Origin of the sequence: Pauljensenia sp. UMB6358 (assembly GCF_030216865.1) — a bacterium.
Taxonomy (GTDB): Bacteria; Actinomycetota; Actinomycetes; order Actinomycetales; family Actinomycetaceae; genus Pauljensenia; species Pauljensenia turicensis_A.
The window spans coordinates 114755-230097 of record NZ_JASOMS010000001.1 but is presented as its reverse complement, the minus strand read 5'-3'; the positions used below and the strand labels follow the sequence as shown (position 1 = coordinate 230097).

Annotated in this window: 101 protein-coding genes, 7 tRNA genes and 1 pseudogene (1 of these 109 cut by a window edge); 23 read left to right on the top strand and 86 right to left on the bottom strand. The window is 55.5% G+C overall.

Going from position 1 to position 115343, the window contains the following annotated elements; translation table 11 throughout:
- Positions 1-276: 276 nt before the first annotated feature.
- The 8 genes from QP381_RS01095 to QP381_RS01060 form a co-directional block, all read right to left on the bottom strand.
- A tRNA-Pro gene (locus QP381_RS01095) sits at positions 277-350 on the bottom strand.
- Between the two features lie 101 nt (positions 351-451).
- On the bottom strand, positions 452-1183 hold the full coding sequence (gene cmk, locus QP381_RS01090; protein ID WP_285067431.1) for a (d)CMP kinase: 732 nt from the start codon (positions 1181-1183) through the stop codon (positions 452-454).
- A gap of 21 nt (positions 1184-1204) precedes the next feature.
- On the bottom strand, positions 1205-2344 hold the full coding sequence (locus QP381_RS01085) for a prephenate dehydrogenase (RefSeq protein ID WP_006681034.1): 1140 nt from the start codon (positions 2342-2344) through the stop codon (positions 1205-1207).
- A complete protein-coding gene (locus tag QP381_RS01080; RefSeq protein ID WP_006681035.1) occupies positions 2344-3093 on the bottom strand; it encodes a pseudouridine synthase in 750 nt (249 codons plus the stop codon). Before QP381_RS01080 ends, QP381_RS01085 begins: the two co-directional genes overlap by 1 nt.
- Positions 3090-3671 carry an SMC-Scp complex subunit ScpB gene (gene scpB / locus QP381_RS01075; protein ID WP_285067430.1) on the bottom strand — a complete coding sequence of 194 codons (582 nt, stop codon included), beginning with the start codon at positions 3669-3671 and terminating at the stop codon, positions 3090-3092. Before scpB ends, QP381_RS01080 begins: the two co-directional genes overlap by 4 nt.
- Positions 3664-4503, bottom strand: a complete 840-nt coding sequence (locus QP381_RS01070) for a segregation and condensation protein A (RefSeq protein WP_179369642.1) — start codon at positions 4501-4503, stop codon at positions 3664-3666. The genes scpB and QP381_RS01070 overlap by 8 nt, the downstream gene beginning before the upstream one ends.
- The gene (locus QP381_RS01065) at positions 4487-5350 is read right to left on the bottom strand and encodes a ParA family protein (protein WP_040318539.1); all 864 of its coding nucleotides are present in this window, start codon (positions 5348-5350) and stop codon (positions 4487-4489) included. Before QP381_RS01065 ends, QP381_RS01070 begins: the two co-directional genes overlap by 17 nt.
- A gap of 23 nt (positions 5351-5373) precedes the next feature.
- Positions 5374-6315 carry a site-specific tyrosine recombinase XerD gene (locus tag QP381_RS01060; protein WP_285067427.1) on the bottom strand — a complete coding sequence of 314 codons (942 nt, stop codon included), beginning with the start codon at positions 6313-6315 and terminating at the stop codon, positions 5374-5376.
- A gap of 300 nt (positions 6316-6615) precedes the next feature.
- Between QP381_RS01060 and tkt the strand changes: the two genes are divergently transcribed.
- The 4 genes and pseudogenes from tkt to QP381_RS01040 all read left to right on the top strand — a co-directional run.
- Positions 6616-8697: a transketolase gene (tkt, locus tag QP381_RS01055; protein WP_285067425.1), complete on the top strand. Its 2082-nt coding sequence runs from the start codon at positions 6616-6618 to the stop codon at positions 8695-8697.
- Positions 8698-9289: 592 nt separating this feature from the next.
- Positions 9290-10246, top strand: coding sequence for a DUF418 domain-containing protein (locus tag QP381_RS01050; protein WP_285067423.1), 957 nt, complete (start codon positions 9290-9292; stop codon positions 10244-10246).
- A 2-nt stretch (positions 10247-10248) separates the two neighbouring features.
- A complete protein-coding gene (locus QP381_RS01045; RefSeq protein ID WP_285067422.1) occupies positions 10249-11292 on the top strand; it encodes a trypsin-like serine protease in 1044 nt (347 codons plus the stop codon).
- A 58-nt stretch (positions 11293-11350) separates the two neighbouring features.
- Positions 11351-11603 (top strand): annotated as a pseudogene (locus QP381_RS01040) (IS3-like element ISAar45 family transposase); the annotation flags it as partial.
- A gap of 148 nt (positions 11604-11751) precedes the next feature.
- On the opposite strand, the gene QP381_RS01035 reads toward QP381_RS01040, so the two are convergent.
- Positions 11752-13599 (bottom strand): phosphoenolpyruvate carboxykinase (GTP), encoded by a 1848-nt coding sequence (locus tag QP381_RS01035; protein WP_285024384.1) that lies wholly within the window; start codon positions 13597-13599, stop codon positions 11752-11754.
- Positions 13600-13840: 241 nt separating this feature from the next.
- Positions 13841-15076: a DUF6688 domain-containing protein gene (locus QP381_RS01030; RefSeq protein ID WP_006681046.1), complete on the bottom strand. Its 1236-nt coding sequence runs from the start codon at positions 15074-15076 to the stop codon at positions 13841-13843.
- A gap of 36 nt (positions 15077-15112) precedes the next feature.
- Between QP381_RS01030 and QP381_RS01025 the strand changes: the two genes are divergently transcribed.
- From QP381_RS01025 to QP381_RS01015, 3 genes are read left to right on the top strand one after another with little or no spacing between them, the layout of a single operon-like run.
- Positions 15113-15523 (top strand): Eco57I restriction-modification methylase domain-containing protein, encoded by a 411-nt coding sequence (locus QP381_RS01025; RefSeq protein WP_285067420.1) that lies wholly within the window; start codon positions 15113-15115, stop codon positions 15521-15523.
- Positions 15524-15574: 51 nt separating this feature from the next.
- Positions 15575-15940: a hypothetical protein gene (locus QP381_RS01020; RefSeq protein ID WP_131367638.1), complete on the top strand. Its 366-nt coding sequence runs from the start codon at positions 15575-15577 to the stop codon at positions 15938-15940.
- A gap of 15 nt (positions 15941-15955) precedes the next feature.
- Complete coding sequence (locus tag QP381_RS01015; RefSeq protein WP_285067418.1) at positions 15956-16462, top strand: hypothetical protein; 507 nt, start codon at positions 15956-15958, stop codon at positions 16460-16462.
- A 452-nt stretch (positions 16463-16914) separates the two neighbouring features.
- On the opposite strand, the gene QP381_RS09640 is transcribed toward QP381_RS01015, so the two are convergent.
- The 10 genes from QP381_RS09640 to uvrC form a co-directional block, all read right to left on the bottom strand.
- Complete coding sequence (locus QP381_RS09640) at positions 16915-16992, bottom strand: IS1/IS1595 family N-terminal zinc-binding domain-containing protein (protein WP_424133818.1); 78 nt, start codon at positions 16990-16992, stop codon at positions 16915-16917.
- Positions 16993-17204: 212 nt separating this feature from the next.
- On the bottom strand, positions 17205-17450 hold the full coding sequence (gene secG, locus QP381_RS01005) for a preprotein translocase subunit SecG (RefSeq protein ID WP_006681051.1): 246 nt from the start codon (positions 17448-17450) through the stop codon (positions 17205-17207).
- Positions 17451-17594: 144 nt separating this feature from the next.
- Positions 17595-18371, bottom strand: a complete 777-nt coding sequence (gene tpiA / locus QP381_RS01000; protein ID WP_006681052.1) for a triose-phosphate isomerase — start codon at positions 18369-18371, stop codon at positions 17595-17597.
- 3 nt (positions 18372-18374) lie between these two features.
- Positions 18375-19565 (bottom strand): phosphoglycerate kinase, encoded by a 1191-nt coding sequence (locus QP381_RS00995; protein ID WP_006681053.1) that lies wholly within the window; start codon positions 19563-19565, stop codon positions 18375-18377.
- A gap of 124 nt (positions 19566-19689) precedes the next feature.
- A complete protein-coding gene (gap, locus tag QP381_RS00990; RefSeq protein ID WP_195224391.1) occupies positions 19690-20697 on the bottom strand; it encodes a type I glyceraldehyde-3-phosphate dehydrogenase in 1008 nt (335 codons plus the stop codon).
- Positions 20698-20895: 198 nt separating this feature from the next.
- Positions 20896-21879, bottom strand: a complete 984-nt coding sequence (whiA, locus tag QP381_RS00985) for a DNA-binding protein WhiA (protein ID WP_006681055.1) — start codon at positions 21877-21879, stop codon at positions 20896-20898.
- A 22-nt stretch (positions 21880-21901) separates the two neighbouring features.
- On the bottom strand, positions 21902-22906 hold the full coding sequence (locus tag QP381_RS00980) for a gluconeogenesis factor YvcK family protein (protein ID WP_285067414.1): 1005 nt from the start codon (positions 22904-22906) through the stop codon (positions 21902-21904).
- The gene (rapZ, locus tag QP381_RS00975; RefSeq protein WP_006681057.1) at positions 22907-23854 is read right to left on the bottom strand and encodes an RNase adapter RapZ; all 948 of its coding nucleotides are present in this window, start codon (positions 23852-23854) and stop codon (positions 22907-22909) included.
- 19 nt (positions 23855-23873) lie between these two features.
- Complete coding sequence (gene purT / locus QP381_RS00970) at positions 23874-25100, bottom strand: formate-dependent phosphoribosylglycinamide formyltransferase (protein WP_103632614.1); 1227 nt, start codon at positions 25098-25100, stop codon at positions 23874-23876.
- A 114-nt stretch (positions 25101-25214) separates the two neighbouring features.
- Positions 25215-27227: an excinuclease ABC subunit UvrC gene (gene uvrC / locus QP381_RS00965; protein WP_103632613.1), complete on the bottom strand. Its 2013-nt coding sequence runs from the start codon at positions 27225-27227 to the stop codon at positions 25215-25217.
- Positions 27228-27753: 526 nt separating this feature from the next.
- Between uvrC and glnA the strand changes: the two genes are divergently transcribed.
- From glnA to QP381_RS00940, 4 genes are all read left to right on the top strand, one after another.
- Positions 27754-29178, top strand: a complete 1425-nt coding sequence (gene glnA, locus QP381_RS00955) for a type I glutamate--ammonia ligase (protein WP_006681061.1) — start codon at positions 27754-27756, stop codon at positions 29176-29178.
- A gap of 205 nt (positions 29179-29383) precedes the next feature.
- A complete protein-coding gene (locus QP381_RS00950; RefSeq protein ID WP_103632612.1) occupies positions 29384-31201 on the top strand; it encodes an AMP-dependent synthetase/ligase in 1818 nt (605 codons plus the stop codon).
- A complete protein-coding gene (locus tag QP381_RS00945) occupies positions 31198-33117 on the top strand; it encodes an AMP-dependent synthetase/ligase (protein WP_103632611.1) in 1920 nt (639 codons plus the stop codon). Before QP381_RS00950 ends, QP381_RS00945 begins: the two co-directional genes overlap by 4 nt.
- The gene (locus QP381_RS00940) at positions 33114-33848 is read left to right on the top strand and encodes an SDR family oxidoreductase (protein ID WP_285067410.1); all 735 of its coding nucleotides are present in this window, start codon (positions 33114-33116) and stop codon (positions 33846-33848) included. Before QP381_RS00945 ends, QP381_RS00940 begins: the two co-directional genes overlap by 4 nt.
- Here the strand turns inward: QP381_RS00940 and QP381_RS00935 are convergent.
- The 6 genes from QP381_RS00935 to QP381_RS00910 form a co-directional block, all read right to left on the bottom strand.
- The gene (locus tag QP381_RS00935; RefSeq protein WP_219810934.1) at positions 33841-33975 is read right to left on the bottom strand and encodes a helix-turn-helix domain-containing protein; all 135 of its coding nucleotides are present in this window, start codon (positions 33973-33975) and stop codon (positions 33841-33843) included. The genes QP381_RS00940 and QP381_RS00935 overlap by 8 nt on opposite strands.
- 4 nt (positions 33976-33979) lie before the next feature.
- Entirely contained in the window at positions 33980-34414 is a 435-nt protein-coding gene (locus tag QP381_RS00930) for a sigma-70 family RNA polymerase sigma factor (RefSeq protein ID WP_103632609.1), read from the bottom strand.
- A 541-nt stretch (positions 34415-34955) separates the two neighbouring features.
- Positions 34956-35252 (bottom strand): hypothetical protein, encoded by a 297-nt coding sequence (locus QP381_RS00925; protein ID WP_103632608.1) that lies wholly within the window; start codon positions 35250-35252, stop codon positions 34956-34958.
- Positions 35253-35256: 4 nt separating this feature from the next.
- Positions 35257-36021: an ABC transporter permease gene (locus QP381_RS00920; RefSeq protein WP_103632607.1), complete on the bottom strand. Its 765-nt coding sequence runs from the start codon at positions 36019-36021 to the stop codon at positions 35257-35259.
- 16 nt (positions 36022-36037) lie between these two features.
- The gene (locus QP381_RS00915) at positions 36038-36763 is read right to left on the bottom strand and encodes an ABC transporter permease (protein WP_103632606.1); all 726 of its coding nucleotides are present in this window, start codon (positions 36761-36763) and stop codon (positions 36038-36040) included.
- A complete protein-coding gene (locus QP381_RS00910; RefSeq protein ID WP_103632605.1) occupies positions 36760-37524 on the bottom strand; it encodes an ABC transporter ATP-binding protein in 765 nt (254 codons plus the stop codon). The genes QP381_RS00915 and QP381_RS00910 overlap by 4 nt, the downstream gene beginning before the upstream one ends.
- Positions 37525-37666: 142 nt before the next feature.
- Here QP381_RS00910 and QP381_RS00905 point away from each other — a divergent pair, with 142 nt between their 5' ends.
- From QP381_RS00905 to mobC, 4 genes are all read left to right on the top strand, one after another.
- Entirely contained in the window at positions 37667-38368 is a 702-nt protein-coding gene (locus QP381_RS00905) for a response regulator transcription factor (protein ID WP_103632604.1), read from the top strand.
- Positions 38369-38372: 4 nt separating this feature from the next.
- A complete protein-coding gene (locus QP381_RS00900) occupies positions 38373-39737 on the top strand; it encodes a sensor histidine kinase (RefSeq protein ID WP_285067405.1) in 1365 nt (454 codons plus the stop codon).
- Positions 39738-39833: 96 nt separating this feature from the next.
- Positions 39834-40202 carry a helix-turn-helix transcriptional regulator gene (locus tag QP381_RS00895; protein WP_285067528.1) on the top strand — a complete coding sequence of 123 codons (369 nt, stop codon included), beginning with the start codon at positions 39834-39836 and terminating at the stop codon, positions 40200-40202.
- Positions 40203-40434: 232 nt separating this feature from the next.
- A complete protein-coding gene (mobC, locus tag QP381_RS00890) occupies positions 40435-40689 on the top strand; it encodes a plasmid mobilization relaxosome protein MobC (RefSeq protein WP_285067404.1) in 255 nt (84 codons plus the stop codon).
- Positions 40690-40932: 243 nt separating this feature from the next.
- Here the strand turns inward: mobC and uvrA are convergent, their stop codons facing one another.
- The gene (gene uvrA / locus QP381_RS00880) at positions 40933-43803 is read right to left on the bottom strand and encodes an excinuclease ABC subunit UvrA (RefSeq protein ID WP_285067403.1); all 2871 of its coding nucleotides are present in this window, start codon (positions 43801-43803) and stop codon (positions 40933-40935) included.
- A 38-nt stretch (positions 43804-43841) separates the two neighbouring features.
- Here uvrA and QP381_RS00875 point away from each other — a divergent pair, with 38 nt between their 5' ends.
- Together QP381_RS00875 and QP381_RS00870 are read left to right on the top strand one after the other, a co-directional pair.
- On the top strand, positions 43842-44204 hold the full coding sequence (locus QP381_RS00875) for a YciI family protein (protein ID WP_218840312.1): 363 nt from the start codon (positions 43842-43844) through the stop codon (positions 44202-44204).
- 67 nt (positions 44205-44271) lie between these two features.
- Complete coding sequence (locus tag QP381_RS00870) at positions 44272-44553, top strand: YciI family protein (RefSeq protein ID WP_006681067.1); 282 nt, start codon at positions 44272-44274, stop codon at positions 44551-44553.
- 81 nt (positions 44554-44634) lie between these two features.
- On the opposite strand, the gene QP381_RS00865 is transcribed toward QP381_RS00870, so the two are convergent.
- The 6 genes from QP381_RS00865 to polA form a co-directional block, all read right to left on the bottom strand.
- Positions 44635-47046, bottom strand: coding sequence for an HAD-IC family P-type ATPase (locus QP381_RS00865; RefSeq protein ID WP_103632599.1), 2412 nt, complete (start codon positions 47044-47046; stop codon positions 44635-44637).
- Positions 47047-47112: 66 nt separating this feature from the next.
- Complete coding sequence (locus QP381_RS00860; RefSeq protein ID WP_006681069.1) at positions 47113-48159, bottom strand: TerC/Alx family metal homeostasis membrane protein; 1047 nt, start codon at positions 48157-48159, stop codon at positions 47113-47115.
- 233 nt (positions 48160-48392) lie between these two features.
- Positions 48393-50462, bottom strand: a complete 2070-nt coding sequence (uvrB, locus tag QP381_RS00855; RefSeq protein ID WP_285067401.1) for an excinuclease ABC subunit UvrB — start codon at positions 50460-50462, stop codon at positions 48393-48395.
- 76 nt (positions 50463-50538) lie between these two features.
- Positions 50539-51225, bottom strand: a complete 687-nt coding sequence (gene coaE, locus QP381_RS00850) for a dephospho-CoA kinase (protein ID WP_179369664.1) — start codon at positions 51223-51225, stop codon at positions 50539-50541.
- Between the two features lie 284 nt (positions 51226-51509).
- Positions 51510-52955 carry a 30S ribosomal protein S1 gene (gene rpsA / locus QP381_RS00845; protein ID WP_101627759.1) on the bottom strand — a complete coding sequence of 482 codons (1446 nt, stop codon included), beginning with the start codon at positions 52953-52955 and terminating at the stop codon, positions 51510-51512.
- Between the two features lie 194 nt (positions 52956-53149).
- Complete coding sequence (gene polA, locus QP381_RS00840) at positions 53150-55858, bottom strand: DNA polymerase I (protein ID WP_285067397.1); 2709 nt, start codon at positions 55856-55858, stop codon at positions 53150-53152.
- An 18-nt stretch (positions 55859-55876) separates the two neighbouring features.
- Between polA and QP381_RS00835 the strand changes: the two genes are divergently transcribed.
- Positions 55877-56335 carry a PaaI family thioesterase gene (locus tag QP381_RS00835; protein WP_103632595.1) on the top strand — a complete coding sequence of 153 codons (459 nt, stop codon included), beginning with the start codon at positions 55877-55879 and terminating at the stop codon, positions 56333-56335.
- Positions 56336-56412: 77 nt separating this feature from the next.
- Here QP381_RS00835 and QP381_RS00830 read toward each other — a convergent pair.
- A tRNA-Leu gene (locus QP381_RS00830) sits at positions 56413-56486 on the bottom strand.
- A 66-nt stretch (positions 56487-56552) separates the two neighbouring features.
- Between QP381_RS00830 and QP381_RS00825 the strand changes: the two genes are divergently transcribed.
- The gene (locus QP381_RS00825) at positions 56553-57146 is read left to right on the top strand and encodes an ANTAR domain-containing response regulator (protein ID WP_006681076.1); all 594 of its coding nucleotides are present in this window, start codon (positions 56553-56555) and stop codon (positions 57144-57146) included.
- A gap of 114 nt (positions 57147-57260) precedes the next feature.
- Here QP381_RS00825 and QP381_RS00820 read toward each other — a convergent pair whose 3' ends face one another.
- The 17 genes from QP381_RS00820 to aspS form a co-directional block, all read right to left on the bottom strand.
- On the bottom strand, positions 57261-57476 hold the full coding sequence (locus tag QP381_RS00820; RefSeq protein ID WP_006681077.1) for a hypothetical protein: 216 nt from the start codon (positions 57474-57476) through the stop codon (positions 57261-57263).
- Between the two features lie 298 nt (positions 57477-57774).
- The gene (pyk, locus tag QP381_RS00815) at positions 57775-59220 is read right to left on the bottom strand and encodes a pyruvate kinase (protein WP_006681078.1); all 1446 of its coding nucleotides are present in this window, start codon (positions 59218-59220) and stop codon (positions 57775-57777) included.
- Positions 59221-59229: 9 nt separating this feature from the next.
- Positions 59230-60159 carry a prolipoprotein diacylglyceryl transferase gene (lgt, locus tag QP381_RS00810; RefSeq protein WP_285067394.1) on the bottom strand — a complete coding sequence of 310 codons (930 nt, stop codon included), beginning with the start codon at positions 60157-60159 and terminating at the stop codon, positions 59230-59232.
- Positions 60156-60965 (bottom strand): tryptophan synthase subunit alpha, encoded by an 810-nt coding sequence (gene trpA, locus QP381_RS00805; RefSeq protein WP_006681080.1) that lies wholly within the window; start codon positions 60963-60965, stop codon positions 60156-60158. The genes lgt and trpA overlap by 4 nt, the downstream gene beginning before the upstream one ends.
- A complete protein-coding gene (trpB, locus tag QP381_RS00800) occupies positions 60962-62263 on the bottom strand; it encodes a tryptophan synthase subunit beta (protein WP_006681081.1) in 1302 nt (433 codons plus the stop codon). The genes trpA and trpB overlap by 4 nt, the downstream gene beginning before the upstream one ends.
- Position 62264: 1 nt before the next feature.
- Positions 62265-63110 carry an indole-3-glycerol phosphate synthase TrpC gene (gene trpC, locus QP381_RS00795; protein ID WP_103632592.1) on the bottom strand — a complete coding sequence of 282 codons (846 nt, stop codon included), beginning with the start codon at positions 63108-63110 and terminating at the stop codon, positions 62265-62267.
- A gap of 84 nt (positions 63111-63194) precedes the next feature.
- Positions 63195-63560, bottom strand: coding sequence for a phosphoribosyl-AMP cyclohydrolase (gene hisI, locus QP381_RS00790; protein WP_103632591.1), 366 nt, complete (start codon positions 63558-63560; stop codon positions 63195-63197).
- A 136-nt stretch (positions 63561-63696) separates the two neighbouring features.
- Positions 63697-64404 carry a prepilin peptidase gene (locus QP381_RS00785; RefSeq protein WP_006681084.1) on the bottom strand — a complete coding sequence of 236 codons (708 nt, stop codon included), beginning with the start codon at positions 64402-64404 and terminating at the stop codon, positions 63697-63699.
- Positions 64401-65228: a shikimate dehydrogenase gene (locus QP381_RS00780; RefSeq protein ID WP_219585839.1), complete on the bottom strand. Its 828-nt coding sequence runs from the start codon at positions 65226-65228 to the stop codon at positions 64401-64403. The genes QP381_RS00785 and QP381_RS00780 overlap by 4 nt, the downstream gene beginning before the upstream one ends.
- 4 nt (positions 65229-65232) lie before the next feature.
- Positions 65233-66369: an endolytic transglycosylase MltG gene (mltG, locus tag QP381_RS00775; protein ID WP_257878499.1), complete on the bottom strand. Its 1137-nt coding sequence runs from the start codon at positions 66367-66369 to the stop codon at positions 65233-65235.
- Between the two features lie 137 nt (positions 66370-66506).
- A complete protein-coding gene (gene ruvX / locus QP381_RS00770) occupies positions 66507-66989 on the bottom strand; it encodes a Holliday junction resolvase RuvX (RefSeq protein WP_006681087.1) in 483 nt (160 codons plus the stop codon).
- Positions 66986-69688 carry an alanine--tRNA ligase gene (gene alaS, locus QP381_RS00765; RefSeq protein ID WP_219585841.1) on the bottom strand — a complete coding sequence of 901 codons (2703 nt, stop codon included), beginning with the start codon at positions 69686-69688 and terminating at the stop codon, positions 66986-66988. Before alaS ends, ruvX begins: the two co-directional genes overlap by 4 nt.
- Positions 69689-69795: 107 nt before the next feature.
- Positions 69796-70419 (bottom strand): 30S ribosomal protein S4, encoded by a 624-nt coding sequence (gene rpsD / locus QP381_RS00760; protein WP_040318548.1) that lies wholly within the window; start codon positions 70417-70419, stop codon positions 69796-69798.
- A 123-nt stretch (positions 70420-70542) separates the two neighbouring features.
- Positions 70543-71886: a replication-associated recombination protein A gene (locus QP381_RS00755; RefSeq protein ID WP_103632621.1), complete on the bottom strand. Its 1344-nt coding sequence runs from the start codon at positions 71884-71886 to the stop codon at positions 70543-70545.
- 5 nt (positions 71887-71891) lie between these two features.
- Positions 71892-72911 carry a hypothetical protein gene (locus QP381_RS00750; protein ID WP_285067384.1) on the bottom strand — a complete coding sequence of 340 codons (1020 nt, stop codon included), beginning with the start codon at positions 72909-72911 and terminating at the stop codon, positions 71892-71894.
- A 72-nt stretch (positions 72912-72983) separates the two neighbouring features.
- A complete protein-coding gene (locus tag QP381_RS00745; RefSeq protein ID WP_285067383.1) occupies positions 72984-73601 on the bottom strand; it encodes an L-threonylcarbamoyladenylate synthase in 618 nt (205 codons plus the stop codon).
- 220 nt (positions 73602-73821) lie between these two features.
- Positions 73822-75639: an aspartate--tRNA ligase gene (gene aspS, locus QP381_RS00740; protein WP_006681093.1), complete on the bottom strand. Its 1818-nt coding sequence runs from the start codon at positions 75637-75639 to the stop codon at positions 73822-73824.
- 121 nt (positions 75640-75760) lie between these two features.
- On the opposite strand from aspS, the gene QP381_RS00735 reads away from it, so the two are divergent.
- On the top strand, positions 75761-77137 hold the full coding sequence (locus tag QP381_RS00735) for an MFS transporter (protein ID WP_219585148.1): 1377 nt from the start codon (positions 75761-75763) through the stop codon (positions 77135-77137).
- A gap of 149 nt (positions 77138-77286) precedes the next feature.
- On the opposite strand, the gene QP381_RS00730 is transcribed toward QP381_RS00735, so the two are convergent.
- The 23 genes from QP381_RS00730 to glgA form a co-directional block, all read right to left on the bottom strand.
- Positions 77287-79548, bottom strand: a complete 2262-nt coding sequence (locus QP381_RS00730; protein ID WP_373273783.1) for a DEAD/DEAH box helicase — start codon at positions 79546-79548, stop codon at positions 77287-77289.
- Between the two features lie 239 nt (positions 79549-79787).
- Complete coding sequence (gene hisS / locus QP381_RS00725) at positions 79788-81140, bottom strand: histidine--tRNA ligase (protein ID WP_006681097.1); 1353 nt, start codon at positions 81138-81140, stop codon at positions 79788-79790.
- Positions 81141-81301: 161 nt separating this feature from the next.
- The gene (locus tag QP381_RS00720) at positions 81302-82018 is read right to left on the bottom strand and encodes an MBL fold metallo-hydrolase (protein ID WP_285067381.1); all 717 of its coding nucleotides are present in this window, start codon (positions 82016-82018) and stop codon (positions 81302-81304) included.
- 3 nt (positions 82019-82021) lie between these two features.
- Positions 82022-83365, bottom strand: a complete 1344-nt coding sequence (locus tag QP381_RS00715; protein WP_442953387.1) for a DUF349 domain-containing protein — start codon at positions 83363-83365, stop codon at positions 82022-82024.
- A gap of 190 nt (positions 83366-83555) precedes the next feature.
- Positions 83556-85847 (bottom strand): RelA/SpoT family protein, encoded by a 2292-nt coding sequence (locus tag QP381_RS00710; RefSeq protein WP_006681100.1) that lies wholly within the window; start codon positions 85845-85847, stop codon positions 83556-83558.
- 66 nt (positions 85848-85913) lie between these two features.
- On the bottom strand, positions 85914-86459 hold the full coding sequence (locus QP381_RS00705) for an adenine phosphoribosyltransferase (RefSeq protein WP_103632581.1): 546 nt from the start codon (positions 86457-86459) through the stop codon (positions 85914-85916).
- Positions 86456-87544, bottom strand: a complete 1089-nt coding sequence (gene secF / locus QP381_RS00700) for a protein translocase subunit SecF (protein WP_040318551.1) — start codon at positions 87542-87544, stop codon at positions 86456-86458. Before secF ends, QP381_RS00705 begins: the two co-directional genes overlap by 4 nt.
- Positions 87541-89550 (bottom strand): protein translocase subunit SecD, encoded by a 2010-nt coding sequence (gene secD, locus QP381_RS00695; protein WP_285067379.1) that lies wholly within the window; start codon positions 89548-89550, stop codon positions 87541-87543. Before secD ends, secF begins: the two co-directional genes overlap by 4 nt.
- A gap of 33 nt (positions 89551-89583) precedes the next feature.
- Entirely contained in the window at positions 89584-89958 is a 375-nt protein-coding gene (gene yajC, locus QP381_RS00690) for a preprotein translocase subunit YajC (protein WP_257878402.1), read from the bottom strand.
- A gap of 139 nt (positions 89959-90097) precedes the next feature.
- Positions 90098-91108: a Holliday junction branch migration DNA helicase RuvB gene (gene ruvB, locus QP381_RS00685; protein WP_131367652.1), complete on the bottom strand. Its 1011-nt coding sequence runs from the start codon at positions 91106-91108 to the stop codon at positions 90098-90100.
- Between the two features lie 25 nt (positions 91109-91133).
- The gene (gene ruvA, locus QP381_RS00680) at positions 91134-91733 is read right to left on the bottom strand and encodes a Holliday junction branch migration protein RuvA (RefSeq protein ID WP_219585151.1); all 600 of its coding nucleotides are present in this window, start codon (positions 91731-91733) and stop codon (positions 91134-91136) included.
- Between the two features lie 57 nt (positions 91734-91790).
- Complete coding sequence (gene ruvC, locus QP381_RS00675) at positions 91791-92420, bottom strand: crossover junction endodeoxyribonuclease RuvC (protein ID WP_219585152.1); 630 nt, start codon at positions 92418-92420, stop codon at positions 91791-91793.
- A 3-nt stretch (positions 92421-92423) separates the two neighbouring features.
- A complete protein-coding gene (gene pdxT, locus QP381_RS00670) occupies positions 92424-93017 on the bottom strand; it encodes a pyridoxal 5'-phosphate synthase glutaminase subunit PdxT (protein WP_006681108.1) in 594 nt (197 codons plus the stop codon).
- On the bottom strand, positions 93011-93913 hold the full coding sequence (gene pdxS, locus QP381_RS00665) for a pyridoxal 5'-phosphate synthase lyase subunit PdxS (RefSeq protein WP_219585153.1): 903 nt from the start codon (positions 93911-93913) through the stop codon (positions 93011-93013). The genes pdxT and pdxS overlap by 7 nt, the downstream gene beginning before the upstream one ends.
- A gap of 2 nt (positions 93914-93915) precedes the next feature.
- Positions 93916-94677, bottom strand: a complete 762-nt coding sequence (locus tag QP381_RS00660; RefSeq protein ID WP_219585154.1) for a YebC/PmpR family DNA-binding transcriptional regulator — start codon at positions 94675-94677, stop codon at positions 93916-93918.
- Positions 94678-94811: 134 nt separating this feature from the next.
- Positions 94812-95306, bottom strand: a complete 495-nt coding sequence (locus tag QP381_RS00655; RefSeq protein ID WP_103632575.1) for a SixA phosphatase family protein — start codon at positions 95304-95306, stop codon at positions 94812-94814.
- A 224-nt stretch (positions 95307-95530) separates the two neighbouring features.
- Entirely contained in the window at positions 95531-96220 is a 690-nt protein-coding gene (locus tag QP381_RS00645; protein ID WP_103632573.1) for a histidine phosphatase family protein, read from the bottom strand.
- A 47-nt stretch (positions 96221-96267) separates the two neighbouring features.
- Positions 96268-99207, bottom strand: coding sequence for a bifunctional [glutamine synthetase] adenylyltransferase/[glutamine synthetase]-adenylyl-L-tyrosine phosphorylase (locus QP381_RS00640; protein WP_219585155.1), 2940 nt, complete (start codon positions 99205-99207; stop codon positions 96268-96270).
- Positions 99207-100541 carry a glutamine synthetase family protein gene (locus QP381_RS00635; RefSeq protein ID WP_103632571.1) on the bottom strand — a complete coding sequence of 445 codons (1335 nt, stop codon included), beginning with the start codon at positions 100539-100541 and terminating at the stop codon, positions 99207-99209. Before QP381_RS00635 ends, QP381_RS00640 begins: the two co-directional genes overlap by 1 nt.
- 71 nt (positions 100542-100612) lie before the next feature.
- Positions 100613-101485 carry an SPFH domain-containing protein gene (locus tag QP381_RS00630; RefSeq protein WP_040318606.1) on the bottom strand — a complete coding sequence of 291 codons (873 nt, stop codon included), beginning with the start codon at positions 101483-101485 and terminating at the stop codon, positions 100613-100615.
- Positions 101486-101499: 14 nt separating this feature from the next.
- A complete protein-coding gene (locus QP381_RS00625) occupies positions 101500-101964 on the bottom strand; it encodes an NfeD family protein (RefSeq protein ID WP_006681117.1) in 465 nt (154 codons plus the stop codon).
- A gap of 49 nt (positions 101965-102013) precedes the next feature.
- Positions 102014-102799, bottom strand: a complete 786-nt coding sequence (locus QP381_RS00620) for an ABC transporter ATP-binding protein (protein ID WP_006681118.1) — start codon at positions 102797-102799, stop codon at positions 102014-102016.
- A gap of 42 nt (positions 102800-102841) precedes the next feature.
- Positions 102842-104065, bottom strand: a complete 1224-nt coding sequence (glgA, locus tag QP381_RS00615) for a glycogen synthase (protein WP_006681119.1) — start codon at positions 104063-104065, stop codon at positions 102842-102844.
- A gap of 176 nt (positions 104066-104241) precedes the next feature.
- On the opposite strand from glgA, the gene glgC reads away from it, so the two are divergent.
- Complete coding sequence (gene glgC, locus QP381_RS00610; RefSeq protein WP_006681120.1) at positions 104242-105480, top strand: glucose-1-phosphate adenylyltransferase; 1239 nt, start codon at positions 104242-104244, stop codon at positions 105478-105480.
- The gene (serB, locus tag QP381_RS00605) at positions 105477-106187 is read left to right on the top strand and encodes a phosphoserine phosphatase SerB (protein ID WP_257878403.1); all 711 of its coding nucleotides are present in this window, start codon (positions 105477-105479) and stop codon (positions 106185-106187) included. The genes glgC and serB overlap by 4 nt, the downstream gene beginning before the upstream one ends.
- A 90-nt stretch (positions 106188-106277) precedes the next feature.
- Here serB and QP381_RS00600 read toward each other — a convergent pair whose 3' ends face one another.
- The 12 genes from QP381_RS00600 to QP381_RS00545 form a co-directional block, all read right to left on the bottom strand.
- Positions 106278-106835: an NUDIX hydrolase gene (locus tag QP381_RS00600; RefSeq protein WP_006681122.1), complete on the bottom strand. Its 558-nt coding sequence runs from the start codon at positions 106833-106835 to the stop codon at positions 106278-106280.
- Positions 106836-106838: 3 nt separating this feature from the next.
- Positions 106839-108095: a PrsW family intramembrane metalloprotease gene (locus tag QP381_RS00595; RefSeq protein ID WP_219585156.1), complete on the bottom strand. Its 1257-nt coding sequence runs from the start codon at positions 108093-108095 to the stop codon at positions 106839-106841.
- Between the two features lie 38 nt (positions 108096-108133).
- On the bottom strand, positions 108134-108766 hold the full coding sequence (gene pgsA, locus QP381_RS00590) for a phosphatidylinositol phosphate synthase (protein ID WP_006681124.1): 633 nt from the start codon (positions 108764-108766) through the stop codon (positions 108134-108136).
- A complete protein-coding gene (locus QP381_RS00585; protein WP_006681125.1) occupies positions 108766-109326 on the bottom strand; it encodes an HIT family protein in 561 nt (186 codons plus the stop codon). The genes pgsA and QP381_RS00585 overlap by 1 nt, the downstream gene beginning before the upstream one ends.
- Positions 109327-109331: 5 nt before the next feature.
- A complete protein-coding gene (gene thrS / locus QP381_RS00580) occupies positions 109332-111359 on the bottom strand; it encodes a threonine--tRNA ligase (protein ID WP_006681126.1) in 2028 nt (675 codons plus the stop codon).
- Between the two features lie 146 nt (positions 111360-111505).
- Positions 111506-112543, bottom strand: a complete 1038-nt coding sequence (locus QP381_RS00575) for a lipid II:glycine glycyltransferase FemX (protein WP_219585157.1) — start codon at positions 112541-112543, stop codon at positions 111506-111508.
- A gap of 43 nt (positions 112544-112586) precedes the next feature.
- Complete coding sequence (locus QP381_RS00570) at positions 112587-113834, bottom strand: carboxylate--amine ligase (protein ID WP_179369683.1); 1248 nt, start codon at positions 113832-113834, stop codon at positions 112587-112589.
- Between the two features lie 142 nt (positions 113835-113976).
- Positions 113977-114048 (bottom strand) — tRNA-Val (locus tag QP381_RS00565).
- A 1-nt stretch (position 114049) separates the two neighbouring features.
- Positions 114050-114120, bottom strand: a tRNA-Cys gene (locus tag QP381_RS00560).
- A 40-nt stretch (positions 114121-114160) separates the two neighbouring features.
- A tRNA-Gly gene (locus QP381_RS00555) sits at positions 114161-114233 on the bottom strand.
- 70 nt (positions 114234-114303) lie between these two features.
- Positions 114304-114375: transfer RNA gene (locus QP381_RS00550), tRNA-Val, on the bottom strand.
- A gap of 1 nt (position 114376) precedes the next feature.
- Positions 114377-114449 (bottom strand) — tRNA-Gly (locus tag QP381_RS00545).
- A gap of 419 nt (positions 114450-114868) precedes the next feature.
- Between QP381_RS00545 and QP381_RS00540 the strand changes: the two genes are divergently transcribed.
- Positions 114869-115343, top strand: the 5' portion of a protein-coding gene (locus QP381_RS00540; RefSeq protein ID WP_219585867.1) for a DUF3000 domain-containing protein. 59 nt of this gene lie beyond the right edge of the window; the window shows 475 of its 534 coding nt (coding positions 1-475); its start codon is at positions 114869-114871; the stop codon falls past the right edge of the window.

Below are 115343 nucleotides of genomic sequence, written 5' to 3'. Positions count from 1 at the left end.
ACGTGATGTGGCCGGTTGGGTGGCACGAGGCCGCCGAGCCGGCCACATCTGTGTGCTTTGAAATCGAACGAGATCAGAAAGAACGTCACAGTCATGTGCTCGGCTTCGTGAACGTAAGCAACGAGGCCGACCGCGATGGCTGAGATCAAGCGAGAAGAAAAAGCCCGGAATTGCTATTAAACAATTTCTGAGGAATCTCACCATGAGATTCAACATGAGATCGGGGAGGAAACGACGAAGCCCGGAACCTCAATCTTTGAGATTCCGGGCTTTTTGTCGGGCTAGCGGGATTTGAACCCACGACCCCTTGACCCCCAGTCAAGTGCGCTACCAAACTGCGCCATAGCCCGTATTCGGTTTTACTGTCGATTTTATCGACCTGACGATCATAGCCCACTTGTGGAATTAAATTCCACTTGGGAGCAGTCCCACGACAATAAAACGGCTTTTGTCACATCCTCGACACAAGATCAGCGTCGATCAGCTTGAGGATTTCCTCCACGACACCATCAATTCCCAGACCAGTAGAGTCGACGACATCTACGCCTTCGGCCGGTGTCATGAACTCAGAAACCTTGGAATCGGCAGCGTCTCGTTTGCCCACTTGGTCGCGGACAGACTCCAAAAGTTCGTCAGTGACCTTCCCGTGAAGTTCCAATGTGCGTCGACGGAGGCGTTCTTCCTCATCAGCAAGAAGAAGAACTCGCACGTCAGCATCGGGGCAGACAACGGTCGTAATATCTCGCCCTTCAGCAATCATGCCGGAACCGTTAGCGCGGGCCTCCATCATGCGTCGGCGCTGTTCGCTCGCCATCCACTTTCGAACCGACAGGTTCGTCGACACCTTCGGAATGGCCAACGCAATACGAGGTTCACGGATCGCCGCTGTCACGTCCGTGGCGCCGACATGGAAAACTGGGCTGACCGGATCAGAGTCCATGGTCAGTGGCATTTCGTCAGCCAGAGCGCGGACTCTCTCCTGATCATCAAGATCGATCTCACGATCAAGCGCATACCACGTGAGTGCGCGGTACATCGCGCCAGTATCGAGATAGCCAATGCCCAGACGTGAGGCAAGAGCTTTGGAGATCGTTGATTTACCAGACCCTGCGGGACCATCGATGGCGATAGTGATGCCAACGTGGCTAATAGCGTCGCGTCGAGAGTCATCAGTGAAAGTCATTGTGTCCTCCATACCCATGTTTCAGTTTGAGTAGTTGATGAGTCGCCATCCGCGACGTTCCAAGTCAGCCTCAGCTTCACCAACGCGCGCCGGATCAATCATGATTCGAGCTAAGCCCACCTGCTGACCAGCAGAGTGTTCGAGCACAAGGTCTTCAATGTTGATGTCAATCTCGCCAAGCTCGCTGAAAAGTCGGCCGAGAGCACCGGGCGTGTCGGGAATCAGCACCTCGAGTTCGCCGTAGCGACTGGGGGCTCCACCGTGTTTGCCAGGAATACGCGACACTCCCCTGTTGCCTGCTTCCATAACGCGGTTAACGGCTCCGACGATGCCACCGCGAAGGGGGCCGCGCTGGTTCGCAGCATCCAGGTGAACGATCAGATCATCGAGGTCACAGCGCAAAGCTGTAAGAATCGAGGCAACAGGTCCGGCATTACCGGCTAGAATCGCGGTCCACAGGCGAGGGTCCGAGGCAGCGATACGGGTTGTGTCACGTAGTCCCTGCCCCGCCAGGTTCATTGATTCAGAACGTGCCTCTTCAAGACGTGCGGCGATCAGGGACGACACCAACTGTGGTACATGCGAGACAAGCGCCACCGACTCATCGTGAGTCGACGCATCCATTTCGTAGGGAACAGATCCGACGTCAGTTGCCAGAGTGCGCACGGCGAGGACTGCTGTTGGATCCGAGGTTTCGTGTGCGACGACAACCCAGGGGCGACCGTAGAACAGGTCAGCATCGGCGGCGCCGGCGCCTGATCGCTCACGACCTGCCATAGGGTGCGAACCAACGTAGCGTGAAGCGAGTGTTGGATCGCCCTTTGCGGTGCCAGCTTCAAGCACCCCCTGTGCAACGGCCTTCTTTACTGAAGCAACATCCGTAACGAACGCGGACGGGAATCGTTGCAAGGCCCCGACTACGCAGACGTCTGCAACATCCGGTGGCGTAGCCACAACAACCAAGGCGGGTGTGACATCGCTGGCCTCGGAAAATGGGAAGCCAGCACCGATATCTTGCGCGAGGCGCAATGAAGTTGGTGAAGAATCCTCGAGATATACGTCGACACCTGCCGCGCGGAGATTCAATCCGAGCGAAGCGCCCAGCAAGCCCGATCCAATAATCAGGATCGGGCCGGTTGTGGCGATAGGCCGAGTGGGCATCAGAGACCCACGGAAGAGTACAGAGCGACCAGAGCGTTGCCCTTCACGCGACGTGTGGTGCCCGGTTGCAGGCGATCCAGGTGGATCGGGCCGAATGCGGTGCGCACGAGTTCACGAACCGGGAAGCCAACCTCGTCCATCATGCGACGAACCAGGCGGTTTCGACCTTCGTGAACAACGATCTCAACGGTCGTGATGTCACCGTAGGTGTCGACAACGCGGAAAGAGTCAACGGCAATCGGACCGTCTTCCAGCTCGATTCCGTCAAGCAACGTGCGACGAATGTAAGGCTTCACTTCACCGTGCAGACGGGCAACGTAGGTCTTCGGGACTTCGTACGAGGGGTGGGTCAGACGGTTCGCGAGTTCCCCATCGTTCGTCAGTAGCAGAAGGCCGGATGTGTCGATATCGAGTCGACCGACGTGGTACAGGCGCTCCGGGTAGTCTGCGATCAGGTCTAAGAGAGTCGGTCGACCTTCGGGGTCAGACATCGTGGAGACAACGCCGACGGGCTTGTTGATTGCCAGGACGATCGGCTTCGTGTCTGAGAAGAACACGCGCTCACCGTCAACGTGAATGACCTGCTTCGTTGGATCAACGCGCATGCCCTGGGAACGCACAACCTGACCATCGACCTGAACACGTCCGTCCGCGATCATCTCTTCGCCAGCGCGCCGCGAAGCGATTCCCGCCTGAGACAGTGCCTTCTGCAGGCGAATACCGCCCTCAATGTAGGGATCGTTCCTCACAGCTGTTCCTCCAGTTCGTCCAGCTCATCGCTGTCCGGCAAATACGGTGCCAAGGGCACCAGGTCATCCAGGGATTTAAAACCCATCTTTTCTAAGAATTCGCGCGTCGTTCCGTACAGGTGCGCGCCCGAATCTGTCTCACCGACTTCTTCGATCAGACCTCTAGCTACAAGCGTACGCACTACGGCGTCAACGTTCACGCCTCTAATGTGCGAGATACGCGACCTTGAGATTGGCTGGCGATAGGCAACGACGGCTAAAGTTTCCAGTGCTGCCTGTGACAGACGCGACTGCGCACTGCCCACAATGAAGCGCCCAACGAGGCTGGCCCAGCGCCTCGCGGAGTAGATTCGCCATGCTCCCCCAGTTTGACGTAGTTCGAAACCTGCCGTTCTCTGCCCGTTTTCTCCGCGGTACGAGGCCGATAAGGCGCAAAGGGCGTCATACACTGTTTGGGGATTGACGTGGAGAGCTTCAGCTAGGTCGCCAACATCCACGGGTTCTGGAGCGACCATCAGGATAGCTTCGAGCGGCGCGAAGAGTTCTTCGTAGCCTGACATTTCACCGGTATCAGTCATTGCTCGTCTCCTGTTCCCTGTCGAGGTGAGCCCCATATTCTGCTTCGTCAATGTCAATGTCTGTATCGTCAGTGCCCGTCCAGGTCAGGATGAGTTCTGCAAGCGGTTCGTCTTGAGCGACTTCGAGCGCACGCCTCCTAAACAGCTCGAGAACGGCAAGGAACCTGGAAATGACGACGGCGCGCGACTCGGCGTCCGCCACCAGATCGGCAAACGTAAGGCGAGAGTAGTGTTTCAATTTGCTTGCAACAACACGTGCTTGCTCGCGCACCGGAACGACCGGGTCATGAAGGTGCGTGGTGACCACTTCAGGCTCGACGGTTGTAAATGCGCGGACCGCGGCGTTGAGCAGGTCGTTCGGACGAACCTCCCACTTTAATTCTGGGAGGAGGGCTGCGAACTGGGGTTCAAGCGGAACCTGGCGAGGAATGTAGCCGGCGTTGTCATCCAATACTGATTCAATGTCAGCTGCCACCATTTTGAAAGCACGGTATTGCAACAGGCGTGAGAACAAGAGGTCGCGTGCCTCTAGGTCTTCAGATGCGATATCTGGGTCAGCTTCAGTTCGTGGTAAAAGTGACGCTGCTTTGATATCGAGAAGTGTCGCCGCGACGACCAAGAATTCGGTAGTACGAGACAGATCTGGAAAGATCCGCATATGAGCGATGAACTCGTCGGTGACCTCGGCCAGCGATATTTGAGTAATGTCAAGACGTTTGCGCGTGATCAGCTGAAGGAGAAGGTCAAATGGCCCCTCGAAAACGTCCAGGGTGACACGGAAATCATCTATCGCCCCCTGTTCGACTGCGCTGGGCTCAGGCGGCGTCACCACGGGCTACGACCTCACGTGCAAGACGACGGTATGCACGAGCACCGGGATGATTGGGCGCGTAGGTAATAATCGGCTCGGTTGCGACCGATGCGTCAGGGAACTTCACGGTACGAGCAATATGCGTGGTGTAGATAAGATCACCGAATCTCTCGTCGAGGCGAGCAAGAACCTCACGCGAGTGCAAGGTGCGCAGATTGACCATCGTCGGGATGATTCCATCGATCTTCAAACGCGGATTAATGCGGTCGCGGACAGTTTCAATGGTGTCCACAAGAAGGGCAACGCCTCTAAGAGCGAAGAACTCGGTTTCGACGGGAATAATCACGCCGTGCGCGGCAGTCAGGGCATTTACTGCAAGCAGACCCAGCGACGGCTGGCAGTCAATGAAAATCACGTCATAGTCGTCTTCAATATGACGGATGACGCGCGCCAGCGCGGATTCGCGGGCCACTTCGTTGACCAGTTGGACTTCTGCCGCTGACAGGTCGATGTTGGCGGGGATAATGTCGAGGCCGTCAAGCAAGGTGTGGCAGATAGTGGAGCGGACATCTGCTTTGGGGTCAAGCAACAGGTTGTAGATCGTGCAATCCATGTCCAAGGTATTGATTCCAAGACCAACGGATGCGGCACCTTGGGGATCAAGGTCGACGATCAGTACTTTTCGACCGTATTCGGCAAGAGCTGCAGCCAAGTTAATTGTGGTGGTGGTTTTGCCGACACCACCTTTTTGATTGCATACGGCAATCACCCTGGCCGGACCATGTCCGTTCAGGGGTGCTGGAATCGGAAAACCTTCGGTGTCATCTGCGATGTCACCGTTCAATGTTGGCTGCACGTCTTTCGTCACACCTCAATGTTAGTTCATGTTCGCTAGTTCGCGTGGGTGGCCTTCGCTCGCGGATGTGCCAGCTGGTAGACCTCTTTCAATGTTGTTGGTGTGACTCGTGTATAGATCTGGGTTGTTTGCACTGATGCGTGACCAAGCAGTTCTTGGACGTCACGAATCGATGCTCCACCTTCCAACAAATGCGTTGCGAATGAATGGCGCAAAGTATGGGGTGAAACGTCTTCATCAATCCCAGCCCTGCCTGCGGCGCGCTGGATTATTTCCCATGCGCTTTGACGTGAAAGCGCCCGGCCTCGTGAATTCAAAAACAGAGCGGGACTCCCCTGCCCGCGCTGGGCAAGCACAGGACGGGAGCGCACAATGTACGCCTCGATTGCCGCTTTCGCGTACGAGCCGAGGGGCACAATGCGTTCCTTACGCCCTTTACCAAAGAGGCGGATAACGGGAAGCTCTTCGTCAAGGTCAAGATCATCAAGTGCAAGACCGACACCCTCTGAAACGCGCGCTCCTGTCGCATAGAGCAATTCCAACAGCGCACTGTCGCGCAGGCTGATCACGTCATCTCCGACTCGGGCAGCGTCAAGCAACGCGCTCACCTGCTCAACTGACAGTGCGTGAGGAAGGTGACTCCCCTGTTTCGGCGAAGTAATGCGAGCGGCCGGATTATGAATGTCGGGGCTGGTCGCCGAAACAAATGTGTGGAAGCTACGAATCGCAGCACTTGCCCGCGCAATTGACGAGGCCGCCGCTGGCTTGCCACTCAGCGTGCCTGCGCTCAGGTCGGCGAGGTGACGTTCGATATCAGCAGACGTGATCGTTTTCAGGTCGCTCAACCCGTGACTTTCAAGGTCTAAGCGATAGCGCTCAATATCGCGTTTGTAGTTGGAAACCGTGTTGATCGACGAACCTCGTTCAACCCGCAAATAGCCAAGCCACTCGTCAATGTACTCACCGATTTCGCTCACGCACTCAGCCTAGTGGCACTCCGACCCTAGACCCGCAAATACCCGCCCTACGAACGCCCGCGTGTTCCCACACCGGTGGGCAGCCTCGTGAATCGAAGACGAGGGCGAGGCTCGAATGAGACACTATCGAGGCGTTGAGTCCATCTGCTCAGGTAGGCGCGTATCTGAGGGAGAACAATTGCCAGCGACACGTGCACATGTGAGCAGACTTTCCCCTCAACTGTTCGATTTTCTTTCGCTAAACTAGCAATCGTAAAAAGAATGCCCCAATGATGGGGCCTAACCCGGCTGGAGGCCGAAGTGACACTCAAGTGGGACGCAATTGATGACCGTGCAGTGACCACGGCAAAAATTCTTGCTGCAGACGCCGTTGAACAGGCAGGATCCGGACACCCAGGCACTGCGATTTCCATCGCACCGGCCGCATACCTGCTCTACCAGCGCCACATGCACATTGACCCGAAGGATGATCGCTGGCTCGGCCGAGACCGCTTCGTCCTGTCGGCAGGTCACTCCTCACTCACCCAGTACGTCCAGCTCTACCTAGCAGGCATCGGCCTCGAGCTCGATGACCTCAAGACCCTGCGCACCGCAGGCTCCCTGACCCCGGGGCACCCGGAGTACGGCCACACCAAGGGCGTCGAAATCACCACCGGCCCGCTCGGCACCGGCATTGCTTCCGCCGTCGGCTTCGCAATGGCATCGCGACGTATGCACGGCCTGCTGGATCCGGAAGCTGCCCTCGGCGAATCCGTCTTCGACACCAACGTCTACGTGCTCGCTGGCGACGGTTGCTTCGAAGAAGGCGTCTCCGCTGAAGCCTCCTCGCTTGCAGGCACCCAGAAGCTCGGCAACCTGACCCTCATCTGGGACGACAACCACATCTCCATTGAAGACGACACCAAGATCGCCTTCTCCGAAGACGTCCTAGCACGCTACGAGGCCTACGGCTGGCACGTCCAGCGCGTCAACTGGCTGCAGGAAGATGGCTCCTACACCGAAGACGTCGCAGCCCTCTCCGAGGCACTCGACGTTGCCAAGGCTGTCACCGACAAGCCGTCCATCATCGCAGTTCGCACCCTGATCGGCTGGCCGACCCCCGGCAAGACCAACACTGGTGGCATCCACGGCTCCAAGCTCGGTGGTGAAGCACTCTCCGGTCTCAAGGAAGCCCTCGGAGCTGACCCGGAGAAGATGTTCGACGTCGACGTTGAGGCAGTCGAAGCTGCACGTGCGAATGTTGCCAAGCGTTGCGCCGAATACCGCAAGGATTGGGACGCACGTTTCGAGGCATGGAAGGCAGCGAACCCCCAGCGCGCAGAGCTTCTTGAGCGTCTGCAGTCCGGCAAGCTCCCCGAAGGCTGGGAAGAAGCACTGCCGACCTTCGAAGCTGGCAAGGCAATCGCAACCCGTGCAGCATCGGGCACAGTCCTCAACGCGATCGCCGAAGCTGTTCCGGAACTCTGGGGTGGTTCTGCTGACCTTGCAGGTTCGAACAACACCTACATGAAGAGCCAGCCCTCCTTCCTGCCTGAAGGCGCATCCTCCAACGCATTCCAGGGCAACGAATTCGGTCGCAACATACACTTCGGTGTCCGCGAATTCGCCATGGGCGCCATCATGAACGGCATCGCAGCCGACGGCCTCACCCGCCCCTACGGTGGCACGTTCTTCGTGTTCTCCGACTTCATGCGTGGCGCTGTCCGCCTCGCAGCCCTCATGGATCTGCCCGTCACCTACGTGTGGACGCATGACTCCATCGGCGTTGGCGAAGACGGTCCAACCCACCAGCCAATCGAGCACCTCGCTTCCTACCGTGCAATCCCGAACCTCGCAGTGATTCGCCCCGGCGACGCAACCGAAACCGCAGCTGCATGGCGGGCAATCCTCGAGCAACGTCACCCGGCTGCCCTGGTTCTCTCCCGTCAGAACCTGCCGAACCCGGCACGCGGCGAAGGCACCGAACTTGCCACCGCTGACGGCCTCGCCCATGGCGCATACGTGCTCGCCGACACCGAGGGCACCCCGGACGTCATCATCATGGCTTCCGGTTCCGAGGTCTCCGTGGCACTCGAAGCACGCGAAGCACTCGCGGGTGAAGGCGTGAAGGCTCGCGTCGTGTCCGTGCCCTGCCTCGACTGGTTCGAGCAGCAGGATGCGGAATACCGCGAAGAGGTTCTACCGTCGGCCGTCAAGGCTCGCGTTAGCGTCGAAGCAGGTATCGCTCTGCCCTGGTACCGCCACCTTGGCGATGCGGGTCGCGCAGTCTCCATCGAACACTTCGGCGCCTCGGCACCCGGTGACTTCCTGTTCAAGGAATACGGAATCGATGCGGACCACGTTGTTGCGGCTGCTAAGGAATCGATCACAGCTGCACGGTGAAGCCACCTTTTAGTTAAGGTGTAACCCGCTGAAATACAACGGACGTAGCCACAGGGGAACATCCTCTGTGGCTACGTCCGTTTATATAGATAGCTGTGCTGTTCCGGCTTAGTCGCGTCCGGCAAGCTTCAACAATCACATAGCGCTGGGGCGTGCCTTTTGGTACGCCCCAGCTACTTGAAATATTCGCATTAGACGGGAGCTTTTAACTCCCTCATCCCCTGGGTGTCTAACCCGCATGAATGAAACCAACGGTTCGTATGCAGAACCTGAGGCGAAATCGTAAGCAAATCCATCACGGCATCACGCTTTCTTCCATGCCAAGGTCAGCCTTGAATAGAAGCATCTTCTACACATTTTCATAAGATCAAAACTGAGTTGTGGATGGCAACCGCCTACTGGTGTCATGGAATCCCGCGTTCGATTTGCTATCGCAAACTGTCAAAATAAAATCCAGAAGACACTCAGAATTCTCTAAATATTTTGCCAGATTTGGCAGTTATTTATAGATAGTCATTTTGACACGTCGGTTTTAGGGAGCATGTTTAACCAAAGAACAGTTCTCTAAAGTATGAGTAAAGGAGAGAACTGAGTGTCTAAACCTTCACGAATCGTGGGGCTTGATGTAGCGCGCTCACTCGCGATCATCGGAATGATAGTTATCCACATGGCCTCGCTACTTTGGAGTACCAAAGTAATGCTCTCTGGCCTACCTGCATCATTATTTGCCGTCATCGCCGGCGCGACGATGATGATTATTGGACGAAACTACACCAGCACCACTTTCTTGCGGCTGATAGCCCGAGGCTCTTTAATCATCCTCATCGGCCTGGCACTACTGCCCGTGGGCGGACAAATCCAAGTGGTCCTCATCGTAATGGGCCTGGTAATGATCCTAGTTTCCTGGATACCCGCATTGGGAACGTGGTGGAGGCTCGGTCTATTTATTGCCGCCACAATCGCCGCAACAATCGTGTACGCCCCCATCGGACTGCCACAGATTTATCCGCTATTGGCATGGATTGCATACTTCATCGGTGGCATGCTTCTTTTCGATGTGTACCTGCGCGGCCGACTACAGCGCACCCCCGATGCGAACAGCACCCCTCACACTCGACTGAGCTGGATCGTAACCGCTATCAGCGTTGTCATCGCTGGTATCGGCATCTACTTCCGATTTGACCCAAACATTCCCAGCTGGCTCAGCTTTACCGGTCACACCGGCGTCGTAGGCGAAATTATTCTCGCCGTTGCCGTTGCAGCCGTAGTGATTCACCTGTGCCTGATTGTAGGAGACCACTCTCGAATCGTGGCCTATCCTTTCGCAGCCATGGGAACAATGTCGCTAACCATTTACATTCTGCACATTCTTACCGCTTTCTACTGGCAGCAAAACGTCGCGTTACATTCCACTGTGTCAGCAATCGGTTTCATCGTATTTTTCCTCATCGCAGCCAGCCTGTGGAAGAAGTTTGTAGGACAGGGTCCTGCTGAGAAACTCGTTGCCACCACGATCAAGGCCATTGTTCCTTCTCAGAAAGGGAATTAACCGTGAAAAAATCACTTTTTTCGGTCGCTGCCATTGTCAGCGCCACCCTGCTCATGACTGCCACTCCGGCTCTCGCACTCGAATACGGCGAGCCGGCGCCAGAAAATGCGGAAAGCAGTTCCGTTGCCGCGCTCAAAATGGGCAAAATCGGTAGCTTTGGTGACTGCACGGGCACACTCGTTGCCGACCAGTGGGTACTCACAGCCCGCCACTGTCTAGAGTCAGTCAACAATGAAGGCACCCAGGCACGCATCGCTGGAAAGGTCTACAACGCTGATTCCTGGGCTCTTTCGCCCACATCTGACGCGGGGTTACTTCACCTGACTGAGAAAGTGACTAACGCAACCCCCGCAAAAATCTCCCACGATATTCCAACCCCAGGGCAGACGGGAACTCTTTACGGTTGGAGTAGCAGCTCGTCAATGGCACGATCTGGACAGCTACCAATGGCCACAATGGTTGTCAAAGAGCTACTAGGTGGCGCGCCTTCCGGTTCTGACACGCCGAGTGCTCCCGAAACTCCTTCCGATTCCACGGCACCTACCGGTGCTGATGCGTCTACAGAGACTGCCCCGCCACAGGCTCCACAGTCAAAACCTGGAATGACAGAAACTGGCCAAACCGAGTCTAAGCCTGAGGGGATGTCGGAAGGCCCAGCCGACAACTCCATACAGCCTAGGATCGAAACCTCTATCTTGGATGTGCAGTCAGTTTCTGGAGCTGGCATGCAGGGCGGTGACTCTGGTGGCCCGTTCTTTGTCGACGGAAAGCTTGCGGGACTTGCTACCGCCGCTGGAACTGCCAATGGGGATCCGGACCTTCCCTCCCCTAGTGCTGCAATCACCACAGTTGCAGGCGCCGCCGAATGGATCGACAACATTATCTCTGGCCGCGACACCCAAAGCGTTCTCACTGCAGAAAACACTCCTGCACCGCCAGAGAACATTCAAACCAGTAGCGATAACATTTGGGGCTACCTTGCGATCGCACTCGTAGGCCTTGCTGTGGGAGCAATCGGCTCACGTATCCGCAATGCGCGCCAGTAAGGATTCCTACTGGACTGTCGAGCGAATAGCATTTCACGCCCCCCAAATGATCTACCCGCTCGTCCGAGAGCTGGCCGCGACCGGAGCCCGGGTTCGGGTGCCGGTCGCGGTGACGTGCCGGCTACTTGGCTTCAGTGAGCAGGCCTACTATCAGTGGCTGAAAGCCTGAGATCCGCGCGCGAGGTCGAGGAGGAAGACCTCATCGGGGCGCTGCGCCAGCTCCACGAAGACGACCCCGAAGGCGGCTACCGAGTTCTGCCGATGATCTGCACGACCTCGGCTACAAGATCAGTGAACGGCGCGTGTGGCGACGACATAAACCCCCGGACTCAACCAAACCTTCAGCAGACCCCTACGACGAAAGTGGCGGGTTAATCCCAACAGGAATTGTAGCTGCCCGTTGGAATTAACCCGCCTGGAGGAAATCCACCCGTCGCTAGTGCAAAACCAGGTGGCCGTTTAGGCGTTAAACGCCTGCTCTATGCGCTCGTGCGCGGCCCAGATCTGCTCGGGAAGATTCTTGAACTGTGCAAGGTGTTCGCGGCGGTAGCTCATCTCCTTCTTCCACAGTTCGGCGTCGATGGAAAGAATCTTATCCAGATCGGCGTCGTCACCTTCGAAACCATCAAGATTCAACTCTTCCTTTTTCGGCAAAATACCTACTGGCGTTTGCACGCCCTCAGCGCGTCCTTCCTTAACATCTAGCAGCCAAAGCAGTGCCCGCAGGTTGTCGCGGTAGCCAGGCCAGAGGAAGTGACCGTCTTCCGGATCACGTTGGAACCAGTTCACGTGCGCAAAAATGGGCTGCTCCTTCGCGGAACCAATTATCTTCAACCAGTGGGCCGCATAGTCCCCTTCGGGGTAGGACATAAAGGGGCGCATCGACATCGGATCGTAACGCAGCACGCCCTCCTTGCCCTCGGCCGCGAAAGTAGCCTGGGCGCCCAGGGTCAAGCCGTCGTAAACGCCCTCGGTTAGGTCGGTGATTGCCCGGATAAGCGGCTCCCGGTCCTTTACTCGCCCGCCAAAGATGATGGCGTCAATTGGCACACCTTGCGGTTCTTCGTAGTCGGGGGCCACGTTGGGCACGTTAGCCAAAGACGTGGTGAAGCGGGAATTGGGGTGTGCCCACTCGTCGCCCTTGGCCTCGGAGCGCTGCCGATCGGCCGGGCGGTCGGAAATCTTTTCACCCTTCCAATCCAGCCATCCGGTAACATCTTCGGGGTAATCCGGGGTCTTACCTTCCCACCACAGCTCTTGGGTTTCGGGGTTGTAAGCGACGTTGGTGAAGAGCGTCTTAGAGCCTTCTTTGATGGCGTCCATGGCGGTGGGATTAGACTTCCAGTTGGTGTCCTTTGCCACGCCGAACGCGCCGTATTCGGGGTTCATGCCGTAAATCTTGCCGTCTTCACCAACGCGTAGCCACACGATGTCATCGCCGTAGAAGTAAACTTCGTAGCGCTCACCCAAGGCGTCCGGGGCTAGCATCATAGCGAGGTTGGTTTTACCGGAAGCTGAGGGGAAGCCGCCGCACACATAGTAGGTGTGATCCTTGAGCTTATCCTTAATCCCGATCAGCATGAACTGTTCGGAAAGGAATTCCCCGGAAGTCCAGCCGTCGTAAGAAGCTTGGCGCAGACCGTGGGCGATCTTCCCAAGTAGCGCGTTGCCACCGTAGGAGGAACCGAAGTGCAAAATTGTGCGTTCGTCGGCTACCGTGGCAAACAGACGCTTATCCTTATCGGTGCCCTGCCCCAAGTTCTCCAGGTCGCCGGTCACGTGCACTGCACGCACAAATTGTCCCGAATCTTCCAAATTGTTCAGGTGTTCTACACCAACCCGGGCCATGCGGATCATGTGAAGAACCACGGTGAGGTTGTCGGTAAGTTCCACCCCGCGAGCCCACTTTTCTAGCGGCGCTTTCGGCGGTGCCATCAGGTAGGGCACCACGTACATGGTTTTACCCCGGGAGGCGCCCTTCATGCTTTCCAGCTGCCGGGCAGTTACTTCCGTGGCGTCGTGCCAGTTGTTGTAGATTCCGGCTTCTTGCGGCTTGTGAGTGGCTACGACGGTGCGTTCCTCGCTGCGCGCCGTGTCCTTGTAGTAGGAGCGGGAGTAGTAGAGTCCCTCGCCCGCAGGCGCGATCTCACCGGTGTCTAGGCCTTCGGCGATGAGCCGATCGTCATCCTTTGCGGAAATGACTTCAATGGCAGCGGGTTCGGTAATTCCAGCCCAGTACGCTACGTACTCAGTTACTGCAGGATTTTCCAGTCCGGCATCGCTGAGGATCTTGGCAATGTTATCCATATTCATCTCTCCTAAAATTTCGGGTATCCGAAAATTAAGTTCAGCATACCTGAATTTTTGAAGCGAATTTGGACTTATGTCCCGCCTGGCAGAAATCCCGCCTGGAAGAAATATGGTTTTACATCGGGATAATCCTGGGTCTGCTGAACCAACAGGAAGATCATAGAAAGCCAGTAACCGAAACCTGGCTCAATCCGTGCTCGGGTCTACGAAACACGGGCGTTAAAAGTGTACAGCTCCGTTAGGCCGTGTACTGGAGGGCTATGCGATCTTCCGGATGACGATCATTCAGATAGAGGACGGCCAGGAAGAACCACTCCGCTGGTTTCATCAAAAACCACACAGCATCAGCCGCCCACTGCGATCTGATCAGCTTGGCAATCGGGAAGCCATACGTGTCATATAAGCGCCGAATAACCCGATGGGTTCTGGGCACACGCTCTTCCAGCATCTGCTCAAACGCATTTGCCACAAGCAACTGGCGATTGACAACTACCGGCCGTCCATGACGCAATCCCATGCGAATCGGCTTTACCACCGTTCGGTGTCCGCCAGCCGCCACGGTGCACAGGTAGTGTTCGTCAAAATACACGTTTTGCGGGGCAACCTGCTGTGACAGGTTCCAATCACTGGTCTCTGTAAACGCCCTCACCACTAAGCTCGGCGATTGGCCAAACAAAGCTAGAATCCCGACCAGCACGGCAAGCAGCGGGAGCGCCGCTACAAACCCCAGAAGGGGCCAGCGTTTCGCATCAGCCACCATTGCATCCAGTGTGCTCAATATCGAGGAGCCATCAATGCGGCCTCGTCTGTCTTCATCAGCTTCGTAGGCTCGAACTTGGATCGCAACTATTTTCACCACAATCGCAAGAACAGCCAGCAAAGGTAGAACTAACAGCGCGTCTAGGCGCTTTTCAAAGGTTGTGATCTGAATAGTCCACGCCAGGCCGAACGCGACGCCCAAGTAGAGCCCCGCAATCGCAATCACAACTACGAGGGGCGGCAACTGCTTGGCCTCGTTGAAGCGCAAAATGAGGAACCCGAATACGAACAGTAACGAGATGAACAGCACGTGTGGCCATGCCCGCGTGTAAATCGGCGCATGAGTTTGATAGTTTGCCAGCTGAACGTGCCAGTCCGCAGTAGGCACAACCTCTTTGAAGAACCCTAGGTATCCGAACTCATAAACCGCTAAGACACACAGGGTCCAAACGTCCAGGCCTGCATCGAGAACCGGCAGGTCCTTACCACTCCCCGCTTTGGCCGCACGGATTATTTGGCTGACAGTCAGCGCTACTGGGTAACCGACCACGAGTGCGACGAGGGCTCCTCCAACCAGAATCTGCCCGAGAATCTGACTTGCGCCTGAAGGAGGTTGGGATACGAGGGAGGCAATCGCTCCGGTGATTCCGATCAACAGAGCCAAAACGATTCGCGAAAAAGAGGGGTGCTTGCTGGCGTAGCGGTACAGCTTCACTTGTCCTCCTCTCCTGCACAAAACACGATAGCTCGTGTGCGGCACAGGTGGGTTTTTGGTTACGGCGATGACACACGTTTCGGATACTTTGACGTGATTGTGACGAATCCACCTTTTGGCAGCAAGATCCCCATTAAGGATAAAGCCATTCTGGAGCAGTTTGAGCTGGCTCATATCTGGCAGCAGGATAAGAAAAATAACATTTGGACGATGACCGAACGCCTGCAATCATCTGTTCCTCCGGAGATATTATTCATCGAGCGCTGCACACAGTTCTTAAAGTCGGGCGGTCGCATGGGTATCGTGTTGCCGGATTCTATCCTCGGCTCTCCCGGACTTGGATATATCCGAGAATGGCTAATCCAAAATCATCGCATCATTGCCAGCATTGATTTGCATGCGGATACCTTCCAACCACGAAACGGAACGCAGACCTCTGTTCTTTGAAGGGACCAGCTTTTTGAACAAGCCGGACTTCTATCAAAAATGCTGGAGCATGTGTTTCTGAGCAAACAAAAGAAGGCGCGGCAAGATCCAAAACCGCTGATCGATAAGGTCGCCAAACGCTATGGGATCTATGCGAACATGCTGGTTGATACGCTTGTTACGATGGACAAGCAGAGTATCAAAAATATTGTTTATGATTGCGGACATATCCGCTTGCCACATTTATCGGAGGATACGCAACAAGATACCATCTTTTCTTATGGGGATAAGGATCCGAATGTCGGACACGCAAGAAGAAGCATCAAGAAACATTATCCCAAGGCAAAATTAAAAATCTGGCAAGGCTATGGACACTGCGAAGAAATGACACAAAACACAGAGGCCTATATGGCTTTTGTAAAAGGATGTATGGATTAAGGAGAATATGGGTTTATGGATACCCTTCGAGCAATACTGGATGGGGTAGCTATCGCTGCTATTTTTAACGGTGCAGTCGCAAGTTTGGTGCTTATAAATCCAAGATGGTTTTTTGACTCTTATCCTAAAGCCATTCAAAAGGCAGCTCCTTTACCCATGACAAAGCAAGAGAAAAAAATAAATCTCATATTAAGCATCGCTCTCACCGGGATGTGTTTTGTTTATTCAGTTGTAAGCCTTTTGCATTCAAAAACTTTTGGTTTTTGGAATTTATTTTGGATGAGCTATATTCACTGGAGCATCTTAAATGCAGGAGATTTTTTGCTGCTAGATTGCCTGTTATTTCAAGGTAAATATAAGGAAAAAATTGTTATTCCCGGCACAGAGGGCCACAAGGACTATAAATTTAAGAATTGGATGAAGCGCTTGGCTCTTGCGGAGCATTTTTTGTTCGTGCCATTTTTATTGATACCAATCGTAGCTGTCGTTCAGGCGTTCGTTGTTGAATTTTTGGCAAGTTGATGAGCAATCTGAACCTTTTAACGATTACTGACACTTTTTAACGATTGCTCTCCGAGGGTACGAAAATCGGAAACAGGCATGATGGAAAGAGAGATATATAAAAGCAAAAAATCATACAAAAACTGCCACGAATGCGGGGTGTGACCGATGTAGTCTTCGACTTGGCCGAAGCGCTCTCCCCCAGCTTCCCACTCGCAACGGAATTGCTCAATTTCTCAGTAGTCGCAACCAATGAAGTTCCACCACATAACGACGCTCTCTTTGAAGAGTTCGCCACCGACAAAGAACACTCGCGCGGTGGGCATCCCGGTATGCGCGATACGGAGTTGGGTCTTGCCGACGCCCGTGTACACAAGGTGTGTGGGCTCGACGTTGATGCCGTCTGCCGAACAACGCACCGTTTTCGTATGAACAGATGCTCGAAATCGACCTTGATCCAGCTTCACCGGGTATCAGCGCTGAAGACCAGCAGGCGTTTTCCCGTTACGTACCGTTGAACCCCCACAAACAGGGCATGCCACATTAGCCATGGATCAACCATGACCCACACCGACCTGCCTAGCCGAACCTCTATAACCAAACCCCTGCTCAAACAAACCCACCCACGCCACCAACCGGTCATCAGTCAACTGAGAACCCGAATGCATACAAATCCCCCGGAAGAAAAACTGAATAAATCAGTCCAACTTCCGGGGGACAGATCACGCGCGGTTGGAGCCCAAACTTTCGAAAGACTAACGGGTCAGAAAACCCACTTTTGCATCAGACCGTAGGCAACGATGCACACGACCCACACGATCAAAATGCCGAGGGTGATTCGGTTCAGGTTACGCTCTGCAACACCGGATGAACCGGCGGTAGACGAAATGCCACCACCGAACATATCGGAGATACCGCCACCCTTGCCCTTGTGCATAAGGACCGTGAGGGTCAGCAAAAGGCTGGTCAGCACGATGAGGACGAGCAGGGTAATTTTGAGTGCGGTCACTGTTGAATCCGATTCTTGAATAGGCGATACACGCGTAAGCGCATCGCTGAAACGTAACTGTCGCTAGTCTAGCGGGTTAAAGCCCGAGGGAGCCAACCGGCAAGCCGGTTGACTCCCCCTTCAGAGCCAATTGTTAAGAATTGCTCAGGCGTAGAAGCGTGCCATCTCGGCGAAGGAATCAGCCTTCAGCGATGCGCCACCGATGAGTGCACCATCGATGTCGGGCTGAGCCATGAGTTCCTTGATGTTGCCCGGCTTTGCCGAACCACCGTAGAGAACGCGAGTTGCTTCAGCGGTGTCTGCACCGAAGTCTTCAGCCAGTGCTGCACGGATTGCACCGCAGACTTCCTGTGCATCTTCGCTGGTCGCGGTTTCGCCAGTGCCGATTGCCCAGATGGGTTCGTAGGCGATGACGATCTTGGCGACGTCTTCAGCGGACCAGCCAGCGAGTGCTGCGCGGATCTGGCCGAGGACGAACTCAACGTGGGTGCCGGCCTTGCGGATTTCAAGGGCTTCACCGCAGCAGAGGATCGGAGTCATGCCTGCGTCGAGGGTCTTCCGTGCCTTCGCACCAACGAGTTCGTCGGATTCGTTGTGGTACTCACGACGCTCCGAGTGGCCCATGACGACGTACGTACAGCCGAGCTTGTCGAGCATAGCGGTGGAGATTTCACCGGTGTATGCACCGTTGTCGTGGATGGAAACGTCCTGTGCACCGTACTTGATGCCGAGTTCATCGGCGTCAACGATAGTCTGAACGGTACGGATGTCAGTGAACGGAGGAATAACCAGGACCTCACACTTGGAGTAGTCGTGGTTGTGATCCTTCAGTTCCATTGCCAGGCCCTGGACAAGGTGATTGGCCTCGAGGTGATCGAGGTTCATCTTCCAGTTGCCGGCCATCAGCGGGGTACGTGTCATTTTTCAGTCCTCCAGAACTGCAATACCCGGCAGAACCTTGCCCTCGAGGAGTTCGAGGGAAGCGCCACCACCGGTGGAAATGTGGGAGAAGGTGGATTCGTCGAAGCCGAGGGTACGAACTGCAGCTGCAGAGTCGCCACCACCGATGACGGAGAACATATTGCCGTCAGACAGTGCCTGAGCAACTGCCTTGGTGCCTGCTGCAAATGCCGGGAATTCGAAGACGCCCATCGGGCCATTCCATGCGATGGTCTTCGCCGATGCAATTTTTTCGGCGAAGAGCTTCTGCGATTCAACGCCGATATCGAGGCCCATCTGGTCATCCGGAATAGCGTCGACAGCAACGTTGGTTGCCGGTGCGTCAGCTGCGAATTCGGGAGCAACGACGACGTCGACCGGGAGGATCAGTTCAACGCCACGCTCTGCTGCTTCGGCGATGTAGCCCTTCACGGTTTCGATCTGGTCTGCTTCGAGCAGGGACTTGCCGACCGAGTAGCCCTGAGCTGCAAGGAAGGTGAAGGCCATGCCGCCACCGATGAAGAGGCGGTCAGCCTTCTTCAGCAAGTTGGCGATAACACCGAGCTTGTCAGAAACCTTGGAACCGCCGAGGACGACACCGTAGGGACGCTCCGGGTTCTCAGTTGCCTTGCGCAGGGATTCGATTTCCTTCAGAACCAACAGGCCGGAAGCGGAAGGAACGAGCTTGGCGATGTCGTAGACGGAAGCCTGCTTGCGGTGCACAACACCGAAGCCATCGGAGACGAATGCGTCGCCGAGTTCTGCGTATGCCTTGGCCAGTTCTTCGCGTTCTTCGTCAACCTTGGAGGTCTCGCGTGCGTCGAAGCGGACGTTTTCGAGAAGAGCGATTTCGCCTTCTCCGAGAGCTGCAACGGTAGCCTTGGCGGATTCGCCAACAACGTCGCCTGCAAGGCTGACGGGGGCGTCGATGAGTTCGCCGAGACGAGCTGCGGCAGGTGCCAGCGAGAATGCCGGATCGACCTTGCCCTTCGGGCGACCGAGGTGAGCCATGATGATAACCTTGGCGCCAGCCTTGGTCAGCAGGTTCAGAGTCGGCAGTGCTGCGCGAATACGACCGTCATCGGTGATGACACCGTCCTTCAACGGAACGTTGAAGTCAGAACGAACCAGAACGCGCTTGCCACGCAGTTCGCCGAGAGTTTCGATGGTCCTCATAGAACCAACCTTTCATTAAAGGGGCGGAGTATCCGCCCGAAAATCGTGAGTACACAAGCGCCCGCACACCTCATAGGGGTGCGCGGGCGCAAGTGTTTGCTGCTCACAGCGTACGAGGTGCGATTCAGGCGAGCTTCGAGCCAACCAGAGCGGTCAGCTGGACGAGGCGGTTGGAGTAGCCCCACTCGTTGTCGTACCAGGACAGGACCTTGACGAGATCGCCGATGACCTTGGTCTCGGATGCATCGAAGATCGAGGAGTGCGGATCGCCGACGATATCGGTGGAAACGATCGGATCTTCGGTGTACTCGAGGATGCCCTTGAGTTCGCCTTCAGCAGCAGCCTTGACTGCAGCGTTGAGGGATTCAACGGTGACGGGCTTCTCTGCCTGGAAGGTGAGGTCGGTGAGGGAGCCGGTCGGGGTGGGAACGCGGACTGCGAGGCCGTCGAACTTGCCAGCGAGCTCCGGGAGAACCAGAGCAACAGCCTGTGCCGCACCGGTCTTGGTCGGGATCATGTTCAGTGCTGCTGCACGTGCACGACGGAGGTCCGAGTGCGGTGCGTCAAGGACGCGCTGATCGCCGGTGTAGGAGTGGATGGTGGTCATGATGCCACGAACGATGCCGAACTCCTGGTGGAGAACCTTGGCCAGCGGTGCGAGGCAGTTGGTGGTGCACGAAGCGTTCGAAACGATGTTCATCGTTTCGTTGTCGTAATCCTCGTGGTTCACGCCCATAACGAAGGTGCCGTCAACATTCTTCGCCGGAGCGGAGATAACGACCTTCTTGGCGCCAGCTTCGATGTGAGCTACAGCCTTGGTGCCATCGGTGAAGAAGCCGGTGGACTCGACAACGACCTCAACGCCGAGCTCGCCCCAGGGGAGGTCGGCCGGGTTGCGCTGTGCGAGGACCTTGATGGCCTTGCCGTTCACGATAATGGAGGACTCGTCGTAGGAAACTTCACCATTGAAACGACCGAGAATCGAGTCGTACTTGAGAAGGTGAGCGAGAGTCTTGGTGTCGGTGAGGTCGTTCACTGCAACGATCTCGATGTCCGCGCCCTGCTCGAGTGCTGCGCGGAAGAAGTTGCGTCCAATACGGCCAAAGCCATTGATGCCAACGCGGGTGGTCACTATTGTCCTCCTGCTTATGCCCTGCACGGGCACGTTTTCGAATGTGCAACCGGTATCCGCACTGTGCGAATCCGGCCCGCAGTTATCTGCGGTTCTAGCAAGATCCAATTTACACCCCACGGTGGTCTACGGCACCTTCAGTGGACGAACCCCTACGTGGCAATAATAACGTTCGTGGCTTGAGGTGGACTAAAGTCCTCAGTCGTCCTCGAGCATTTCGATCGTGAGTGCAGCTTCCGTATCCGGAATCCCGCGATCGTGAGCAACCTTGTCAGCCATGGCCAGCAGGCGACGAATACGACCGGCAACAGCATCTTTCGTCAACGGCGGATCCGTGTGCTTTCCCAGTTCCTCCAAGGACGCCTGCTTGTACTTCAGACGCAGAGTTCCCGCTTCAAGAAGATGAGGCGGAATGTCGTCGCCGAGGATTTCGAAGGCACGTTCTAGTCGGGCTCCCGCGGCTACAGCAGCACGCGCAGAACGACGCAGGTTTGCGTCATCAAAGTTCGCCAGACGATTCGCCGATCCGCGGGCTTCGCGCTTCTCTCGACGGTCCTGCCACGTCTTCTGAGTAGAGGAGGCACCCATCTTGCCAATCAGTTGTCCGATGGCCTCTGAATCGCGGACAGAGACGCGGTCCGTGCCTCGTACTTCTTTCGAACGTGCAGCGGCGCCCAACTTTCGCGCACATCCGACCATAGCAAGCGCAACCTCGGGTCCCGGGCATGTCACTTCCAGCGAAGTCGAGCGCCCGGGCTCCATCAGCGACCCACGCGCAAGGAACGCTCCACGCCAGACCGCGGCCGCTTCACCGTTCCCCGACGCTACTAAGGTGGCGGGGAGACCGCGTACTGGCCGGCGAAGAGAATCGACAAGACCGGTCATACGAGCAAGCTCGTCAGCCTTATGCACAACGCGAACAACAAAACGCTTACCGCGACGCAGCGAACCACCTGAAACAACGACAACCGTTGATTCAGCGTTGTAGAGCGTCTGCAAAAACAGGCGAAGACGGAGCGCCGCTGCGGGGGTATCCAGTTCTGCTTCGATCAGAATGTGGCCGGAAACAAGGTGCAGTCCACCAGCGAACCGCAGAATCGCAGCGGTTTCAGCAGCCATCTCAGACTGAGTTTGTGGCGCAACGCGCGCAAGTTCGTCTTTTAAATCAGTAGTTAGTGACACGTTCATTTCCTCAGATGTCGCTTCAGGGCAGCCAAGTCTCAGTTTTGCCGACTTCTCCAAGGAAGCCGTCAAACGCATCCCTCAGCGCTGCGGCAAGGCGGAGCGGGTCGTGGTGCGGTTGTCCATCACCGGTACGAACCTGTCGAAGTAGCACGCGAGCACCCACCCCCTCTGAAGCAACAATAAGGTCGTCGACATCATCGATGGCAGTTGGATCGGCAATAATCACATCCAGTTTGAAATCTGGAGCATAGTCGCGGATCACGCGAACATGATCGGCAGTGGTCATACGATCTGTCTCGCCACGCTGGCGCGATAGGTTCAAGATCAACGCACGGTGGGCATTGGTCGTCACAAGTGCACGGTGAACGTCTGGCACCAACACATGCGGAATCACGGACGTGTACCACGAGCCAGGACCAAGCAAAACCCAATCCGCCTGTTCGATCGCCGTCCCAACTTCTGCTGGAACACGCGGGCTTTTGGGAAGAAGACGAATATGTTCGACAGTTCCTGGTGCAACCGCCACCTTCGACTGTCCCGAAACCGTGTACTTACGTCCGTCATCATCCATGTCCGCTTCGATCTGGAGAGGATCGATGGACATTGGAAGCACACGGCCGCTCGCACCAAGAAGGCGCCCAACCCAATCAAGACCCTCAACCGGGTCGTCAAGCAACTGCCACAAGCCGGAGATCAAAAGGTTACCTAAAGCGTGCCCATTCAACGGCCCGGTTGTTTCAAGACGCGTTTGCAGGACATCGCGCCACGTCAGACCCCACTCGGTTTCTTCGCAGAGAGAAGCAAGAGCCATGCGAAGATCACCGGGTGGCAGGATCTCCATCTCTTGACGCAGACGACCTGATGATCCCCCATCATCGGCGACGGTAACTACCGCAGTCAGCGATCGCGTGATGTGACAAAGAGCGCGCAGAGTGACGGAAAGACCGTGGCCACCACCGAGAGCGACAACGGAAGGACCGGTTTCTCCGCGTAGTGTCCAACCTGCTGCATCGACGTATGACATTTACTCTCTCCCGAGGTCACGGTGGTGGACTCGGACAGGATAGCCGTTTTCACGAAGCCTGTTGGCAATCAGTTCCGCACATGCGACCGAGCGATGCTGACCGCCGGTACATCCCACGGCAATTGTTGCGAATGGTTTGAGCTCACTAATGTAGCCCTGAAGCATGGGGGCAAGCAGGTCCGCATATGACACAACGAACTGTCGAGCTCCGGGCTGATCCAGCACATAATCCGCAACCGGCTTATCGCGACCGGTCAGATGACGGAGTTCATCCACCCAGTACGGGTTCTTCAAGAAACGCACGTCAAGCACATGATCAGCGTCAATCGGGATTCCTCGTTTGAAGCCGAAAGATTCAACTGTGATTTGGAGCGGACGATCGCCCTCTCCCGCAACGACATCGCGGATATGACGCGTCAGGTCATGGACGGACATATTCGACGTGTCAATCACTTCATCTGCGATGCGACGAACGGGAGCAAGCATGCGTCGTTCGGCTTCAATGCCGTCCAGGATTGTCTTCTGCCCCTGCAACGGGTGTGGGCGACGGTTGGACTCGTAGCGTTTCACCAGAGTGCGTTCGTCTGCCTCGAGGAAGATAACCCGGTAGGCGACACCCATTTCTCTCATTTGATCCAGCGTCTTCGTCAGATCGGCAAAGAATGTGCGTGAGCGTACGTCAACGATTGCTGCCAGACGGTGGACGCCTCCGCCTGCCGGTGACATCATGCCAACCAACGCGGGCAACATTGAAGGTGGCAGGTTATCAACGACGTACCAGTCGAGGTCTTCAAGCGCTCTGCCTGCCCCGGTACGTCCAGCGCCAGATGCACCGGTGATGATGAGGACCTCGTTCGATGCTATGGGGGCAACGACCGGGCTGTTCATGTCAAGCAACGGGATGCCTGCAGGTACGGTTGGCGGGTTGTTATCGAGTTCGTCAGTCATGGTGTAACTATCGCACTTTTCAATTGTTTTCGCCGGGTAGCGACGTTGCTTCAACAAGCGTGATAGCGTCGGCTCCTCGATTTGCGCGCTCGCGTGCCAGGTCGCTGCTGGCACCGCTTGCCAGAACAACGCCGACTCGACGACCGGCTCGTGTGACGGGCTTGCCGAATATTCTGACTCCATCGGCCTTGGACAAGGCTTCGGCGACGCCTAGGTATTCGGGGTGTTTGAGGGGTTTTGTTGATTTGATGACTGCAGATGCACCCGGTGTGCGTAGCGTCGTATCGATGGGCAGGCCGAGGATTGCGCGGACGTGAAGCTCGAACTCAGACTGTGCTTGGGACACCATAGTGGTCATGCCAGTATCGTGCGGGCGTGGGGATAATTCGGAGAACCAGACGTCGTCGCCCTTGATGAAGAACTCGACGCCAAAGAGGCCGAGAGCAGGCGATGCTCCGTTGGATGCCAATGCGTCTGTTACGAGCTTCGCCATGGCCTGGCAGCGCTCAAGCGCCAGTGGCGAAATCGCTGCCGGTTGCCACGATTCAACATAGTCACCGTTGACCTGTCGGTGTCCGATGGGACTGCAGTAGGACGTTTCGACCGATTCGCCATTCCACCAGCGGACGGTCAGAAGCGTGATTTCGCAGTCGAACCGTACTTCTTCTTCGACGATAACTTCACCAGTTTGAGAGCGGGCGCCTTCCTGAGCCGCATTCCAGGCCTCATTAACCTGTTCCTCGGAGGTAATGCGGGACTGTCCGTGGCCAGACGATGACATTGTTGGTTTGATGAAAGCAGGCAGGCCGGTGTGATTCAGTGCCTCGCGAATATCATCGGCGCTTGAAGCAAAGCGGAACTGAGAAGTGACAACACCATCGAGGCTCGCAGCAAGGCCACGAATGCGATTGCGATCCATCGTTGCTTGGACGGCAAATGCGTTGGGCACGATACGCGTGTCCTGATGCGTTGCTTCAAACTTTGCCAGTGCGTCAGTGGCGATTGCTTCAACTTCGGGGACAACAAGGTCTGGTTTCACCCGGTCGAGCAACGCGAAAAGCTCGTCATCATCCGACATATCGAGAACCGCGTACTCGTCGGCGACCTGCATCGCGGGAGCTACCGGGTAGACATCTACAGCAATCACGTATACGCCGTAGCGTTTCAGACAGATTGTGACTTCTTTTCCTAGTTCTCCGCTACCCAGCAACAAAACGCGACACGGAAGATGAAACGCCGGCGTCATAGTGTGCTCCCCGTTGGTGAATTGAGTTTTCTTCAGGTTAGTGGACCAAAGCGCGCGTGTGCGGGTGTGCTCACGTTTGACTCGGGCGACTGAACGAAAGTATCACGAGGCCGATCAGGCGTGTTCGGACTGTGGATTCAGTGCTTCGAGGATCGATTGAGCAAGCACTGAGCCAATGCCGGGCACCGAAGCTACTTCGTCGACGCTTGCTTCGCGAAGCTTTTTCACTGATCCGAATCGCGTGAGTAGCGCTGATTGCCGCGCGGGGCCGACGCCTTCAATGGCGTCAAGGGCGGACCTCGTTAGTGCTTTCGTTCGACGCTTACGGTGCTTCGTAATTGCGAATCGGTGGGATTCATCGCGCAGGTACTGCAGCAAGTGGAGGGCAGACGAGCCGCGCGGGAAGATCATTGGAAATTCGTCGCCGGGAATCCAGACTTCTTCAAGACGCTTAGCCAATCCCACAAGAGGAATGTCGACGCCAAGATCATCGAGTGCAGTACGCGCTGCATTCACCTGAGGCAGACCACCGTCGACGACCACAAGGTCGGGCCGATAAGAAAACCTGCGTGGCTTTCCTGTGAGTGAATCAATCGGACCGGACTCGAAGGCGACGCCCTCATCGTCTTCACCGGCAACCCCTGCTTCTTCTGCAAGCAGACGGGAGAAACGCCTGCGCAGAACCTCGTCCATCGCGGACGTATCATCGGGGGTACCGTTGCCATCTGTGCCTCGAATATTGAATGTCCGATAAGCGTCTTTACGCGGAGCGCCGTCTTCGAAGACGACCATGGAACCGACCTGGTGGGTACCCATGGTGTGCGAGATGTCGTAGCACTCAATGCGCAACGGGGCAGCATCCAGTCCGAGGTTTTCAGCCAGTTCTTCAAGTGCTTGGGAACGAACAGTCAGATCGCCTGCTCGCTTGGTCTGATGGAGTTCCAGCGCTTGGCGAGCGTTCTCACGCACCGTTTCCATCAGCTGGGCTTTCGGACCGCGCGAGGGCACGTGAATGCGCACGGACGCCCCTCGCACTTCACTCAGCCAGGACGCAATCATTTGCTTGTTGTCCGGCTCGATCGAGACGAAAACTTCGTGCGGAATCGCCGACGTTGGAGTGTGTGCGATGTCGTCAACCGACTTCTTTTTGACCTTCTCGCGCCTTGTCGGGGTGCTCGGATCAGAAGGAGGAAGCTGCGAGTAGACCTGTTCAAGCAAACGAGCCATCAAGACCTGCTCATCTGCACCATCGACGCGATCGATCACCCATCCTCGCGTGCCACGGATACGACCACCACGAACGAAGAAAACGTGGACAGCAGCATCGAGTTCATCAGCAACAAGCGCGAAGACATCAGCGTCTGTACCATCATCGAGGACAACAACGTTCTTTTCCAGAACGTTCTCAATCGCTTTCAGGTCGTCGCGGGTCTTCGCGGCAGTTTCAAAGTCAAGGTTCGCTGCGGATTCTTTCATCCGTTCTTTCAACTCACGGACAATGGGACCGGTCTTCCCCTCCATGAAATCGCAGTAATTCTGCGCAAGCTGACGATGATCTTCTTCGCTAATCGCACCGATACAGGGAGCAGAACACTTGTCGATATGCGCCAGAAGACAGGCTCGCTTTTGGGCTTTCGCACGCTGAAAAACTCCCGGGGTGCACGTACGCACGGGGTAGATACGTGAGAGCAAATCGATCGTTTCACGAATCGCCCACACCTGCGTATACGGGCCGTAGTAACGCGTTCCGGCACGTTTCGCCTGACGCGTGACATGAACGCGGGGGTATCTCTCCCCCATGGTCACAGCCAAGTAAGGATAGGACTTATCGTCCTTAAACATGACGTTGAACTGTGGATTAAACTCTTTGATCCACGTGAATTCAAGCGTCAGGGCTTCAATTTCGCTACGAACAACGGTCCATTGAACGTGCGTCGCCGTAAACACCATTTGGCGCGTACGAGGGTGAAGATTGCCTGGATCCTGGAAATAGTTCGTCAGACGATTACGAAGGTTCTTTGCTTTACCGACATAGATAACTCGACCGTCTTTATCGGAAAAACGATAGACGCCCGGTGACGAAGGAATATCACCGGTTTTCGGACGGTACGTTGACGGGTCGGCCACCTGAATAGTGTACGTACCTGGGTGCGCGTATGCCGACGCAGAAGATGATGATGGACAGCTGCAGTAGCCAGAAGTGACGGGATTGGCGCCATTTCAGCGTTTGTTTCACGGTCAGAAAGAACGAGGAATGAAACACCATCTTCGACCGGAACGTCTCGCCACGCCAGAACGCGCAGCCCCTCTTCACGAGCAATCGTTTCAACCGTTGCCACTGCACGCATCGTGTTTATTCGCCGGATCATAGAGACCACTGGCGCGTTGTTCACGCACTCGAGCACTCATGATGTCTTCTCGCGTCGAAAATGCATCTATTCCACAATTGCAAAGTAATAGTAAACACTTGTGGAAAGAACGGGCTCATCTTGGAGAATTCACGCCACAAACAGGACAAATGCGCCACATTTCGGACAATCTTTTTCGCGCATGAAACGCTATGTAATACCATCTATTTAGCGGTTGTTTGGCAAAGTTTTTACCAAACGTCTTGGCATCAACGCATTAATAACGTGCGATGGAAGGACACCTTATGTTCACCACCTCCGAAGAGGTTGTTTCGTTTATTACTGAACAGGACATTGAATTTGTTGATGTTCGCTTCTGCGACGTTCCCGGCGTCCAGCAGCACTTCACAATTCCTGCACAGGAGTTCATTGACGACGCCCTTGAGAATGGTTTGATGTTCGACGGATCGTCCGTGCGCGGTTTCACTGCTATTCACGAGTCTGACATGAAGCTCATCCCCGACATCACGTCAGCATTCGTCGACCCTTTCCGCGTCGCCAAGACTCTCGTCGTCAATTTCTCGATCGTTGACCCCTTCACCGACGAGCCCTTCTCTCGCGATCCTCGTCAGGTTGCAGCCAAGGCTGAGGCCTACCTACGTTCCACCGGTATCGCTGACGAATGCTTCATCGGCGCCGAAGCTGAGTTCTATCTCTTCAACGATGTCCGTTACGAGGTCAAGCCGAACTCAACGTTCTTCAAGGTTGACTCCCCCGAAGCATGGTGGAACACAGGCCGGCAAGAAGAAGGCGGCAACCGCGGATACAAGGTTGGCGTTAAGGGCGGCTACTTCCCTGTTTCACCCCAGGACCAGTACGCGGATATCCGCGATGAAATGGTTCGCAACCTTGCCGCAGTCGGCCTGAAGATTGAGCGCGCTCACCACGAGGTTGGTTCCGGTGGTCAGCAGGAAATCAACTACCGTTTCGCAACCCTGCAAAAGGCTGCGGACGACATGATGAAGTTCAAGTACGTCATCAAGAACACCGCTCTTGACTTTGACCACACGGCAACCTTCATGCCGAAGCCACTGTTCGGTGACAACGGTTCGGGTATGCACACCCACCTTTCGCTCTGGAAGAACGGCGAGCCGCTGTTCTACGACGAACGAGGCTACGGTTCACTCTCCGACACTGCTCGTTGGTTCATCGGAGGTCTGCTTGAACACGCTCCGGCACTGCTTGCTTTCACGAACCCGTCGGTCAATTCTTTCCGTCGCTTGGTTCCCGGCTTCGAAGCCCCGATTAACCTGGTGTACTCGGCGCGTAACCGCTCGGCATGTATCCGCATTCCTGTTACAGGTACGTCCCCGAAGGCGAAGCGCGTCGAATACCGTGTCCCGGACCCGTCGGCCAACCCGTACCTGTCTTTCGCGGCCTGCCTGATGGCCGGCATCGACGGCATCAAGCGTCGTATTGAGCCTGCTGCCCCAATCGATAAGGATCTCTACGAGCTTCCGCCGGCTGAATACCAGGACATCACGAAGCTCCCGAGCTCACTCGAAGCAGCCCTTGAGGCCCTGAGCAACGACCATGAGTTCCTCACTGAAGGCGACGTCTTCACCCAGGACCTCATCGACACATGGCTCGACTACAAGGAGGCGAACGAGGTCGCTCCTATGCGCGTGTACCCACACCCCTACGAGTATCACATGTACTTCGATCTCTGAGCCGAGTACTTGAGGGAGGCCCCGCTCATCCGTTTTCGGATCGGCGGGGCCTTTTGTCATACACATTGTCATACACACCACCGCGCGAATCGTGAGCAATCAAACGCCACCCAAAACCGGAGGGTCGCACACTAGTTGAAGGAGATGTAGGTAGGCTCAAGTTAATAAAAGAATTGAAATAAGTTCGCGACCACGGGAGGAATCCATGAAAAAGCTACGCGACGGCTCATTCACAGTGAAACCAAAGTTCAAGGTTGGGGCACACGAATCAGTATCCTCACTCTTGATTGCGCGTGCTCAGAAGCACCCCAAACAGGTCGCCGTCGAACAGCGCACTCCCGTTGGTCTTCCCCAACCGGTGACCGCCGAAGAGCTTCTTGCTCAAGTCAACGATGTGGCTCGCGGCTTGATCGGCCAGGGCATTCACCCCGGCGATGCCGTCGCGATCCTTTCATCAACCTCGTATGAATGGATGCTACTGGACTATGCCATCCTGTCTATCGGAGCTATCACCGTTCCCATTTACGAATCAGACTCTGCTGCTCAAATCGAACACATCCTGACCGACGCGAAGGTTATTCAGGTCTTCACCCAGACCAGCCAGCAGGCGGAACTTGTGGAAAGCGTCCGTACTCCCAACGTTCGCTTCATTGATTCCATTGACCGTGGCGCCATGCGCAATATCGCTACAGCTGCGCTCGGCATCGAGGCTTCAGAAGTTGAAGCACGCCGTATCAAAATCAAGAGCAGTGATCTGGCAACCATCATTTACACGTCGGGAACAACCGGCATGCCGAAGGGTGTCTGCCTGACTCACGCCAACTTTGTCGGCACAGCCTACGCAACTCGACAGGTACTCGGAGCGGTCATTGACTCCCCCGACACCCGCCTGCTTCTGTTCCTTCCCGTGGCACACGTACTCGCTCGCTTCGTCATGCACGTGGTGATCTCCGGCCAAGGAACACTCGGATTCTCCCCCGACATTAAGAACCTGCTTCCCGACATTGCCTCATTCAAGCCCTCCGTGTTGTTGGTTGTCCCGCGCGTCCTGGAAAAGGTCTACAACTCCGCAGCCGCGAAGGCCGGTAAGGGCATTAAAGGCAAGATTTTCTCCTGGTCCGCCAAGCAGGCAAGGTCGTGGGCAACTTCGAAAGAAAAGACGCTTGGCCCATCGCCGTTGAAGCGCGTGCGCCACTCGGTTGCTGACACTCTGGTTCTGAAGAAGATTCGTGAGATCCTGGGCCCGAACCTGAAGTACATCGTGTCCGGCGGAGCCCCGCTTGCATCGGATCTTGCACAGTTTTTCGGTGGCCTCGGCCTGAAGGTGCTGCAGGGCTACGGTCTTTCTGAAACGACCGGTCCCGCATGTGTCCAGCTACTGAATAACCACCCGTCTGGTTATGTCGGCCCCGTTCTGCCTGGTAATTACGTCAAGATCGCTGATGACGGCGAGATTCTTCTGAAAGGCGTTTCGGTGATGTCGGGGTACTACAATCTCTCCGACGCGACCGCAGACTCTTTTATTGACGGATGGTTCCGTACAGGTGACCTTGGCACCGTGGATAAGAACCTCGGAGTATCAATCACCGGCCGTAAGAAGGAATTGATCGTCACCGCCGGTGGAAAGAATGTTTCGCCCGAGGTCCTCGAAGAACAGCTGATCACCCACCCGCTGATCGCACATATTGTTGTCGTCGGTGATGCTCGCCCCTACATTGGCGCGCTGATCACCCTCGATTCCGATATGTTGCCCACATGGCTGAAGAATCACGGTCTTCCGATTGTGGACGCCGCACAGGCTGCGGATATGCCAGAAGTACGCGATTCCTTGGAGAAGGCAGTCACGCGTGCAAACAAAAGGGTGTCGCGCGCAGAGTCCATTCGGCGGTTGAGGATCATCGATCAGACGTTTACGGTGGAAAATGGATATATGACTCCGTCGCTGAAGCTTCGTCGCCATGCTGTGATCAAAGACTTCGCTCACGAGGTCGACGCACTCTACGCCGAAGGGCAAAAGAAATGACATTGATCCACGTTGACGCATCAACATGGGATAATCCTGCTACTCGCGTAGCCGATCCTGACTGGAACCTGCCCAAGATGATCCGACAGCGCGCAATTGACCACCCGAATCAAGTGGCGATTGAACGCCGAAACGGCGTTGGTCAGTGGCGTCCGATGACGATCAATGAGTTCGTTCGCCGTATCGACGATACGGCACGTGGCATGATCGGCCTTGGCCTGCAACCGGGCGCGCATCTTGCCATTCTTGCGCCCACGTCGTTCGAATGGGCGCTTATTGACCTCGCAGCGCTCAGCTGTGGCGCAGTCACGGTTCCGATCTATGAAACAGATTCTGCAGCACAGATCGAACACATCCTTGTCGACTCTGAAGTGACGATTGTTGTCACGGCAACAACGCAACAGGCAGACCTTGTCCGTTCGGTTGCACGCGATAACGTGACCATCATGTCGCTCGATAAAGGCGCCGAGCGCACAATTCTCGCTGCTGCTAAAGGCGTGAGGCTCGAACAGGTCAACGAACGCCTTGAGCTCCGTAAACTTCACGACGTTGCAACGATCATCTACACCTCGGGGACAACGGGTCGCCCAAAGGGCATTGAGCTGACGCACGGAAACTTCATTTCTTCTGCCATTCAGGCCTACGACTTCCTCCCGGACCTCATCAATTCTCCAAAGTCGCGCTCACTGCTCTTCCTGCCCGTCGCGCACTCTCTGGCACGCTTCGTCATGTACGCGTTGCTTGGCGGTCAGGGACGCGTCGCGTTCGTTCCGGATATGCGTAACCTGCTGACGGACATTTCGACCTTCAAGCCCACTATGCTCCTTGTCGTGCCTCGTGTTCTGGAGAAGGTGTACAACGCTGCAACCGCGAAGGCCGGTGGCGGTATCAAGGGCTCGCTTTTCTCATGGGCAGCAAACCAGGCGAAACAACTGTCGCATGCGACCGCATACACGAAGGCTCCTGAAATCGAACAGACCTCGGCCGTAGGCGCTCCGACCAGCCACACAACTCAGATTCCTTCAGCGTCTGCAGCCCCTTCTCCCGGTCCTTCCTTTGCGTTGAAGTCTCGCCTACGTGTTGCCGATGCTCTGGCTCTGCGCAAGGTGAAGTCAGTGCTTGGCCCGAACCTCCACACGATCATTTGCGGTGGCGCTCCCCTGGCAGCTGACCTTGCTCACTTCTACCGTGGCCTTGGTATTACCCTTCTGCAGGGCTACGGTCTGTCGGAGTCGACTGGGCCGATTGCCGTCGAATGGCCCTCGGACTTCCCGCCGGATTCGGTGGGCTTCCCCTGGCCGGGTAACACGATTCGTATCGATGACGACGGTGAGATCCTGATGAAGGGTGTCAGCGTCATGAAGGGCTATCACAACCTGCCGGAGGAAACTCAAGCCTCCTTCGTTGATGGCTGGTTCAAGTCCGGTGATTTGGGTGCTATCGACGAAACGGGCCACCTGCGTATTACGGGCCGTAAGAAGGAATTGATTGTCACCGCGGGTGGTAAGAATGTTTCGCCCGAGGTTTTGGAAGATTCCTTGCAAACACACCCGTTGATTTCGAGCGTGGTTGTTGTCGGTGATGCTCGCCCGTACATTGGAGCACTCATCACCTTGGATGCTGAAATGCTCCCGATGTGGCTCGCATCGAAGGGACAGGATGTTGTAGATACAGCATCTGCTGCGAACCTTCCGGTCGTGCGTAAATCGCTCGAAAAGGCGATTGCTCGAGCGAATGAAAAGGTGTCGCGCGCAGAATCGATCCGCCGATATCGCATCGTCAACGCCGAATTCACAGTCGAGAACGGCTACATGACCCCGTCCCAGAAGCTGAAGCGCAACGTCGTTCTGCGCGACTTTGCCCACGAGGTCGATGCACTCTACTCCGACACAACTCAGAATGGAGACGCGCGATGACCGCTACAGTATCGTCCGATCGCCCAGTCGCTCTGGTCACCGGTGCCACTCGTGGCCTCGGACATGCGATTGCCGTTGAACTGGCGAAGACGCATCACGTCATCGTTGGCGGACGATCAGCCGAAGCAGTAGGTCGCGTGGTCGACGAGTTGGGTGATGCTTCCCCCTTTGTCGCCGATCTGACGAATGAGGACGAGGCCGCCCAAGCTCTTTCGGACGTGTTGGCCACAGTGGGGCGTCTCAATGTCCTCGTCAACAATGCTGGTGTTGGCAAGAAGGCGACGCTTGATGACACGACTCGCGACGATTGGCGCTGGGTTTTGGAAACCAACGTCATTGCTGCCGCTGACCTGACACGGATGTGTCTGCCGAAGCTACGCGAGAATTGCGGCACGGTCGTTGTCATCAACTCCGGTGCTGGTGTGCGCATCTATCCCTCTGATGCTGCGTACACGGTCTCGAAGTGGGCATTGCGTTCTTTCACCGATTGTCTGCGTGAAGCTGAACGTGGCCGGGTTCGCGTTGTCGCTATTCACCCTGGACGTATCGATACTGATATGCAGGTCGCTATGCAGGCTCAGGCTGGCAAGACCTACAACCCTGATGATCACATGCGTGCTTTTGATGTTGCGAAGACTGTGCGTCTTGCCGTCGATATGCCAGCCTCGACGAATGTCGACGAGCTACACATTCGAACGACCGAAGCGAAGAAAACCAACCCGTCTATCTGAGTTTCTTCGCTACGAAACCCTCATAATACCGGAGTACCTGATCCACAGCCTGAGAGTCCCCGTCACGGGCGGCGTCAATCACCGAAAGAGGAAGAAGCTCCTTGCCCTTGTAAGTGGGTTTCTTCATACCTTCAACCTCCCTTCGGCATGAGTGCGGCCAACTTGATCCGCCGCTCGGTCAATGATTTTGCCCTTCGCCGCTGAACGGCGCTGCAAGACATTCCAACAAGGCGGCCAACCTCCTGATCCGGCAAGTCCAGAACAAAATGCGGAATCAAAATACTCTGCTCCTGAACGGACAAACCGGCGAAGGCATCAGCCACAAGCTCGTTTTCGATATGCAGGTCATACCCGTGGGACGAGAATGTAAATCTGTCACTGGGGTAATGATCTACAACGCAGAGCTTGTCCATCTCCATTTGTGGAAGGTCGCTGAATGACAGTTCCCTGTCACGGCGCCTCTGCATTTCCCGGAGGTAGTCGATTGCCTCATGGTATAGTACAAGCTTGCAGTAAGCATCAAACTGGCACCGCTCGCCATAGTCATTGCGGGGGATCACATCCATCTTTCCCCCCCCTTTCCTGGGGGAATGAGGTGGGTTTCTCCCTTTCCGCTAACAAGGCGAACGCAAAGCCGCTCGCTACCCGCTAAAAGCCTCCTTTTTGAAAATTTCTTAAAAAATTTTTTCGAAGTGGGCTTGTCTTCGGAAAACAGCAAAAGCGCCCAGCAAGTCGCAATGGACCTGCTGGGCGCAGAAATGTTTTATAAAGATGATTGCTATACATGGTATAGTTCATATCCAAAGCCGTACAACTCCAACGGAGGGGCTACGCTTTTTAACTGGTGCAGATCATGGATACTGCGAAATAAGAAGAAGGATACGGCAAATTAACCTCCAATCGGCTACCGCGCCCTTGCAGGTCATCAGCGGCGGCTCTGAAAATCAAAGCCGCCGCTTCATACGCGCATGAAAATATGTCTGCTCTGCTCTGTCTTTGAGGTTATCACTTAACCTATCGAAGCCGGAGCAGGCAATACAAGCCAGCAAAGAAACCGCGATCAGGCATCATCCAATAAATTTCTCAACTCTACGCATAACTGTTTCTTCACTGAACGAAAGTAAGGAACATGGCAAGCGCGACAATTCCCACCATCAGCAGCAGCCAAAAAACGCTGATTGCAGTTGATACAATATTGATTATACTGCGGCTTTCCCTGCTCCGCACACATACCACCGAAAGAATCAGGCCCAGCAGGACAAAAGCGATATTGGCTCCGGCCCAAGCGGTTCGGACTCCGTCCGACAGCGAAAGGTGCAGAAGCGATGGGGCAAGAGCCGCCAGCGGTAGGATGCTCACAATGAGCGCAGCGATACTAACTGGTTGAAGTTTTTTCTTTTCCATAGTTTTACCTCATTTCTTTTTTCCCAAATTGGGTGACAGCCAGCGCGAAAAACAGGCCAAACACCACAATCGCGCACGGCAGGAACGGAAACACCGAAAAAGCGGCGTCGGAAGTTTCTGCTGTAAAGTCATGGAGAGAGCAGGAAACGAGATAACCGCTGTAACAGTACGGGTAGGCGATCCACAGCGGCGTATTTGCAACCAATACACCGGGAATCACAAGCAGCAGATTTAATCCAACAGAAAGAAGCGGTTTTTCAAACAGCACAGTGATGGCCCACATAGCCGCAATGCACGGCAGCATAGTCAGAAACAGCCCCAAGCACCATTTCAGAAGATATAGGATCGGCAGGGTTTCTGTTACTCCCATTGTCTGTGTCGCAATCAGCCCAGCGATTACAAATACGACAAGAAACACCACCATCTCCATAAACAGATAAAAGGTAAGCACACAGAATTTGGCAATGGATAATGCGCAGCGGCTGACCGGTAGCGCCAGCATTTTCAGAATCCCGTTATTTCCTGTTTCTCGTCCTGCGATCATCACGCAAACCACGATCATGCTGAATGGAAGCAGATAGTAGGCGTAAACAAGCGCACTTTGAATAAACATGGCAGGCCACGCATTGGTGTATTCCGGTGTAAAGTAGTTGCTCAAACTCGCAACCCCGGAAACCACCACCAATAAAGGTGCAATGAAAATCAGGGGTACGATTTTGGAGCGTTTTACTTTCATAAACTCGATTTTGAGTAAATCCAAAAAGCTCATTTCTTATTATCCCTCCTTACTCGTAGCGCCTGTACTTCGCCAGCCACAAGCCCACAGCAAGGAACAACAGTGTTTCCACCAAAGCGACAAGGGCAACCGTCGAATCAGGCTGGGCGCTCTTGGCTACTGCTGGTTTCAGAATAATCACAACAGGATGCACCAGCAAAAGCGTCAGTCCCGAATTTGCAAGGGCCATACCACTCAGAAAACCGGCAACACCAATTCCAAGCGGCACCCACATATTTTCAAAGCGCGAGGAAATCAGCAGCATAAACGACAGTACCGGCATGGATGTGAGAAAAGAGTATCCGGCAAAGCGTACCAGCGTACCCATCTCAAATGCTCCGTCCGGCAAGTCCGTCATTCCGATCTGTGCAAGTGCCAGGTTTTGCAGCACGATTGCAATCAAAAACATGACCGTCAGAATCAGAAATTTGCACAGATACATGGTCGGGACGCTGACGGGAAGCATATACATCTTCTTTACGGCACTTCCCTTAAATTCCATGTTGTAGATCATGCAGGTAGCAACTACGATACCGAACAGATTCAGCACCATAATCATGCCGTAGAGCTGGGTCAACAAGACATCCATCGGGGCCAGCGGCAGATTCAGAAGCGTGTCTTTCCGCACAATGAAATCGACAAATGCGCAGGCGGCTCCCAAGACACCAACGGCCAGCAGCACGGGAATCGCGCCGGTTCGCTTTTCTTTCCGAAGTTCGATTGCCAGCGTTTTCATAATTTTGCCCGCTGCTTTCTGTCCATGTTATCTTTCTCAACCATAGAAAGGAACACATCTTCCAGATTGTTCGCAGCGAAGCCGGATTGCAGGGCGTATTGACGCAGATCATTCATGCTTCCCTCAAACAGCAGCCGCCCGTGGTTGAGAATCCCAATGTCATCTGCAATCAATTCGATTTCAGACAGCATATGGGACGAGATCAGCACCGTGCAGTCGTAAAGGCTGGGCAAAGATTTTACCAGATTGCGGATTTCGTGGATACCAGACGGGTCAAGACCGTTTGTGGGTTCGTCCAGAATCAGAATCGGCGGACGCCCCAAGAGCGCCCCGGCAAGGCCCAAGCGTTGCTTCATTCCCAGCGAATACTGTTTTGCCAGCCGGTCGCCAAACTCGGTCAGCCCTACCAGTTCCAGAGCATCTTCCACATCAGCTTTCGGCAGTCCCAAAATGCGGCGGATAATGTCAAGATTTTCCCGCCCGGTGAGATTTGCGTAGAAAGATGGCGCTTCGATGAAAGAGCCGATCTCTTTGAGAATGGCAATCCGATCCTGCGGAAACTGTTTCCCATCAATGGTAAAGCTGCCTTTTGTGGGAGCGGTCAACCCCAACAGCATTTTCATGGTAGTGGATTTGCCTGCCCCGTTCGGGCCAAGAAAACCATAAATGCTGCCCTTGCGAATATGAAGCGAAACATGATTGACCGAAGTGAAGTTCTTATATTTCTTGGTCAAATGTTCCGTTGTAATGATATAGTCCATAGAAACATCTCCTTTCGATGCTTCTACGGTACAACTTCAACCTGACATCTACATTCTCCCGTCCTTACTTTTACCTTACTTTTTGAGGATGCCCTCCGCAGACTTTAAATCCTTTTTTATAATACTTTCGGGAGGTGACGCTATGGACAACTCTTTTCTGCATCGAAAGAAGCTCTTGCTTGTAGACGATGAGCCGGATCTGCTGAAAATGGTATCCGATATTTTAAGCGATGCCGGTTTTGAAACCATACTTACTGCCGCAACAGTAAAAGAAGCCATACTAATGACAGAAAAAGAAAAACCCAACTTGATGGTTTTGGATGTCATGTTGCCAGATGGGGACGGCTTTTCCCTGATGAAGCAGCTCCGCACTTTTACAAATGTGCCAATCATCTTTCTGACCGCAAAAGACGAAGCAGCAGACAAGCTGGCCGGTCTTGGCCTTGGAGCAGACGATTATATTTCAAAGCCGTTTATGCCGCAGGAGCTATTGCTGCGTGTCTATGCGGTTTTGCGCCGAACTTATAAAGAGGACAGCCCGCGGGTTTTCCTGGATGGATGTACGATTGATTTTAGCCGGGCAGAGGTCAACAAAGGCGGCGAGATTATCCTCCTGACCGCAAAAGAGCATACCCTGTTGGAAACGCTGGCCCGCAACGAGGGAAAGATTGTTACGGTTGACGCTCTTTGTGAAGCATTATGGGGCGACAATCCTTTCGGCTATGAAAATAGCCTGAATGCCCATGTACGGCGGATTCGGGAAAAAATTGAAGCCGATCCCTCAAAGCCCGTTTCCCTGATTACGATTAAGGGGCTGGGTTATAAACTGATTACAAGGAAGTGACGCCTTGAAATCTTTTGGCACCTATATTTCAAAGCACTTGGTGTCTTTCGCTGCATTTCTTCTGATCCTGGTAATTGCCAATGTCGTTCTGTTTGGCGTGACTTTCTATCACACAGTTTCAGAGGATTACGGAGAAGCGTCCCCGCGCGCCATGCTTGAGCTGACCTCTACTGCGGCTACCATAGAGGGTTTGCCCGATTACGCAGAGCAGAAATTGCGCCAGTACAATATCTGGGCCATGTATCTAACGTCAACGGGCGAATGTTTCTGGCGGCTCGATGTGCCACAAGAAGTGCCGCAACATTACAGCATTCAAGAGGTAGCTTCATTTTCCAAAGGCTATCTGGAGGATTATCCCGTTTTTGTCTGGAGTACAGAGGATGGATTGTTAGTTTTAGGGTATCCAAAGAATAGCTATATGAAGCTCACCAGCAACTACTATTCCATGGAGGCTATTCAGAAAATTCCCCTCTATGTGATAGGAACGTTGGGCATGGATGTGCTGTGCCTGTTTTTGGCCTACTATTTTTCAAAACGCAGGATCATCCAGAACACGGAACCGATTGTAGATGCCATTGAAACATTGGCCGATGGCAAACCCGTTTCTCTCCATATTGATAGAGAGTTATCCGAAATTGCGGGCAGCGTAAATAAAGCCTCTCTGATATTAAGCAGGCAAAACGAAGCCAGAGCCAACTGGATCAGCGGGGTCTCTCATGACATCCGAACTCCGCTTTCTATGATTATGGGCTATGCAGACCGGATCGCCGCAGACAAAACAGCCAGTGAGGGGGTAAAAGAGCAGGCTCTGATCGTGCAAAAGCAAAGCGCTAAAATCAAAGAACTCGTGCAGGATTTGAATTTAGTGTCTCAACTGGAATATGAAATGCAGCCGCTTCACAAGGAGAAAATACGCCTGTCTAAACTCCTTCGTTCCTATGTGTCGGAACTGCTCAACTCCGGGATTTTGGATGCCTATACGGTTGAAATTGAAATTACGCCAGAAGCAGAAAATGCCAGGCTGGAATGTGATACCCGCTTGATTTCACGGGCAATCAACAATCTTGTGCAGAACAGCATCAAACACAATCCGGGAGGCTGCGAAATTCGGCTTGATCTGGAAAATGCACATGATGGTCTTACGCTCTCTGTTGCAGATAACGGAGTAGGTCTGTCTCCTGAAAAGCGACAAGACCTAGAAGAAAAGCCACACTACATGGAAAGTATAGATGAGCGTCTGGATTTGCGGCATGGGTTGGGGATTTTGATTGTTCAGCAGATTATGGCAGCACATAAAGGCACAATGCAAATCGAAAACGTAGTGCCACATGGATGTAAGACGATATTGACATTTTCGAATTCTGATTAGTTCACAGAAATATGAAATATAAAGTTTAAGAAAACTGCATATGACATCATTCCACGGGCAATCTATGAAATATAGAATGTATGTGGGTGATGCTAAATAGCAAAAGTTAAAGACTGCCCTGGCTTTGAAACCTTCGGTGCGGATGTAAAAGAAGCACGGAAGGCGAAGAACCTTGCACGAAAAGATTTAGCCGAAAAGGTGAATATTGATACCAGGTATCTTGCCAACATTGAAAACGAGGGTACGATCCCCAGCCTGCCGGTCATCATACAGCTTGTAAAAATCTGCGGCCTGTCGATGGAGAGATATTTCAATCCAGAGGTCATGCGAGAGAAAAGCGAGCTGCGCCAGCGGGTCGGACAGAAGTTAAAGCCCTGCCCAGAACAGTATTTTCCTATCGTGGAGGGTGCCATTGACGGGGCCTTAAAAATTGAAAAGCCGAATGAAGAAACGGAGGGTGTCTGAACATCCTCTGTTTTTCTTATTTTGCGGGCATTTTAAGGTTTCCGAAATGCTTTATAAGTAGGGATAAGATACGGTAGCAAGCACAGCAAGTGAGTACCCACTTGCGAAATTTCTGCTTGTTGGGATAATTCCAAACCCTTATGCGGAAGGTCGGCGGCACATGGCAAGTCGAAAACGGAATATTCAAATGAAATTTTATGTCACGGAGGATAAAAACGGCTCATAGACAAAAATGAGCCAGTTACCGACACGCAGATATGGCGCCTACCTCCGAAAGGTGGCGATTGACGGGTATATCACCTATACGGACACCGCAGATATCAAGGCATTTACCAAAGAGCTTTCCATCATCGGTCGGAACATCAACCAGATCGCCAAGCGGATCAATGCCGGAGGCACTGCGTATCAGGCCGACATGGATGAGATACGGGAAAGGCTGGACGAGATATGGCAGTTACAAAGACGCATCCTATCAAGTCAACGCTGAAAGCAGCCATTGACTATATCTGCAACCCGGAGAAAACGGATGGGAAGCTGCTTGTATCCGCCCATGGCTGCGCCGCCGAAACCGCGGATATCGAATTTTCCTGGACCCGCCGCCACTGTTACTGCCCGAACTTGACCGGACAAAAGGGGGTCGCCGATCAATCATGATCGGTGCCCCCTCGTTATGCTCGCCTATTCGCAGATCAAAGGAGTAGCAGAAGCATCGTCCTTACTTCTTCTTGGCTCAGACCTTCTTCTTCGCGACAGACTGGTTCTTCGCACTCGCAAGAATATCTGCCAGGAACTCACCGGTAAACGACCCCTTCACCTTCGCAACTGCTTCTGGTGTTCCTTCAGCAATGACGCGACCACCACCGGAACCACCTTCGGGGCCCATATCAACGATCCAATCAGCGCACTTAATGACGTCCAGGTTGTGCTCAATGACGATGACCGTATTGCCTTTGTCAACCAGCGATTGCAAAACCAGCAGGAGCTTGCGAATATCCTCGGAATGTAAGCCGGTCGTCGGCTCGTCCAGCACATAGATCGTTCGTCCAGTCGAACGACGCTGCAGTTCGGAAGCGAGCTTCACACGCTGTGCTTCGCCACCCGACAGTGTTGTTGCCGCCTGCCCCAATCGCACGTAACCCAGGCCAACCTCGACAAGGGTATTGAGATGTCGCGCAATCCTGGAGATCGGCGCGAAAAACTCCGCCGCTTCAGACACCGGCATATTCAGAACGTCTGCGACTGACTTCCCCTTGTAAAGAATCTCCAAGGTTTCACGGTTGTACCGTGCACCGTGGCACACTTCGCAGGGAACGTACACGTCAGGCAGGAAGTTCATTTCGATCTTTAACGTGCCGTCGCCCTTGCAGGATTCACAGCGTCCGCCTTTCACATTGAAGGAGAAACGGCCCGGACCGTAGCCTCGTACCTTCGCTTCCTGTGTTTCCGCGAACAGCTTACGAATCGCATCCCACACGCCCGTATACGTCGCAGGGTTCGAACGTGGCGTACGACCGATCGGCGACTGATCAACGTGGACAACCTTATCGAGATGCTCGAGGCCACTCATTGAACGGTAACGACCTGACACAAGGCGCGCACCGTTCAAACGCGATGCCAGCGTGCGGTACAGAATCGAATTCACCAGCGTGGACTTTCCCGAACCGGACACGCCCGTCACAGCGGTAAAGGTGCCGAGAGGGAACGAAACCGTCACATCGTTGAGGTTATGCTCGCGTGCACCCTTGATCGTCAGCATGCGCTCGGGATCAACCGGGCGACGAGTAGCTGGCACTCCGATGGAACGACGGCCCGACAGGTAGTCGCCAGTCAGTGATTTCTTGTTGTTCTTCAAGTCTTCCAGAGTGCCGGAGTGGACAATCCAGCCACCCGTTTCACCGGCGCCTGGACCGATATCGACGATCCAGTCAGCGGCTTCCATCGTTTCTTCATCGTGCTCGACAATAATCAGCGTATTGCCAAGGTCGCGAAGACGCTTCAAGGTATCGATGAGCTTGCGATTGTCACGCTGGTGCAGACCGATCGACGGTTCGTCGAGCACATACAGGACGCCAACCAAACCGGAGCCAATCTGCGTGGCTAGACGAATACGCTGCGCTTCGCCGCCCGACAGTGTTCCGGCACCACGTGACAGCGTCAGATAGGTCAGGCCAACATCGACAAGGAAATCGAGGCGAGCACGAATCTCCTGCAGGATTGGCTTGGCAATCGCCTGCGAACGCTGATCCAACTCCAACGCATTGAGGTGTGCGCGGGCATCTGAAATCGACAGGTCAGACAGTTCAGCAATCGATAGATCGCCCACTGTCACCGCAAGAACCTCGGGACGCAGACGAGCCCCCTGACACGTCGGACACGGAACCTCACGCATATAGGCGTTGAGCTTCTCCGACACCCATTCCGATTCGGTTTCCTGGCGCTTGCGCTCAACGTAGGTGACGGCACCTTCGAAGCCCGTCGTGTACGAGCGTTCGCGTCCCCATCTGTTGCGGAACTTGACCTTGACCTCGTAGTCCTTACCAAACAGGATGGCTTCGCGGACGTTGTCGGGCAGGGCCTTCCACGGAGTTGTCATCTCGAATCCGAGTTCACCGGACAAGGACTCCAGCAGGCGCTTGTGGTACTTGAAGTTCGAGTTCCACACGATCACCGCACCGTCGGCCAGCGACAGTTCCTCGTCGGGAACCAGTAGGTCAGGATCAACTTCAAGTTTCGACCCAATACCCGTACAGTCTGGGCAGGCACCGTAGGGAGCGTTAAAAGAGAATGTACGAGGTTCGATTTCTTCCAACGCTAGCGGGTGGTCGTTCGGGCACGAACGCTTTTCCGAGTATCGGCGACGACGATCAGGATCGTCCTCGTCCAAGTCGACCATGTCAATAATGACGAGGCCATCGGACAGACGGAGAGCTGTTTCTACCGAATCAGTAAAGCGCTGGCGCATACCGGAACGCACCACGAGCCGGTCAATGACGACCTCGATCGTGTGGCGCAGTTTCTTTTCCAAAACCGGAGCGTTCTCGAGTCGAACCAATTCGCCGTCGATGATCGCACGCGTGTAGCCGGACGTCTTCAGCTCATTGATCAGGTCCTGATACTCACCCTTGCGTCCACGCACGACCGGCGACAGAACCTGGAAACGCGTTCCCTCGTCCATGGAACGCACTCGGTCCACAATCTGCTGGGGAGTCTGCGCCTGAATGCGTGCGCCACACTTCGGGCAGTGAGCGATCCCCGCACGCGCGTACAGCAAACGCAGGTAGTCGTGAATCTCAGTAATCGTGCCAACCGTGGAACGCGGGTTGCGCGATGTCGACTTCTGGTCAATCGAGACCGCGGGCGACAGACCCTCGATGAAATCGACGTCGGGTTTGTCCATCTGACCGAGGAACTGGCGCGCGTACGACGACAGAGACTCCACGTATCGACGCTGGCCCTCTGCGAAGATCGTATCGAATGCCAACGATGACTTACCGGAGCCGGAAAGTCCCGTAAAAACAATCATTGTGTCTCGAGGCAACTCGAGGCTGACATCCTTCAAGTTATGCTCGCGAGCACCAGAAATAACTAAAGATTCATGCACCCTAACAGTCTACTCGGCGCCGAGTTCGAATGTCGTACATGTGTTCCATCGTCAAACGGCAGTTTAACTGGCATTATGAGGCAATGAGCCTCTACATGATCGAATACACCTACGACCATTCACTCGAGTCGTTGATCCAGTCATTCAGGCCCGCTCACCGCCAGTTCCTGCGAGACCTGCATTCACGCGACATTGTGGTGGCTTCCGGCTTCCTGCGTGATAGGGGAGAAAATGATGCGCTGATTATTCTTCGCGCCAATTCGGCTCAGGATGTTTTCAAGATCCTCGCTGACGACCCTTTTGCTCTTCAGGGGTTTGTCGAAACCTGCAAGATTCGCGAATGGGTGCCGACGATCGGCTTCGGGGCCGAAGGGTTCGATACGGAATTCCCCTTTTCGTAAGAGAATTGACGAGGCCTGGCGTGGCGTTTCATATGCAATCACCGCCCGTTGCGCCTACCGTTGAGTCATGGCTTACTTTGCAGTGACTTACGTTTATGACCCTGCCCAATCAGCGCTGATGGACGAGGTTCGTCCCAAGCACCGCGCATTCTTAACGCAGTTGAAGGACGACGGATTTAACGTGGCCTCGGGCCCCGTTACCGGCGGTCATCCGACGGCTCTGCTGATTTTCGAAGCTGAGAACGCCGATAAGGTCGCGTCACTTCTTGATGAGGATCCGTTCAAGGAGGCCGGTGTCATTCGTGAACGTATCATCGGCGAGTGGAATCCGGTGATTAACCGCTTCTGATTGTTCAGTACAGTGTGGGAGAACGTTTTGGCGTTCTCCCACACATGCATGTACGGCATCTGTTAAAGCTCGCGCCGATGCTCAGAATTGCGCTGTGTCAGAGGCACCGATGGCCTCTGCATGAGCGTGTTGACGCTTGTGGTACAGGCGGTGGCTGGCTTCAATCAAAAGTCCGGCACCGACTCCTGACACCCCGATCACAAGCCAATGTTCGTGCGTGGGCCAGCTGAGCGCTAAGAAGGTGCGGATGGTGGGAATGGAGACTCCCATGAACGCTCCGAGCGCCATGAGGAGCACGAGTCCACCACGCCAGCCTAAGAGCGGACGAGCGGTGACCGAGACTAGCCAGAGCGCACCGACAATCAGCGAAAGCGTGGCAATGGTCCTCGCGTACTCATCTCCAGGGCCCACGATTGCGTAGCTACCTAGCGCTGCCAGCGTCAAGGCAATTCCTGCGGGTAGCGCTAAGGCAAGTGTTCGGTGCAGGAACCCAGGCACGTAACGCCTAGCATTCGGTGCGAGAGCAAGGAAGAATGCGGGGATGCCGATCGTCAGTGCATCGATGTAGGTGAAGTGACGTGGAAGGAACGGGTATTCCCACGCCATCAGAGCACACGTCACAACAATCAACGCCGCGTAAACGGTTTTGGCAAGGAAGAGAGCACAAACGCGTTCCATATTCGCAATGATGCGTCGCCCTTCGCCCACCACTCCTGGTAATACAGCAAACTTTGAATCAATCAAGACGATCTGCGCAACAGCCTTCGTTGCCTGAGACCCGTTGCCCATCGCGATTCCAAGGTCGGAATCTTTCAGAGCAAGGGCATCGTTCACTCCGTCGCCTGTCATTGCGACCGTGTGTCCATTAGCCTGCAGTGCCTGGACCATCGCGCGCTTTTGCTCCGGCGTCACACGCCCGAACACATCCGTTTTCTCAACGATCTGGCCGAACTCATCTGACAAAGTATCTACGGGGAGAGTGCGCGCATCCGTGATGACCAAAGGCTTCCCGTCAGGACGACTCAAACCCGCTTGGCGTGCCAGAGCGCCAACAGTCACCGGATTATCACCCGAAATCACTCGAACGCGGACGTCTTGGCGAGCAAAATATGTCAGCGTATCGGCTACGTCTACACGCAAGTCTTCTTCCAAGACAATGATGCCCACAACGCGTCGTGTGTCTGGAAGCAAGTAGTCACCGGAAGAGGCGTCGAATGCCGTTGCCTCGTCGCACTCTTGGCTACGAGCCAGGGCAACAACGCGCAAACCTTCCGCCGAATACTCGTCGATGAGCTGATCAAAGTCCCCGGGTTCTTCCGAAGAACGAAGAATCTCCGGAGCGCCCAAATACCAGCTGCCACTCGTAGTCCCACACGCTGACCACTTGCGAGCTGATGAGAACGGAATCGCCCAATTCACCTGGCCTAGATCCGCGTCGGAATAATAGTCGTCAATCGCCTGCGCTGTTGCATTCGCACGATTGGCGCTCAGAGCTTTCAAAGCGAGCGTGGCCTCATCCTCCGAAACATTCGCACCAATGCGAAGCGTGCGCACCCGAATATGGCCTGTGGTGAGAGTGCCCGTCTTATCAACGCAGACACTGTCGACTCGTGCGAGGACTTCCACCGCGGGCAGTTCTTGGACAAGCACTCCCCTGCGCGCCAACGTCGCCGAACCGATCGCGAAGTTCATTGAAGTCAGGAGCACGAGGCCCTGTGGAATCATTCCCACAACGCTCGCGACCGCCAACACGATCGCTTGGTTCCAGGCCGCATCAGTGCCGGCAATACGGGTTTGCGACCACATGGTCAGCACAATCACCGGAATGAGTAGCGCGGAAATGACACGCAGAACCTTGTTGATACTCACCTGAATATGCGAAATAGTCCGCGTGTAGACGCGAGCTCGGCGAGAAAGATCCTGCGCGTATGTCTGTGCTCCCACCGCGTGGGCAACCATGAGTGCACTACCAGCAACGACCGAGGTTCCTGCAAGAACCTGATCGCCCACTTTCTTCTTGACGGGTGTTGATTCACCGGTCAGTAGTGCCTCGTCAACCTCGAGGCCCGAGGATTCTTCAACGACGCCATCTGCGCAAATCTGCGTACCCAGTTCAAGGCACATGACATCATCAAGCACAACATCCTTGGCCAGGATCTCTTGAGTTTTTCCACCACGAATAACCAACGCTGTTGGAGCATCGACGATTGCGAGTGAATCAAGAGTCCGCTTCGCCTTCAATTCCGAAGCAATGCCGATAATCGCGTTGATAATCAGCACTCCCCCGAAGACAACATCCTGAGGATGCCCAAAGATGAGCACCAGCACCGCAGCACTGATCAGGATCGCGTTAAACAGCGTGAGAACATTCTCGCGAATAATCGAGGCAATCGATCGCGAGGTCCTTTGGCGAACATCATTCGTTTCACCGCGTGCAACGCGTTCTCTCACCTCAGCGTGCGTCAGACCGGAGAGTGTTGAAGAGTGCGTCATTACGTCCTTCGGTGTGGGCGACGGTTTTACGTTGGACGGGTACGTAAGCCCCGTCGGGGCAACGTGTCAGTCAAAAGTACGAGCGGGCTTTTCCTTCTCCAGAACGTGGGTGTCTGGAGCGTCCTTTAACGCCATCGAACGGCTCTTCAGCAACGATGTCACGACCGTCACCACGATAGTCACGATGATAAAGGACAGGGATGGAAGGATTCCGATTTCCGGTGCCCAGTGAATGCCTTCGCCTCCGTTAAGGAACGGAAGCGTATTCTCGTGCATCGCGTGGAAAACCAGTTTCATTCCGATGAAGGCAAGGATTGCTGCCAAGCCGTAGTTCAGGTAGACCAGTCTTTCCAGCAGACGTTCGATCAGGAAATACAGCTGACGCAGACCAAGCAGAGCGAACGCGTTCGATGCGAACACCAAATAGGGTTCATGGGTCAGGCCGAAAATTGCCGGAATCGAGTCGAAGGCAAACATCAGGTCAGCAGTGCCCAGCGCGAAGACCACCAGGAGCATCGGCGTCAGGTACGTGCGACCACCGTGGCGGTGCAGGAACTTGTCACCAATGAAACCGTCGGTCACCGGGAAAACACGACGCATCAGTTTGACGAAGGAATTCTCGTGGTATTCCTCCTCTTCGTGTTCATCTTCTCCGCCAACACCTTCACGTGCTTGCGAGAAGGCGGTCCAGAGTAGCCAGGCGCCAAAGATAAAGAAGATCCACGTGAAGCGTTCAATCAGCGCTGCGCCAACAAGAATGAAGACGAGGCGCAGAACGAGGGCGATGATGATGCCGGATAACAGTGCCTTCTGTTGATAGTTACGAGGCACCCTGAACGACGACATAATGATGATAAAGACGAACAGATTATCGAGTGACAGAGCTTTTTCTGTCAGAAAGCCAGCGTAGTATTCGCCGGCAAATTGGCCACCGTAGACGCCCCAAATGATGAGGCCAAAGGCAAGACCAAGAAGAACGTAACCGATCGACCACCAGGTCGATTCTTTAAGAGTCGGAGCGTGCGGTTTACGGACGTGGCCAACGATGTCAACGGTAATGAGGGCAAGAATTGCGACGGCCAGACCAAACCAGCCGAGGGCGTGAACATGCACGGGTGGGAACCTCTCTGAGGTACGAGCAACTATGGTGAGGTCTCTTCCCACCCGATGTTCGGGCTGCTGATCCGAGCGATGCTCGTGTCCAACGCCGTGGTGACGAACCAGCACTTCGTGGGATTACTCCCCTCGCGAACTAGTCTACCTAGATCGCGCTACGATACCCCGATGAAAAGCCAGTATGTGGAGAACCTAACGAGATTACCCCCAAGCGGACGCTTCAGCTCTCACTACTGAGCTGCCCTCATGTGGCGCAGTTCCTTCTTCAGATCCTGCAACTCATCGCGTAGACGCGCAGCGACCTCGAACTGTAGGTTTTCGGCGGCTAGCATCATCTGCTTCGTCAGGTCTTCGATCAATTCTTCAAGATCTGCTTGCGCTACACCCGCGAGGGTGAGTGCATCAGGCTTCGAACGAGCAGACGCTGATTTTTCCTTACGGTATCCGCCGTCAAGTAGCGTGCGCGTATCAACTTCTTCACGCACAAGCATGTCGGTGACGTCAGCAATCTTCTTACGCAGCGGCTTCGGGTCGATACCATGCTCGGTGTTGTAGGCAATCTGTTTCTCACGACGACGTTCAGTTTCGCTGATCGCAGCTTCCATAGATGGCGTGATGTTGTCGGCATACATATGCACTTCGCCCGATACGTTACGTGCTGCACGACCGATCGTCTGGATCAGCGATCGGGTCGAACGCAGGAAGCCTTCCTTGTCCGCATCGAGGATCGAAACAAGGGAAACTTCCGGTAAATCCAGACCTTCACGTAGCAGGTTGATGCCGACCAGGACGTCGAAGTTGCCTTGACGCAGTTCTCTGAGCAACTCAACGCGACGCAGGGTATCGATGTCAGAGTGCAGGTACTCGACACGGACGCCACGGCGAGCGAGGTACTCGGTCAGGTCTTCCGCCATCTTCTTCGTGAGCGTCGTGACAAGAACACGCTCATCCTTTTCGACACGCTCGCGGATCTGTTCCAGAAGATCGTCAATCTGTCCCTTCGTGGGCTTGACGATAATCTTTGGATCCACCAGACCAGTTGGGCGAATCACCTGTTCCACTACCCCATCGCTTCGTTCAAGTTCGTAGTCACCCGGGGTTGCCGAGAGGTAGACTGTCTGGCCGATGCGTTCAACGAATTCGTCCCACTTCAACGGTCTGTTGTCCATTGCTGAGGGCAGTCGGAAACCATGATCGACCAGGGTACGCTTGCGCGACATATCGCCCTCGAACATGGCACCGATCTGCGGAACTGTCACGTGCGATTCGTCGATGATCAGGACAAAGTCATCGGCAAAATAGTCCATCAGCGTATGGGGCGGAGTGCCGGGACCTCGTCCATCGATATGACGCGAATAGTTTTCAATGCCCGCGCACGATCCGATTTCTTTGAGCATTTCCAGGTCGTATGTGGTGCGCATGCGCAGACGCTGGGCTTCAAGTAACTTGCCTTGGGATTCGAACCACGTGAGGCGTTCTGCCAGTTCTTCTTCAATCGAGGCAATGGCTCGCTTCATGCGCTCTTCGCCGGCAACGTAATGGCTGGCCGGGAATAGATAGACGTGATCGACTTCGTTGATGACGTCACCGGTCAGGGGATGCAGGACTGCCAGCGAATCGATTTCATCCCCAAACATTTCGATGCGGATCGCCAGCTCCTCGTACACTGGGATGATTTCGATGGTGTCGCCACGAACTCGGAAAGTGCCTCGCGTGAAAGCGACATCATTGCGCACGTACTGCATGTTGACGAAGGCGCGAAGAAGGGTGTCGCGGTCGACGATCATGCCACGTTCCAGCTCAATCATACGCTCGACGTACTCTTGTGGAGTACCCAAGCCGTAGATGCACGACACGGAGGCAACGACCACCGTGTCACGACGGGTCAGCAGGTTGTTCGTCGCCGAGTGGCGCAGGCGTTCGACCTCATCATTGATCGACGAGTCTTTCTCGATGTATGTATCCGTCTGCGGAATATAGGCTTCCGGCTGGTAGTAGTCGTAGTACGACACGAAGTACTCGACAGCGTTATTAGGCAACAGTTCGCGGAATTCAGCGGCAAGCTGGGCGGCAAGCGTTTTATTCGGCTCGATAATGAGCGCCGGTCGCTGAATCTGCTCAATGAGCCACGCAGTCGTTGCGGTTTTACCCGTGCCCGTAGCGCCGAGGAGAACAATATCCTGTTCGCCGTCATTCAGACGCTTGACCAATTCTGCGATTGCAGTCGGCTGGTCGCCCGATGGCGTGTAGTCAGAGACAACCTCAAACGACGCTTCTTGCCGCACAACTCGTTTGCTCACAGTCCTACCGTAGTCACTTTGTCAGACTCATGCCGATTGAGGACCTATCGCCTGCTCGTGATGTACGAGGCCGGAATCATCTGCCGGTCGGACTGCCAGTTGTGCCCGAGTGTGTCAGCCATTGGGCATGAACTGTCGCAACCAGACGGTGAAGATCCACGAGCGAGCCGGTGTTGGTTATCCAGATGTGGCAGATCGCACGTCGTTCATCACTGTTCGCTTGGGATGCGATTCTTTTCCGGGCCTCGTCAATCGTCATCCCGCGGGCTTGTAGACGGCTCAGGCGCATATCAAGCGGAACATCGACCATGATCACGGCGTCAAACTGGTCTTGCATATGTTGCTCAGTCAGCAGAGGAACATCGTAAAGAGCAATGTTCCCCGGTTGGGCGCTTGAAAGAATCTGGCGGGAACGCTCAGCAATCAAAGGATGAGTGATTGCTTCCACTGTCTTTCGAGCACTGGCATCGGTGAAGACCTGCTGGGCTAGTGCTCCTCGATTGAGAGTCCCGTCATCATTCAAGATGGCGTCGCCAAACACTTCTTCGATACGACGAAGACCGACGCTTCCAGGTTCGACCACTTCACGTGCGATGGCATCTGCGTCGGCAACGACCGCGCCAAGACTCGCAAACGCAGTGGCAACAGATGACTTTCCAGAGCCAATTCCACCGCTCAAACCGACGAGCAGTGCGCGGTCTGTTGGAATGACGAAAGAACGAAGAAGGTCAGCATATGCGCCTCCCATGTGAATCTGGGTCATGATGCATTCCTAACAGCTATTACGATCCGAGCGACTTCATCCTGATCCGTTGCAATCGCAACGCTAGGAAGATCCTCAACACACCTCAATATGAGTCATAGCTTCATTGTCCTATATGAGTCGACGAGCGACTAGCGTCCGATATTCTTCAACGTCCATACAGGCTGGAGAATGCAGTCATAGGAGAATCATTCGACGCGTGGTGTGAATAAACGCGTGTGCCCCACGAACACAGTTCGTGGGGCACACGTTCATCACATCAGAGCCGAGGCTCTGTGATCAGTTCAGTTTCCGTTCGTGAGCTTCTCACGCAGAGCTGCGAGAGCCTCATCGGAAGCGAGGGTACCAACGGTCTCCGGCTCGACGGAGGACGAGGAAGAGGTGGCCTCGGGAGCAACCGGAGCTGCTTCGGCGTCTTCTTCCTGTGCCTTGACGACCTGAGCCTTGTGGGCCTGCCAGCGTGCCTGCGCTTCGGCATACTGTGCTTCCCAAGCCTCACGCTGTGCCTCGTAGCCTTCCATCCATTCCTGGGTTTCCGGATCGAAGCCTTCGGGGTACTTGTAATTGCCGTCTTCGTCGTACTCAGCGGCCATGCCGTACAACGAGGGATCAAACTCTTCGGAGGTCGGATCGATGCCTTCGTTTGCCTGCTTGAGCGACAGGGAGATGCGACGACGTTCGAGGTCGATATCGATGACCTTCACGAATGCGTCGTCGCCAACCTTGACGACCTGATCCGGCAGCTCGACGTGACGCTGAGCAAGCTCGGAAATATGGACGAGGCCTTCGATGCCGTCTTCGACGCGGACGAATGCGCCGAATGGAACAAGCTTCGTGACCTTGCCCGGCACGACCTGACCGATCGCATGGGTACGGGCAAATGCCTGCCACGGATCTTCCTGGGTTGCCTTGAGGGACAGGGAGACGCGTTCGCGATCCATGTCGACGTCGAGAACCTCGACGGTGACTTCCTGGCCAACCTCAACGACCTCTGACGGGTGATCGATATGCTTCCAGGAGAGTTCGGAGACGTGGACGAGGCCGTCGACACCACCGAGGTCGACGAACGCACCGAAGTTAACGATCGAGGAGACGTTACCGGTACGAACCTGACCCTTGCCAAGAGTGTGGAGGAAGTTCGTGCGAACCTCGGACTGGGTCTGTTCAAGCCATGCGCGACGCGAGAGCACAACGTTGTTGCGGTTCTTGTCGAGCTCGATGATCTTCGCTTCGATCTCACGACCAATGTACGGTGCGAGGTCGCGGACGCGACGCATTTCAACGAGGGATGCGGGGAGGAAGCCACGAAGGCCGATGTCGAGGATAAGACCACCCTTGACGACCTCGATGACGGTGCCGGTAACAACGCCATCTTCTTCCTTGACCTTTTCGATCTGGCCCCAGGCGCGCTCGTACTGTGCGCGCTTCTTCGACAGGAGCAGACGGCCTTCCTTGTCTTCCTTCTGGAGGACGAGGGCTTCGATCTTGTCGCCAACAGCAACAACATCGTCAGGGTTCACGTCGTGCTTGATGGAGAGCTCGCGAGAGAGGATAACGCCCTCAGTCTTGTAGCCGATGTCGAGGAGGACCTCATCGTGGTCAACCTTGACGACAGTGCCCTCGACGATGTCGCCATCGTTGAAGTACTTGATGGTTGCGTCGATGGCGGCAAGCAGATCTTCGGTCGAGCCGATGTCATTAACCGCGACCTGCGGCGTATTGGTGGTCATGTAGTTGTGTCTCCGAAACGGACTGAATAGTAGGTGTACAGAAGTGGCGAATCGGCATTCGCGTACACGAGTGCCAAGACACCGCTAGTAAGTCTACCAGTTCATTAACGCGATCTTTTCCACTGTTTGGTGGATAAAAACGTGGTTTCGGTCGCGTTTATCCGTTACGGACACACATGTGATCACCCATTCACCTAGTGGGCGGCGGCCATCCAGTTCGCTCCCACTCCCACTGCGACATCCAAAGGCACCTTCAATTGGACTGGCGAGCTCATCTTGTCGCGGACAAGCTCCTCAGCCTGCTGACGTTCTTCCGGTGCTATTTCAAGTAACAATTCGTCGTGGATCTGGAGCAGTACGCGTGACTTCATGTCAGCCTGATGCAGAGCGTCGATGAGGTTGACCATCGCAATTTTCACGATATCCGCTGCACTCCCCTGAATCGGCGCATTCAAAGCAGCACGTTCGGCCATCTCGCGGCGCTGCCGGTTCGATGAGGTCAGGTCGGGCAGATAGCGCCTACGACCGAACATCGTTTCCGTGTAGCCATTGATCCGAGCCTCGTCGACGAGCGAATTCAGATAGTCGCCTACCCCCGCGAAACGTTCGAAATAGCGGTCACGCAACGCGGCTGCTTCGTGGACCGGAATATGCAGTTGTGCGGACAGACCGTACGAGGACAATCCATACGCGAGACCATATGACGTGGCCTTGATGCGAGAGCGTTGCTCACCCGTCACGTCTTCAACGGGCGTATCGAAAACCATCGCAGCCATCGTCTTGTGCAGGTCCTCGCCGGTAGCGAAAGCTTCGATCAAGCCCTCATCTCCCGACAAATGCGCCATGATGCGCATTTCAATCTGGGAATAGTCGGCGCTCATCAAAGACTCAAAGCCGGGGCCAGCAACAAAACCGGAACGGATCTTCAGACCATCTGGACTACGAGCTGGAATATTCTGCAGATTCGGGTCCTTGGATGCCAAACGGCCAGTTGTGGTAACAACCTGTGAGAACGTCGAGTGAATGCGCCCATCGGGGTTGGTGGAGGAAATCAGCGTGTCCACCATCTGCTTCAATTTGATTCGATCACGGTGCATCAGCAGCGAGTCAAGGAATACGAAGCCCGGACCACCCGAATCTCGCGTCTTTTCGCGCAAGTCAGCAAGAGCTTCAGCGTTCGTCGTGTAGCCGGTCTTCGTCTTCTTCGTCTTGGGAAGATCGAGGACCTCGAAAAGAATCCTCTGCAGTTGCTTGGGACTGGAAAGATTCACATCTTCACCAATCACATCAAGAGCACTCTTGCGGGCCGCATCAACTTCGAATCCCAGTTGCGTCGACTGGGAGCGCAACTCGTCACTATCAACGGCAATACCTGTCGCTTCCATCTTCGCCAAGACCCTAGATACGGGAAGCTCCATCTGTGTCAGCAAGTCCAGTTCACCGTTATCCGCTAAAAGCGCGCTCAAGGTCTTCCACACAAACGGCAGGGAGTAGCAGATACGCGCGCATCGTTGAATACGTTCTTGAATCTCACCGCTGCCAACGATCTCGAAGAGAGCGTCCGTCTTCTTTTCTTCTTCGGGCAACTCAATGTTGAAATAGCGGTTCAAGATTTCTTTGATCTCGACGTTCTTCGAATCGGGGCGTGCAAGATAGGCGGCAAGCTGAACGTCCTTCGAAGGCCAGGCCATCGCCCACCCGTGTCCTGCCAAAGCGTGAGACAAGGCTTTAGCATCATGAACGACGTGCGAATCGCTGTGCTTCAGGACCTTCACTAAAGCCTGATCCTGCACCGGAGAGAGCGTGGTCGGGTCAATGACAAGGACGCGACTTCCTGCGCTTAACGCAAGAAGATCGATGTGTCCATGAGCAGGGATCCCCTCCCCGTCGGCCCAAATCGCATCAATATGGCCGACCGAGCGCGCCCAGCCGGAAATGTCAGTAGCAGCGGAAGCGACCGACACCGTTAAGGGCGCCGTCCAAAAAGCCTGGTCGGCCTCGTTCCCCGATTCTTCTACTGAGTCATCGCCTACACTGACCGCAAGCACCTGGTTACGCAGGCGCCCAAACTCCAACGTATCGAACAACGCAAGCAATTCAGTCTTTTGAGTAGCCCCGGGGACAAGATCCCCCAGCTCAACCCCCAGGTCCAGATCCGTGAGCAGACGATTCAAACGACGATTACGCGCAACATCATCGCCATGTTCGCGCAGAGCCTCGCCACGCTTCCCCTTCACCTGATCAGCATTCGCCATCAGGTTATCGAGGCCATCGAACTCGTTAATCAGCTTTGCCGCTGTCTTCGGTCCAATACCGGGAACGCCGGGCAAATTATCGGAGGTCTCACCGACAAGAGCCGCAATTTCCGGGTAACGGAACGGTGGGACACCGTACTTTTCTTCAACAGCAGCGGGCGTCATGCGCTTCAAGTTCTCGGTCGACGCACCCGGATAGAGAACCGTCACATTCTCAGTCACCGTCTGGAAAGAATCCCTATCCCCCGACGCGACCAAGACACGCATCCCGGCTTTCTCACCACGGTGAGCAAGCGTCGCCAAAATATCGTCGGCTTCGTAGCCGTCCTTGCGCAGGGAACGAATACCCATCAGTTCCAAAACCTGGCTAATCAGTTCAACTTGGCCTTTAAAGGGTTCCGGCGTCGCATCACGCGTTCCCTTATACTCCGGATACTCCTCGGTGCGGAAAGAATGGCGCGACACGTCAAACGCCACAGCAACATGGGTCGGCTTTTCCTCTTGGATCATCTTCACCATCATCTTGATGAAGCCGTACACCGCATTCGTATGTTGCCCCGAATGTGTCACGAAACGGTCAGCCGGAAGAGCATAGAAGGCACGAAAAGCCATCGAATGGCCGTCGATAATCAGCAAAGTGTCACTCACACATGTAACCCTAGAGGTATGCATGGACAAACCGCACGACAAACCGCGCCCGATCCTTCCCACAATGGCGGATTCGTGGGCGCACATTGGCCACATTCCCTGATGGAAGCCATGCGAATGGACGTGTTAGAACATTCGCCCGAAAAAACAGTGATCTTAATGCCCGTCGAAGGAAACACCCAGTCAGCTGGGATTCTTCACGGTGGGGCAAGCGCAGCGCTCGCGGAAACCGCAGCATCATTTGCTTCCCAGATTCACGCTCGTAACGTTCACGGCGCCGATCGCGGGTTCGCGGTGGGCACTGAACTGACGATTTCCCACATCTCGTCGGTTTCTACCGGTCGAGTGATCGCGACGGCAACGGCTATTCACCTGGGTGGTTCATCGACAGTCCATCTTGTTGAAATAAAGAACGAGGCCGGGAAGCTGATTTCGTCGGCGCGCGTAACGAACCGGATTATGGCGCGACGAGCTTGATGGTTCCCAGCACACCACGATCAGCGAAATGAAAAGGGCCACGGTAGTACGAAAACTACCGTGGCCCCCTTTGCACGTACCCCGAGTGGGATTCGAACCCACAACAAGCCGGGTTTGAGCCGACCGCCTCTGCCAGTTGGGCTATCGGGGCGTCGCCGTAATCGGCGCCGTTTAAGTTTATGATAGAGCTAGGAAACCTACAAACCGAGGATCAGTTATGACCACTGAAGTTCAAAACGAACCACGCCGCGTTCTTGTCGCAGAAGATGAGGGCCTGATTCGTCTGGATATCGTTGAAACCCTCACTTCTGCCGGATTTGAGGTTGTTGGTGAGGCCGCAGACGGTGAAGAAGCCGTCCAGCTTGCACTTGAGCTCGAACCTGATCTCTGTGTCATGGACGTGAAGATGCCCCGCATGGATGGCATCACCGCCGCTGAAAAGATCCTTCAGGAGCTTTCGTGTGCTGTCGTCATGCTGACCGCGTTTAGCCAAACAGAGCTTGTTGAACGTGCTCGCGATGCGGGCGCAATGGCGTATGTTGTGAAGCCCTTCAGCCCCGCGGATTTGATTCCTGCCGTTGAGATTGCCCTTTCGCGTCATCAGGAAATCGAATCTCTCGAAGAGGAGATCGCCGATCTTTCTGACCGTTTCGAAACGCGTAAGCGCGTTGACCGCGCGAAGGGCCTGCTGCAGAAGAACATGGGCATGACCGAGCCCGAGGCCTTCCGCTGGATCCAAAAGACCTCGATGGATCGTCGTCTGTCAATGCGCGAGGTCGCTGACGCTGTTATCGATCAGGTTGACGACTAAACCCGAAGGCTGACACAAACGGTGGCGGGCAGTTCTTTCGAACTGCCCGCCACCATGAGTGTGTACTGGTCACAGCTACATCACCGTTTGAGTGAGGCCACTGCACCGTTCAGATCATGCTGCTTCAATCAGCTCAAGGCCGAGGAAGTCAGCTGCGCGTCCACGTGAACGTGGGTTGGAAAGATCTGAAATTGCGCGAGCAATACTCACATCAATCATTTCGTCAAACCAAGGCTTGACTGCATTGGCCAGCTGGTCGATATCCAGGTTGTTTGCCTGACGATTCAGTGCCTGAGAATGGACTGACACAGTCCGGGTACGCGTATTCATTTTTCTTCTCCATCATTCATTCATCAGACCGTATGCAGGTATGCGCGTTGTTCGCGCAGGCAACCTCATACGGTAGGTCGTATGTGCCGAAAGCTTTCTTAAATACCCTCATCGGCATTCTTACTCGCCGTGGCACTCCCACTACCCTACACGATTTCGCGTAGTCCGCCATCGGAAGCGCCCCTTCGTGTTGCACGCCATGAAGTCCCTAGTCCATCACGAACAATCAAAGCGTCCGTGTCACGAATAAAAATGGCCAGACTACCGAAGCAGTCTGGCCACCTTTCACATGCTGGTGTCAGCGAAGTCCGCCACCGATTGAGTAGTCGACTTCATCGCCCACCTTGTGCAAGCGAAGCATGTTCGAGGAACCTGCGGTCCCCGGTGGCATACCTGCAACGATCACGAGTTCGTCACCAATTTCAGCGAGGCGCGACGACTGCGCAACCTGGTCGACCTGCCACACCATGTCATCGGTGTGACGGACCTCAGGAACGCGGTAGGTCTGAATACCCCACGTCAATGCCAGGCGACGACGCGTTGATTCCAGCGGAGTAAATGCGAGCATCGGAATCGGGCGACGCAGACGCGACATCATGCGAGCCGAAGCACCGGACTGAGTGAAGGTCACCAGGTAGCGAGCATCAAGATGCTCAGCAATCTGAGCGGCAGCTTCACAGATGACGGCCGCACGGTCGTTGACGAAGAAACCAGTCAGTGCGGCGATCATTTCGCCACCGTTTTCTTCGGTGGACTCGATAATACGAGCCATCGTGCGAACAGCTTCGATCGGGAACGCACCCACTGAAGTTTCGCCGGAAAGCATGACCGCATCGGCACCGTCAAGGATGGCGTTTGCACAGTCAGAAGCTTCAGCGCGGGTCGGGCGAGGATTCTTAATCATGGAATCCATGACCTGGGTTGCGACGATCACCGGCTTCGCAGCACGGCGAGCCAGTTCGATGGCGCGCTTCTGAACCAGCGGAACGGACTCGAGTGGCATTTCAACGCCAAGGTCACCGCGGGCAACCATGATCGCGTCAAACGCATCGACGATTTCCTGGAGGGCTTCGACAGCCTGCGGCTTTTCGATCTTGGCGATCACCGGAAGACGACGACCGTATTCGTCCATGATCGCGTGGACATCGTTGATATCCTTTGCATTGCGGACGAACGACAGAGCGATGAAGTCTGCGTCGTTTTCCATTGCCCAACGCAGGTCCTCTTTATCCTTCTCGGAAAGAGCAGGAACGGACACTGCGACGCCGGGAAGGTTCAACCCCTTGTGGTCGGAAACTACGCCGGGGACCTCAACCTTGGTGATGACGTCGGTATCGGTGACCTCGACAACGCGGACTGCGACGTTTCCGTCGTCAATCAGCAGGCGATCGCCGGGAGCACAGTCACCAGGCAGACCTTTGAAGGTCGTACCAACGAGTTCCTTAGTTCCAGGCACGTCGCGGGTTGTGATGGTGAACGTGTCACCAACAGCGAGGACCTGGGGCCCTTCTTCGAACGTCTCCAGGCGAATCTTCGGGCCCTGCAGGTCAACGAGGATTGCAATGGCACGCCCTGAAGTCGCGGAAGCACGACGGACCTTTTCAATAACAGCTTCGTGCTCTGCAGCCGTGCCGTGTGATCGATTGATTCGGGCAACGTCCATACCGGCGTCAACCAGTGCTTGGACTTGCTCCGAAGAATCAGTGGCAGGGCCGAGAGTACATACAATTTTTGCTCGACGCATAGCCCAAGTCTACCGTGATTGGGCGTCAAAACTCTTATCCTGGGATTCAATTTCAAGGTGATCGTTCCCATGTTCAGCGATTTCCGAAGCATTTTCGCCACTTTCAGCAGGCACGAAGCGTTCGTCGCCCTGCAAGATAGTGGATCGTCCCAGTCTCCCGGCAACGAAGTAGACAACGAGGCCTAGCGCAAAAATGGCGAGCGATGTCCATACGTTCAGGCGCACTCCGAAGAAGGTGTGAGCCGTGTCGATGCGCATCATTTCAATCCAGCTTCGTCCAAGTGGATATGCGATCAGGTAGAGCGCGAACACCTGTCCAGAGGCGAAACGGAAACGACGATCGCACCACACGATGATTGCCGCCATCGTCAGATTCCACAGGCACTCATAGAGGAATGTTGGGTGAAACAGGGTTCCCGAGGCAAAACCATCGGGCAGATGCGCGTCGTCGATCTGCAAACCCCATGGCAACGTCGTGGGGCCACCGAAAAGCTCTTGATTGAACCAGTTCCCCCAGCGACCAATGGCCTGGGCGACCAGTAATGCTGGTGCAAGCGAATCAGCAAGCGGGCCAAGGCGCTTCCCGGAACGTTTCACTGCAATCCAAGCGCCGACTGCGCCCAGAGCGACACCGCCCCAGATGCCCAAGCCACCTTCCCAGATTTGAATGATTCGAGCCGGATCACCGTTTGGACCAAAGTAGGCTTCGGGTGATGTGAAGACATGGTACAGGCGAGCTCCGATAATACCGATCGGGATCGCCCAAAGGGCCACGTCATACATCAGTTCAGGGTCACCGCCACGTTGTGCGTAGCGCTTGGCCGTCCAGTAGACGGCGATAAACATGCCGATAACGATGATTAATCCGTACGCGCGTAGCGGTAGCGGACCGATGTACCAGACACCCTGCGACGGCGAAGGGATGGAGGCGCTGATCACAATCGGGCTCCTTTCACTCCTGAAACCAAGTCGTGAGCACGTTCTTCAAGAAGACGAAGGCCGCGGTCAATTGGCTCGTTAAACAGTGTCTTCACCAGTGCGGAGCCCACGATAACGCCGTCGGCGTACGCACCGATTTCTTTCGCCTGCTGGCCGTTCGAAATACCAAGACCAACGCACACGCGCTGAGCCCCGGCATCTCGCGTGCGTTCAACGAGGTCCTTGACGTGCTCTCCCACGGATGCGCGAGCACCGGTAACCCCCATTGTCGAGGCAGCGTACACCCAGCCTTCGCTATGCGCACTGATCAGTTCCAACCGGCGCCTCGGAGACGAGGGGGCGACAAGGTACGTGCGCTCCAAGCCGTATTCTTCTGCGCTTGCTTCCCACTGCGCCCCTTCTTCTGGAGGAAGGTCGGGGGTAATCAGACCGGAACCACCCGCAGTAGCAAAATCACGGGCAAAGCGCTCCACCCCCCACCACTCGACAGGATTCCAGTAGGTCATCACCGCGGTGGTCAGTCCATAACTGGTCAGTTCTTCAACAGCTCGAAACAGATCTTCAAGGTGAGTACCGTGTTCAAGAGCAGCAACTGTTGCCTTCTGAATCGTGGGTCCATCCATTCCTGGATCGGAATAGGGGAAGCCCAGTTCTAGTACGTCAAAACCACAATCTGCAAGGACTTTGCCCGCTCGAATGGAATTATCAACCGACGGAAAACCAACGGGAAGGTATCCGATGAGAGCTGCGTCGCCTCGTGAATGAGCTTCGTCGATGCGATGCCCAGCTTTCAATTCTTTGCTCACTTGCCCGCCTCTTCATCATCGTCCAACTGGGAAATGCCAGTCGAACCGGCACTGGGGTCAATCACTTGACGAGTCGCATGACCCAAGTTGAACCACTTCGATGCCGTGTCCACGTCTTTATCTCCGCGTCCCGACACAGTGACAATGGCAATCGGACCTTCACCTTCAGCAAAGGGACCGCCGTTTTCGCGAACCTTCTGCGCGGCCCACTGGCGGATACCTGCAAGAGCATGCGAAGACTCAATTGCGGGAATAATACCCTCGGTGCGCGATAGCAACCGGAAAGCATCCATCGCATCGGCATCGTTGATGGGAATGTAGCGAGCGCGACCGATCGCAGCGAGCCACGAATGTTCGGGGCCAACACCCGGGTAGTCGAGACCCGCCGAAATCGAATGTGATTCCTTCGTTTGACCGTCTCGTTCTTGAAGCAGGTACGTGCGGGCTCCGTGAAGAACACCGGTTTCATTCGCGGTAATCGAAGCGGCATGGCGACCGGTCTCAACCCCGTCTCCACCAGCTTCGCACCCGAGTAGTTCGACATCGGGATCGTCGAGGAATGCGGTGAAAGTACCGATTGCGTTCGAACCACCACCGATACATGCGCAGACGATGTCCGGCAAACGGCCTTCCATTGCCAGAAGCTGTGCTCGAGCCTCATCACCAATCACTCGCTGTAAATCACGAACAAGTTCCGGGAATGGATGAGGACCAGCCGCGGTACCGAAGATGTAGTTGGTTGTAGCTTCGTTCGTCACCCAATCGCGGAATGCTTCATTGATTGCATCCTTCAGAGTCTTCGAACCGGATGCTACGGCGACAACTTCCGCCCCAAGCATCTGCATTCGAGCAACATTCAGTGCTTGACGTCGAGTATCTTCTTCGCCCATGTAGACGGTGCACTCCAAGCCAAGAAGCGCCGCTGCAGTGGCGGTCGCAACACCGTGTTGCCCGGCACCGGTTTCAGCGATGACTCGGGTTTTGCCCAGTTCCTTCGTCAAAAGAGCTTGGCCAAGCACGTTGTTGATCTTGTGCGAGCCCGTATGGTTCAAGTCTTCGCGCTTCAAAAAGACGCGCACTCCCCCAAGCTCGCGGGAGAAACGAGGCGCCTCGGTCAGCAAAGACGGACGACCCGCATACCCAACAAACAGGTCACGAAGACGCTTCTGGAACGCAGGATCGGGCCATAAGCGCTTCCACTCACGTTCAATAACCTCGAGTGGTCCCATCAATGATTCGGCGACAAACCGTCCACCGAATTGGCCAAAGTAGGGGCCTTGAACGTTTGACAGTGCCACGTTACTTCTCCTCTAGAGCGGCGCGAACGCGCGCCTTACGGTCGGTCAGGAGAGCCGGATGAGAGCCGGCACATACCATGTCACGAATGGAGGACAACGGATCACCGCTGGTCACCAGAGCCTCTCCGACGAGAACAGCATCAGCACCCCACTTGGCGTATTCGAAAACGTCGTGGGGGCCTCGTACACCTGACTCCGCGACGGCGACAACGTCAGCTGGAATCACATCAATCACCTGGTTAACGGTGTCGCGGTCAACTTCAAGGGTCTTCAGATCTCGAGCATTGACCCCGATAATCCGTGCTCCCGCTTCGAGCGCTCGCAACGCCTCAAGACGCGAATGCGTTTCAACCAGAGCATTCATCCCCAGCGAATGGACGCGTTCCAGAAGCGAGACAAGTGCCGGCTGTTCAAGTGCGGCGACAATCAAGAGGACGAGGTCCGCTCCATGTGCCCGCGCCTCGTGAATCTGATACGGAGTAACAATAAAATCCTTGCGGAGCACTGGAATATCCACTGCGGCACGCACTGCATCAAGGTCAGCGAGGGAGCCAGAGAAACGACGTTTTTCCGTTAGAACAGAAATGGCGGTTGCGCCACCTTCTTCGTAGATCGACGCAAGACGCGCAGGATCAGGAATATCAGCAAGAGCGCCCCTTGACGGAGAGGAACGCTTCACTTCGGAAATAATCGATACGGCGCCTTCGCGTTCCTTGAAGGCTGCGAATGCGTCATGGGCATCGGGGGCACGCAGTGCACGTCGCTTGATTTCGTCCATGGGGACGTGGGCCTCGCGCAAGGCAAGATCTTCACGGACACCTGCGATGATGTCATCTAAGACTGTCATGATTGCGCTCCTTCGCCACTACCGTCGTCAATTCGATGCTAGTGGGTACTAGCAGAGATACTGAAATGGGCTCATCATGTGTGCTCATACGTCACCTCGCTGACCGATGACTGCACCAAGGTCACCGCCTTCTTCGAAACAGGAACGCTTCCCCGTGTGACAGGCAACCCCAACCTGGTCCACTTCGATGAGCAACGCATCGCCGTCACAATCAAGACTGACAGCCTTCACAAACTGGAGGTGTCCGGACGTATCACCTTTGCGCCAATACTCTTGGCGACTTCGCGACCAGAAGGTCACTCGCCCTGTCGTCAGCGTCCGATGAAGAGCCTCGTCATCCATCCACCCAAGCATTAAAACTTCACGGGTATCCCACTGCTGAACGACAGCAGCAACAAGACCGGCAGAATTACGCTTTAAACGCTGAGCAATCGAAGGATCTAAAGTCATTCATCTATCTTGACACGAACAGGTCAACACGACCTCTGCCGTTCATTCTCCGGCTATAACGCCATCGCACACATCGAAGCGACCGGCCTCGTACCCTCAAAAAGAATGCGGTCAACTGCGTAGGCGAAAGAACCGCCTACTGCCACTGAAGAATCGCACCCCAGCCGATATACCCACCGGCAGCACCAAGAATCAGCCACGGTCCAAGAGGTATCCGCGCCCCGGTCCCTGCATTGCCGACGACCAATCGCCACAACGCGGCGCCACCGGCCAAAACGAAGGAAATAATCAAACCACCGTAGGCAGCTTGGATACCAACGCACCCAAGCAACGCTCCAAGGACAGGAGCAATCTTCACGTCGCCAAAACCGACACCGCCCGGGATCCTAGAAAGGATCCACAAGGGAACCGCCCAAATTGCCATCGACAGGACAATACGCACGATCACTTTCACGGGCGTTTCCGAGTGGAAAATCATGCCGAGCGCACCGAAGGTCACGCCGATCGCCATCGTAGCCGTGTATGCGTTGGGAAGCTTGTGCGTTCGAGCATCAACCAAAGCAGAGAGCGCCCCGATCATCGCAACCGACACAATAGCCGGTGCCGACGGTTTCAGTTGCAGCGTCACAATCGTTGCAGCCCCAAACAAAGCGGAGGTCCACACGATACCCGTGCGCTTATACGGTGTCAGCGTCGCTTCAATGAAATATCGGCGTTGGACGCGCCAGCCGTAGCGCCACAGCCAATAGATGATGATCAGCCATGTTGCGAGTGCTAACGCAAGCGACAAGTCCTGGACCGTTGTTGCTTCACGGACGCGCAGAAGACTTAAAAAATCGCTCATTGATGAATCACCTGACGCATCGCCTTCACATCAGCGTTCTTCCCCGTCATTAGCTGAACCTGAAGATGCGCTTGATGAAGAAGCATCTCGACACCGTAGACAACGCACGCGCCATTGGCTTCATACACCTGTACAAGCTGCGTGTCACGAGGCGAATAAATGACATCAAGCAGACACTGATCGGTTCTCGGGCTCAATTGCTTGGCAATATCATCGCCAATATGTGCGGGCAACGTAGAGATGAGGATGTCTGCCGAAGCGATCTCACGCATCACTCGTTCATGATCGCTGAAAAGAACCTGGTCAATCTCAACACCCAACCGCGTTGCTGCCACAACAATCGAACCCGGTCCGCCAAAACGACGCGCGATCACAGTTGTGCGAGTGATACCAAGCGTGCCCAAGGCTGCAAGGGACGAGGCCGCCGTCGCTCCACTGCCCAAGATCACTGCAGAATGCGGCGCATCACACCCCCTGCGCGCTCGAGCCTGATCGATAGCCATCACGATCCCGTGCACATCGGTGTTAAAACCGGTCAACACGCCTGCCGATGGGACAACGGTATTCACACTTCCAACCGCTTGGGCCAAAGGATCGCAGACATCAATCAAAGACATGATGTCCTGTTTGCACGGCATGGTCACGGAAAGACCGAGGCACCCTGAATCGAGCGAGGAGAGGAAAGACGGCAACGTTTCTTTCGTGACCTCGATTGTGCGGTACGTCCAATCAGAACCCACGCCGACAGAATCCCACGCTGCCCTGTGCAAAAGAGGCGATAGTGAGTGCTCAATGGGTGAGCCGATTACGCCAGCCCAACTCATTGTGTCAGCACTTCCCGGGGTTAGCTTCGCAGTAGTCCTTGAATTTCTTCTGATTGGCTTCGTGATCGGCCAGCGTTGAAGCAAACACTGTCTCACCCGTATCCAAATCAATGGTCACGTAGTACAGCCAGTCGCCATCCGCAGGATGCATCACGGCCTTGATTGCTGCCTCACTGGGCTGAGCGATCGGGCTCGGAGGAATCCCCTTATGAAGGTATGTGTTGTACGGGTTCTCATCCAGCAGATCGGAAGCGGTTGGTACGCCACCGGTTTTACCAACTCCGTAAAGAACCGTTGAGTCCATTTGGAGCAAGCCATGAGTCTCGTTTTCAGTATCAGCAAGGCGATTTTCAATCACTCGAGCGACCTTGGGCAGGTACTCGTCAAGATTCACTTCACGTTCGAGAATTGAAGCCTTGTTCAAAACAATTTCGCGCTGGTCTTCAGCGACACCGGCACTATCGAGCGTGGAAATCGTAGTGGCAACCATCTGGGCAACCAGAGTCACCGGAGTATCCGAAGACGCCACTTCGTATGAACCCGGAGCAAGCCACCCCTCAACGTTTCCCCCAGCCACATCGGGCAAACCAATAGCGCTGGCATCTTCAAATGCTGCGGTGACATCATCAAAGCTGAAATCGGTGACAGATGAAATACGCTCGGCAATTTCTGCCTTGGTTTGACCCGGAGTGACAGTCACCGTGTTATCAGACCTATTAGCGTCATCAAGCAATGCGGCAACCGCATCAGACGCCCTCATCTGCATTTTCAGCGTGTATGTGCCCGGACGGATCATTGTGGCTGCTTTATTCGCGTCATACGAGCGGATAAAGGCTGCAACGCTCTTGACGACGTCAGCATCAACCAGTGACTGACCGATTTCGGCACCTGTTTCGCCGACATCGATCGTCACTTCAACAGAGCCTGAACCCGGACCTGGATAGTCATCGTCCAATTGCGAGAAGGAAGATGAAGGCGCGGTCAGTTGGCGTACGGCATACACTGCTGCACCGCCAAGGAGAGCAATAACGATTGCCAGGATAATGAACGCGCGGATACGACGATTACGCTTACGACGGCGGGCTCGACGACGTTCTACTTCTAGGCGCCGAGAACGCATGCCGGTCGTTTCACTACTCACGGTTCCAAAAAGAGGAAGATCATTCGACTGTGGCGTTGCGGGCGGTGTCTGCGCGCGCTGGTGCGAAGCCTGAGTGCCTGCTCGTCCCTGTATATCTCGTCGTCGAGGAAATGGAGGGCGTTGCGAGTTGGGCGTCGTCACGAAAGATCCTTCCCTTCAATGATGATCTCGACCCCTGGGGCTCGATCGCTCATTCGTTCCGCTTCAAGTGCTTGCTCAAGAATGATTTGAGCAGCCACCTGATCGACAACCGCTCGGTGTTCCCTCTCTGGAACGCCTGACTGTCGTAAGCGCGCATGCGCTTGATTTGAGGATAGCCTCTCATCAACCAATGCGACACGAACATGTGGCCTAGCTAGCTTAATTCGTCTGCCGTAGCGCCGAGCGCCTTTTGCTGAAATTCCCTCTCCACCTTTGAGATGTTTCGGCAGGCCTACGATGACTTCTAAGGCATCGTATTCGTCGATGATTGAGCAGATACGCTCAACGTCAGAACCGTCATCAGCTCGGATAACAGTTTCAACGGGCATTGTGAGTATGCCGTCCGGGTCGCAGCGACTCACTCCAACCCGGACAGTTCCAACATCAACACCGATGCGCGTTCCGCGACGAAGACTCACGAATGAGCAACCTCGCGACGGATCGCGTCAAGCGCTTCCTTGATCGCGTCGAGCTTGGTGCCACCGCCCTGTGCGATGTCATCACGGCCACCGCCGCCACCACCAAGGTGCTGGGCGACAGCGCGAACAAATGCGCCTGCCTTAGCCTTGCGCTCGCGTGCCTTCTCGTTTGTCACAACGACGATCGAGGGCTTGTCGTTCACTCGGCCGATGAGAGCGACAACAACCGGATTCGCATCGCCAAGACGATCACGAACTTCAAGAGCCAGAGTGCGCAACGCGTCAGCGGACGGCATAACGCCTGCATCATTGGCGACTACAGCAATGCCATTGAGCGACTGTGCCGTATCAGCAAACGTCTGCGCCTGAGCCAGTGCTTGCTCAGTGCGCATGCGCTCGAGTTCCTTCTCAGATTCCTTCACTCGAGCAAGCAACGAAGCAATACGATCCGGAAGCTCTTCGCTACGGCCCCCCACCATGGTCGACAGCTGGGAAACCAAAGCATGTTCCTTTGCCTGGAACGAATACGCGCCATTGCCGACAAGCGCATCAATGCGTCGCACGCCCGAACCAATGGATCCTTCACCCACGATCGCGATACGACCAATGTGGCCGGTCGTAGGAACATGGGTGCCACCGCAGAGTTCCTTATCGAAGCCGTCACCGATGGTGACAACACGGACCTCAGCACCATACTTTTCGCCGAAAAGTGCAATCGCGCCGGAAAGGCGGGCCTCTTCGATCGACATCACGTCAGTCTTGACCACGAGGTCCTCGGCAAGCTTTTCATTGATGAGGGCTTCAATGTCGTTAATCTGCGAACCCTCGAGAGCCGAGGAGTGACGGAAGTCGAAGCGTAGACGTGACGGTGAGTTCTCAGAACCAGCCTGATCGGCGTCTTCGGCAACGATTCGACGCAGACCCGCATAGACCATATGGGTTGCGGTGTGAGCGCGAGCAATCGCCAGACGACGCTCAGAGTCAACCTCTGCCCATGCCTTCGCACCAACCGTCACTACGCCTTCAGTCAGCGTGCCACGGTGAACCGACAGTCCCTTAATCGGAGCCTGGACATCGTGGACCTCGATAATGCCACCGTCTGCAAGGCGAATCTGACCGTGGTCAGCGAGCTGACCACCCATCTCAGCGTAGAACGGAGTGCGGTCAAGGACGACCTCGACCTCAGCAGGCGCCTGCGCGACGGGAGCGGGAACGGAATCAACGAGAAGAGCGGTGATCGTCGCTTCGGAGCCAAGATCTGTGTAGCCGAGGAAGGTCGAGCCACCACCCATCTGCTTCTCAATATCTTGGAAGAGGCGAACGTCGGTGTGGCCGGTCTTCTTTGCGCGAGCATCGGCGCGTGCACGGTCCTTCTGCTCCTGCATGAGAGTCTTGAAAGCATCCTCGTCAACCTTCAGGCCCTGCTCGCTTGCCATTTCAAGCGTCAAGTCAATCGGGAAGCCGTAGGTGTCATGCAGTGAGAATGCTGATTCGCCGGACAGAACGTGAGATCCAGCCTTCTTCGCATCACGAACGGCGGCGTCAAGAATCGTAGTGCCGGCGCTCAGCGTGCGACGGAATGCGTCCTCTTCGGCGTATGCGACGTCCTGAATGGTTGCCCAATTCTCGTTGAGTTCCGGGTAGGACAGGGACATGACGTTCTTCGAAGCTGTCAGCAGACTCGGCATCGTGGCTTCGTCGACGCCCAAAAGACGCATTGAACGCACCGCACGGCGGATCAGACGACGCAACACGTAGCCTCGTCCATCGTTGCCCGGACGCACGCCGTCATTGATCAGCATGAGCGCAGAACGCACGTGATCTGCGACAACGCGCATACGCACATCATCGTCATAAGCGACACCCGCGCTGGGGCCTGAGGCACCCAAGCCGTACTTCTTGCCCGACATCTGCTGGGCGACATCAATGACCGGGAAGACTTCGTCGATCTCGTACATGTTCGGCTTGTCCTGCATGATGAATGCAAGACGCTCAAGGCCAGCACCCGTATCAATTGCGGTCTGGTCAAGCTTGCCAACGAGTTCGAAGTCGTGGCCTTCACCTTCGCCTCGAACAAATTCGTCGAAGACGAGGTTCCAGATTTCAAGGAAGCGGTCGCCAGCAACGTCGGCGACGGGACCACCATCGGGGCCAAACTCAGGACCACGGTCGTAGTGGATTTCACAGCATGCGCCAGCAGGACCCGGCTGACCGGTCGACCAGGAGATCTCTTCAAACGGAAGACGCTGGATGCGCTCTGCGGGCAGGCCGATCGTCTTCGTCCAGTAGTCGAAGGAAACCTCGTCTTTTTCCCAGATGGTCATCCACAAGCGGTCGCCGTCAAGGCCGTAACCGCCCTTATCCTGCGGAGTTGTCAGTAGTTCCCACGCGTGGCTGATAGCGCCTTCCTTGAAGTAATCGCCAAAGGAGAAGTTACCGTTCATCTGGAAGAACGTACCGTGCCGCGTGGTCTTACCAACATTGTCAATATCATTCGTACGAATGCACTTCTGCACCGATGCTGCGGTCGGCCACGGAGCCGGCTCTGTTCCCAGAATGTAGGGAATAAACGGCACCATGCCTGCGACGGTGAACAGAATGGAAGGCTCCGGAGAGATCAACGAAACCGAAGGCGAAATATGGTGGCCTTTGGATTCGAAGAAGTTGAGCCAACGTGAACGAATTTCAGAGGTGCGCATGGTTCCCTATCGTAATAGGTGAGGGCCAGATAAAGCACATCTGACCAACGGGGTGAAAGAAAACAACAGAGCCCCGAGAAAAATCTCGGGGCTCTGCAAAAGTGTGATCAGCGTGAGTAGTGTTCAACGACCATCTGGACGTCACAGGTCACGGGGACTTCAGCGCGCTTCGGTCGACGAACCAAAGTGGCCTTGAGGCGCTCAAGCTCGACGTCCAGATATTCGGGAACTGCCGGCAGAACGTCACGGTGGATGCCCTGAGCAGCAATTTCGAACGGAACGGTGGTCTGCGACTTCGGCTTGACCTGGATGGTCTGCCCCGGCTTCACACGGAAAGACGGACGGTCAACGATCTTACCGTCAACCAGGATGTGACGGTGAACGACGACCTGACGTGCCTGCTGGATGGTGCGGGCGAAGCCTGCACGCAGAACCAGGGCGTCAAGACGCGTTTCGAGAAGCTCAACCAGGTTTTCACCGGTCAGGCCAGCGGTACGACGTGCTTCTTCGAAGGCGCGACGCATCTGGGATTCGCGGATGCCGTACTGAGCGCGCAGACGTTGCTTTTCCTTCAGACGAACGGCGTAGTCGGATTCTTGACGACGACGGGAGCGACCGTGCTCGCCGGGGCCGTAGGGGCGCTTCTCGAAGTAGCGGACTGCCTTCGGGGTGAGTGCAATGCCGAGGGCGCGGGATTCGCGCACCTGCTTGCGGGAACGGTTCTGTGCCATTTCCTCTATCTTTCCTGTTTCTTGTGTCATGACCACGGACTATCCGTTGGTCACGGGGTCAACTCCCAGAATTGCTTCTTTCGGCTAAGACCCCAGGTGTGCCATACAGGCAACCCGTCAAGACTACCGTAGTTTCAGTAGTTTCCTAATCACGGACAGGCGTTCAGTGATGAGTTTCTCATGCCCGTTCGTGGTTGGCTCATAGTAGCGTGCACCCTCAAGATTGTCGGGAAGATACTGCTGGGTAGCAACGTGATGCGGTTCGTCGTGCGCATAAATGTACTCTTGGCCGTGGCCCAGTCGTTTCGCTCCCCCGTAATGAGCATCGCGCAGATGCATGGGAACAGGTCCGCTCTTTCCAGCTCTCAGGTCCGCAATCGCCCTGTCAATACCAAGGTAGGCAGCGTTCGACTTCGGCGCGGTTGCGACAGCAATGACCGCTTCGGCCAAAATAATGCGCGCCTCCGGCATGCCGATCATTGCCACTGCTTGAGCCGCAGCAACGGTTGTAGATAGGACCTCGGGAGCTGCCATACCCACATCTTCCGAGGCAGCGATCATGACGCGCCTCGCAATAAAACGAGGATCCTCCCCCGCTTCTAGCATTCGCGCCAGATAGTGCAACGCCGCATCAACGTCAGAACCTCGCATCGATTTAATGAACGCCGAAGCAACGTCGTAGTGCTGATCCTGGTCCCAGCGGACAAGCGCTTGGTTCGCGGCGGTCTGCACGTGATCAAGGGTGATCGCTTGGGACTGTTGGTCGTCGGCTGCTCCAGCGGCAGCTTCCAGCAGAGTCAGTGACTTTCGTGCATCGCAGCCAGCAAGGCGTACGAGGCCCCCCATCGCGTCATCATCCAGTGTGTAAGCGCCATTCAGACCTCGTTCATCATCGAGAGCACGACGGATTAAGAGCTCAATCGCCTCTTCTTCGAGTGGCTCGAGCACCAGCAAGATCGAACGTGAGAGCAACGGCGAGATCACCGAAAACGATGGATTCTCGGTTGTTGCAGCAACGAGGGTTACCCACTGATTTTCGACAGCTGGGAGAAGAGCATCCTGCTGAGACTTCGAGAAACGATGAACTTCGTCGATGAAAAGAATGGTTCCTTCACCAGTTGACGCGGTACGCCTCTTCGCGCTGACAACAACGTCTCGAATATCTTTTACGCCAGCTGAGACCGCGGACAATTCTTCAAAATGACGACCGGATGATTGAGCAACAAGGTAGGCAAGTGTGGTTTTACCAGTGCCCGGTGGGCCCCACAAGATCACGGAAGAAACCTGAGGAGCACCCGGTTTAACCGGAGCGAGCAACCGTCGAAGAGGCGAACCTTCTGAGAGAAGATGGCGTTGCCCAATGACTTCGTCGAGAGATGTTGGACGCATACGCACCGCAAGAGGAGCATGCGAGTTAAACTGCGGAACTCCGTCGGCAGTTAAAGAGTCGGAACTAAAAAGGTCCACGAGGTTCACTGAGTGGGCGCTGAGGCGGACAGTAGATGTGCAACGACACCACCAGCGATTAACACCATGCCACCACCGGCCGCGAAGGCTGATGCGGACAAAGCCATCGCCGCGTTCATTGCAGCACCGTTGTCGGCGTTAGCTTCGTGCGCAGCAAGAATGGCTTCCGCCGACAGTGAAGACGCCGACGACTCGCTTGATTGGGAGGAAAGAAGCTTCACTGTTGGCTGGTCAGATTGGTCTTCCGTTGAGCTTGCTTCGCTTGGAACGGGAGAAGCAAGCGTCGTTTGCTGGGCAGGAACCTGAACAGCTGGATTCGAAGCACTCCGGGCGGCCGCCGTGTTCGTCTGCGCAGAAATGGCATCAGGCAACAGTGTAGCCGGCGCTGAAGGAGTAACGGGCTCAGGAACAACCGGGGCACCGGGGGTTACGGGCTTTTCAGGCTCACTGGGAATCACTGGATCTACCGGTTGAACGGGAGTAGCAGGTTCAACGGGATCGACTGGAGTAATCGGGATTGCCTTTTGCGTAATGCCGACCCAGCGTGTGAACTCGCAAGCCTCTCCTGCACTGTGACCATCCTTGGTCAGATAGAAGACAGTGAGTTGATGAGCGGCGTTAGCTTCCCACAAAGTACCGTCAGCATTATTCGTGCCGTTAGGGATCTCAACGGGTGCCACGAAACGCTCTTTCTGCGCGTCATAGGTACCAACTGCCCACACCTTCGCGTCAAGCTTTTCGCCGGTCAGCGGGTTTGCCAGTGCTTCACTACGTTGCAAAAGGGTTCCGTTACCGTCAAGGTAGACGGCAATAAGGTGCGTTGCGTCAAGTCCACTACAACTTGAAAGGACCGTGAACGTGTCTGAGAGAGAGTCCTTTAAAAAAGGGCTGTTCGCGCTCTTTCCATCGCCCTGCGCAAACGACGGGGTAGCACAGGCTAAAACAAATCCAACCAGCACAAAAAGGAGTGCAAGAATACGCGCGAAATGCGCACGAACAGCACCAAGATGGCGTTGTAGCGCCATTCTTCCCTCCCCTTTACTCAATATGCTCCATTGAGCCTATCAGGAGAGAAGTGAGAAGGTCATACGAAGTACTTACTCAAAAAGTGAGGTATCCCCCGCACCAGCACGCGCGACCACTCCAGCACCCTGGGTGAAGTCGATCACGGTTGTGGCCTCGTCACCACCGACGGGAGCAACGATCACTAGGTCAATCAACTTACCGATGCGATCATCCACCTCGAACCCGTCGATCATCGGTTCGCTCTCACCGGGCAAAATCAGTGTCGAACACAGAAGCGGTTCGCCAAGCGCTGCAACGATCTCTTGGGTAATGACATGATCGGGAATGCGGACACCAACTGTGTGCTTCTTTTTGTTCAGCGTCATGCGAGGAATCTCTTTAGTTCCAGGCAAAATGAAAGTGTAGGCACCCGGAGTCAGAGCTTTGATCGTACGGAACTGAGAGTTATCGACGATGACAAGTTCACCCAGTTGCGCAAAAGAATGGCACAAGAGCGAGAAGTTGTGTTTCGCGTCCAAACGACGAATCGAACGAATCGTATCCATGCCAGCCTTGTTGCCGAGCTTGCAGGCAATCGCGTATCCCGAATCAGTCGGAAGCGCGATCACGCCGTCGTTGTTCAAGATCTCGACAGCTTTGTTCACGAAACGAACTTGTGGATTCTCTGGGTGCATTTCTACGTACGACATACATACAGTGTGCCCTAAATCACGCACTCATGCAGGTGAAACAGACCTACCACCTGACGAATCTGCCATGCAAGAAGTCTGGTGACACAGATGAAATCCATGGGATAAATCAGAGGGCGGTACCGAAGAGCTCAGTCTTCAGTACCGCCCTCTGCGCTCAGTTGTTCACCGGAGATGAAATTTCCACGCGAACGATAGGGGCGTCATTGGACGCGCGCTATCACTTTGATTCACCGGCCTCTTTTTTGGAGGTTTCCTCTTCGCCACGCTTCTTCGGCTGGGCATCAACACCAGCTTCCTTACGCTGCTGAGGCGTAATCGGAGCGGGAGCTTCGGTCAGCGGATCGTAGCCACCACCCGACTTCGGGAAGGCGATGACGTCGCGGATCGACTCGGACTTGGTGAGCAACGAAACGATGCGGTCCCAACCAAATGCAATGCCACCGTGTGGCGGAGCGCCGAACTTGAAGGCATCCAGCAGGAAGCCAAACTGCTCCTGGGCTTCTTCGTCGCCAATACCCATGACATTGAAGACGCGGTTCTGGATGTCACGGCGGTGGATACGGATTGATCCGCCACCAATTTCGTTGCCGTTGCAGACGATGTCGTAGGCGTAGGCAAGTGCATTGCCCGGGTCCTTGTCGAAGGAGTCCAGCCATTCGGGCTTTGGGGAAGTAAATGCGTGGTGCACCGCGGTCCATGCGGAATGGCCAAGTGCAACGTCGCCTTCTGCTTCTGCGTCGCCGGTGGGCTTGAACAGCGGAGCATCAACTACCCAGGTGAATGCCCATGCGTCGGGGTCAATCAGATCGCAACGCTTGCCAATTTCGAGGCGCGCCGCGCCGAGCAATTCGCGCGAGGGGGTCGGTTTACCCGCACCGAAGAAGATGCAGTCGCCGGGCTGAGCACCGGTTGCTTCCGCCAGTCCTTCGCGCTCAGCATCGGTGATGTTCTTGGCAACGGGGCCACCGAGGGCGCCATCTTCACCAATGGTGACGTAGGCAAGGCCCTTTGCACCGCGTGCCTTCGCCCATTCCTGCCACTTGTCAAAGGTGCGACGCGGCTGGGAAGCACCGCCGGGCATGACGACTGCGCCGACGTAGGGAGCTTGGAAGACGCGGAACGTGGTGTCTTTGAAGTATTCGGTCAGGTCAACCAGCTCGAGGCCGAAACGAAGGTCGGGCTTGTCAGAGCCGTACTTTTCCATCGCGTCCTTGTAGGTCATTCGAGGAAGCGGGGTAGGCAGGTCGTAGCCGATGAGCTTCCAGACGTTCATCATGACATCTTCGGCAACGGCAATGACGTCATCTTGGTCAACGAAGCTCATTTCGATGTCGAGCTGGGTGAATTCTGGCTGACGGTCAGCGCGGAAGTCCTCGTCACGGTAGCAACGTGCGATCTGGAAGTAGCGTTCCATACCGGCAACCATGAGCATCTGCTTGAACAGCTGCGGGGACTGTGGAAGTGCGTACCAAGAGCCGGGCGACAAACGAGCCGGGACGATGAAGTCGCGAGCACCTTCGGGGGTCGAACGCGTCAGGGTCGGGGTTTCGATTTCGACAAAGTCGTGCGTGTAGAGAGTGTCACGAGCGGCGCGCGACACCTGGGAACGAAGACGCAGCGCGTACTGTTCCGGTTCGCGACGAAGGTCGAGGTAACGGTACTTCAGGCGAGTTTCTTCGCCAACGTTGCCGGAGTCTTCTGCGTGCGCAGAGACCTGGAAAGGAAGAGGTGCGGACGTATTGAGGATTTCAATGTCGTCGCCCATCACTTCGATGGCGCCGGTGGGCAAGTGAGGGTTCTCGTTACCCTCGGGGCGAGCACACACCTCGCCGGTGACTTTGAGGACGAATTCGGAGCGGAGCTCGTGGGCGACGGATTCGTCGCGGACGACAACCTGTGCAATACCGGATGCATCGCGGAGATCGACGAATGCAACGCCGCCGTGATCACGGCGGCGATCCACCCAACCGGTCAGAGTAACGGTCTGACCGACAAGGTCGGTATTGAGGGTGCCAATGTTATGAGTGCGCAGCACGTGTCTTCCTTTCATTGTGGCCATCCGCGAGACGGGCGGCGGCACCGCGATTTTACTCCCCTTTATGCGCTCTTGTTCGCTTGCTTTGCTCGCGGGGCTCTAGGAGTGGGAAGATTCGCAGGTGACTGCTGAAGATTCCACACGCCTCAAATGGCAACCTATTGAGATTTCTTTGCTCGTAGGCTCAGTTCTTTTGATTACGCTTGCAGCGTTTGAGGGGCTTGCCACAACAACGATCATGCCGAATGTCGTTGCGGATCTGGATTCCGAAGCGTGGTTCTCAGTCGCTTCTGGCGCAGCTCTCGCAGCTCAGCTCAGCGCGACCGTCATCGCAGGAGCGCTGGCGGATTCAAAAGGGCCTCGGACGGTTCTTCTTGCAGGCTTTACCTGTTTTGTCGCCGGTCTGCTCACGTCAGCGTTCGCTCCTCACATTGCGATTTTCGTTGTCGGTCGTCTGATCCAGGGCTTGGGTGGCGGACTCATTATTGTTCCGCTGTATGTCTTCATTGGTTCGATTGCCCACGTTCATCATCGACCTTTCTTCTTCGCCGCGTTCTCTCTGTCATGGGTTCTGCCGGGCCTCGTTGGTCCCGCGATTGCTGGGTATGTCGCGCAGTACTTCGGCTGGCGCCCGGTCTTTTGGGCGGTTCCGTTCTTGGCTCTTCTTGCCGTTCTTCCCCTGATTTCTGTTCTTCGCCAGCTCGGTTCGTCCACAACGCACCCGGTGAAGAATCTGAAGCACTTGGGATTGCTCGCTGTGGTCGCGGGCACCGGTGTTCTGATGCTTCAGCTGTCGGGGGCTCTCGGTGGCATTGAACTGATCATTTTGATCATTGTGGGGCTTGTGCTCACCGGCTGGGCTCTCCCCCAGCTTCTCCCCAAGGGCGCGATGCGTTTGAAGCGTGGGATGCCCGCGGCGATTATGACGCGCCTGCTTGCCATGGGCGCTCAGGCCGGTGCGTCGGCATTCCTGCCACTTGTCTTGCAACGCGTTCACATGTGGGATGCAGATCATGCCGCTCTCGCTGTCACCATCGGTACGATCTCGTGGTCTGCCGGTGCGACTTACCAAGCTCGAGTCCACGACCCCGACCGTCGTATGCAGTTGCCCGCGATTGGCATGGCTCTGCTGACGCTTGGTCTTGTCCCGATTCTGTTCCTTGTGATTGCGTCGTGGCCCGTGTGGCCGGCGCTCGTCGGCTGGTTTGTTGCCGGGTTTGGCACGGGACTCATGCACTCGACACTCTCAGTGCTGACACTGGGGCTTACCGACACTTCGGAGCACGGTAAAGTTGCATCGTGGCTTCAGGTCGCCGACGCCGCAGGTGCATCAATCGAACTCGCGTTAGTGTCGATTGCCTTCGCTCTCTTCGCGCTGGTCATGCCAGTAGGGCCCCTCTCCTACTTGGCCTCCCCCGTTATCACCGTGATCGTCACCGTGGTCGCTCTTGTCGCATCATTGCGAATCAAGGGTGGCGATGCCCCTTCGGCTTCGTAGTTATTTCGCCGTTTGACGAGGCTCATCACGAGCCCGTAGGCAGATACACCAAAGGGATGGCAGATGATTTCATCCGCCATCCCTTTACGTTTAAGCGCTTCGTTCTGGGCCTCGTCAACCCCCTGTGTCAGATCGCGCCACCGCTACATTCAGCGTGAGTGACGGTGAGAACCAAAGGACCTCGTGCCCTTTGAACCTGACTTGCCACCGCGGTCGAAACGATCGGAGGACTTGCCACGGCCACTCGCGCGAAAACGATCAGAAGAGCCGGAACGCTTCGCGGCACGTAGCGATGAGCGACGGTCGGACGACTCGTGGTGCGCATGATGATCAAAGCGGTCGTTGCGGTCCTTGTGCGCACGACGTGGCTTGTCATCGCGTTCGTAACGACGCGCATATTCGCGTTCGTCACGGTCGCGTTCGGGGCGTCCCGAACGATCGAACTTCTTAGCCTTGTCGAAGCTACGTTCGCGGTCAGAGCGGTGCCCGCCCTTACCGGGGCCCTGGTCCACGCGGATGCGCAGCGGACGGCCCTGAACGTAGCCCTTGCCAATGCGGCGCAACTGATCGTCGGTCAGGTCGCCGGAGATTTCGACCAGCGAGAAGGTCGGAAAGATTTCAATATTGCCAATGTCGCGGCCGTCAACGCCACCTTCACCAGCAATCGCTCCGACAATCGAACCGGGCTTCACGCGGTCTTTCTTGCCAACCTCAACGCGGTATCGGGTACCGACACCAAAGGATGCCTTGCGACCACGACCGCGTTGGTGGCCTGGCTTCAGCGGACGGTCCTTATCACGACCGCCCTCGAATGAAGCACCAACGAATTCTCCGGACTCGTCAATTTCTTCTTCGTTACGGATCTTGCCCTTGCCACGGCGATCCTTTTCAACGCGCGGAGCCGGACCCTCGTCACCAACAGCGTTCGCCATGAGCGCGGCAGCGATGTCCATAATGTCGGTTTCAGACGTTTCTTGAACCTCGGTCAGCAGGTTCTTGTACATTTCAAGACGACCGCGTTCGATGCGAGCGTTGAGGCCTTCGAGCATGCGACGCGAACGGAACTCAGAGACTGCTGCGGGCGACGGAATCTGGATCTCTTCCATCGGGGTGCCGGTCAGCTTCTCGATGCGGCGCAGGCGACCGTGTTCACGTGGAGTAAAGAAAGTAAGCGAGCGACCTTCGCGGCCGGCGCGACCGGTACGACCGATGCGGTGCACGTAGGCTTCCGGTTCACGGGGAACATCGAAGTTCACGACAAGTGAGATGCGCTCAACGTCGAGGCCACGGGCCGCAACGTCGGTTGCGATCAGCACGTCGAGCGTGCCGGCACGCAGACGTGCAACCATGCGTTCACGCTCAGTCTGCGCGACGTCACCGGAGATACCGGCTGCGCGGAAACCTCGTGCTGACATTTCGAGGGAAACCTCTTCAACGTCGGCGCGGGTACGCACGAACACAATCGCAGCATCGGCGTCTTCCTGGCCGGCAGCGATGTGCTGGGCACGCGTCGCGAGCACGCGAGACAAGGCGCCGATCTTGTGCTTGAACGGCACGACAGCGTAGGTCTGGTGGATCGTGTCAACAGTCGAAGATTCTTCCGAGACAGCGATCTTCACGGGGTTAAACAGGTGAGTGTTCGCAATGCGTTCAATCGCCTGGGGCATCGTGGCGGAAAACAGTGCGGTCAGGCGGTCTTTAGGCACGGACGAGGTAATCGTTTCGACGTCTTCAGCGAAGCCCATGCGTAGCATTTCGTCGGCCTCGTCGAGGACGAGCATGCGCACGCCGGACAGATCTAGCGCACCTTTTTCAATAAGGTCGATGACACGCCCAGGGGTGCCGACGACGACCTGCGCTCCCTTCTTCAGAGCGTTGATCTGCGGGCCATAGGGTGAACCACCGTAGACGGAAACAACCTCAAGGCCACGTGTACGGGCTGCGAAATCCTCAATGGCCTGCGCGGACTGCATGGCAAGTTCGCGGGTTGGAGCAAGCACGAGGGACTGGACGAGCTTCTCATCGGCATCCACGATCGCGAGCATAGGCAGACCGAAAGCGGCGGTCTTACCGGTACCGGTCTGGGCGATACCGACAACGTCATTCAATTCGAGCAGGGACGGGATCGCCTTTTCCTGAATTGGAGTCGGTGTCACAAACCCCATCTGGGTGACAGCATCGAGGATCTCATCGGGAAGACCAAGGTCAGCAAAGGTGATGGAAGGCTCTTCTTCGTCGTCTTCACGTTCGCCGCCATCTTCGGCGTTCTCGAGTTCATCATCGACGAGGCCGGATTCTAAGTCCAGGGTGTCGTTTTCTTCGGCCGGAAGCTCTTCAACGGCGCCAGTCGTTTCGGCAGGTTCGTTCAATTCGTCGACGGTGTTGAGGTTCATTTCCTGTTTTTCAGGCACAGTATTCCTATCGGATTGTGTGTTTCATTCGAGGCTGATTTCTATCAAGCCGGGCCACTGTGGGGCCTTCGGCGCAACCTCATCCCACAACATCCACCGCTTAGCGGTGCCCATCACTTTCATTCAAGGCGCGCCTCATCGCTCAAACAAGCCTACGTTGCTCCCTCACGAAACGATGCTTTGGGGGCGGTGAGATCACTCACCGCCCCCAAAGCATCAGCTACGACCCGTTTCGACAATCACGCTCCGACCGAGATGACACGCGGCTTCAAGTCCTGAGCAGACGGAGTCCACGTCGAAGCGTCAGCTTCGATTTGTTCTCCACTTCGAATGTCTTTGACCGTGTCGGCTTCACCTTCCATTCCCGGGAACCAGACGAATGGGATACCTCGTTTATCAGCGAACTTAATCTGCTTGCCGAACTTGGCCGCGCTCGGTGCAACATCGGTGCTAATTCCACGGCTACGCAACTGCATTGCGATATCTTCCGAGCGAGCGCGATCTGTCTCGTCGATGACAGCAACAACGACCGCGGCAGGAACCTTGCGGGTAGCTTGAACCATCGGTGCTGAAATCATGCGGGAAACCAGACGCGAGACACCAATCGAGAGACCAACGCCCGGGTAGGTGCGTTTCCCATCCTTTGCCAGCGAATCGTAACGCCCACCGGAGCAAATGGAGCCGAGGTCCTCGTGGCCTTCAATCACCGATTCGTAAACGGAGCCGGTGTAGTAGTCCAGGCCACGCGCGATCTTCAGATCAGCGATGACAGCGCCGGGCATACGACGATGAGCTTCCTCGAGGAGCGCACACAGCTGATTCAAGCCTTCGGCAAGAAGCTCGCCTTCGCAACCGAGTCCAGCAATTCTAGAACGGATCTCATCGGGATCATTGCTACGGATCTGGGCCATCTTGAGAAGCTTCTCGGCCTGCTCGCCATTGATATTCGAGCATGCGAGTTCTGCGGTAACGCCCTCGGGACCAATCTTGTCCAGTTTGTCGAGGCCACGCAATGCAGCCTCAACGTCGGTAACACCGAGAGATTCGCACACGCCCTGAACGACCTTGCGGTTGTTCACGAGCACGTGCACTGTCGGGATCGGAAGCGTTGCAAGAGCTTCGGCCATCACAAGAGGAAGATCGACCTCGAAGTGGAAGGGAAGATCACCGTTGCCAACAACATCGATGTCAGCTTGAGTGAACTCACGGAAACGTCCTTCCTGCGGGCGCTCACCACGCCAGACCTTCTGGATCTGGTAGCGCTTGAATGGGAAATCAAGCTCGTTCGCATTCTCGATGACGTACCGAGCAAAAGGAACCGTCAGGTCAAAGTGCAGACCCATCTTGCGTTCCTTAGACGAATGACGACCAGCTTCGGCATCCTTCATCGCTTGCAGGCGGTCAAGGACATAAACCTCTTTCGAGGTCTCCCCCTTTGCCTCAAGCTGCTCAAGCGTTTCAACCGCACGAGTCTCAATCCCAGAGAAACCATGCAACTCAAAGACCTGACGAATATGGTCAAGAACATATTGTTCGATGATTCGACCTTCAGGGAGCCATTCGGGGAAACCGGAAAGAGATGTACGTGCCATGGCTCTATTGTTCCACGCCTAGGCGTATTGCCTAAAACGGGCAACGATATTCGGGCTCTGATCCCCGTTAAGGTCGAGCCCTGCAGACATTAAAAAACCGCTAGCCGAAAAACACGGTGGCCTTGGGAATCCCCAAGGCCACCGTCAGTTCTTGATAGGTATCAGCCGAGTGTACGAGCCCGCCTCAAATACGGATTTGTCTCAATCTCATGCGACAAAACCGTCGTTGGACCGTGCCCCGGGATCAAGAGGGTTGCAGGATCCAAAGCATTTGAAATAGTACGTAGCGAATGGCGCATCTGAGTCTCATCGCCACCGGCAAGATCCGTACGACCGACCGAACCAGCAAAAAGCACATCAGCAGATAGAGCCCATGGAACCGGGGTTGAAGACGAGAAGACAGTCTGTCCCTTCATCTCAACCTCAATATCGCAGTGACCGATAAACACGGCAGAACCTTCAGAGTGACCTGGAGCTGGAACCATCTTCATCCAGATACCGGGAAGCACCTCAACGCTACCACCCGGAAAATCGCGCAGATCGGTGGGCTTCACCCACGGGCCGATGCTCGGGGGCACGGGCATCGGAATATGCGATGCCGGATCATCCATTCGGTATCGATCAGGAGCCGGGATCCACGTAGGGGCAGGAGTCTCAGGCGCCCACGAGGCAACCTCGGCACAATCCCAGACATGATCAGGATGACCGTGAGTTGCAAGAACAGCTCCGACATGAGCCTGAGACGCGACCAAGACCTCGCGAATCTTATCCTGCACTCCCGCTGACGGATCGACGACCAGCGCCGCCGGCTCGCCATCGGCAACCAGCACCACGCAGTTGGCTGCGTAGTACGGCGTTGGAATAACAGTGATTTTCACTGATCACTCCATAGAGGCGCGAATCTGAGCAAGCCAGGTGCGCTTTGTCTCCAGAGCCTCAGTAAGGGACTTGACCTTCTTTTCGTCACCCTTCGCCTTGGCAACGCTAAGATCCGATTCGAGGGACTCAACCTGAGCCTCGAGCTGGCCGAGCATACCCTGAGCACGTGCACGTGTTTCAGGGTTGGTACGACGCCATTCGTTTTCTTCTGCCTCGCGGATTGCAGATTCAACCGCACGCAGACGACCTTCAATGCGATGCAAGTCAGAGGAAGGAACTCGACCAATTTCTTCCCAGCGATCCTGAACCGAACGCAGGGCGGTCTTCGCAGCTTCAAGATCCTCCACAGGCAGGATCTTCTCTGCTTCGTCGGCAAGTGCTTCCTTGGCAGCAAGATTTTCGCGGTACTCAGAATCGGTGGCCTCGTCCTTCGCGCGACGTGCGTCGAAGAAGACCTGCTGTGCCGCACGGAAACGTGCCCACAGAGCATCATCTTCCTTACGGGATGCGCGAGGAGCCGCCTTCCAACGATTCATCAGCTCACGGTATGCACCCGAAGTGACGCCCCAATCGGTCGAGGTCTGCAAAGCTTCAGCCTCGGCGATAATGGCTTCCTTCACTCGCTTCGCCTCAGACTGTGCCTGATCGAGAGCAGAGAAATACTGGCGACGCTGACGATCAAACTGAGTACGCGCCGAAGAGAAACGCTTCCAGAGCTCATCTTCAACAGCCTTTTCGATGCGCGGTCCCTTGCGCTGCAACGACTTCCATTCGTCGAGCAGATCACGGAGCTTCTGACCAGACTGCTTCCAGTGAATACGCTCAGGAGCCTGAGCGATGATGGCTTCAGCAGCCTCAACGACTGCCCTACGAGCTTTCAAAGCTTCCTCACGAGCAGCTTGGCGTTCAATCTTTGCTACTTCCTTACGCTCTTCAGCGCGCACCTTCACGCTCTCAACACGTTCGCGCAACGCAGCAAGGTTACCCAGAGCATTCGGAGATTCAAGAGCTTCGGTGATCGTCGCAAGAGTCAGATCAATATCCTTGGGAGCCAAGGTTGCAAGGCGATGTTCGAACAGCTTGACGGTTGCCTCAATATCCGCAAAACGACGCTCGTAAAGGGCGAAAGGCTCTGCAGGCACACCTTCGGGGTAGCCACCAATAACACGCTCAGTGCCGTTATCGACAACGTAAACGGTGCCGTTTTCATCGATACGACCGAACTCGTGAGTGAGTGGCGTACTCGACGCGGACACGGGAGTTTCCTTGGCCGGAGCCGAAGGGGTGATGTTCTGCTCGTCAGAAGAGGGAGCAGGCTTGGGGGTCGGCGTCGTTGTCACAATCATTGCCTTTCATGGCGAGGGCGCTATGCGCCGATGCGTGGAAGAGTCTCCACGGAGCGTGGTTCTCAGTGCACCGATGTGGTGCACCCCTGTCAGTCTACGTCCTTGGCCCCCATTTCATAAACTGGCGTTTACGACATGGACGATTACGGCTGTTTTGCCCGATTGTCCCGTCCTTTAACGCGCAGAGATGTCACACGCGAACGGCCTCGAACACCCCGTCGACGCGACGCAGAGCGGAAAGAACCGCATTCAAATGCGCCATATCTGCCAACTCAAACGAGAATCGAGCAAGCGAAACCTGATCGGACGTCGTCTTCGTTGACGCAGACACAATGTTGACGCGATAGTCCGACATCACCTTCGTCAGATCCGACAGCAATCCCGCACGATCCAAAGCCTTGACCTGGATCTGAACACGGAACACCTGTCCGCTGACTCCCCGTGCCCAAGAAACGTCGACAAAGCGCTCAGGTTGCAATTCCTTCAGTCGAACAGCGTTATGGCACGAAGCAATGTGGACGGACACGCCCTGACCGCGAGTAATAAAACCAACAACATCATCGCCCGGAACCGGGGTACAGCACTTTGCCAGCTTCACCCAAATATCTTTGGACTCCATACCGGCAACGGTGATACCCGCATCGGACGAACCCGATTGAGTGCGAATCCGAGTTGCACCCGGAGTCACTCCTTCGGACAGAGTTTCTTCGGTGCCGTCTCCTCCACCCAGATTCTCGACAAGTTTTGACACAACGTTCTGAGGCGAAACCTGGCTCTCACCGACAGCCGCATACAGGCTGGACACATCGGAATAGCCCAACGACGTTGCCACCGACAGGATCGTCTCATGACTCATCAAGCGTTGAAGAGGAAGATTCTGCTTACGCATTGCCTTCGCAAGCGCTTCCTTGCCCTCTTCAATCGCTTCTTCGCGACGTTCTTTAGAGAACCACGATTTAATTTTCGAACGCGCACGCGGAGATGCCACAAAAGCAAGCCAGTCGCGTGACGGACCAGCCTTGTCGGACTTCGAGGTCACAACCTCAACCGTTTCGCCAGACTCAAGCTGAGTATCAAGCGAAACGAGGCGCCCATTCACTTTCGCACCAACCGTATGGTGCCCAACCTCAGTGTGCACCGCATAGGCGAAATCAACAGGTGTGGCATGCGCTGGCAGAACAACAACTTGCCCCTTCGGCGTAAAAACATAAACTTCGTCGCCGGCGATCTCATAGCGCAAAGAATCGAGGAACTCTTCAGGGTCACCCGTTTCACGTTCCATCTCGACAAGGGAGCGAAGCCAGTTGGCTTGTTCATCGTTGCTCATTCGATCTGTATCGACGCCAGTCGCATTCGGATTCTGCTTGTACTTCCAGTGCGCGGCAACACCGTGTTCGGCACGCTCGTGCATTTCAAAAGTACGAATCTGGATTTCGACAGGCTTACCACCGGGTCCAATTACCGTCGTGTGCAACGACTGGTACAGATTGAACTTCGGCATAGCGATATAGTCCTTGAAACGCCCAGGAATCGGATTCCACCGAGCATGCAAAGAACCCAGAACGCCGTAGCAATCCTTCACTGACTCTACGAGGACACGAACGGCCACCAGATCGAAGATCTCATCGAATGCTTTACCACGGACGATCATCTTCTGATAGATCGAATAATGGTTCTTGGGGCGACCAGAGACAGTGCCCTTCGTCCCTGAACGACGAAGATCCTCTTCAATCTGACCAATCACATCTCGCAGATACACATCGCGCTGGGGAGCCCGCTCTGCAACCAAGCGATCGATCTCTTCATAAATCTGAGGGTACAGAGTCTTAAAGGAGAGCTCTTCGAGTTCCCACTTCACCATGTTCATGCCCAGACGATGAGCAAGAGGCGCATAAATCTCAAGCGTTTCTCGCGCCTTGTTCTTCGCTGACGACGGGGGGACGAAACGCCACGTGCGCGCATTATGAAGACGGTCAGCAAGCTTAATGAGAAGAACTCGAATATCGCGGCTCATCGCAACAAGCATCTTGCGCAGTGTTTCAGATTGAGCAAATTCGCCGTAGCGCACCTTGTCCAGCTTCGTCACACCGTCAACGAGCGCCGCAATCGGCTCACCATATTCCGCTGCTAGCTCTTCAACCGTGTAGTCCGTATCTTCAACCGTGTCATGCAGAAGAGCAGCCACCAGTGTCGGGGTAGTCATACCCATTTCAGCAAGAATCGTTGCCACCGCAACTGGGTGAGTAATATACGGCTCACCCGATTTACGAACCTGCCCCCGGTGATGCAATTCGGCCGTGCGATAGGCACGCTCGATCATGCTCACATCGGCTTTCGGATGGTTCGCACGCAGTGCTCGAACCAACGGTTCGATCTCAGGAATCGTCGGGCGCGTGCGTGCGCCAAACCATACGAGGCCGGACCTCACACGAGATCCGGCCACGCCTGGTTTTGAGTGAGCGGAGTTAGCCTGGTCAGTCATGCTCCTATGATACGCACCTGTGACGTGTCAAACATATTTGACCGCAACTAAACGAGGAACCGCAGGTCAGACTACCAATGCTGATTCGGTGACGACATCATGTTCGGCAAGCTTTTCGCGCCCGTCGAAAGCCTCAAGCTCCAGAAGAACAGCAACGGTGCTCACGTGTGCTCCGCACTGACGGAGCAGATCAACCGACGCAGCAGCAGTGCCTCCTGTTGCAAGAACGTCATCGATGACCAGCACACGCGACCCTGGAGTCACCGACTCGGGTCGGATCTCCATGCGAGCGCTACCGTATTCAAGGTCATAGTCGACACCGATAACGTGACCGGGAAGCTTGCCTGCTTTACGGATGGTCAGCATACCGACACCGAGTTCAGCGGCAAGTGGCGCTCCAAGAATGAAGCCACGCGACTCCAGACCTGCAATTGCGTCGACACTCCCCTTATAGCGCTCGGCGAGCATCTCAATGAGCTCTTTAAACGCCGGACCGTTTGCAATCAGCGGAGTGATATCGCGAAACAGAACACCGGGCTCTGGGAAATCTTGAACAAGACCGAGATTCGAGTCAACAAGTTCACCGATATGCGCGCCAAGTTCACCACTCATCGATGCTCTTTCTTCCTCTTCGGCTGGTGAGCATTCGAAAGGCGCTGCCCCGGACGAACAGGAGCAACCTTCACAGTGGAGGCACCCTCGTCACCCTTACCCACAGCCACATGACGCGCACGATCCTTTTCGACCGACTCCGTGTGCGCCTTCGTCTTCTTCAAACGCTCTTGAAGCAGAACAAGAAGCGGGGACGCAATGAAGATTGACGAGTAGGTGCCGGCTATCATACCGACGAACAGCGCCAGCGAAATATCGGTCAGAGTACCGGTACCAAGAAGCAAAGCACCGATAATCAGAATCGAACCGACCGGAAGCAATGCAACAACCGACGTGTTAATCGAACGAACCATGGTCTGGTTGACGGCTAAGTTCACATATTCGGCAAAAGTGAAACGCTTCTGGTCGTAGATGCCCTTCGTCAACTCACGGACCTTGTCGAATACAACGACCGTGTCGTACAGAGAGTAACCAAGAATCGTCAGGAAGCCGATGACCGTTGCAGGCGAAACCTCAACCTGGGTGATAACGAAAACACCAAGCGTGAGGGCAATATCGTGGACAAGTGCCAGCAGAGCGGCCAGCGCCATAGTCCATGACCTGAAGTACAGGGTCATCAAGATCGCGACGAGCAACATGAAGATGACAAGCGACTGAGTAGCCTTCGAAGTCACCGAAGCACCCCAGGACGGGCCGATCGTTGACGACTGAACATCGGCCGGATCAACACCGTACGCGCTGGTCAACGCATCACGAATCGTCGTCGCCTGCTGCGAATCAACAGATTCAGTCTGAATACGAACAGAATCCGTACCAACCTTCGTCACCTTCGCGGTGGAAACAATTCCGGTGCCAGTCACGATATCCGAGGCCTTTTCCTCAGACTGATCGCTGACTCGGGTCACATCAAACTGCGCACCGCCTGTGAACTCAATGGAAGCATTGAGGCCGATGGCTGCTGAAAGAACAAAAGCAACGCCAATCAAGGCTGCAGCAAGACCAACAAAAACCTTGCGCTTGGGGACAACCGGGTAGGACTTATCCCCCGAGTACAGAGCATTACCCCACTGGGCGAACGACATCATTTCGCGTCCCCTTTCTGCTCGGCAGCCTCACCATCTACTGCGCTACCCTCAGCCTTCGTCGCTTCACTATCCGCAGATGCGCGAGCTTCTTCCACTTGCGCTTCAGCTTCAGCTTTAGCTTCAGCAAGACGCTGCGCGCGACGACGCTGAGCAAGGCTCATGCCTTTGCCTTCAGTCACAGACTGAGCCGTCGCACCCTTGCCCTGCTTTTGCTTCGGCATAACAACACGGCCACGACCGGCGTAAATCAGCGAGTTCTTTGCACCGAGGTGCTCGGGATCAAGACCGGAAAGACGATGTCCCTCGCCGAAGAATTTGGTACGAATCAGCAGTTCCATCATCGGGTGAGTGAACAAGAAGATGACAGCAATATCGATCACGGTTGTCACACCGAGAGTGAACGCGAAGCCCTGCACGCCACCGACTGCCAGCAGGTAGAGGACGATAGCTGCAACCAGGTTCACGGCATCGGAGACGAGGATCGTGCGCTTAGCGCGATCCCAGCCCTCGTCGACTGCGGCAGCAAGCGGGCGACCGTCACGGACCTCGTCACGCACGCGTTCGAAGTAGACGATGAACGAGTCAGCGGTGACGCCGACCGCCATAATCAAGCCTGCAACGCCTGCGAGCGACAAACGATATCCCATCGTCGCCGACAGAAGCGCGATCACGATGTAGGTGAGTGCTGCTGCAACAAATAGCGAACCGGCAGAAATAAGCGCCAGACCGCGGTATTGCCAGATCAGGTACAGGATGACCAGCAGGAAGCCGATGGCGCCCGCCAACATGCCCTTCTGCAGGTGATCAGAACCCAGTGTGGCGGAAATACGCTGTTCGGACTCAACTTCAAAGTTCAGAGGAAGCGAACCGAAGCTGAGCTGGTTTGCCAACGCGGTGGCTGACTTTGCGGTGAAGTTACCGGTGATCTGAGCACGACCATCAGAGATGACAGCATTCATTGAAGGAGCAGTAATCACCGAACCGTCAAGAACAACGGCAAAGTGGTTGCGATCCGGCGAGTCGAAGAAGCTCTTTCCTTCGGCGTCAGAATCCTTGTAGGAGTAGAGCAGTTCGGAAGAATCCGCGAATGCCTTCGTACCTTCAGAATCGAACTGCAGGTCGACACCCCATGCACCGGTTGCCTGACCGGTCGAGTTGGTGACTTGGCCGGCAGTTGCGTTCGAAAGGTTCGAACCGGCAACCGAAACCGGACCAAGGATGTACTTCAGCTGACCATCGCTATCGCAGGCAGCGTAGGGCTTGTCTGCAGCACCTTCGGTCTGCTGGCGAGCTTCGGAGTTGGTGCAGTCAAGCACGGAGAAGTCGTAGAGAACCTGCTCTGTGATCCATGCAAGATCCGTTCCATTAGCAGGAGTCGAACTCGGCTGGTCTGAGAGAACACCGTCTTGATTCAGATCAGCGACCTTCATCGCGGATTCTTCATCCAGTGCGGTCGACACCTGCTGAACCGACTGAGCACCGTCTGCTGACTGGGCGCCATCAGCCGAGGCCTGTCCTGTCGCTGATTGAGTTTCATCAGCAGACTGAGCTGACTGTGCAGAATCTTTGTCTGAAACCTCGGCGGTTGAGGAGGTCGCAACTTTCTGGGAAGCCAGACCGATACGGAGAACAGGTCGGAAGTTCATCTGCGAGGACGAACGAATCAGGTCGAGAATTTCCTGTGAAGGCGTACCTGGAATTGAAACAACAATGTTGTCCGAGCCCATCGAAGTGATCTCTGATTCGGCGACACCGGAGGCATCAATACGATTACGAATAATTGAAATCGCCTGCGTGATGTCGTCTTCAGTGATCGCTCGGTCGCCTTCTTCGGTCGACTTCGGAGTCAAGATCAGTTGGGTGCCACCCTGAAGATCGAGGGCGAGCGAGGGAACCAACGAGGTCCCCTTGGTGACGTTGCCAATCACCAGTCCGGCCGCTGCCACCACCATTGCAACAATGAGGGTGACAAGTGAACGCACAGGTCGGCGTTTACGTGTAGACACTTTTAACTACTCCCAGTCCCTAGCTCGGGATACTCAGTTCTTTTCGTCGGTCGATGCATCATCCGTAGCGGGATCATCAAGGCCAAGAATCGGTTCTTGCGGTTCTTCTTCGGCCAGTTCGACAGCGGGCTCATCTGAAGCGAAAGGCGGTTCGTCCCCAACGGAACGGATCATCTGACGATCCCAGTACATCTCTGTACCATCAATCGTCTCGAGTACGACGATGTCGCCGTCCTGATCGACAAAGCGACCCCAGAATCCAACAGCGGTCTTCACCCAAGCACCGGGAACGAGTTTCTCGTTCATATCTCGTTCCATTTGAGCCTGACGCTCAGCCATCTTCTTGCGACCACGGCTTGAGTACCACATCATCGCGATCAGGATGAGCGCAAGTAGGATAAAGGTCATGTTGCCGCCCTGGAGGAAGTTACCCACGGATTGCCTCTTTCTAGTCATGAACGCGCGTAGAGCGCACCCTGGTCAGTCTAATGCGAAGAAGGCTCTCTTAGCGAAAAAGGCGTTCAAATCAGGCGAATAACACTGTGATTCAGCTAAACAGCATAGATTCGGCGGGCGGTGTCAGCCCCAAATGTTGGAAAGCTTTGGGCGTGGCGGCACGTCCTCGGTTGGTTCTGACAAGGAATCCTTCACGAACCAAGTAGGGCTCAGCGACGGTTTCGACCGTCTCTGCTTCTTCACCTACCGTGACCGCAAGAGTGGTCAATCCAACCGGTCCCCCAGCAAAACGCTGACAGACTGCGTCGAGTACTGCTCTGTCAAGACGATCGAGACCGTAGCGATCAACCTCGAACAGGGTGAGTGCGCCCTGGGCAGCTTCAAGATCCAAAGCGCCGCTTCCACGTACTTGGGCATAGTCGACAACGCGACGAAGAAGGCGATTGGCAATACGCGGGGTGCCTCTTGAACGGGAGGCGATTTCGTGAGCCGCCTGAGCGTCCAAGGGGGCGCCAAGAAGGTCAGCGGAACGCGTGACGACTGCTTCAAGTTCGTGTGTCTCGTAGAACTCAAGATGAGCGGTAAAACCGAAACGGTCACGCAGAGGAGCCGGTAGCAGGCCCGTGCGCGTAGTCGCACCGACAACGGTAAAAGGCGGAAGCGTCAGCGGAATCGAGGTTGCGCCGGGCCCCTTACCCACGACAACGTCGACGCGGAAGTCTTCCATTGCCAGATACAGCATTTCTTCTGCGGTGCGAGCAAGACGGTGGATTTCGTCAATAAAAAGAATGTCGCCTTCTTGAAGCCCTGAAAGGATCGCAGCAAGGTCACCCGAATGCTGGATTGCCGGACCGGAGGTCAGGCGGAGCGATGTCCCCATTTCGGCAGCAATAATCATTGCCAAAGTGGTCTTACCCAACCCGGGAGGACCGGCAAGAAGAACATGGTCGGGACTCACGCCACGGCCACGTGCCGCATCGAGAACAAGCTGAAGCTGTTCACGAACAGTTTCTTGTCCGACGAATTCAGTGAGGCGCTTGGGACGCAGAGCTGCTTCTGCAGCACGTTCAAGCTCACCGGCATCAGGAGCAACAATACGCATTGCCTCTGCGGGAGAATCGAAAGAATCAGCCACGAGAGCCTCCCAACTTCAGCAAAGCGGCACGGAGCAAATCAGACGCCCCCAAGCCCTGTCCACCCAGCGTATCGATTGCCGCTTGTGCCTGGGATTGCTTCCATCCCATCGAAACCAACGCTGCCACAACATCTTCTTCGACAGCGCCCATGGCGACTGTGGCTCCGGTTCCCGCCTTTCCAAGATGTGCGGGCTGACCGAGTTTCTCCCCTAGCTCCAACACCATGCGTTGCGCTGATTTCTTTCCAACACCGGGGATCTTGCCCAGGGTTGAAAGATCATGATCACGAACGGCACGACGAAGATCATCGGGGCTAAGAACGCCAAGCGCACCAAGGGCAATACGAGGTCCAATACCGGACACGGTCTGCAAGATGGTGAATACATCACGCTGATCAGCCGTTTCAAAGCCCATGAGTGTCAGGGAATCCTCGCGAACAATAAGCGATGTTGCAACAGTGAGCTCGTCACCGACGCGCACCTGCTGAGCGTATGTGGGCACGACCTTCACATCGAAACCAACGCCGGAGACAACCACGACAATTGAATCCAAGCCAACTGAGGCCACTGTTCCACTCAACTGTGCGATCAATTGTTCTCCTGTATTGGATCGATAGCGCCCACACCCAATGCGAACACCTGTTCTATTTTACTTGCGACGCAGTCGCGGATCAACAGCACCTGTCCGGCGTTGCGCAGCTTGAGCTTCCGCCCACGCACGTTGCGCGGGTGTCATTGACCCCTTGGAAGTCAAGCGACCAGAGATAGAAACAGAAACTGACGAATCATCGCCAACACCCAGCAAACCTGTCCCCCGCCACGCATGACAAATTGCGATTGCAAGCGCATCTGCAGCATCCGCGGGCTTCGGAGGCTTCGACAAGCGAAGAATACGCGACACCATCGCCTGAACCTGCGCTTTATCCGCATTGCCGTTTCCAGAAACAGCAGACTTCACTTCTGACGGGGTATGAACCGCCATCGGCAGACCAGCACGCGCCACGCACGTCATGGCAGCACCCATGACCTGCATCGTCGTCGTCACTGACTGCAAGTTGTCTTGGGCGAAGACTCGCTCAATCGCCACAACTTCAGGCTGATACTGCGCGATCACACTATCAATCGCATCTGCAATCGTCCGAAGCCTAAAATGCGTCGCAATGTCTTTGTTGGAACGAGCAACCCCGACATACACGAGCGCGGCACGCCTTGACTCATCAACGTCAACAACACCCAAACCGCATCGTGTAATGCCGGGGTCAATTCCCATGACTCGCATGGGTCAGCGGTTCTCCACCATTGAAACGAACAGTTCATGCAGGCGGTCATCGCCACCAACCTCGGGGTGGAAGCTGGTTGCCATGACGTTACCTTGACGTACGGCCACGATCGGACCGTCTTCAGCGTTTCCGGCGCGCGCAATCACAGACACGGTGTCGCCAACGGACTCAACCCACGGTGCGCGGATAAAGACAGCGCGGAAATCGTCGCCTTCGATGCCGTCAATCACGAGGTCTTCTTCGTAGGAATCAACCTGACGCCCAAAGGCATTACGTCGAACAACCATGTCGAGGGTGGCGAAGCACTTCTGATCATCGCGACCATCAAGGATCGTAGACGAGAGCATGATCATGCCAGCGCATGTGCCCCACGCGGGAAGTCCAGCATCAAGACGGTCTTTCAGAGGTTCAAACATGTCGAAGGAGGCCAACAGATTCGACATGGTCGTTGACTCGCCACCGGGGATGATCAGACCATCCACTTTCGCCAATTCGCAGGGGCGACGCACCTTAACGGCGCGGGCGCCAGAATTCTCTAGCGCCCGCACATGTTCGTCAACGTCACCCTGAAGGGCGAGAACGCCGATCGTCACCATCCGCGCTCCGCAAGACGGTGAGAAACCGGAAGGTCGTCAACGTTGATACCGACCATTGCTTCACCAAGGCCACGCGAAACCTCAGCAATAACGGACGGATCATCGTAGAAGGTGGTTGCCTTAACGATGGCAGCTGCACGCTTCGCCGGATCACCGGACTTGAAGATACCGGATCCAACGAAAACACCCTCAGCACCGAGCTGCATCATCATTGCAGCGTCCGCCGGGGTAGCAATGCCACCGGCGGTGAACAGAACGACAGGAAGCTTACCTTCGCGAGCGACCTCGGCGACCAGCTCGTAGGGAGCCTGGAGTTCCTTGGCGGCAACGTAGAGCTCATCTTCGGGAAGCGAGGTGAGGTGACGGATCTGGTCGCGGATCTTACGCATGTGCGTCGTCGCGTTGGAAACGTCGCCGGTACCAGCTTCACCCTTGGAGCGAATCATTGCTGCACCTTCGGTGATGCGACGGAGTGCCTCACCCAGGTTGGTTGCACCGCAGACAAAGGGAACGGTGAAGTTCCACTTGTCGATGTGGTTGGTGTAATCGGCCGGGGTGAGAACCTCAGATTCGTCGATGTAGTCGACGCCGAGGGACTGCAGAACCTGAGCTTCAACGAAATGGCCGATGCGAGCCTTTGCCATGACCGGGATGGAGACAGCGTTGATGATGCCATCGATCAGATCCGGGTCAGACATACGGGCAACGCCACCCTGTGCGCGAATGTCCGCAGGAACGCGCTCGAGCGCCATGACGGCAACTGCGCCCGCATCTTCGGCGATCTTTGCTTGCTCTGGAGTAACGACGTCCATGATGACGCCACCCTTGAGCATCTGAGCCATACCGCGCTTAACCTGCGGGGTACCAACTTCGCGAGTCGACGTGAACTCAGCCATCGTCACTCCCCTTCTTCCAGCTGCGCGCGGACCTCATCCGAGTACGTCATGTTGTTGTAGATGTTCTGAACGTCGTCAGATTCTTCCAGAGCGTCGATCAGTTTCTGAACCTTCAGTGCGCCTTCAAAGTCGACCTCAACGTCGGTCGATGCGACGAATTGAACTTCAGCGGAATCGTAATCGATACCTGCTGACTGGAGCGCCTTACGGACCTCGACAACATCGGAGGCTGCGGATTCGATGACGAATCCATCACCGGTGTCGGTCACTTCTTCAGCACCCGCATCCAGAACGGCTTCCATGATCGTGTCCTCGTCAACGCCGTCTGCTGCGCCCACCTCGACAATGCCACGACGGGAGAAGAGGTAGGAAACCGAACCCGGGTCCGCCAGCGAGCCTCCCTGACGGGTAAAGCCAAGGCGGACGTCGGAAGCTGCACGGTTACGGTTGTCGGTCAGACATTCGACGAGGAATGCAACGCCGTTCGGGCCGTAGCCTTCGTACATGATGGTTTCGTAGTTCGCGCCACCGGCTTCTGCACCGGAGCCACGCTTGACAGCACGATCGATGTTGTCAGCGGGAACGGAATTCTTCTTTGCCTTCTGGATGGCGTCATACAGGGTCGGGTTACCTGCGGGATCGCCGCCGCCGGTGCGTGCTGCAACTTCAATATTCTTGATCAGACGAGCGAAGAGCTTTCCGCGCTTCGCGTCAATGGCGGCCTTCTTGTGCTTGGTGGTCGCCCATTTAGAGTGTCCCGACATTACTGCTCCCTTGAAGGGTGGATTGCGTACCCGTATATCTTAGCGGGATTAGTAAAAGGTCAGCGTCTTCAAAGGTGGGCTATGGGACACAGTAAACGTTCGATGCCAATGCCCGTCAGCCTTGAACTCTGCGATTACAGCACGCGTGGGACGGTGACAATCCGTACTGGCAGGTTCGCGCCGGGACGAAAATCAGCGAAACTTCCTTCGCTTTGAATGATCAGAGCAGTCGCTTTACCGACGCCAGTGCCAAGATCGGCTTTCGCACTATCGTCTCCGATCAGGTATCCAACATGGCCGATTGTTGGCTGATGTCCGACAATCAGTGCGGATTCTCCAGGCAGGGAGTTAATCGTTTCGATGAGTGACTCTGCCCCTGCATCGTAGATTGAACGATCCTTGTACGTGGTCCTCATTGGCAGGTTCTTCGCGATCTCGTCGAAGGTCTGCCATGCGCGCACTGCTGTTGAACTGACCCCTAGTTCGATGTCTCCAACTTCGGCTTGCAGTTTGATGCCAAGCTCGTGCGCCCGACGGAGACCAAGATCGGTCAACGGTCGCGAGTGATCCGACAGCGCGAAATACTCCGGGTCAGAGTGGCGAACAAGGATCAGCGTGCATTGACTCATGCGAAAAGATTACAGTGTGAGGGATCGAGGAGGTTCAATGGCATTGGGACGAGGCCGCGCTGACGGTGTGTGTCAGGCACGCGAGTGTAATGCGCAGGCGGTGTGGATCATCACCTGGTCAAACCCGAAAATCCCGTGGGCGGATTCCAAGACGTGGCTGTCATGCAATGAACACCGCGAATTTCTGTCCGATTACATGCGATACCGGGGTTTCCCCTTTGAGATCAATCCTCTAGATCCCACTGATCAACTGGACGGTTATTCCACGTCAGACCAGTGAAGGCACCTCGCAGATCGTCGGGGTTGTGAGGAACGGAGGTGCCGAATCGTTCGGTGGGCCACTGCAAGATGACGGTTCCCGTATTCGACATGAAGTGAGTCATCACAAGAGTGCCGGAGATGTTGTGCGCAAGCGTCGATGCCAGCAGGCGCAGTAGGGCTCCATGAGCGACGATCACACCCACGCCGTCCGGATCTTCCTCAAGTACGAGGCCAGCCACTTCGGCGATAACGGGCAACGCACGGGCAAGCGCGTCCTCCCCCGTTTCAGCGCCAGACATACGAATGTGAGTTGCACCGTGCGACCAGTTTCCCGTTCCTTCAACGTAAACGGAGTCTGAGAACGGGTCAGCGTTCATCTCAACGTCACCTGAGCGTAATTCACGAATTCCTGGTCTCACCAGCGGAGTCAGGGCATACTTAGCGCATAGGGGTGCGCAGGTTTGGCGAGTGCGAAAAAGAGGTGAAACAGCAACCACTGTTGGAGCCTGCCCGACTTCAGATTCCCAGCGCGAAGCAAGATCGGTGGCTTGAGCCAACCCATCGGCGGTTAGCGGTAGTCCAGGCCTAGAGGTGTCAAGAGCGTGCGCTTCATTGGCGTAGGTCTGTCCGTGACGCACGAGGACGATTTTCACAACTGTGTTTCCGTTTCTTCTTCGTGCCTTGGTGTGCAAGGCAGTATTCAGTTCCAGAAGTAGGTATCCATCAATGCGCGTGCTTTGCGCGATCGACGAAGCCATTCTTCTTCCAGCTCACACTCGCTTGCCGCACCATATCCAAGAACGCGTGCCAGCGGGATAAGGTCCTTCGAGTCTCTGGGAACGGTATCGAGTTTAACTCCCGACATTCGCCCGGTTGTCAGCACGTTCGCCGCCCGGATTTGTGATGCGAGGCTCCACGCATTTTCCAACGTCTTCGCATCATGAGGAGCAATCCATCCCGAACGAGTTAATGCGCGCAGAGCATCAATCGTTGACGAGGTGCGTAAAGAGTCATCGGCATGAGCATGTTTCAGCTGAAGAAGCTGAACAATCCATTCGACGTCTGACAGGCCACCCGGCCCCAATTTCACGTGACGCGTGGGTTCGATGCCACGAGGCAGGCGTTCGCTTTCCATTCTTGCTTTGAGCAGACGAATGTCTCTGATCTGGGCCTCGTCAATCGCGCTGCCATAGCGCACGCGGTCGATTAACTCCCCCATCGAACGCATCAGATCATCGGGGCCGGCGAATACGCGCGCCCGAAGGAGCGCTTGGCGTTCCCAGGTCGATGCCCACTTGTCGTAATACTCCGCGTACGATTCGACGGTTCTGGACATCGGTCCGTTGCGTCCTTCTGGACGTAGGTCTAGGTCAACGCTGACACTCATCTGCGCTGTGACCGTCCCCAGCAATGCTTTCACGCGGTTGATGATTGTCGTTGCAGCGTTCACAGCGTCGCTCTCGCTCACGCCATTGGTCGCGCGATGAAAAGCCATGACATCAGCGTCGGAGGCATAGTTTGATTCACGCCCACCGTAACGTCCCATCGCCACGAACCCAACGTCGACGCGGTGACCGTTCTTGAGTTCTTCTTCGCGTGTTGCAATCGCTAATGCGCCGACAACTGCTGCGTCCGTAGCATCGGAGATTGTCTGCCGCCTGGCTCCGATTCCAGTCACCAAATCGCTCATCGCAGCACGAGTAAGTTCACGCGAACGCATGGCTCGCACGCGATATGCGGCCTTATCCGAATCTGCGTGGCGGTCAATCAACGAGGCCGCCTCGACTTTCAAAACCTCAGCTTCACGAGGGGCGAGGTCTTTATCAAGATCCAGCCAGGCGACTGCTTCGGGGCGATGTGACAGAGCCTCAGCGATCCACTTCGAGTTCGGCAGCATCTCGCAGAGCCTGGATGCGGCAACTCCGGAATCACGCAGGAGAGCCAAATACCAGTGAGAATCACCGATTTGCTCCGATAGAGCTCTAAAGTTCAGCAAGCCAAGGTCTGGATCTGCACCGTTGGAAAGCCACGAAATAAAAACGGGCAGAAGATGACGCTGGATCTTCGCACGCCTGCTTGTGCCCTGCGAGAGGGCCGTGATGTGGGCAAGAGCTCCTCGGGGATCGCGATAGCCGATGGCTTGAAGACGAGCCTGAGCACCATCGGAGTCCAACGTAGCTTCATCTGGGCTAAGGCCCGCAGTTGCCTGAACAATCGGACGATAGAACACGTCCTCATGGAGCATTCGAACACGATCTCGAATGCGTTTCAGTTCCTTCGCCAGAGCCTCGGAACTACCACAATGCTCAAGATCAACTCCCCTGCCCACCGCTCGAAGTTCGTTCGCTGACGTAGGGATCAGGTGGGTGCGACGCATGCGTTGAAGCTGAATACGGTGTTCAACAGCACGCAGGAAGCAGTAGCATTCACGCAATTCTTGAGCATCGCTACGCGCCACATAACCACCGTCGCTAAGGCGAGACAGCGCATCCAACGTTGATCTGGCGTGAAGCGAATCATCGGTACGACCGTGGACCAGTTGCAACAGCTGCACGGTGAACTCGACATCACGCAGGCCACCTCGCCCGAGCTTCAGTTCACGGTCAGCTTCACGACGGGGAATCGTGTTTTCAACGCGACGTCGCATTGCTCGAGCATTTTCAACAAAGCCATCACGCCCCGTAGCATTCCAAATGTACGGAGAAGCAACACGGAAAAAGGCCTGACCAAGCTCCATATCGCCAGCTGCCGGGCGAGCTTTAAGAAGAGCCTGGAACTCCCACGTTTCAGCCCACTTATCCCAATACTGTGTGAACGAGTCAAGTGTTCGCACAAGCGCGCCATGACGCCCTTCGGGACGCAGATTCGCATCCACGCTCCAGAGTGGCTGTTCATTACCCGGCCCCGAACATACCTGAGCCGAAAGCGCTGCCATGCGCGTACCCAGTTCGATGGCACTACGCTCATCAACACCCTCAGCCGGGGCAACAACGTACATCACGTCAACGTCGGAAATGTAGTTAAGTTCTTGAGCGCCTGTTTTTCCCATCGCAATAATCGAAAGACGAGCATTACCCTGCGGATCAATATCTCGTCGTGCCAGTGCGAGGGCAGCTTCGAGTGCAGCGTCAGCAAGCACCGCAAGGCGCACACCGACTTCCGGCATATAATCGGGCGGGTTCGGGTGCGTAGCATCGTCAGCAACGAGGTCCAACAAAACTCTGCGATACGCACGACGCACATCGTCGCCGTTGTAGCCGGGACCCGCAACGGGCATCTGCGACGCTGGATCAGCCCCCACTGCGTGAAGGAGCTCCGTCAACGGTTCATCGGGTTCAACAAGCAAGCCATCAATGCGTGAAGGGTCAGCAATCAGGTAGTCGCCCCACCAGGAAGATGCACCAAAAACCGCGACCAAGCGCCGAAGCCCATTGCCCCCGCGTTCAGCGATTGTGGCTAATTGAGTAGGGGCGGCCTCGTGAAAACGCAGGCAGGTTACCAGCGCGGAATCTGGATCGGCGCAGGCGTTGAACAGCGGTAGCCACTCGCCTAGCTCGCCGGGTAGGTCAGCCAAAAATGACGCTGCTCGCACCGGATCCAAGAAACCGCTACCGCGGAGGTCCTTCGGGACAACCTCCATCAGTAGACCTTGAGGAACTGGCGAATCTCCTGAGGCGTCACCTGCTGGCGGTACTCACGCCATTCCTTTTCCTTGTTGCGCACAACGTAGTCGAAGACCTCTTCACCAAGAGCACCGGCAACCAAGTCAGATTCGCGCATCAAACGAACCGCGGAAGCCAATGACGTCGGCAGAGCCTCGATCCCCATCACTTGACGTTCGCGATCCGTCAGATCCCAAACATTGTCCTCAGCTTCGGGGACAAGTTCGAGGCGACGTTCAATGCCGTCAAGACCTGCAGTGATCAGAACGGCGAGTGCAAGATACGGGTTCGCAGCCGGATCCAAGGCACGGTACTCAATGCGTGCTGCCGTACGCTTTTCAGGCTTGTACAGCGGGACTCGAATCAACGCGGAGCGATTGTTATGACCCCAGCACACGTAAGACGGAGCCTCGCCCCCACCCCAGAGGCGCTTATAGGAGTTCACGTGCTGATTGGTGACAGCAGCGATCTCGCGAGCATGTTCCAAGAGCCCCGCAATGAAGTGGCGCCCCGTGCGTGACAGCTGATAGTCACCTGACGGATCGTAGAAGGCATTTTCTTCACCTTCGAGCAGTGAAAGGTGCGTATGCATACCCGAACCCGGATGGTCAATAAAGGGCTTGGGCATAAACAGTGCGGCAAGGTTCTCGCGCAACGCGACCTCTTCGATGACGGTTCGAGCGGTCATGATGTTGTCGGCAGCACTCACCGCATCGACTGCACGCAGGTCGATTTCGTTTTGACCGGGGCCACCTTCGTGGTGAGAGAACTCGACCGCAATGCCCATATCTTCGAGCATACGAACCGCGCGACGACGGAAATCATTCGAATGCCCACGCGCAACATGATCGAAATAACCCGCAGAATCAACAGGCTTCAAGTTGTCGACACTGATCGGCTGTTGGAGCAGATAGAACTCAATCTCAGGGTGAACCATCACAGTGAAGCCGCGCTCTTGGGCTCGTTCAACAACGCGTTCCAACACGCCGCGAGGGTCACTACGTGCAGCCTGACCATCGGGGGTCAACACGTCGCAGAACATTCGAGCAACGGGATCTTCTTCCCCTCGCCACGGCAACATCTGGAATGTCGAAGCATCCGGACGCAACAACATGTCGGACTCGTGCACGCGGGTCATGCCTTCAATCACAGAACCGTCGAAACCGATACCTTCAGCGAAGGCATCTTCCAACTCGCCCGGGTCAATTGCTACAGACTTCAAGACACCAGCGACATCTGTAAACCACAGGCGAATAAAGCGAATGTCGCGGGCAGCAACCTCGCGCAGAACCTTTTCCTGGATGGAGTCCACGAGTCTCTTCTTTCAATCGGGGGCGATGGTGAGGGGGATGGTCAAGAACACGTCGTCCACACCGGACAGTTTTACTTGTTCGGGTTAAAACCCTTCGCAATGGAATCCAGAGCAGCCGTCAGTTCGGTGGGAACAACCCACACCTTCGACGAATCCCCCTTGGCAAGTTCCGGAAGCATCTGCAAGTACTGGTAGCTCAGCAGATCAGGCGTTGGATTGCCCTCGTGGATCGACTGGAAGACGGTACCGATAGCTTCTGCTTGACCGCGGGCGCGAGTGACAGCCGCCTGAGCTTGTCCTTCAGCCTTCAAGATGGCGGACTGCTTTTCACCCTCAGCCTGAAGGATCTGCGACTGACGGACACCTTCAGCAGTCAGAATCGCTGCACGCTTATCACGTTCGGCTCGCAACTGCTGTTCCATGGCCTGCTGAATCGACGGTGGCGGATCAATTGCCTTCAACTCAACGCGATTCACGCGGATACCCCAGCGTCCCGTTGCTTCATCAAGAACACCACGAAGCTGAGTGTTGATCGAGTCGCGACTCGTCAGCGTCTGCTCGAGGTCGAGCGAGCCAATGACATTACGGAGCGTCGTCACCGTCAGCTGTTCGATTGCCTGAATGAAGTTCGCAATCTCGTAGGTCGCGTGCATTGGATCCGTGACCTGGTAGTAAATCACCGAGTCGATGGAAACCACGACGTTATCGGCGGTAATCACCGGCTGTGGAGGGAAGCTGGTGACCTGTTCACGCAAGTCAACGCGCGCTGCAATACGGTCAAAGAACGGAATCAGCACATGCAAACCACCGTACATCACCGTGTGAAAACGACCGAGGCGCTCGATCACCAACGCGCGAGGCTGGGGAACAATCTGGACGCTCTTGGCAAGGATGACCACAACAAGGATCAACAGGAGCCCAGCAACGAAGGGACCAATACTCATGTCCACGGCGGCACTCACCCTTTCTGTTCTTCGAATGTTTTACTACGGTTCTCGACGGACGTAACAACCGCCGTAGCACCGTCGATCTCGCACACATACGCATGCTCGCCCACAAGAAGGGGCTTCTCGTCGATTGTGCGGGCAGACCAGACTTCGCCATCAAGTTTCACGCGACCACTGCTGGCGTTCACGGTTTCAATCACATCGACCTGTCGCCCAATCAAGGCGTGCACATTGGTTTTCACGTTCGTTTGCGACCAGAGCATACGCATTTTCAGCCACGGACGAAGCGCACAAAGAAAGACCAGCGAGCAGACCACAAAAACGCCGACTTCGGGCCAGAGCCCAGGGACAACAAGAGAGGTTAACGCCGCTGCTAAACCACCGATGGCAAGCATGAGGAACACAAGGTCAACCGTTGCCATCTCAATCAGTCCAAGAACGATGGCAACAATCACCCACCACAAAGCGTGCGTCATACACACTCCCCTTTGTCCGACGTGTCCACGGTGATACCTATGAAGAGACTTACCTGACGGCGCGAGCCCACCAGCGTCCGTTGTCGTTACCGGCGCTCAGAGGCAGACAATACGTCGCTGACAGATTCACTCCGGTGATGACGGAATCAATGACACCCGACTGGACGACCTTTGCTCCGTCCATCAAGACCGCGTGCGTCATTCCGCTGGGAATTTCTTCCACCTGGTGTGTAACCAAAATGACCTGCGGAGCATGCGGACCGGAAATGATCTCTTCAAGAGCTCCGATCAATAGTTCGCGGGCGCCAAGATCCAAGCCAGCGGTGGGCTCATCAAGAATCAGGACCTCCGGGTCTGTCATCAGGCTTCGAGCAAGCAACACACGTTGCGCTTCGCCCTCAGAGAGAGTTCCAAACTGACGATCCGCCAAATGATCAATACCGAAAGCAACAAGCAGATTGTCGCAACGCGCATCATCTTGAGCTTCGTATTCTTCGTCGCGATGAATTGCGATACCCCACGCTGCCGTGCGAACAAGGTCGCGAACAGTTTGGTGTGCACGAATGGAGGGGGCAAGCGACTTCGAAACAAGTGCAACGCGGGAAGCAAGTTCTTGACGGTCGAGAGCAAAAATGTCTTCGCCATCAAGTTTCACGGTGCCCTGCGCCAATGCTTCACGACCGGCTAGCGCTCGGATAAGAGTTGTCTTACCCGCGCCATTCGGGCCAAGAATCACCCAATGCTGGCCTTGCTCGGTGCTAAAAGACACCGAATCAAGAATCGCAGTTCCACGTTTGCTTACAGTTGCATCCACACATTCAAGGACATAAGTCATACCTATAAGCCTACCTTTGTCACCGAAATATGATCGGCTGACTCACACCAGTGTGCGATACAGATCCGCGGTCTTCTGGCCGATGGCATCCCAAGAGAAGTGGTCGCGAGCACGCGTCAGGCCTGCCACTCCCATCGTCTTGGCGCCCTGAGGGTTATCGAGGACTGCGATCAGGCGCTCGGCCATATCATGAACGAAGGTATCGGGCTTCAGAGGAGTGCCGGTGCCGTCATTCATTTGTTCGATCGGAACCAGATAGCCGGTCTCGCCGTCGACGATGACATCGGGAATACCGCCAGTTGCCGTACCAACAACGGGCAGGCCCAGCGCCATCGCTTCGAGGTTCACGATACCGAGTGGCTCGTAGACCGACGGGGTGATGAACACGGTCGACGCATCCAGAATTGCTGCAATGTCGGGCTGCGGGAGCATCTCAGAGATGAGGATGACGCCCTGACGCTTCGCCTGCAGGTCCTTCACAAGCGCGTCGACTTCGGCTGCAATCTGCGGAGTATCGGGAGCACCCGCACACAAAACAATCTGAACGTCATCGGGAAGCAGGTTCGCTGCGCGCAGGAAATGGGGCAGACCCTTTTGACGCGTAATGCGTCCAACGAACACAACGGTTCGCTTGGTCGGATCAATCGAATACGTCTTCAGAACGCGTTCTTGGTTCTCGCGTTCAGCGTCGGTAGACGGAGCACGCCACTTCGCCAGATCAATGCCGTTGTGAATGACGTGAACCTTCGCGTCGTCAACGTTCGGGTAGGAGCGCACAATGTCGGCCTTCATACCGTTCGAAACTGCAACAATGCCGGCCGCGGCCTCGTACGACGTCTTCTCGATGTAGGAAGAAATGCGGTAGCCACCACCCAGCTGCTCGGCTTTCCAGGGGCGCAAGGGCTCCAGAGAGTGTGCTGAAATGACGTGCGGAATGTCGTGAAGCAGAGCCGAAAGATGGCCGGCAAAGTTTGCGTACCAGGTGTGCGAGTGAACCAAGTCTGCGCCTTCGGTCTGGGCCGCGATGGAAAGATCTACCCCGAGTGTCTTCAGTGCCGCGTTCGCTCCTGCCAGTTCCACTAGGTCAGCGTGGCCGACGACTCCAGTTTCGGCTCCTTCGGTTCCGGGTTCACGAGGCCCGTCAAACGCGTGAACTCGAACCTCGTCGAGGCGGGGACGCAGAACTTTAGCAAGTTCAGTAACGTGAACACCTGCACCTCCATAAACAAAGGGCGGATACTCGCGGGTCAGCAGGTCAACGCGCATGATGGTCCTTTCAGGGAAGGCACAAACTTCTTGAGCTAGCCTATCGCGGGCACAGAGCACTCACCGACGAATCCCCGCATGCGTGCACACAGTTGCGCATTCAATGACCATATGTGATGGGCGCCACACAGTGGAATATGCGTGCAGGATCACACTGACTCTCATAGGCTTAGCCCATGGCCAAAAATCATGTTCTCGCAATTGTTCTTGCAGGTGGTGAGGGGAAGCGACTGATGCCGCTGACCGACGACCGCGCTAAGCCCGCTGTTCCCTTCGGCGGACACTATCGTTTGATCGACTTTGCTCTGTCCAACATCGTGAACTCCGGTTATCTGAAGATCATCGTGTTGACCCAGTACAAGTCCCACTCGCTTGACCGCCACGTCACCAAGACCTGGTACACATCTCCCCTTCTCGGTAACTTCATCGCCCCTGTTCCGGCTCAGCAGCGTCGCGGGCCTCACTGGTACTTGGGTAGCGCTGACGCTATCTACCAGTCCCTGAACATCGTCGATGATGAGCAACCCGACTACATCGTCATCATTGGTGCCGACAACATCTACCGTATGGACTTCTCTCAGATGGTGCAGCACCACATCGATTCTGGACTCCCGGCCACGGTCGCAGGCATCCGTCAGCCGATCGAACTTGCTTCCGCTCTCGGCGTGATCGACTCGGCAGACGGCAAGATCAACCAGTTCCTCGAAAAGCCGAAGAACGCTGCCGGCCTTGCCGACGATCCCACCAAGGTGCTCGCTTCCATGGGCAACTACGTGTTCACCACGAAGGACCTGATCAAGGCTCTCCGCGAGGACGCACACAACCCCGAGTCCAAGCACGATATGGGTGGCAACATCATCCCGTGGTTCGTCGAGCGTGGCGAGTGCGGTGTATACGACTTCCAAGACAACGACGTCCCGGGTTCGACCGACCGCGACCGTAACTACTGGCGCGACGTTGGTACCCTCGATGCCTACTACGATGCCAACATGGACCTGATTTCAGTCCACCCCGTGTTCAACCTGTACAACCGCAAGTGGCCGACGATGACGATGATCGACGGTTCCTTGCCACCGGCTAAGTTCGTGTACGGTGAAGAGCACTCGCGAATGGGTCACGCTGTTGATTCCTTCGTCTCCCCCGGGGTCATCATTTCCGGTGGCGAGGTCTACCACTCGGTTATCTCCCCCGGTTGCTACATACACTCCTGGGCTCAAGTCACTGACTCGGTTGTCATGGATGGGTGCCGTATTGGTCGCCACGCAGTGGTATCCAAGGCAATCCTCGACAAGAACGTTGTTCTTGAAGAAGGCGCTGTCATTGGTCTTGACCTCACGCGCGACCGGGAACGTGGCTTCACCGTTACGGATTCCGGTATCACCGTTGTCCCCAAAGGAACGGTTGTTACCCGTTGAGTAATACGCCCCGTTCTCTCCCGGATGCTTCGGCGTTCGGGAGAGACGCATTTTCACCCCCGCCTCGCCTGATCGTCACTGATGTTGATTCGACTTTGATCGCCCAAGAAGTCATCGAAGAGTTGGCGCATTTCGCTGGGACGCGCGGGCAGGTTGCTGACATCACCGCGCGGGCAATGAACGGCGAGATAGACTTCGCCGAATCTTTGCGCCTCCGTGTCTCCACCTTGGCGGGCGTTCCCGCTACGGTGTTCGATGAGGTTCTTCATTCGATCACTCCCACCCCCGGTGTGTGCGATCTGATTGATGCGGTTCATGCCCACGGTGGTTTTTTCGGTGTGGTCTCAGGTGGCTTCGAGGAAGTTGTTGCTCCTCTTTGTCACCAGCTGAACATCGATCATTACTTGGCTAACCGACTTGAGGTCACCAACGGCTTCTTGACGGGTAAGGTCCTGGGGGCAATCGTGACCGCGGACGCCAAGGTGCAGGCGTTGGAAGGGTGGCGTCTATTGCACGGACTGGATGTTAACCAGACAGCCGCCATCGGAGATGGAGCAAACGATATTCCAATGCTCCAACGGGCAGGCTTGGGAATTGCTTTCTGCGCGAAGCCCACAGTTCGTGAGCAAGTGAAGTATTCGCTGAACGTTGCACAACTGGATCTCTTGATTGAGCCATTGGGACTATCTGGGGTTCCTCGCACCTAGGCGCACACTGAGTACCAACAAATTCTCAATTGTCGGAGCTTTTTGATTAAAGGCGTATCGGATCGGAAATGGTCATCCGATCCGATACGTTCACTCTTCAGCGCTTCCTTGGCAGGCGCTTGATTCACGAATACGGTGAAGCTGACCGTCCCAACCGTTCACCCATGATTGGGCAAGATTCGCAAGGTTGAGGGGGTAGACCTCGCCGTTTAGCGCCCGTTGAGCAAGCTCATCGAGATCCCACCAGCGCTGTTCGTCGATCACGTCGCGTTCTAGGTCGGTCCACCCATCATTGTTCAGCGTGACACGTTGAGTGTGAGCGATGAAGAACCACTCGTCCTGTTTGGCGGTAATGGATAAAAAGTCGAAGGTTGCTTCACGATAGATCACGGGGCCAACAAGAGCATCGGGTTCTAAGACAATCCCCGTTTCTTCAAAGAGCTCTCGACAGGCTGCTTCTGCGGGATTCTCCCCCTCCATGATTCCGCCACCGATGGTGAACCACCACTGGCGTTCCGGCTGATCACGATCGTGTCCTTTGGCAAGGAGCAATCTGCCATTCTCATCAAAAAGGATCACGCGAGCCGCTTGTCGGTGCGGGTAGCCGTCTGCATCCACCGGCCATTCGTTTTCATCAAGACCAGACATGGATTACCTCGCGTTATTCAATGTCGTCTGTGTCATCGCATTGAGGAAGAACTGACGATCTTGACTGACCTGAGCAACCAACTGTCGGTCGAGTTCGATGCGAGAATCATCCGCACCCAAACGTTCTTGGAGCTTTTGATCAAGCCCCAGGGCGGCAAGATGAGAAAGGAATCGTCTCATTGCTTTTTGCGCGTCCTTGCCCGCAGGCTTCACCCAGTTCATCGCAGTTCTGCGACCGGCTTTCTCACTGACCATGACCACCTCGGCGGGAAGGACCCATCCGGCTTGGACGTAGGGAATGAGCCCTTCACGAACGGTCTTCAATTCGCGTCGTGAAATCCAGGTCAGCACAATCATCCAGCCGACGAACAGTGGAATCTCGACAAAGAGATAGTTGGTAATAAAACTGGTAGCTTCTGAGGTTCCCGCATAATTCCACAATCCGTGAACGTACATTGCGATGCTTAATCCCAGAAGGCTGACGATGGTACGGGGTAGCCAGGAGCGTAGGCGAATCAGCGCAAAAGCGAGAGCAAGGCCGGTGAATGATGTGGCCATCGGGTGCAGGAATGGGCTGAAAACCCCACGAAGGATGACAGTGACGGTCAGGGCCGCTGATCCTTCTTGGCTTGCCTGCAGGAAGTATTGAATGTTCTCGATAAAAGCGAAGCCTGCGCCGGAAAAGCCGGCATAGACAATACCGTCAATCAGGGAGTGAATGGTGCTTCTACGGGCGAGGATGATGAACAGAACACCGAGTGCTTTGAGTGTTTCTTCGACCGGAGGGGCAACATATACGGCTGTCCACCGCATTGCTTCCATTTCGTCGCCAAGTACCAGCGTGGCGTTGAGGAGCAGTGCAGAGTTCAGCATGGATGCCCCAACAATGGCGACGCCCGCACCCCAGACGAAAGCAACGATTTTTGTCCACAAGGGTTCTGGCTCATGACGATCCAAGTGAATGAAGAACCCCAGAACAACGATCAGAGGGAAGGATGCAAGGAATGCTAAGTAGGCGGTGGTTGATACGTCGCTCAGCGAAATGTATCCGTAAATGCTCAGCGCGATACAGATCGCTGAGACAGTAATGATTGACGTTTCGAAGCGCGGAAGGCGAAAATGTTGAGGCTGGGGCACATCCCACATTGGCGCTGAATAATGCGTCGTCGGAGAAACCATGTTTGCTCTGGGCACGTCGGGGCGAATACGCGAAAGTCGGAACTGTTCTCCAGGACCGGATGATGCACTTTCGTATGTCACTGATTCTCCGTTAATTGCCTACGTAGACGCGGGGCTTCTCAGATATGGCCGTCGATCTTCTTCAGTGCACCGGCAGTAAATGCGATTCGCTGGCCGACGGTGAATAGAGAGGCGAAGGCGACCCAGATGAGGCCTGCGACGGCCCACCACTGTCCACATCCCCAGTCGGTCAAAGCCGCCCCGACGAGGACAACGATCAACCGATCGGTTCGTTCCGCGATACCAACTTTGGCCAGAACTCCGATGGATTCGGCGCGTGCTCGAGCGTAGGGAACGGCTCCGGTACCGACGATGGCGATGAGTCCTCCAACCAGTCCAACCGTGCGTGCGGTTGAAGGCTCCCATCCGAAGATCAACCACGCGCACACTGATGCGAATACTGCGCCGTCGGAAATACGGTCCAGCGTTGAGTCAAGGAAGGCGCCGAAGCGCGACCCACCTGTCGTCATACGTGCCAGTGTGCCGTCAACTGAGTCTGCGAAAAGAACGAGGCCCAGCGCAATGCCGCCTTGCCAGACGTAGCCGAATGGAATAGTCGCGCACGCGACACCAACGCTGGCAATTGTTCCGATGATCGTCACCGCATTCGCACTGACCCCAAGTTTGGCGAGGAGGCGTGCAAGCGGTGTAAAGATCGTCTTCGTCATTGAACGACCGTGATTTCCAAGCATCAGGATTCCTTCGGCCAGGCGTCAGCGAGCATGTGGCGCGCATCTGATAAAAGCTGGGGAACAGCTTTCGTCTGAGCAATAATCGGCAGGAAGTTAGCATCCCCAAGCCAGCGCGGAACGATGTGTTGATGCAGGTGAGCAGCAATTCCCGCTCCGGCGACATCACCCTGATTCATCCCCAGGTTAAAGCCCTGCGGCCCACTAGTAGCGCGAAGAACTCGCATAGAGGTAGCCGTCAGCTCCCCCACTTCAATGCGCTCTTCATCGGTTAAATCCGTGTAGTCAGCGACGTGACGGTACGGACAGACCAGAAGGTGCCCAGAATTGTAAGGGAACAGGTTCATCAGCACGAACGCACGGCGACCGCGATAGACGATCAAGGCGTCCTCATCGCTCTTCGATGGAGCTGCGCAGAACGGGCAGGTGTGATCCGTTGAGTCTGATGGTTTGCCTTCGCCATTGATATACGCCATGCGGTACGGCGTCCAAAAACGTTTGAAGGCATCCGGAGCGCCCGCTATTTCACGGGAATCTTCAACCAGTGGCTCAACGTCACTCATGGTGTTCAGTCCTGCTCGACAAAAAGGTCCGAGTTGTTGCGCCTACGGACATGGTTCACGATGCGGGCAACAGCATCGTCGATGGCCACGCCGTTGTCCTGCGAGCCGTCACGGAAACGGAAGGACACCGCACCGGCTTCAACATCTTCGCCACCAGCAATCAGGGTGAAGGGAACCTTTTCCTTCGATGCGTTTCGGATCTTCTTACCGAAACGATCGTCGGAGTGGTCAACCTCTACGCGGATGCCTTCGGCCTTGAGCTTGGCGGCGACCTGGTCGACATAGTCAGCAAACGCCTCGGCAACCGGGATAATCTTCACCTGGACTGGAGCAAGCCATGCTGGGAATGCACCCGCGTAGTGCTCGGTCAGAACACCGATGAAGCGTTCGACGGAGCCAAGCTTCGCCGAGTGAATCATGACCGGGCGCTGGCGTGAGCCATCAGCAGCCGTGTATTCGAGGTCGAAACGCTCGGGCTGGTTGAAGTCGTACTGAATGGTCGACATCTGCCACGTACGGCCGATAGCATCCTTGACCTGCACGGAAACCTTCGGACCGTAGAATGCTGCGCCACCCGGATCTGGAACCAGTTGCAGACCGGTTGCCGAGCAGGCGTCTTCAAGAGCCTTCGTGGCGTTCGCCCAGTCTTCATCGGAACCGATGAACTTGTCCTTCTTCTTGCCGTCTTCGTCGCGCGTCGACAGTTCAAGATAGAAGTCATTCAGTCCAAATGCTTCCAAGATGGACAGGAAGAAATTGATCTGCGAGCGAATTTCTTCGCCTGCCTGCTCGGGCGTGCAGTACGTGTGCGAGTCATCCTGAGTGAAGCCACGCATACGGGTCAGGCCGTGGACAACACCGCTCTTCTCGTAGCGGTAATCGTGGCCCATCTCGAAGAATCGTGCGGGAAGTTCACGGTAGGAACGACCGCGTGAGCGGAAGATCAGGTTGTGCATCGGGCAGTTCATGGCCTTGAGGTAGTACTCCTGGCCAGCCTTCGTGATGTTGCCTTCTTCGTCGCGTTCCTCGTCAACCTGCATGGGTGGGAACATCGTGTCCGCGTAGTACGGCAGGTGGCCGGAAGTGTGGAACAGGCCGCCCTTAGAGATCTCGGGGGTGTGAACGAAATCGAAGCCAAACTGCTCGTGGCGTTCGATCACATACTTCTCAATCTCGTGACGCAGGATGCCCCCCTTGGGGTGGAAGACGACAAGGCCGGGGCCAATTTCCTCCGGGAAGGAGAACAGATCAAGTTCTGCGCCCAGGCGACGGTGATCGCGGCGTTCGGCTTCCTTGATACGCTCCTGGTAGGCGACGAGATCGTCCTTCGAGGCCCACGCAGTGCCGTAGATACGCTGCAGGTGATCTCCGGACTGGTCGCCCTTCCAATAGGCGGCTGATGCCTTGGTGAGCGCAAAGCCGTTGCCGATCAGGCGGGTGTTCGGCAGGTGTGGTCCGCGACAGAGGTCTTTCCATGCAACGGTGCCGTCTCTGCGAACGTTGTCGTACATGGTGAGCTCGTGGCCACCGACCTCAACTGAAGCACCTTCTGCACCCGAGCCCTTCGTGGTGACAAGTTCCAGCTTGTACGGCTGGTCTGCGAGCTCAACACGCGCCTCGTCCTCAGAAATGACGCGACGGACGAACGACTGGCCTTCCTTCACGATGCGCTTCATCTTCTTTTCGAGTTCACGCATCAGTTCGGGGGTCACCGAATCGATATTGCCGAAGTCGTAATAGAAGCCATCGGTAATGAACGGGCCAATACCAAGGTTGACATCCGGGAAGGTGTCCTGAACTGCCTGAGCCAGCACGTGAGTGGCGCTGTGGCGAAGAATGTCCAAGCCAGCGGGCGAATCAATAGTGATTGCCTCGACCGTCATTCCCTCTTTAAATTCAGTGAACAGGTCGCGAGGAGTGCCGTCAATCATGAGGGCAACGACCTCACGACGCTGCTCATACCAAGTAGTACCCGTGGTTCCACTTTCCACGGTCTGCTTCTCTTGGTCGATGACGAGGTCGATGCTGGACACGAATGTCTCCTTGATCAAACGATGAATATACCGCTGACAGTCTACTCGCCCAGTCGCCTCATCACCGCACCCGACCCCCTCAGTGAACCAACCAACGGACAAATCTCGACGCACGTGTGTACAACTGACGGAGATGAAAGAGGTGACTAACGGGAAACTCGACGCAACTTTCGTTTCACATTCAGCAACGAACGCACCGTGATGTACTGCGGGCGCGACACAGGCAGATCCCAAGCGCCAGCAACATCCGTGTATGAAGTCGCGAAAGCAAGCTTGTAGCGGCCAACGTGGAACAGCGTTGAATTACGCGGAGAATGAATGCCTCGAAGATCGAACCCTTTAAATCCTTCGCTACCAAGGAGGATTGCAACCTCAACATCCAAGAACGCAGGACTTCCCAAGCGGCGACCGCGATCCGAAGAAGCGCCGTACTCAGCTTGAGCATTCTTACCGTTCAGCAACACCAGATCCCAGCAGAGGATCTCGTTGTCCTGCGTACGAGCAGTGAATACGCGAGCGTGCTGTGACCCTAGGGTGCGCAACAGAGACTGGTAATAGCCGATGGGGTGTGGACGGAATCCATCACGCTCCGCTGTTTGCTTCAGGACCTCGTAGTACGGTGAAAAATCAACTGATGCGGCCTCGGTTTCCTCGTGGATCTGAACGCCGAACTCATCGGCTTTCTTCGTTGAACGACGAAGCGTGCGCCTGCCATCATTGGTCAATGATTCGAGCACTGCATCGCGATCCCCGCGTCCGGTTTCGATGATGACGGTGCGGTCATATGTCACGATCTGCAACGGTTCTTCAAGATCCTTGGCGGCAAACCACGAATGCAGACGGATGAAGACAATTCCGCGATCGCGACTGCGAACAAACTTCAGTAGGTCCTTGCGCAGGCATTCCTCGCGTTCAGGAGTGGCCTCGCGGATCCAGACGGGACCTGATTTTGCCCACAAGTAGCGCAACGCGCGAAGCTTGTATTCAAACAGCGCGATGACAGCGATGCATTTGTCGTTCTCATACCAAGCAAGGCGACCGAGCTCCCCTGCCCAGAGAGGATGTCCTTGTGCAGCTGAAAACTCTTCCCACTGCTGCGACTGTTCGATAGGAAGTCCACCCACGCCGGAAACAGCATGTTGCATGTCGCGTGCGCTAATCGGTCGCAGACTCGTGGAAGTCATGTAAAGCCTTTCGTCTCTGTTCACCCAGCAAGTAGTCATGGGCTCAGAATGAGCGGTCAGTCGGTCGAGGATAGTAGCGAGCAAATTTTCGGAAGTGGTTCAAACGTTGCAAGCGAACAATTATGTTCCGCTTTACATTGTCCTCGTGCGGATTGATCAGCGGATCAAAGCGACGATGGTTCTTGATCAACGATTTCACGCGCTTCTTCAAAGGTTCATCTCGCAAGTATCGCAACAGCAGTCGGTCTGGAACCATCGAATAGAGAATTTCACGCGAAATGCGCTTGTGTTCCATGCGCTTCCCATCGATCAAATCGCCCACCATGACGAGCATCGGATTGGCTCCACCTGCGGTCATGTACCAATTGTTGCGTCCAATTCGAGGATTCACTTCGAAGAATACGGCGCGGTTATCACGTGGATCGATCTTCACGTCAAAGTTGGCAAAACCGCGATATCCGGCACGTGTCAGCAGGCGTTCAGCTTGTTGCCACAGTTCAGGGAATTCTTCGGTGATCATGGCAACCGGATTACCGATCATGGTCGGTGCATGATCTTCAAGAAGCACTCGCGCCGAGCCGATCAACGTCACCTCGCCGTGGCTATCGACGTATGCGGTGATGGAACGCATTGCGGTGTTGTCGCCAGGGATCAGTTCCTGGACAAGAAAAAGATCGCGGAATCCGGCTTCTCCGAGCATTCTCCACATCTGCGCCAATTCGACCTCATCTTCGAGGAACCAAATCTTGCGTTTGCCTTCAAAGTGCAGACGATCGTAGGCATCTGCTCTGGCAGCCTTGGCAACAATCGGGAAGTCGAAGGGAATCGAAGGTGCAACCCACTGATCGGAATAGTCAGACATGTCGACGCCGATGCCTCGAGGCGCATCAATGCCAGCGTCTTCACATGCCTGCGCAAAAGCGACTTTGTCTGTAAGAAGCTCAATCGTTTCCAGGGATGGGAACGGGAGCGCGTAGTATTCGCCGAGCTGGTCGTAGTTGCGAGCAATGAAGGTTGAATGCAGGTCATGGTTTGCCATCAGAATCAATGCTTTATCAGCGTTTTCTTTGGCAATTGCACAAAGTTCGTGAAGAAGAACGTCGTCAGATGCGTCTGCTTCGATGTGATGAACGTCGAAGAAGTTCGAGCCCGTGATGGACACGGTGGGCTCGTTTGATACGCACAGGCATCGACATCCAAAGGCCTCGTTGAAAGAGCGACCGATTCCGTAAACACCAAAATCGCCACCCAAGATCACGGGAAGAATCACTCGTGAGCGAGAAGAGACCATGAATTCAAACCACCTTTGTGCGCGCCCGATCAGCCTACCTGTTTTGCTCTTTCAAGGATATAAGGGAAACCCTCATTACTGGGTGACCTGCCACGAGGTAACAAAAAAACGTCTTTCCCGCAGGAAAGACGAAATCATCGAGTGGGCGATACTGGGATCGAACCAGTGACCTCTTCCGTGTGAAGGAAGCGCGCTACCCCTGCGCCAATCGCCCGAGGTGGGTACGGGATTCGAACCCGTGTATACGGCTTTGCAGGCCGCTGCCTCGCCTCTCGGCCAACCCACCACGCTTGACCCATCGGAAAGGTTGAATCCGGGGCTCAACGAGCGGATGACGGGACTCGAACCCGCGACCCTCACCTTGGCAAGGTGATGCTCTACCAACTGAGCCACATCCGCGAACTTGTCCCAACTGATCTGGAACTGGGATTTACCCGTCGTGTCCCAAAAAGTATTGAGAGACAATGAGTGGGCGATACTGGGATCGAACCAGTGACCTCTTCCGTGTCAGGGAAGCGCGCTCCCGCTGCGCCAATCGCCCGAGCGGATGACGGGACTCGAACCCGCGACCCTCACCTTGGCAAGGTGATGCTCTACCAACTGAGCCACATCCGCGTATCTCTTCGAACACTTACGCGTTCATTTCGAACAGGGAAAACACTAACAGGGAATCACGCAAAAAGCGAAATCGAACGAACGTTGCGCGCGTCACAGCCACTGTTTTCCGCAGTATTTTGCGAAAAGATTACTCAGAGCCTCGGTGAGCGTACAGGCTTCCTTAGATACGCACGATGGACCAGCAACGAGTTCCTCATCGATACACCCCGCGAAGAGGTGGGCAGTATCTTTTCCGAATGTGCATGTTTTTACTCTATAAGTGACAAAACTACCATCGGATGCGATGCGTGAAGAAAAACAACGTCATTGCTCAGTGTGACGTGAATCGTGGCGGGTCATTTTCGCAGTGGACGGCGTGCCCAGCAAAGGGGTTGCTTTCACTCACTTAGCCTAAGTGCGTGGATAATCGCGCTGGCATGGAAGAGTTCGCTGAATCGTTGGCAACTCTGCGTCACGCTATCGATAATCCTCTTCTCGAGTTCGAAGAAGTTCCCCCACCTTCACGCATGGCACCTTTCACCGCAGCTCTTGTCATGCGAACATTGGCCAACGATGGCAGAGAACCTCTTGCTCAGGGACGTTTTGTCATCCTGCATGATCCCGACGAGCAAGCCGGCTGGAATGGAACATACCGCCTGGTTGCGCAGTTGCGTTCGCAAGTTGACCCTGAAATGGGGCATGACCCGTTGCTCACCGAAGCTCTCTGGGCATGGACAGATGATTGCCTGGTTGAAGAAGGCGCAGCGTATCACGACCTGACGGGAACAGTCACCCGAGAGTTTTCAGAATCATTTGGCGGTCTTTCATTGCGAGGCTCCACTCTCAACGTCGAAATCCGAGCCTCGTGGACGCCTTCGACTACCGACTTAGGAGCCCACCTACGAGCTTGGA

What these genes read in the sequence shown, in the direction of transcription:
- QP381_RS00940 (WP_285067410.1), top strand. Translation starts at nt 33,114, where the DNA reads ATGACCGCTACAGTATCGTCCGATCGCCCAGTCGCTCTGGTCACCGGT.
- QP381_RS01085 (WP_006681034.1), bottom strand. Translation starts at nt 2,344, where the DNA reads ATGCCCACTCGGCCTATCGCCACAACCGGCCCGATCCTGATTATTGGA.
- QP381_RS00825 (WP_006681076.1), top strand. Translation starts at nt 56,553, where the DNA reads ATGACCACTGAAGTTCAAAACGAACCACGCCGCGTTCTTGTCGCAGAA.
- QP381_RS00935 (WP_219810934.1), bottom strand. Translation starts at nt 33,975, where the DNA reads ATGAAGAAACCCACTTACAAGGGCAAGGAGCTTCTTCCTCTTTCGGTG.
- QP381_RS01015 (WP_285067418.1), top strand. Translation starts at nt 15,956, where the DNA reads ATGGATACCCTTCGAGCAATACTGGATGGGGTAGCTATCGCTGCTATT.
- QP381_RS00875 (WP_218840312.1), top strand. Translation starts at nt 43,842, where the DNA reads ATGTGTTCCATCGTCAAACGGCAGTTTAACTGGCATTATGAGGCAATG.
- QP381_RS01035 (WP_285024384.1), bottom strand. Translation starts at nt 13,599, where the DNA reads ATGGATAACATTGCCAAGATCCTCAGCGATGCCGGACTGGAAAATCCT.
- alaS (WP_219585841.1), bottom strand. Translation starts at nt 69,688, where the DNA reads ATGCGCACCTCTGAAATTCGTTCACGTTGGCTCAACTTCTTCGAATCC.
- rpsA (WP_101627759.1), bottom strand. Translation starts at nt 52,955, where the DNA reads ATGACCACCAATACGCCGCAGGTCGCGGTTAATGACATCGGCTCGACC.
- QP381_RS00910 (WP_103632605.1), bottom strand. Translation starts at nt 37,524, where the DNA reads ATGGACTATATCATTACAACGGAACATTTGACCAAGAAATATAAGAAC.
- hisI (WP_103632591.1), bottom strand. Translation starts at nt 63,560, where the DNA reads ATGACTTTAGATCCTTCGATTGCTCAGCGTTTAAAGCGTAATTCTGCC.
- QP381_RS00995 (WP_006681053.1), bottom strand. Translation starts at nt 19,565, where the DNA reads ATGAGGACCATCGAAACTCTCGGCGAACTGCGTGGCAAGCGCGTTCTG.
- QP381_RS00780 (WP_219585839.1), bottom strand. Translation starts at nt 65,228, where the DNA reads ATGAGTTGGGCTGGCGTAATCGGCTCACCCATTGAGCACTCACTATCG.
- QP381_RS00870 (WP_006681067.1), top strand. Translation starts at nt 44,272, where the DNA reads ATGGCTTACTTTGCAGTGACTTACGTTTATGACCCTGCCCAATCAGCG.
- coaE (WP_179369664.1), bottom strand. Translation starts at nt 51,225, where the DNA reads ATGACCCAGATTCACATGGGAGGCGCATATGCTGACCTTCTTCGTTCT.
- QP381_RS00835 (WP_103632595.1), top strand. Translation starts at nt 55,877, where the DNA reads ATGCATGGACAAACCGCACGACAAACCGCGCCCGATCCTTCCCACAAT.
- pyk (WP_006681078.1), bottom strand. Translation starts at nt 59,220, where the DNA reads ATGCGTCGAGCAAAAATTGTATGTACTCTCGGCCCTGCCACTGATTCT.
- QP381_RS00915 (WP_103632606.1), bottom strand. Translation starts at nt 36,763, where the DNA reads ATGAAAACGCTGGCAATCGAACTTCGGAAAGAAAAGCGAACCGGCGCG.
- QP381_RS00820 (WP_006681077.1), bottom strand. Translation starts at nt 57,476, where the DNA reads ATGAATACGCGTACCCGGACTGTGTCAGTCCATTCTCAGGCACTGAAT.
- QP381_RS00930 (WP_103632609.1), bottom strand. Translation starts at nt 34,414, where the DNA reads ATGGATGTGATCCCCCGCAATGACTATGGCGAGCGGTGCCAGTTTGAT.
- QP381_RS00620 (WP_006681118.1), bottom strand. Translation starts at nt 102,799, where the DNA reads ATGACTTATGTCCTTGAATGTGTGGATGCAACTGTAAGCAAACGTGGA.
- QP381_RS00715 (WP_442953387.1), bottom strand. Translation starts at nt 83,365, where the DNA reads ATGATTGTGACAACGACGCCGACCCCCAAGCCTGCTCCCTCTTCTGAC.
- pdxT (WP_006681108.1), bottom strand. Translation starts at nt 93,017, where the DNA reads ATGGTGACGATCGGCGTTCTCGCCCTTCAGGGTGACGTTGACGAACAT.
- QP381_RS00640 (WP_219585155.1), bottom strand. Translation starts at nt 99,207, where the DNA reads ATGGAGGTTGTCCCGAAGGACCTCCGCGGTAGCGGTTTCTTGGATCCG.
- QP381_RS00600 (WP_006681122.1), bottom strand. Translation starts at nt 106,835, where the DNA reads ATGTCTGGTCTTGATGAAAACGAATGGCCGGTGGATGCAGACGGCTAC.
- QP381_RS00660 (WP_219585154.1), bottom strand. Translation starts at nt 94,677, where the DNA reads ATGTCGGGACACTCTAAATGGGCGACCACCAAGCACAAGAAGGCCGCC.
- QP381_RS00945 (WP_103632611.1), top strand. Translation starts at nt 31,198, where the DNA reads ATGACATTGATCCACGTTGACGCATCAACATGGGATAATCCTGCTACT.
- ruvB (WP_131367652.1), bottom strand. Translation starts at nt 91,108, where the DNA reads ATGCGTATTGTTGCTCCTGATGCCGGTGAGCTTGAACGTGCTGCAGAA.
- QP381_RS00570 (WP_179369683.1), bottom strand. Translation starts at nt 113,834, where the DNA reads ATGGTCTCTTCTCGCTCACGAGTGATTCTTCCCGTGATCTTGGGTGGC.
- tpiA (WP_006681052.1), bottom strand. Translation starts at nt 18,371, where the DNA reads ATGACACGTACCCCGCTGATGGCCGGCAACTGGAAGATGAACCTCGAT.
- QP381_RS00750 (WP_285067384.1), bottom strand. Translation starts at nt 72,911, where the DNA reads ATGGCGCTACAACGCCATCTTGGTGCTGTTCGTGCGCATTTCGCGCGT.
- QP381_RS00710 (WP_006681100.1), bottom strand. Translation starts at nt 85,847, where the DNA reads ATGACTGACCAGGCTAACTCCGCTCACTCAAAACCAGGCGTGGCCGGA.
- mobC (WP_285067404.1), top strand. Translation starts at nt 40,435, where the DNA reads ATGAGCCAGTTACCGACACGCAGATATGGCGCCTACCTCCGAAAGGTG.
- QP381_RS00585 (WP_006681125.1), bottom strand. Translation starts at nt 109,326, where the DNA reads ATGAGTGACGTTGAGCCACTGGTTGAAGATTCCCGTGAAATAGCGGGC.
- QP381_RS09640 (WP_424133818.1), bottom strand. Translation starts at nt 16,992, where the DNA reads ATGGCTAATGTGGCATGCCCTGTTTGTGGGGGTTCAACGGTACGTAAC.
- QP381_RS00980 (WP_285067414.1), bottom strand. Translation starts at nt 22,906, where the DNA reads ATGTCATACGTCGATGCAGCAGGTTGGACACTACGCGGAGAAACCGGT.
- secF (WP_040318551.1), bottom strand. Translation starts at nt 87,544, where the DNA reads ATGATGTCGTTCGCCCAGTGGGGTAATGCTCTGTACTCGGGGGATAAG.
- pgsA (WP_006681124.1), bottom strand. Translation starts at nt 108,766, where the DNA reads ATGCTTGGAAATCACGGTCGTTCAATGACGAAGACGATCTTTACACCG.
- QP381_RS00925 (WP_103632608.1), bottom strand. Translation starts at nt 35,252, where the DNA reads ATGGAAAAGAAAAAACTTCAACCAGTTAGTATCGCTGCGCTCATTGTG.
- QP381_RS00865 (WP_103632599.1), bottom strand. Translation starts at nt 47,046, where the DNA reads ATGACGCACTCTTCAACACTCTCCGGTCTGACGCACGCTGAGGTGAGA.
- QP381_RS00705 (WP_103632581.1), bottom strand. Translation starts at nt 86,459, where the DNA reads ATGAGTGGTGAACTTGGCGCGCATATCGGTGAACTTGTTGACTCGAAT.
- QP381_RS00630 (WP_040318606.1), bottom strand. Translation starts at nt 101,485, where the DNA reads ATGAGTATTGGTCCCTTCGTTGCTGGGCTCCTGTTGATCCTTGTTGTG.
- yajC (WP_257878402.1), bottom strand. Translation starts at nt 89,958, where the DNA reads ATGACCTTTATCCTACTTGCGCTCATCCTGATCGCGATGATGTGGTAC.
- QP381_RS00745 (WP_285067383.1), bottom strand. Translation starts at nt 73,601, where the DNA reads ATGTCGTACGTAGAAATGCACCCAGAGAATCCACAAGTTCGTTTCGTG.
- rpsD (WP_040318548.1), bottom strand. Translation starts at nt 70,419, where the DNA reads ATGGCACAGAACCGTTCCCGCAAGCAGGTGCGCGAATCCCGCGCCCTC.
- QP381_RS00625 (WP_006681117.1), bottom strand. Translation starts at nt 101,964, where the DNA reads ATGACGCACGCTTTGTGGTGGGTGATTGTTGCCATCGTTCTTGGACTG.
- purT (WP_103632614.1), bottom strand. Translation starts at nt 25,100, where the DNA reads ATGACGCCGGCGTTTCATCTTCCGTGTCGCGTTTTGTTGCTGGGTAGC.
- cmk (WP_285067431.1), bottom strand. Translation starts at nt 1,183, where the DNA reads ATGACTTTCACTGATGACTCTCGACGCGACGCTATTAGCCACGTTGGC.
- ruvC (WP_219585152.1), bottom strand. Translation starts at nt 92,420, where the DNA reads ATGCGAGTCATGGGAATTGACCCCGGCATTACACGATGCGGTTTGGGT.
- QP381_RS00655 (WP_103632575.1), bottom strand. Translation starts at nt 95,306, where the DNA reads ATGAGTCAATGCACGCTGATCCTTGTTCGCCACTCTGACCCGGAGTAT.
- QP381_RS00950 (WP_103632612.1), top strand. Translation starts at nt 29,384, where the DNA reads ATGAAAAAGCTACGCGACGGCTCATTCACAGTGAAACCAAAGTTCAAG.
- pdxS (WP_219585153.1), bottom strand. Translation starts at nt 93,913, where the DNA reads ATGGCTGAGTTCACGTCGACTCGCGAAGTTGGTACCCCGCAGGTTAAG.
- glgA (WP_006681119.1), bottom strand. Translation starts at nt 104,065, where the DNA reads ATGCGCGTTGACCTGCTGACCCGCGAGTATCCGCCCTTTGTTTATGGA.
- scpB (WP_285067430.1), bottom strand. Translation starts at nt 3,671, where the DNA reads ATGACTGATACCGGTGAAATGTCAGGCTACGAAGAACTCTTCGCGCCG.
- glgC (WP_006681120.1), top strand. Translation starts at nt 104,242, where the DNA reads ATGGCCAAAAATCATGTTCTCGCAATTGTTCTTGCAGGTGGTGAGGGG.
- QP381_RS00785 (WP_006681084.1), bottom strand. Translation starts at nt 64,404, where the DNA reads ATGAGCGATTTTTTAAGTCTTCTGCGCGTCCGTGAAGCAACAACGGTC.
- trpC (WP_103632592.1), bottom strand. Translation starts at nt 63,110, where the DNA reads ATGACAGTCTTAGATGACATCATCGCAGGTGTCCGTGAAGATCTTGCC.
- QP381_RS00920 (WP_103632607.1), bottom strand. Translation starts at nt 36,021, where the DNA reads ATGAGCTTTTTGGATTTACTCAAAATCGAGTTTATGAAAGTAAAACGC.
- hisS (WP_006681097.1), bottom strand. Translation starts at nt 81,140, where the DNA reads ATGGCACGTACATCTCTTTCCGGTTTCCCCGAATGGCTCCCTGAAGGT.
- QP381_RS00575 (WP_219585157.1), bottom strand. Translation starts at nt 112,543, where the DNA reads ATGACTTCCACGAGTCTGCGACCGATTAGCGCACGCGACATGCAACAT.
- rapZ (WP_006681057.1), bottom strand. Translation starts at nt 23,854, where the DNA reads ATGACTGACGAACTCGATAACAACCCGCCAACCGTACCTGCAGGCATC.
- glnA (WP_006681061.1), top strand. Translation starts at nt 27,754, where the DNA reads ATGTTCACCACCTCCGAAGAGGTTGTTTCGTTTATTACTGAACAGGAC.
- QP381_RS00905 (WP_103632604.1), top strand. Translation starts at nt 37,667, where the DNA reads ATGGACAACTCTTTTCTGCATCGAAAGAAGCTCTTGCTTGTAGACGAT.